Genomic DNA, 115,343 nt, shown 5'->3' with positions numbered 1-115,343 from the left:
TTATATTAATTTTAATTGGATAAAAACTATAGTTGTATATAATATACAACTTTCAGTTGAAATTTTGTATAATAATAAAATTATAGTTTTCTTTTAAAATAGTATTTATTTAATTTTCAAATTAGTCGTATTTAGGGTTGCAATAGTTGTCAAATCTAGACCAGTGTCCATTAAAAGTTAAACTAATAGTTCCAATGGGTCCGTTTCTTTGTTTACCAATGATAATTTCTGCTATACCTTTAAAATCACTGTTTTCATGATATATTTCATCGCGATATATAAACATAATTAAGTCTGCGTCTTGCTCTAAAGAACCAGATTCTCGTAAATCTGAATTTACCGGTCTTTTGTCTGCTCGTTGTTCTAAAGAACGATTTAATTGTGATAAAGCGATTACTGGAACTTGTAATTCTTTTGCAAGCGCTTTTAATGTTCTTGAAATCTCAGCAATTTCAAGAGTTCTATTATCTGAAAGAGATGGAACTCGCATTAGTTGTAAATAATCTACCATAATTAAAGTTAAACCATTATTTTCACGATAAATACGACGCGCCCTAGAACGAACTTCGCTAGGTGTAAGAGCCGAAGAATCATCTATATAAATATTCTTTTTTTTAAGTAAGACATTAATTGTTCCTGACATTCTAGACCAATCTTCATCATTTAGTTTTCCAGTTCTAATACGCGCTTGATTAACTCTAGACAACGAAGCTAACATACGCATCATAATTTGTTCCCCAGGCATTTCTAAACTAAAAATTAAAACTGGTTTATCATATAACATAGCAGCGTTTTCACATAAATTCATTGCAAAAGTTGTTTTTCCCATAGAAGGTCGTGCTGCAATGATTATTAGTTCAGAGCGTTGTAATCCTGATGTTTTTTTATTTAAATCTTGATATCCTGTATTAATTCCTGTTACTCCATCATTAGGAGATAAAAATAGTTTTTCAATACTACCAATAGTTTCATCAAGTACTTGTTCAATATTTTTTGGTCCTGAATCTTTTTTAAAACGTTTTTCTGCTATTTTAAAAACACTAGATTCTGCGTAATCCAAGAGTTCTTCACTTTTTCGTCCTTGTGTGTCATATCCTGCATTTGCTATTTTATTAGCAACTAGTATCATTTCTCTTACAATTGCACGTTCTCTTACTATGTCAGCATAAGCAGTAATATTTGCTGTACTAGGAGTATTTTTAGATAACTCAGCTAAATAAGAAAATCTACCAACGCTTTCTAATTGTCCTTTTTGTTCTAAAGATTCAGATAATGTAATTAAATCGATTGGATGCCCTGAATTTAACAATAGTTTCATTTCTTGGAATATTAAACGATGCGGTTTACTAAAGAAATCATCAGCAACTACATGTTCTGAAACAGAATCCCACTGTTCATTGTCTAACATTAAACCACCTAATACTGATTGTTCTGCTTCTATTGAATGTGGAGGAATTTTTAATTTATTAATTTGATTTAAATATAATTTATTTTTACCCATATATATTGCATATACCATTATTTAGCAGATCACTTTGAAATTATATTCTAATATTACAACAATAAACTATTTGCTAATAAACTTACTTTATATCTTTTAAATAATTTTAAATATTATTTTCGTAATTTTGAAAGTATTTATTTAATTTTTTTATAAAATGTATATCTTTCACCTTATTTGTAATAAAATTACTTTGTAAGTTATACTTTTACTAATAACATAAGGGGAATACGTTTTTACGAGGAATATTTTTTAAAATATTAATAGTATTAAAATTTATTTTTAAATGAATTTTTAAACAGATAGAAATTTACTAATATAAAAATTTTTATATTACAAAGTAATATAAATTAATTTTAAAAATTTCTATAATTTTTTATTTATATAATTTTATCATATTTTATATTTTTATAAATATTTAGATTTTTAAAACTATATGATAGTTTTATTTTTAAAAAATAATTTAATAAAAACAAAGAAATAATTTTACTTTATATAAAGTAATAAGTTAAAAATTTTAGTAAAGTATTTTTTATATATTTTATTACTAAATATTTATTGATTAATAATAAATTAAATATTTATTACTTACTTTAAATAATTAAAAATTCTATTTAAAAATATATTTATATTAATTAATTTAAAAATGGAGTTTTTATTATGGCAAGTCGAGGTGTCAATAAAGTAATTTTAATTGGTCATTTAGGTCAAGATCCAGAAGTACGATATATGCCAAATGGTAATGCAGTAGTAAATATGACGCTTGCAACTTCAGAAAATTGGAAAGATAAAAATACAGGTGAAACTAAAGAGAAAACAGAATGGCATAGAGTAGTTTTATTTGGAAAGTTAGCTGAAATAGCTGGAGAATATTTACGAAAAGGTTCTCAGGTATATATTGAAGGTTCGCTTCAAACAAGAAAGTGGCAAGACCAAAATGGTTTAGAACGATATACAACAGAAGTTATAGTAAATATTGGTGGTACAATGCAAATGCTTGGAAACCGAAATTCTAATTCTAATCATCTTTCTATTAATGAAAATAATAGTATTTTAAAAACAAAAAAAACAGAAACTATTGATACATCTAAGAATATAGAAAAATATAAATTAAAAAAGGAACAAATGGATTCTTCAGAAATAGATTTTGATGATGAAATTCCATTTTAAGTTAATTGAAAAATATTTTTAGCCCCATTTTTTTGGGGGCTATATTTTTGAGTATTCTTTAAATTTTTTTAAAAAAATACTCTAGCAAGATAGAACAGAATTCTTCTTTATGTGAAATAAAAGGTACATGTCCTGTTTTTTCTATAATGATAGAATTACTATTAGGACATAGCGAATCAACTAAATTAGAAACTTTTTTAGGTACTAAACTATCTAAAGATCCATATATACGTAAAAATGGAACTTTAATCATAGATATTTTAGATCTTAAATCTACTGACAATAGTATATCTAATCCTTTTTTTAACGTTTTTTGATTAGGTATGTTATTTTTCTGGAATAATATTTTTTTTAATATTTTTAAATCTTTAAAACATTTTTTTTGGGTTAATGTTTGTAAAGACAAAAAGCTGTTGATTGTTTCGTAATAGTTATTTACTAAATTATTATACATATAATGTACATTTTTTTTTTCTATTCCTGGCCAGTTTTTTTGCTTTATAAAATAAGGTGAAGAAGCTACATGAATTAATCCTAAAATTTTTTTAGGGTATAATAGAGCAAAATTAGTTGCAATTAACCCTCCAAGTGACCATCCTAAATAAATAGAATTTCTAGGCATATAAAAATTTAATATTTCAATTATTTGTTGAATATCAATGAAATTGAGTGCTTTATTTTTTCCTATTCCTGGGAAATCAATTACATGTAATTTAAAATAAATACTAAGTTTTTGAACTATAAAAAACCATATTTCACAACTAACACCCCATCCATTTAATATAACAATATTAATATCTCCAGTTCCTTTAGTTTGCCAAGTAAATTTTTTCATTTTTATGTTTTAATAATTTAAGTATTTTTAATAATATAAAATTACAATTTGCTTGTATTTAGGTTAATTAATTAGTAAAATTATTATAATTAAAATTAACAATTAAAATCAATTAAAACTATTTTAAAAATCATTATGATCAAAATTTCCAATCAAGCTCAAAATTATTTTATTTCACTTTTGTCTAAAGAACCTAAAGGCACTCAAATCCGTGTTTTTATCATTAACCCAGGCATGCAAAATGCAGAATGTAAAGTAGCGTATTGTTCTTTAGATGAAATAGAAGAATCTGATATTAAATTAGAATATAATAATTTTTATGTTTATGTTAACAAATCTATTATTCATTTTTTAAAAAATTCTGAAATTGATTTAATAGTAGATAAGTTAAACTCACAGCTTACATTTAAAGCTCCTTATGCAAAAAAAAATATTTCAAACCAGCAACTTTCTTTAAAAGAACAAATAAAAAATTTTTTAAATATAGAAATTAATCCACAGTTATTATTACACGGTGGAAAAATAAATTTAATTAATATTTCTGAAAATAACACAGTATTCATAGAGTTTAGCGGAGGATGTAATGGATGTTCAATGATAGGAGTTACTTTAAAAGAAATGGTTGAAAGAAAAATATTATCTTCTTTCCCTGAAATAAAAAAAGTAATCGATCAAACTCAACATTTACATGGGCATCATTCTTTCTATTGAGAGAAGTATTTTAAATTATTGAAATATTTTCTAAAATTATAAAAATGTTAATAATGTGTTAATTCACCCCGTAAATTATTTTGCATTTGTATACGAATTTTTTCTATTGAAATATCCTGGCTTAATAAAAAATGTAATTTAGTTAAAGCTGCTTCAATTGTCAAATCATAACCACTAATAACTCCAACTTTTTTAAGCGAATTACCTGTTGCATATCCATTCATATTAACATTTCCAGATGTGCATTGTGTTAGATTTATTATGATAATATTTTTTTTAGAAGCAATATATAATTCTTTTAAAAAATCTTTATTTTGAGGTGCATTTCCGATTCCATATGTACATAAGATTAAAGCTTTTACTGGATGCAATAAAAAATTTTTTAAAATTTTACTAGAAATTCCTGGATATATAGTAATAATGCTAATAGGTTGAGGTTTAATTTTATACACCTTTAAATGTTTATATTTTTTTAAAGACTTATTTTTATATAAATAACGAATATTTATTCCTACTTCTAATAAAGGAGCTATATTAGGAGAAGAAAATGCATTAAAACCATCAGCATTAGATTTAGTAGTTCTATTACCTCTATACAGTTTTCGATTAAAAAATACAGTTACTTCATTAATAGGATAATTTGCTATCATGAATAATGCATTTAATAAATTCTGTGTTCCGTCTGACCGGATTTCTGCTATAGGAATTTGAGAACCAGTTATAATAATAGGTTTTTCTAGATTCTCTAAAATAAAAGATAATGCTGAAGCTGTATATGCCATAGTATCTGTTCCATGAAGAACAACAAATCCGTCGTATTTATAATAATTTTTTTTAATATCATCTGCGATTTTTTGCCATTCTATTGGGCTCATATTAGAAGAATCAATTAATGGGTTATATTCTTTGATAAAAAAATTTGGAATTTCTGGACTATGAAATTCTGGCATTTTAATTAATTGTTTTTGAAAGTAACCAGTTATAGGAATATATCCATTGTTTGATTTTTGCATTCCAATAGTTCCACCTGTATATGCAATATATATATTTTTTTTTTTCATTAAAGTAACTCTGTTCTTAATTTATAATTTAATGATAAATATTTTATTATTACATATAATTTAATTTATACCCATTTATTTATTTTAAAAATATTTTACATATAAAAATATAATTATGTAAATAAATATGTTTTAAGTAAATTATCTCGAATAAAATTTTTACATTAAATTTTTATAAAAACAAATTATTTTTTTAATAGAGTCTATATGTGTAATTTAAATTATGAATCAGAAATAAAAAAAAGACGAACTTTTGCGATTATTTCGCATCCTGATGCTGGAAAAACGACTGTTACAGAAAAAATGTTACTTTTAGGGAAAATACTTCGTACTTCTGGCACAGTAAAAGCAAGAGGAAGTGGGAAATATGCTAAATCAGATTGGATGAAAATTGAAAAAGACCGGGGAATTTCTATTACAACATCTGTTATTCAATTTAAATATAAAAATATTTTAATTAACTTATTAGATACTCCAGGTCACCAAGATTTTTCAGAAGATACATATCGAATTCTTACTGCTGTAGATTGCTGTTTATTAATTATTGATGCAGCAAAGGGAATAGAAGAAAGAACAAAAAAATTAATGGATGTAAGTCGTTTACATAATACTCCTATTATTACATTTGTGAATAAGCTAGATCGTGATAGTCTTGAGCCAATAGAAATTTTAGATCAGATTGAGAAAGAGTTAAAATTATCTTGTATACCTATTACATGGCCTATTAGTTGCGGTAGAAATTTTAAAGGTGTTTTTCATCTAGATGAAAAATTAATTTATTTTTATAATAAATTTAATGAACCTAATATTTTTAAAGTTAATTATAATTGTTTAAATGAAAATTTATTAAAAAACTATATTAGTTCAGATTTAAATTTTCAAGTTTATGAAGAATTAAAATTGATTAGTAATGTATATTTAAAATTTAATAAAAAAGATTTTTTAAAAAGTATTATTACACCTATTTTTTTTGGTAGTGCATTAAGTAATTTTGGTATTGATCATATATTAGAAAGTTTAATAAAATGGGCGCCTTTTCCTATTTATCGAAATACTAATAAAAGAAAAATACAACCTAATGAAAAATATTTTACAGGTTTTGTATTTAAAATTCAGGCTAATATGGATTTAAAACATCGTGATCGTATAGCCTTTATTAGAATTGTATCTGGAAAATATACAAAAGGTATTAAATTGAGACATGTAAGAACAAAGAAAAACATTATTATTTCTGATGCATTTTATTTTATAGCCGGAGATAGATTTTCTATAGAAAAAGCATATCCTGGAGATATAATTGGTATACATAATCATGGAACAATAAAAATTGGAGATTCTTTTACAGAAGGTGAAGAAATAAATTTTATTGGAATTCCTAGTTTTGCTCCAGAAATATTTCGACGAATTTTTTTAAAAAATCCATTACAACAAAAGCAATTAAAAAAAGGATTAATGCAATTATCAGAAGAAGGTGCAATACAAGTTTTTTATCCTATCAATAATAATCATTTAATTTTAGGAGCTATTGGTATATTGCAATTTGATATAGTAATTCAACGTTTAAAAATTGAATATAAAATAGATGCAATATACGAAAAAGTGAATATTCAATTTGCTCGATGGATTACATCAAATAATAAAAAGAGTATCGATATATTTTCAAATAAAAATAAATCTTATTTAGCATTAGATAATTTTAATAATTTAACGTATTTAGCACCTAATAAAGCAAACTTGAATATCATGATATCTCGATATATTGATATTAATTTTAAAAAAGTAAGAGAGCAGTAATATAAATATTTTTTATTTATTTTTAGGTATTCAAAATGAAACGTGTTTTTTTAATGATTTTAGATTCTTTTGGAATTGGATCAAGTATTGATTCTAATAAATTTAATGATTATGGTGCTGATACATTTGGGCATATAGTAGAAAAATGCTTTTTGGGAAAAGCGAATAAAGGAAGAAAAGGTTTTTTAAAGATCCCTAATTTAGAAAAGTTAGGTATTATGCAAGCATATAAAGCTTCAACAGGAAAATATCCTTTAGGTTTTCATAAAAAATTAAATAACACTGAAATTATTGCTAGTTATGGTTTTGCTAGTGAAATTTCTTCAGGAAAAGACACTACTTCTGGGCATTGGGAAATAGCTGGAGTTCCAGTATTAGACGATTGGTATTATTTTAAAGAAGTTAATAATACATTTCCCAATGTTTTAATAAATGACATTATAAAAAATTTTAAATTACCTGGTATTCTTGGTAACTGTCATGCATCTGGTACAGAAATAATTACTAAATTAGGCGAAAAACATTTAGAGACAGGAAAGCCAATTTTATATACTTCATCTGATTCTGTTTTTCAAGTAGCATGTCATGAGCATACATTTGGATTATCTAATCTTTATAAATTATGTCATGTCATTCGCATGTTACTTAATAAAAATAAATATAAAATAGCACGAGTTATTGCTCGTCCTTTTATTGGAACTAATAATTTAAATTTTCAAAGAACAGGAAATAGAGTAGATTTATCAATAAAACCGCCTTCTATTACTGTTATGGAAAAGTTAATTAATGAAAAACAAGGTGAAGTAATTGCAATAGGAAAAGTTTCAGATATTTATGCAGGTGTTGGTATTACTAAAAGCATAAAATCTTCTGGATTAGAAGAATTGTGTAATACAACTATAAATGAAATGAAATTAGCAAAGAACAATACTATTGTATTTACTAATTTTGTAGATTTTGATTCTGTTTGGGGACATCGTCGTGATGTTTCTGGATACGCTAAAGGTTTAGAATTTTTTGATAATCAGTTATTAAATATGATTAATTTAGTTAAAGAAAAAGACTTGCTTATTATTACTGCAGATCATGGATGTGATCCTACCTGGGTAGGTACAGATCACACTAGAGAGAATATTCCAATATTAATATATTCTCCTGCTAAAAAGATAAATTTTTTAGGTCATCGAAAAACTTTTTCTGATATAGGACAAACAATTGCTAAATATTTTTCATTATCAAAAATGCAATATGGTCAACATATGTTTTAAAAATATTTACTTTAAAAACAAGGAAAAAATAAGTGTCTACTTTCCATATCAATAGTAAAAAAAATGATTTTTCAGATGTCATTTTAATGCCTGGTGATCCTGTAAGGGCAAAATATATTGCTGAAAATTATTTAAATGATTTTAAGCAAATTAATAAAACACGATTAATGCTGGCTTATACAGGATATTATAAAAACAAAAAAGTTTCAGTGATGAGTCATGGTATAGGTATACCCTCTGCAGCTCTTTATGTTAGAGAATTAATAACAGAATATAATGTAAAAAAAATTATTCGAATAGGAACTTGTGGTGCTGTGCGTGATGATATAAACTTACGTGATATTGTTATTGGGTTAGGTGCTTCGACAGATTCGAAATTTAATAGAATACGATTTCATAATCATGATTATGCTGCTATTGCGGATTTTAATATAATTTATAATGTTTTTTTAGCTGCAAAAAAAATGCATTTTAAAGTTTTTATTGGTAATTTTTTTACTACTGATTCTTTTTATACTAATCAAGATATGTTAGGTATTTTAAAAAAGTATAATATTGTTGGTATAGATATGGAGACAGCAGGAATATATTCTGTTGCATCTGAATTTAAAGCACAAGCTTTATCTATTTGTACAGTTTCTGATCATATTTTAAAGAAAGAGTCTGTTTCATCCAAAGATAGAGAATCTAGTTTTAATGATATGATTATTTTATCTTTAGAGGCTGCTTTATTAATCTAGATTTTTATTTTTTTTGGTGAGAAAGGGATTCGAACCCTTGATACGTTTCCATATACACGCTTTCCAGGCGTGTTCCTTAAGCCTCTCGGACATCTCACCTTTATTAAAAAATAAAAAACAATGTAAAATATTTCTTATATTTAATCTGAAAAAGTAGATAACGTCAAGTTTTTAGTTTATAAAATATTTAAAAAATATTTATAATAAAATTATAAAGAAATATAGAAAAAATAATCTTGACTCTGCTAGAATATGTTTTAGTTCTAAATTATTTTCAAATATTTTTTTAAAAATAATTAATTGACTATAAGGAATCAAATAATTTATGCAATGTTTACAAAAACTATAAATATTTATAATATTATTTTTTTAAATACTCTAGGTACGTTAATTTAGAATATTTATTAAATATTTTTGCTAATTAAAAATTTAAAAGTAATATAATTTAAATTTAATTATTCTATTTTTAGCGTTTTATGTCTTGCTAGCATTAATATATGCAGCAAAGGTAATTTTAACGAATTATTTTAGTAATAAAAATATGGCAGAAAAACGAAATATCTTTTTAATTGGACCTATGGGTGCTGGTAAAAGTACCATTGGTCGTCAATTGTCTCAACAACTTAATATGGAATTTTTTGATTCAGATCAGGAAATTGAAAAGCGCACTGGAGCTACGATAAGTTGGGTATTTGATGTTGAAGGTGAAAATGGTTTTCGACAAAGAGAAGTCAAAGTTATTAATGAGATCACACAAAAACAAGGAATCATTCTTGCTACCGGTGGAGGATCAGTACAATTTAAAGAGAATAGAAATATATTATCAGCTCGAGGTATTGTTATATATTTAGAAACAACAATTGAAAAACAGTTATCACGTACAAAAAGAGATAAAAAACGACCATTATTACAAACAGGTGTATCAAATAAAGTTATATTAGAAAATTTAGCTCTTGTGAGAAACCCATTATACGAGGAAATAGCTGATTTTAAAATTCACACTGATACTCAAAGTGCTAAATCTGTTGCATATAATATAATTCGTTTATTAGAAAAAATATAGTATTAATAACTATTTATAACACATTATTAGAGCGTGATAATTATGGAACAGTTAAAAGTTATTTTAGGTGAACGTAGTTATCCAATTAATATTGGATCGGGTATTATTGAAAAAGATAATATTTTTGCCCCTTTAAAATCTGGAAATCAAGCTATGTTAGTAACAAATAAAACATTAGCTAATCTTTTAAAAGATAAAGTATTTTTTCAATTAAGAAAATCAGGGATAAAAGTAGATCAAGTAATTATTTCAGATGGTGAACAATTTAAAACGTTAAATGAAGTAGAAATGGTCATTTCTGCTTTACTCGAAAAAAAACATTCTCGTGATACTACGTTAATCGCTTTAGGTGGAGGAGTAATAGGTGATTTAGCTGGATTTTCAGCATCTATTTATCAAAGAGGAGTTCGTTTTATTCAAATTCCAACTACTCTTTTATCTCAAGTCGATGCTTCTGTAGGAGGTAAGACAGGAGTAAATCATTTGTTAGGAAAAAATATGGTTGGTTCTTTTTGGCAACCATCTTCGGTTATTGTGGATATTGATTTTTTAAAAACATTACCTCATAACGAATTAATTTCAGGAATATCTGAAATTATTAAGTATGCCATTGTTTTTGATGAAAATTTTTTTAATTGGTTAGAAAATAATATTGAAAAAATATTATTGTTAGATCATGAATCTATGTGTTTTTGCATTAAAAAATGCTGTGAATTAAAATCAAAAATTATTTCTCTTGATGAACGAGAAAAAAATTTTAGAGCGTTATTAAACTTTGGTCATACATATGGTCATGCTATCGAAGCGCATGCTGGATATGGTAGTTGGTTGCATGGTGAAGCGATATCAGTGGGTATGGTTATGGCTTCTCGTACATCAGAGTTACTTGGGTATTTAAAAAAAGTAGATTATAACAGAATACTTTCTTTATTAAAAAAAGTTGGATTACCTATAAAAGGACCTAAAAATATGTCTGCGGTTGCATATTTACCGTATATGATGCGTGATAAAAAAGTAATTTCGGGAGAAATGAGATTAGTACTTCCTATTTCTATAGGAAAAGCCAAAGTTTTTACCGGAATAGATAAAAATATTATTTTAACTGCAATTAAAGATTCTCAATAAACTTTTTTATATTATAGAATATTTTTAAATTTAGATTTTATTTTAACAACCAAAAAATTTTTAGTTTTTGATACTAAAATAATTTTTGTATTATTTATGAAATAGTTTTTTATTTACGTTAATTTTTTAATGTTATAAAAATAAAAAGCACATAAAAGTCTATAATACTATTTATAAAATATATTTTATTTTTTTATTATTAATCATCTATGTAAGTCATGTAAACTGAGACAGTTAATATGAAAAATTTTTTATTAGCCCCATCGATTTTATCTGCTGATTTTGCACGTTTAGGGAAAGATGCAAAAAAAGTTATTGATGCAGGTGGTGATTGGATTCATTTTGATGTAATGGATAATCATTATGTTCCTAATTTAACAATGGGTCCTATGATTTTAAAATCGCTTCGAAATTATAATATTACTACGCCTATTGATGTTCATTTAATGACAAAACCTGTAGATAATTTAATTCCTCAATTTGCTAAAGCAGGAGCTAATTTTATTACATTTCATCCGGAAGCAACTAATCATATTGATCGAACTTTAAATTTAATAAAAGAGCACGGATGTAAAGCTGGTTTAGCATTTAATCCATCTACTTCACTTAATTATTTAGATTATATAATAGATAAATTAGATTTAATTTTATTAATGTCGGTAAATCCAGGTTTTGGAAATCAAACATTTCTACCATCTACGTTTAATAAATTAAGTGAAGTACGTAAACGAATTGATTTAAATTCACTAGATATTTTTTTAGAAGTAGATGGAGGAGTTAAATTAGAAAATATTTCTGAAATAGCTTTTTCTGGAGCGAATGTATTTGTAATTGGTTCTGGAATTTTTGATTACCCTGACTATCATAGGATTATTGCAAAAATTCGTCAAGAATTAAAATATTCTCATGTTAAGTCTATTCATTAATAGTATTTTTATTTAGGATATTTAATTCATGCTTATTAATTCTCAACCAATATTGTTTAGCGCTATACAGCCTTCTGGAAAATTAACTATTGGAAATTATATTGGAACAATGCGTCATTGGTCAAATATGCAAAATAAATATGAATGTTTATATTGCATTGCAGACTTGCACGCTTTAACTACAATAAATAAAAAAAAAAAAATAAAAAATGAAATATTAGATACTTTAGCTTTATATTTAGCTTGTGGTGTTGATCCTAATAAAAGTATTATTTTTGTTCAATCACAGGTTTATCAGCATAGTCAATTAAATTGGATTTTGAGTTGTTTTAGTAAATTTAGCGAATTATCTAGAATGATTCAATTTAAAGTAAAAAGAAAACAAAATTCTGCTGAAAATAGCAATATTGGTTTATTTAATTATCCTATTTTAATGGCTTCAGATATTTTGTTATATCAAACAAATTTTGTTCCAGTAGGAAAAGATCAAAAACAACATTTAGAATTAACCTGTAGTATAGCTAATCGATTTAACCTTTTATATGGAAATGTTTTTACTATACCTAAACCTGTTATTAGTCAAAATGGTTCTAAAATTATGTCTCTATTGGATCCTACAAAAAAAATGTCTAAATCTGATATTAATAAAAATAATGTTATTTTTTTATTAGAAGATGTTTCTTCTATTTTTTCTAAAATCAAAAATTCTATTACAGATTCAGATAATCCCCCAAAAATATATTATAATACTAATAAGAAATTAGGTATTTCAAATTTATTAGAAATTCTTTCTGCTGTAACTAATAAAAAAATTAATATTTTAGAAAAAGAATTAAATGGAGTTTTATATAGTGAATTTAAAAATATTGTTTCAGATAGCATATCTAAATTTTTAATTAAGTTGCAAAAGTCTTATATGATTTATCGTAATGATGAATGTTTTTTAAAAAAAATTATTCAAAATGGAGCAATTAAAGCTCGTTTAAAATCTCAAGAAACTTTAAAAAAAGTATATTCTGCTATAGGAATAGATTGATTTTTTTAATTTATTAGATAAATAAACCAGAAATAAATATATTCTAGTTTATTTATTATATAAAACATTATTTGTATAATAATTATTTTATCTATAAAATATTTTTTATTCTTTAAAATATATTTTATTTGTGCTATTTATTACGATTATCAAAGATAAACAAAATACTATACTATATAAGATATTTGAACATATTAAAGTTGCATATATTCCTTTTTTTTCAACAATAGGACTAGTAATAATAAATGTTAGTAAAGTTCCAATAGTTCCAAAAAATAAAATTATATTTATTAATTTTGCTGATGGTTTTTTTGTCTGTAATGAAGCTAATGTAATAATTATAGTATAAATAGCGCTAGAAAAAAATCCTAAACTAATAATAATATATTGCATTATTAAATAATTCGAACTATGTATATATACATACATAAGTATTGCGGAAATACCAGATAAAAAAACAAATATATGTTTTAAATTAAAAAATTTTATTATAAAACTAAAAAACCACATACCAATCATATATGCCATCCAAAAATTACTTACTAAATCCCCTGTTTTTTTTATATTAATGTTCATTATTTCTGTTGCATATTGAGGTACCCAAGAAATAAAACTTAACTGACCTAGAATATATAATAATGCAGACATTGATAACAAAACTATATTAAAATTCCATTTTTTAATTTTTTCTGTATGAATTATTTTTTCTTTTGATTCTGGAAATTTCAAATTAACTGATAAAATAAAAATTATAAAATAAATAATTCCTATACATACATATATCCAATACCATAAAAATTTATTTTCTAGTAAATATGCTGTGATAATAGGGAATATCATTCCAGACATACTAAAAAAAGAATCAGTTAATAAAAGCTGTGATCCTCTTTTTGAGCCAGAATACAACGTTGTAATAATAAAAGTACCAATTGACATAGTGATACCGCTTACTAATCCCAGTATGAAAATATTAATAGAAAATAATAATATATTTTTAGAAAATATTATTCCTAAAATTGCAATTATTGAAAATATAAATCCATATATTAATTGTTTTTTTAATGAAACAATATTAATCAACCAAGAATTAAGTAAAATTGATATTAATATACCTGCATTTAAACAAGTAAAAATATTGCTCATTTGAGATATAGATAAATCAAAATAAGAAGCAATATTTCCCATTATCATTCCTGTAACGACTATTAATGCACCTGTGAAAGCGTATGAAAAAAAACTAATCCATGTAAGTCCTATTTGATTAAAGTTTTTCACTTTTTTCACCTGTTTTTATAAATTTTAAAAATTTTAAAGTATTAAAAACTATTTTATATTTTTAATATATTATTTGTTGAAATTATAATTTTATTAAGATCTTAAAAATCTAAAATATTTTTTTAAATTACATATAAAGAAGTTATTTACTTCTGATTTTATTATTAAAATAAGTTTAAATTTAATAAAATATAATGTATATTTTAATTTTGTTGATTTAAACTTTTTACTTAATAAATTTTTTATTTTTTCTTTAAATTCTTAAATATTTTTAAAAATATATTTTTTATTTTTTAAAAGTTTATTAGTTTAGTAAATATATATTTTAGGAAATTTAATGATATTAAAAAAAACATCAGTTACAAGAAATAGTTTTAATAATTTAATTTTGCCTTTTTATAATCCCTCTTTTTTTATTCCCGTAAAAGGAAAAGGTAGTCGTCTCTGGGATCAAGAAGGAAAAGAATACATTGATTTTTCTGGTGGTATTGCAGTTACATCATTAGGTCATTGTCATCCTATATTAAATGAAGTTTTAAATTATCAAAGTAAAAAAATATGGCATACTAGTAATATTTTCACAAATGAACCGGCTTTAAGATTAGCTAAAAAACTAGTTTTATCAAGTTTTGCATCTTATGTTTTTTTTGCTAATTCAGGTGCTGAAGCAAATGAAGCAGCGTTTAAATTAGCACGTTATTATTCGACTAAGAAATATCATTTAAAAAAAAATCAAATTATTTCTTTTTATAATTCATTTCATGGTAGAACATTATTTACAGTTTCTGTTGGTGGACAGTCAAAATACTCGGATTGTTTTGGACCTAAGCCTTTAGGGATTCAGCATGCTGAATTTAATAAAATTGAAACTGTAAAAAAGATAATCAATAAAAATACTTGCGCAATAGTTTTAGAATTAATTCAAGGTGAAGGCGGAATTATTCCCGCTTCAAAATCTTTTGTTAAAGAACTTCGGTTATTATGCGATACATATAATGTATTATTAATTTTTGATGAAATACAAACAGGTATAGGTAGAACTGGTAAATTATTTGCATATGAACATTATGGAATAAAACCTGATATTTTAACTATTGCTAAATCTTTAGGAGGTGGCTTTCCAATTAGTGCAATGTTAACGACAAGTGAAATTCAATCTTTTATTAAACCTGGAATTCATGGCACAACATATGGAGGAAATCCTCTTGCTTGTGCAGTTGCTGAAGCAACAATCGATATTATTAATACAAAGGATGTTTTATCTGGTGTTAAAAAGAAATTACATAGAATTATATTTGAGTTAAATATTATTAATAAACGTTTTAAATTATTTACAGAAATAAGAGGAATTGGTTTACTCATTGGTATTGTATTAGAAAAAAATTTTGTTGGAAAAATATATGATATTTTGAACGCTGCATTTATAGAAGGTGTAATTTTATTAGTCGCAGGCAATAATGTAATTAGAATGGCACCTTCATTAATTATTAAAGAATCTGATATTATTGAAGGTATGAGTCGTTTTTGTTGTGCTTTAGAAAAAATTATATAATTTTTTTTTAAAAAATAAGCATAAAAAATGAAATTGCAATTAATAGTGTGGAGGTCGATTTATTCCCGATAATCGATTAATATATAAATTTATATAATTTAATTTTTTTGATAAATATTTTATATTTTCTTGAATATTTTTTATTTCTATTTGATGCAGTAAAATTTTATTTTTCAGTGCTTTAATATATTTTTTTTGAAGATAAAATTTTTTGTTATTTTTTTTCATTTTTATTTTTATTTTTTTAATTTTTTATTATTTTCTATTTAATATTATATAAAATAATTTTATTTTAAGAAAGATTATTTAATATAAAATTTTTAAAAAATAAAAATTTATTTAATGGAGCAATAAATGATTTTTTTTCTACTAAAAAGAATTATGTTTTTATTGTTATTATTTTATATTCCTAATTCATATTCAAAAACACAGTTAATTTCTCAATTTCAACCTTCTTTAGAAACTAAAAAAATTTTTAAAAATGAAAATGAAAAAATAGGATATGCGTTAGGAGTTTCTTTAGGTAATTATGTAAATCAATCTTTTGAAAAACAAAAAAAGTTGGGAATTCAATTAGACAAAAATAGTCTTTTATTAGGCATTCAAGATGCTATTTCAAATAACTTACAGTTATCTAGTCAAGAAATTTCTGAAATTCTTGAAAATCTAGAAAAAAAACTTAAAAATGCGACTAAAATTCAAATTAAAAAAGATGAAAAAGAAAATTTAATTCAAGGACAATTGTATATGGAAAAATTTTCTCAAATTAAAGGTGCCCGAAAAACTCACAGTGGTTTAATGTATATTATAGAAAATCCAGGAAAGGGCGAAGAAATAACAGAAAATACAGAAATTACAGTTCATTATAAGGGCTCGTTAATTAACGGGGTAGAATTTGATAATTCATATAGTCGAGGAAAGCCTGTTGTATTTACATTAAAAGATGTAATATTAGGCTGGCAAGAAGGTTTAAAATATATTAAAAAAGGTGGAAAAATTAAGTTAGTTATACCACCTTCATTAGGATATGGAAACACTCCTTTAAATGGGATTCCAGGAAGTTCTACTTTAATTTTTGATATAGAGTTAATTGATGTAAAAAACAATTAAAATATTAGGTAATATAAAAACATATAATGCATTATACAATTTTAGTTACAGGCGCTGCTTATGGCACACAAAATGCAAGTACAGCTTTTTTATTTTGCAAATCATTAATAAAAATGAATCATGTATTAAATAGTGTTTTTTTTTATTGTGATGGTGTACTTAATGCCAATATTATAAACCAACCACCAATTGATGAATTTAACTTAATTACAGGTTGGCAAAAATTATATCAAAAATACAGTGTAAAATTATATGTGTGTGCTAGTGCTGCATTGAGAAGAGGTGTGGTAGAAGATAATACTTTATCTAGATTTACAAAAGGAAATATAGCACCTTTTTTTCAATTAAGCGGATTGTTAGAATTTGGAAATTCCATAAATATTTCAGATCGTATAATACAATTTTAATTTAATATAATATTTTTTATGAAAAAAATTGCTTTTGTTTTTTCTCATGCTCCGCATGGAACAACTCTCGGAAAAGAAGGATTAGATGCTATTTTAGGAGTTTCTTCTATTTTAAAACAAATAAGTTTATTTTTCATCAACGATGGTATTTTTCAATTATTAAAAAGTTATAAATCAGAAAAAATTTTAACTCGTAATTATACTTCTTTATTTTCTGTATTATCTTTGTATGAAATAAAAGATTTTTATTGTTGTAAATTATCTTTATTTCAAAGAGGAGTTAATTTTGATACTGAGTTTATATTACCAGTTAACATATTAAATTCATATTTTTTGCGTTTAAAGTTAGATGATCATGACGCAATTATTAATTTTTAAGGTAAATTTATTATGTTACACACTTTAATACAATCTCCTTATAAAACTAATATACCTCTTCTTATAAGTATGTTAAAAAAACAAGATGATTTTTTAGCTTTGCAAGATGGTGTTTTAATTGCTTTAACTAATAATTTTTTTTTAGATAGCATTATTTTTAGCTCGGCAAATTTATATCTTATCAAGGATGATGTTTATGCTCGCGGAATTATAAATAATATATCTAGTGATTTTACATTAATTAGTTATTTTCATTTCGTTTCATTAACACTTAAAAATAAAACACAGATGACTTGGTAAATTATACTTAGTTGTTTTGATTTATATATCCAGTCCCATAATTCTACATTATAATATAATCTCAATTTTTTTTTATGTTAAAATTCATCATAAAATTAATTATTAAATAGGAGTATATATGGCCACGGTTAATCAATTGGTCCGAAAACCTCGTTTACGAAAACTAATAAAAACAAATGTACCAGCTTTATCAAATAGCCCTCAAAAAAGAGGGGTGTGTACTCGAGTTTATACGACAACCCCTAAAAAACCTAATTCAGCATTACGTAAAGTTTGCCGTGTAAGGTTAACTAATGGATTTGAAGTAACAGCATATATAGGTGGAGAAGGTCATAATTTACAAGAACATTCTGTTATTTTAATACGTGGCGGAAGAGTTAAGGATTTACCTGGTGTTCGATATCATGTAATTAGAGGTTCTTTAGATTGTGCTGGTGTTAAAGATCGAAAAAAAGGTCGATCTAAATACGGTGTTAAAAAAACAAAAGTTTAATTATTTAATAAATAACAAAAATTTTAAGGAGATTTTATGCCTCGTCGTCGTATTATTACTGCTCGAAAAATTTTGCCAGATCCAAAATTTTCTTCAGATTTATTAGCTAAATTTATTAATATCTTAATGGTAGATGGAAAAAAATCCATCGCTGAAGTAATTGTTTATACTGCTCTTAAAAATTTATCGAAACGATCAGAAAAAAAAGAATTAGAAGCGTTTGAAATTGCTTTGGAAAACGTTCGTCCCACTGTAGAAGTTAAATCACGTCGAGTTGGTGGTTCTACATACCAGGTTCCTGTTGAAGTACGTCCAATACGTCGAAACGCATTAGCTATGCGATGGATTATAGATTCAGCTCGTAAAAGATCAGATAAATCTATGGCTTTACGTTTATCAAATGAATTATATGATGCACTTGAAAACAAAGGGGCTTCCGTTAAAAAACGAGAAGAAGTTCATCGTATGGCTGAAGCGAATAAAGCATTTGCTCATTATCGTTGGTAATTTTTTTAAAATTTTTAAAATTTATATTTAGCAAGTATTTTAATTTTGCTTATTTACAATAACCTTTAAAAACTAAAAGTAAAATTTATTATGTCCCGTACAACACCTATTTCTAGATATCGAAACATTGGAATTAGTGCACATATAGATGCTGGTAAAACTACTACTACAGAAAGAATTCTTTTTTATACTGGAATCAATCATAAAATTGGCGAAGTACATGATGGTGCAGCAACCATGGATTGGATGGCGCAAGAACAAGAAAGAGGAATTACAATTACATCTGCCGCTACTACTGCTTTTTGGAGTGGTATGGGTAAACAGTTTAAATCTCATAGAATTAATATTATTGATACCCCTGGACACGTAGATTTTACTATAGAAGTAGAACGTTCTATGCGTGTTTTAGATGGTGCAGTTATGGTTTATTGTGCAGTAGGTGGTGTTCAACCTCAATCTGAAACAGTTTGGAGACAAGCGAATAAATATAATGTACCTCGTATAGCTTTTATCAATAAAATGGATCGTATGGGAGCAAATTTTTTTAGAGTTATAAAACAAATTAAAACACGATTAGGAGGTAATCCTGTACCTTTACAGTTACCCATTGGCTCGGAAGAATGTTTTACAGGCGTCATAGATTTAATTAAAATGAAAGCGATTGAATGGCAAGATTTTGATCAAGGAATTACTTTTACTTATAAAGATATTCCTATAAATATGCTTAAATTATCTGAAAAATGGCATCAAAATTTAATTGAATCAGCTGTTGAATCTAATGAAGATCTTATGGAAAAATATTTAAATGGAAAAGAATTATCTGAAAAAGAAATAAAAAAAGAACTACGAAAACGTTCTTTAAATAATGAAATTACACTTATTACTTGTGGTTCTGCTTTTAAAAATAAAGGAGTACAAGCATTATTAGATGCAATAGTTGAATATCTGCCTGCTCCTAATGATGTTCAAGCTATTAAAGGTATTTCATCAAATAATCAAACAAACGCTCCTGCTTTTAGATCATCGAATGATGATGCTCCATTTTCAGCTTTAGCATTTAAAATTGCCACTGACCCATTTGTAGGAAATTTAACATTTTTTAGAGTATATTCTGGGATAGTAAAGTCAGGAGATACTGTTTTTAACTCTGTCAAATCTCAACGTGAAAGATTTGGTAGAATTGTTCAAATGCATGCAAATAAAAGAGAAGAGATAAAAGAAGTGTATGCAGGTGATATAGCAGCTGCCATTGGATTAAAAGATGTTACTACTGGTGATACATTATGTGATTTAAACAAACCTATTATATTAGAACGAATGGAGTTTCCAGAACCAGTAATATCAATTTCTGTAGAACCTAAAACAAAAGCTGATCAAGAAAAAATGGGTTTAGCATTAAGTAGATTAGCTAAAGAAGATCCTTCTTTTAAAGTTCATACTGATCAAGAATCTAATCAAACAATTATTTCTGGAATGGGTGAATTGCATTTAGAGATTATTGTGGATCGAATGAAACGGGAATTTAGTGTTGATGCTAATATTGGAAAACCCCAAGTAGCATATCGTGAGACTATTTTAAATAAAGTTACTGATATTGAAGGAAAACATATTAAACAATCTGGTGGTAGAGGACAGTATGGTCATGTTGTTATAGAACTTTTTCCATTAGAACCAGGAGGATTAGGTTATTCATTTATCAATGATATTAAAGGCGGTGTAATACCTAATGAGTATATTTCTGCCATTGATAAAGGTATTCAAGAACAATTAAAATATGGACCTTTAGCAGGTTATCCAGTAGTTGATATAGGTGTTCGCCTTTATTTTGGATCTTATCATGATGTTGATTCTTCGGAGTTAGCGTTTAAGCTTGCTGCTTCTTTAGCATTTAAAAAAGGTTTTAAACAAGCTAAACCTATTTTATTAGAACCTATCATGAAAGTTGAGGTAGAAACACCTGATGATTATATGGGAGATGTTATTGGTGATTTAAATCGTCGAAGGGGTATTATTGAAGGAATGCAAGATTTATCTATGGGTAAAATTATTAATGCTTGCGTTCCTTTATCTGAAATGTTTGGTTATGCAACTGATTTACGCTCTCAAACACAAGGGAGAGCATCTTATTCTATGGAGTTTTTAAAGTATGTTGAAGCACCATCTAGCGTTTCTGACGTGATCATTCAAAAAAAAGCTAAGTAATTCTATTTACAATATTTCAACTAAAATTATCAAGGATACAATAATGTCAAAAGAAAAATTTCAACGTTTAAAACCTCATATTAATGTCGGAACTATTGGTCATGTAGATCATGGTAAAACAACATTAACTGCAGCAATTACTACTGTATTATCAAAAAAATATGGAGGTTCTGCACGTGCTTTTGATCAAATAGATAATGCTCCAGAAGAAAAAGCTAGGGGAATTACAATTAACACTTCTCATGTAGAATACGATACTGAGCTAAGACATTATGCTCATGTTGATTGCCCAGGTCATGCAGACTATATTAAAAATATGATTACTGGCGCAGCTCAAATGGATGGGGCTATTTTAGTAGTAGCTGCTACTGATGGGCCTATGCCTCAAACACGCGAACATATTTTACTTGGAAGACAAGTTGGCGTTCCCTATATTGTTGTTTTTTTAAATAAATGCGATATGGTAGACGACGAAGAATTATTAGAATTAGTAGAAATGGAAGTTCGTGATTTATTAACTCAATATGATTTTCCAGGAGATGATACCCCTATTGTTCGCGGATCAGCGTTAAAAGCATTAGAAGGAGATTCTGAATGGGAATCTAAAATATTAGAATTATCTAAATTTTTAGATAGCTATATTCCTGAACCAAAAAGAGCAATTGATCAACCTTTTTTATTACCTATAGAAGATGTTTTTTCTATATCAGGAAGAGGAACAGTTGTTACGGGAAGAGTTGAAAAAGGAATCATTAAAGTTGGTGAAGAAGTGGAAATTGTAGGAATCAAAAAAACAACTAAAACTACTTGTACCGGTGTTGAAATGTTTAGAAAATTATTAGATGAAGGCCGAGCAGGTGAAAATGTAGGTGTTTTACTTCGTGGTACGAAACGTGATGAAATTGAAAGAGGTCAAGTTTTAGCAAAACCTGGTAGTATTCATCCGCACACAACATTTGAGTCTGAAGTATATGTTTTGTCAAAAGAAGAAGGTGGTCGACATACTCCTTTTTTTAAAGGATATCGTCCTCAGTTTTATTTTCGAACTACTGATGTTACAGGTTCTATTGAATTACCTGAAGGCGTGGAAATGGTAATGCCTGGGGACAATATAAAAATGACTGTTACTTTAATTCATCCAATTGCTATGGCTGATGGACTAAGGTTTGCAATACGTGAAGGTGGTAGAACTGTTGGTGCAGGGGTTGTTTCTAAAGTGTTAGTTTAATTTTTTATGATGTAATATTTACACTGTACTTAGTTGAATTTATTAAGAAAAGAGTATAAAATGCTCTTTTCTTGGTATTAATATTGATAATATAGATTTATTTGATTTAAATAAAATAATTTTATAAAATATTTATATATTTAACAACACTCCTAATTAGGAGTTATATAGAAGTTATTATTAATTACATCCATTCTCTAAAAATAGAGAAAGGCAAAATTTTTATTTTTTAATAAAATTGGAGTTCTGGTATCATGCAGAACCAAAGAATTCGTATTCGTTTAAAGGCATTTGATCATAGATTAATTGATCAATCAACTACAGAAATTGTTGAAACAGCAAAAAGAACTGGTGCACAAGTACGTGGACCTATTCCACTTCCAACTCGTAAAGAACGGTTTACAATTTTAATTTCTCCACATGTTAATAAGGATGCACGTGATCAATATGAGATTCGTACACATAAACGATTGATTGATATAGTAGAGCCTACTGAAAAAACTGTTGATGCACTAATGCGGCTTGATCTTGCTGCTGGTGTAGATGTTCAAATTAGTTTAGGTTAATTAGACAGATATATAAGGTTTTTAAAATGATTGGTTTAGTTGGTAAAAAAGTTGGTATGACTCGTATTTTTACCAAGGAAGGATGCTCGGTTCCTGTTACCGTAATTGAATTTAAAGAGAATCGAATAACACAAATAAAAAATATAAAAACCGATGGATATTGTGCTATTCAGATTACAACAGGTATAAAAAAATTAAATAGACTTAAAAAACCACAATCAGGTCATTATTTAAAAGCAGGTGTTATTCCAGGCTGTGGTTTATGGGAATTTAAAACAAATTTAAATGAAAATTTTAAATTAGGACAAAGTGTTGAAATTAATATTTTTAATAAGGTTAAAAAAGTAGATATTACAGGTTTTTCTAAAGGAAAAGGTTTTTCTGGTACTGTAAAACGTTGGAATTTTCGCACTCAAGATGCAACACATGGAAACTCATTATCTCATAGAGTACCAGGATCTATTGGTCAAAATCAAACTCCTGGTAGAGTCTTTAAAGGAAAAAAAATGGCAGGACAATTAGGAAATAAACGTGTTACAGTACAAAATTTAAACATAATACGTATTGATGAAAATCGTAATTTACTTCTAGTAAAAGGCGCCGTTCCTGGCCCTGTAGGTAGTGATCTTATTGTTAAACCAGCTATTAAGATTTGAGGAATAAGGAATTAAGCATGGAATTAGTAGTTAAAGACGTGCAAAACCTTCTTAGTGTTTCTGAAATCATTTTTGCTCGAGATTTTAATGAAGCTCTAATTCATCAAGTGGTTGTTGCTTATTCAGCGTCTACTCGTCAAGGTACGAGAGCACAAAAAAGTCGTGCTGATGTTTCTGGTTCAGGTAGAAAACCATGGCGCCAAAAAGGAACAGGACGTGCTCGTGCAGGTTCTTTCAGAAGTCCTATTTGGCGTTCAGGAGGAGTAACATTTGCAGCAAAACCTCAAGAACATTCTCAAAAAATTAACAAAAAAATGTATCGTGGTGCATTAAAAAGTATTTTTTCTGAATTAATACGTCAAAAAAGACTCATTATTTTTAAAAATTTTTCATTAACGTTACCTAAAACAAAATTATTAGTTGAAAAGTTAAAAGAAATAAATTTAAAAAATGTTCTTATTATTACCTATAAATTAGATAAAAATTTATTTCTTGCTTCTAGAAATTTATATTCAGTTGATGTAAAAGATATAAATTCCATAGATCCAGTTAGTTTAATCGCTTTTGATCATGTTGTAATTACTGTAGAAGCTTTAAAAAAAATAGAGGAAATACTTTCATGATTTCTGAAGAGCGTTTGTTAAAAATATTACTCTCTCCACATATTTCTGAAAAATCGTCTATATTGATGGAAAAGTTTAATACTGTTGTTTTAAAAGTTTTAAAAAGTTCTACTAAATATGAAATTAAATCTGCAGTACAAAAGTTATTTAATATACAAGTAGAAAGTATTAAAACAGTGTGTGTTCAAGGTAAAAAAAAGCGCCAATCTAATCGTATTGTTTTACGTAAAGATTGGAAAAAAGCATATATTAAAATAAAAAAAGGTCAAAATTTAGACTTTATGGGAAATTTAGAGTAGGTAGCTAGAGGAAATAAAAATGGCGATTGTTAAATGTAAACCAACATCTCCAGGTCGACGTCATGTTATTAAAGTTGTCAATAAGGAATTATATAAAGGCAATCCACATTCTTCACTTATTACAAAAAAAAGTAAAACTGGAGGTCGGAATAATAACGGTCGGATTACCACTAGACATATAGGAGGTGGACATAAACGAGCATATCGTATTATAGATTTTAAAAGAAATAAAGATAATATAGATGCCGTTATAGAAAGGTTTGAATATGATCCTAATCGATCTTCTAATATTGCTTTAATATTGTATAAAGATGGAACACGAAGTTATATTTTAGCTCCTAAAGGTTTAAAAATAGGTGATACTATTACATCTGGACTAAATGTTCCTATAAAAATAGGAAATACTTTACCAATTAAGAATATTCCTATTGGCTCATTCATTCATAATGTTGAAATGAAACCAGGAAAAGGAGGTCAAATTGCCAGATCTGCAGGAAGTTATGTTCAATTAGTTGCTCGTGATAAAGATTATGCAACTTTACGATTAAGATCTGGAGAAATGAGAAAAACTGAGTCTAATTGCAGAGGGACAATCGGTGAAGTAGGGAACTCAGAACATATGTTGAAAGTTCTAGGAAAAGCTGGTGCTTCAAGATGGGTTGGAACTCGACCAACTGTTCGAGGTACTGCTATGAACCCAGTAGATCATCCTCATGGAGGTGGTGAAGGAAGAAATTTTGGAAAGCATCCAGTAACTCCTTGGGGTGTTCAAACAAAGGGAAGAAAGACTCGAAAAAATAAACGTACTGAAAAATTTATTTTACGTCATCGTCATAAATAACTTTAGAGAATCATTTTATGCCACGTTCCTTGAAAAAAGGTCCTTTTATTGATGTTAGTTTATTTAAAAAAGTAGAAAAAGCAGTAAAATTAAATGATAAAAAACCTTTAAAAACCTGGTCTAGACGTTCAACAGTATTTCCTAATATGGTTGGTTTAACAATATCTGTTCATAATGGTCGAAATCATATTCCAGTTTTTATTACTGAAGAAATGGTTGGACATAAATTAGGTGAATTTTCTTTAACTCGTACCTATAGAGGACATACTGCAGATAAAAAAGTGAAAAAACGTTAGAAAAAAGAGGAACAAATGGAAACTTTAGCTCAACATCGAAAAGCTCGATCTTCTGCTCAAAAAATTCGTTTGATAGCAGATTTAATTCGTGGTAAAAAAGTGCCACAAGCATTAAACATACTAAGTTTTAACAATAAAAAAGCAGCAGTTTTAGTCAAAAAAGTACTAGAATCAGCTATAGCAAATGCAGAACATAATGATGGTGTTGATATAGATCAATTAAAAGTTAAAAATATATTTGTAGATGAAGGTTCCGCAATGAAAAGAATGATGCCTCGTGCTAAAGGGCGAGCGGATCGAATTTTAAAACGTACTAGTCATATTACTGTAATTGTTTCTGATTGTTAATGTTTTGGAGAACAAGTAATGGGTCAAAAAGTCCATCCTAATGGCATGCGATTGGGTATAATTAAAAAGTGGAACTCTGTATGGTTTTCAAATACTAAAGAGTTTGCGGATCATTTGGATAGTGATTATAAAGTTCGTCAATTTTTAATGAAAGAATTAATAAAAGCATCAGTTTCTCGTATTGTAATTGAAAGGCCTGCGAAGAGTATTCGTGTTACTATCTATACAGCTAGACCAGGTATTGTAATAGGCAAAAAAGGCGAAGATGTTGAAAAGCTAAGAATTGTTATTGCAAAAATCACTGGTGTTCCAGCTCAAATTAATATTTCTGAAGTTAAAAAACCTGAATTAGATGCCAAACTTGTTTCAGATAGTATTACTTCTCAATTAGAACGAAGAGTTATGTTTCGAAGAGCTATGAAAAGATCTGTTCAAAATGCAATGAGACAAGGAGCAAAAGGTATTAAGGTAGAAGTAAGTGGTAGACTAGGTGGTGCTGAAATAGCTCGTAGAGAATGGTATAGAGAGGGAAGAGTTCCATTACATACTCTTCGTGCAAATATTGATTATAGTATTTCAGAAGCACATACAACATATGGTGTAATAGGTGTAAAAGTTTGGATTTTTAAAGGTGAAATATTAGGTGGAATGTCAACTATTGAGCAATTAGAAAAAAAACCATCTATTCCATCAAAAAAGCAACATCGTAAAAATCGAAAGTAGGAGAATCTATTAATGTTGCAACCAAAACGTACTAAATTTCGTAAAATGCATAAAGGTAGAAATCGTGGTCTTGTAATTGGTGCTAATATTGATTTTGGTATTTTTGGACTAAAAGCTGTTGATCGAGGACGTTTAACGGCTCGACAAATTGAATCTGCACGAAGAGCTATAACACGTTGTATTAAAAGACAAGGAAAAATTTGGATACGTATTTTCCCTGACAAACCTATTACACAAAAACCATTAGAAGTTCGAATGGGAAAAGGAAAAGGTAATGTTGAGTATTGGGTTGCTCTAATACAACCTGGTAAAATTCTTTATGAAATAGATGGAGTATCTGAAGAAGAGTCTCGTGTAGCGTTTAAGTTAGCTGCATCAAAATTGCCTATTAAAACTACTTTTGTAACTAAAATGGTGATGTAATGAAGGAGTTATTAAAATTTCGAAAAAAAAATTCACAAGATCTTAATATAGAAATATTACAATTATTGAGAGAACAATTTAATCTTCGCATGCAATCTGCATCTGGAAAATTAAAACAACCACATTTATTACGAAAAGTCAGACGAAATATTGCAAAAATAAAAACGATATTAACTGAAAAAGAGCGTCTTAAATAATGGAAAAAGTTCGTATTTTACAAGGTCGTGTTATAAGCGACAAAATGCACAAATCAGCTGTAGTATCAATTGAACGATTTGTAAAACATGCGATTTATAAAAAATTTGTTAAAAAAACTACTAAACTTCATATTCATGATGAAAAAAATGAGTGTGCTATAGGTGATTTAATAGAAATTCGAGAATCTAGACCAATTTCTAAAACTAAATCTTGGGTTTTAGTTCGTGTTGTTGAAAAAACTATTTTTTAAAACCATGTTAAAACATGATCAAACTTAGGTCTGCTCATGTTTTTTATTAATACAAAAATCACTGATTTTATAAAATAAATATTATATATTATGATTTTATTTGGAAATAATACAATATGATTCAGGAACAAACTATTTTAAATGTAGCTGATAATTCTGGAGCACGTTCAGCTATGTGTATTAAAGTATTAGGTGGTTCTCGTCGTCGTTATGCTAGAATAGGTGATATAATTAAGATTACAGTAAAAGAAGCTATACCTAGAGGAAAAGTAAAAAAAGGAGAAGTATTAAAAGCAGTTGTTGTTAGAACAAAAAAAGGAGTTAGAAGATCTGACGGTTCTACTATTCGTTTTGACAATAATGCTTGCGTAGTTTTAAATAATAATGAACAACCAGTGGGAACTCGTATTTTCGGTCCTGTCACTCGAGAATTAAGAAATGAAAAATTTATGAAAATTATTTCATTAGCTCCTGAAGTTTTATAATAAAAATTCAAGGAATATAAAATGGCATTAAAGTTTCGTCAAAATGATGAAGTAATTATTTTAACAGGAAAAGAAAAAGGTAAAAAAGGTATAATTAAAAATATTTTATCTCCTAATAAAGTAATTATTCAAGGTTTAAATTTAGTAAAAAAACATCAAAAACCCGTTCCTTCTCAAAATAAAAAGGGTGGTATTCTTGAAAAAGAAGCACCTATACATATTTCAAATATCGCTATTTTTAATCCAGAGTCTAAAAAATCAGACCGTATTGGTTTTAGATTCGAAGAAGGTAAAAAAGTTCGTTTTTTCAAATCAAATGGGAAAACAGTTAAAAAATAGTTGTAATATTTTGGAGCAATTAATGACTAAATTATATAGTTATTATAAAACAAAAATAGTCAAAAATCTTATGACAACATTAAATTATAGTTCTATTATGCAAGTCCCTAGAATTGATAAAATCGTTTTAAATATGGGTGTAGGATCTGCTGCTTCTGATAAAAAAACTTTAGAGAATGCTATTTTAGATTTAACTGCAATATCTGGACAAAAACCAATAATTACTAAAGCAAGAAAATCTGTGGCTGGTTTTAAAATTCGAAAAGGTTATCCTATTGGGTGCAAAGTAACATTACGTGGTAAAAGAAAATGGGATTTTTTAGAACGTTTAATTAGTATTGCAATTCCTCGTATTAGAGATTTTCGAGGCTTTTCAATTAATTCCTTTGATGGTCAAGGAAATTATAGCTTAGGAATACGAGAGCAGATTATTTTTCCTGAAATTGATTACGATAAAATTGATCGTGTTCGCGGATTAGATGTAACAATTGCAACTACTGCAAAATCAAATCATGAAGGTCATTTATTATTATCTGCGTTTAATTTTCCTTTCCGTAAATAATATAAATTAATATAATTTAAGGTTATCTAATGGCCAAACAATCAATGAAAGCACGTGAAGCAAAACGTATAAAATTAGCTAATAAATTTTACACTCAACGTATGGCATTAAAAAATATTATTAATAACACTAATCTTTCAGAAGAAGAGCGTTGGAATGCTGTACTTAAATTACAAGTTTTTCCTCGTGATTCTAGCCCATCTCGACAAAGAAATCGATGTCGTCAAACAGGTCGTCCACATGCTTTTTTGCGAAAATTTGGTCTTAGTCGCATTAAAGTCAGAGAAGCAGCTATGAAAGGTGAAATTCCTGGTTTAAAAAAAGCTAGTTGGTAAATTTCTTAGGAGTTAAAAAATGAGTATGCAAGATCCAGTAGCTGATATGTTAACACGTATTAGAAACGGTCAATCAGCGAACAAATATTCTGTTAAAATACCTTCTTCTAAATTAAAATATTCCATAATAAAATTATTAAAAAAAGAAGGTTATATTAACGATTATAGTATAAGTAATATAAAAGATAAAAACAAATTAGAATTAGAAGTGATTTTAAAGTATTTCAAAGGAAAATCTGTAATAGAAAAAATTCAACGGGTAAGTCGTCCAAGTTTACGAATATATAAAAAAAAGAATGATTTACCTAAAGTTATGGCTGGATTAGGTATTGCTATAATTTCTACTTCTCATGGTATTATGACAGATCATATGGCACGAAAATCTGGTCTCGGTGGCGAAATTATATGTTACGTGGCTTAAAGGAGGAAAAATGTCTCGTGTTGCTAAACGTCCAATTTCAATTCCTAAAGATATTAAAGTTGAATTAAATTCACAATCAATATCTATTCAAGGAAAACATGGTCATCTTTTACGTACTATTCATCCTTCAGTTGAAATAAAATATTTAAATAATATAATTACTTTTTCGGCACGTTTAGGTTTTTCAGATGGTTGGGCACAAGCCGGTACATCAAGAGCTCTTGTTTCTTCGATGATTACAGGAGTATCAAAAAAGTTTAGCAAAAAATTGCAATTTTCTGGTGTAGGTTATCGTGTTTCAATAACAAAAGATAATATTATTAATATGTCTTTAGGGTATTCTCACCCTATTTTATATTCTTTACCTCCTTATATTGAAGTCGAATGTTTATCTCCTACAGAAATTGTTATTAAAGGAGTAGATAAGCAATTAGTCGGACAAGTTGCAGCTAATTTAAGGTCTTATCGTAAACCTGAACCTTATAAAGGAAAAGGTATTCGATATTCAGATGAAATTGTGCGTGTAAAAGAGGCTAAAAAAAAGTAAAATGATTGTTTCTAAAAATTATAAAATAAACTCTCGTATACGTAGATTGAAAAAATTACGTTGTCAAATGAAATCATTAGGTGCTACTCGTTTAGTTATTCATCGTACTTCTCGACATATTTATGCTCAAATAATTTCTTCTGAATCAAAAGTTTTAGTTTGTGCCTCTACTCTAGAAAAAGAAATTAAATTTAGTTTAAAATATACTGGAAATAAAGAAGCTGCTAAAATTATTGGAAAAATTATTGCTGAAAGAGCTTTGTCAAAAAGCATATCTAATGTTTCATTTGATCGTTCTGGTTTTAAATATCATGGCCGTATAAAAGCATTAGCAAACTCTGCTCGAAATTTTGGATTAAAGTTTTAAGGTGAAATAATAGTATGGCTAACATTGAAAAAAAAAATAATAATGAATTACAAGAAAAATTAATAACTGTTAATCGTGTCTCTAAAACAGTAAAAGGTGGTCGTATTTTTTCATTTACAGCTTTAACAGTAGTAGGTAATGGAAATGGACGAGTTGGTTTTGGTTATGGGAAAGCACGTGAAGTTCCAGCAGCAATTCAAAAAGCTATGGAAAAAGCAAGACGTAATATGATTACTATACCATTAGTTAATAAAACTTTACAACATCCTTTAAAAGGATCTCACACCGGATCTAACATTTTTATGAAACCTGCTTCAGATGGTACTGGTATTATTGCAGGAGGTGCTATGCGAGCTGTTTTAGAAGTTGCTGGAGTACATAATGTGCTTGCTAAAACATATGGATCCACTAATCCTATTAATGTAGTTCGAGCTACTATGAATGGCTTGATTAATATGAAATCTCCAGAAATGATAGCAGCAAAAAGAGATAAATCTATTAAATATATATTAGGAGGGTAAACTTTAATCGATGAAAACTATTAAAATTACTCAAATTAAAAGTTCAATAGGAAGAATCCCTAGACATAAAAAAACATTGTTTGGTTTAGGATTACGTCATATTGGGCATACCGTTATTCTTGAAGATACTCCTTCGATTCGAGGAATGATTAAAAAAGTATCGTATATTTTAAAAATACAAGAGAAATAATTTATGCATTTAAATAGTTTATCTCCATCATATGGATCTAAAAAAAACCGAAAACGATTAGGTCGGGGTATTGGTTCTGGTTTTGGAAAAACTGCCGGAAGAGGGCATAAGGGTCAAAAATCTAGATCTGGTGGTAGTATAAATCGTGGTTTTGAAGGTGGTCAAATGCCTTTATACAGAAGACTTCCTAAATTTGGATTTAGATCTAGAAAAAAAAATATTACTACCGAAGTGAGATTATCTCAAATATCACAATTATCAACTAATATAATTGATTTAAATACTTTAAAAGAACAAAATATTATTAATAAAAATATTAAATATGTAAAAATTATTCTTTCAGGAGAACTAAAAGTACCTTTAATATTGCGTGGATTACGTATTACTCGAGGCGCCCGTATAGCTATTGAAAATAATGGCGGTAAAATTGAAGGATAATTGGTAAATAATGATTAATAAATTAGGAATGAATTTTAAAAATTCTAAAAAAAGTATTAATGAACTTAAAAGTAGAATTATTTTTGTAATAATTTCATTAATTATTTTTCGTATTGGTTCTTTTATTCCTATACCTGGAATTGATACTACAATTTTGGCTAGAATATTAAATAATCAAAAAGGTACTATTTTTGAAATGTTTAATATGTTTTCTGGTGGAGCTCTTAATCGTGCTTCTATTTTCGCATTAGGTATTATGCCTTATATATCAGCTTCTATTATTATTCAATTATTAACTTTAGTAGTGCCTTTTTTGTCTGAAATTAAAAAAGAAGGAGATTCAGGTCGTTATAAAATTAATCAATATACAAGATATGCTACTTTAATATTAGCTCTTTTTCAGTCAGTTGGTGTTGTTACAGGTTTATCTAGTATATCTAGTGTACGCTCTATTATAATTAATGCAGATTTTTATTTTTATTTTACTGCAATTATTATATTAATCACTGGAACTATGTTTTTAATGTGGCTAGGAGAGTTAATTACAGAATGCGGTATTGGAAATGGTATTTCTATTATAATTTTTACAGGAATAATAGCAGGTCTTCCTTCTGCAATAATACATACAATTGAACAGACTAGGCAAGGTCATTTACATTTATTATTATTTTTATCTGTTGTGATATTAATTTTTTTAGTTGTTTTTTTAGTTGTTTTTATTGAACGTAGTCAAAGAAAAATTATTGTGCATTATGCTCAACGTCAAAAAGGTCGTCGTATTTATTCAGCACAAAGTACTCATTTACCTTTAAAAGTGAATATGTCTGGTGTTATACCTGCGATATTTGCTTCTAGTGTTGTTTTATTTCCTGCGACTATTATATCTTGGTTTGGAATAGATAAAAAATATAGTTTTTTTAAAACTATTTTATTTTATTTTCAACCAAATCAATCTTTATATTTAGTTTTATATATAACTTCTATTATTTTCTTTTGTTTTTTTTATACTGGATTAATTTTTAATCCTCGCGAAACTGCAGATAACTTAAAGAAATCAGGTGCGTTTATTTCAGGAATTAGACCAGGTGAGCAAACAGCTAAATACATTAATAAAATTATGTTGAGATTAACATTATTTGGTTCTTTATATATTACATTTATTTGTTTAGTTCCTGAATTTATGAGAAGTGCTATGAATGTTCCATTCTATTTTGGTGGCACATCATTATTAATTGTAGTTGTAGTGATTATGGATTTTATTGCTCAAATTCAAACTTTAATAATGTCTAGTCAATATGAATCTATACTGAAAAAAGCGAAGTTAAATTAAATAAAGTTTTTAATAATTAAGGATTTTTTAATGAAAGTAAAAGCTTCTGTTAAAATACTTTGTCGAAATTGTAAAATTATACGACGTAATAATGTTGTAAGAGTTATATGTAGTAATGATCCTAAGCATAAACAACGTCAAGGTTAAAGTAAAAGTAAAATACTTTATTGAAATTCACTAATATTATAATATATATTGATAAGTCTATATGTTTATTTATCTCAATAAGTTTTAAGGATTATATAAAATGGCTCGTATTGCAGGTATTAATATTCCTGAAAATAAACAAACATTAATTGCATTAACAGCAATATATGGAATTGGAAAAAAAAGATCTAAGATAATTTGTATGCATTCAAATATTCCAGAAACTATGAAAATTATAGATTTAAAAGAATCAGATATTGAGTTATTAAGAGAAAATGTTGCTAAATATCTCGTTGAAGGTGATTTAAGAAGAGAAAAAACTTTAAATATTAAACGTTTAATTGATCTTAATTGTTATCGTGGTGTACGTCATCGTAAAAGTCTTCCAGTTCGTGGGCAAAGAACAAAAACAAATGCTCGTACTTGTAAAGGTCCTAGAAAAGCAATAAAAAAATAATTTAGGTAATTTTAATTATGGTAAAAAATTCAGTTATTCGAACACGTAAACGTATAAAAAAACAAATAACAGATGGTATAGCACATATTCATGCTTCGTTTAATAATACTATTGTGACTATTACTGATCGTCAAGGAAATTCTTTAGGATGGGCAACTTCTGGAGGATCTGGTTTTAGGGGTTCTAGAAAATCAACTCCTTTTGCTGCACAAGTCGCGGCTGAACGTTGCGCAGAAATAGTCAAAGATTATGGTATAAAAAACTTAGAAGTAATGGTAAAAGGTCCAGGTCCAGGTAGAGAATCTACTATTAGAGCTTTAAATGCTGCTGGATTTCGTATTACAAATATTACTGATGTTACACCTATTCCTCATAATGGTTGCCGTCCTCCTAAAAAACGTCGTGTTTAAATTTTAGGAATTATTGGAGAATCAAATGGCAAAATATTTAGGTCCTAAATTAAAATTAAGTCGACGTGAAGGAACTGATTTATTTTTAAAATCTGGATTTCGTTCAATAGAATCAAAATGTAAATTAGAACATCCACCTGGACAACATGGAATTCGAAAGCCTAGGTTGTCTGATTATGCAATTCAATTACGCGAAAAACAAAAAGTACGTCGTCTTTATGGTGTATTAGAAAGACAATTTAGAATATATTATAAAAAAGCTTCACGTTTAAAAGGTAATACTGGAGAAAATTTATTACAAATTTTAGAAAGAAGACTTGATAATGTAGTATATCGCATGGGATTTGGATGTACTCGTGCTGAATCAAGACAGTTGATTAGTCATAAATCTATTCAAGTTAATAATCATATTGTTAATATTGGATCATATCAAGTGTCTCCTGATGATCGAATTTCTGTTAAAAACAAGTCAAAAAGTCAATCTCGAATAAAAGCTGCTTTAGAATTAACTGAACAAAGAGAAAAACCAATTTGGATCGAAGTAGATTCGATTAAAATGGAAGGAATTTTTAAACGTTTTCCCGAACGTTCAGATTTATCTGCAGAAATTAATGAACATTTGATTGTTGAACTTTATTCTAAGTAATAAGTTTACTATTAGATATAGAGGTTTATTGTGCAGAATTCTATTATAGGTTTTTTAAAACCACGTTTAGTTGATATTGAGCAAATTACTCCAACTCATACTAAAGTTACATTAGAACCATTAGAACGTGGTTTTGGTCATACTCTTGGCAATGCATTACGAAGAATTTTGTTATCTTCTATGCCAGGTTGCGCTGTAACAGAAGTAGAAATTGACGGTGTTTTACATGAATACAGTACTAAAGAAGGAATTCAAGAAGATATTTTAGAAATTTTATTAAATTTAAAAGGATTAGCAATTAAGTTACATGGGAAAGATGAAGTTTTTATCACTTTAAAAAAATCAGGAATTTGTTGTGTAACTGCTGCAGATATTATACATGATAGCGATGTTGAGATTATAAAACCAAATCATATTATTTGTCACTTAACAGATAACAATGCTTCTATTCAAATGAGAATTAAAGTACAACGCGGAAGAGGTTATATTCCAGCTTCTTCTCGAGTACATGTAGAGGATGATTTAAGGCCTATAGGCTGTTTATTAGTTGATGCATGTTATAGTCCTATTAATCGTATTGTTTATAATGTTGAAGCTGCACGAGTTGAACAAAGAACAGATTTAGATAAATTAATTATTGAAATGAAAACAAATGGTACAATTGATCCTGAAGAAGCCATAAGACGTGCTGCAACTATTTTATCGGAACAATTAGAAGCATTTGTTGATTTAAGAGATGTTAAAGAACCAGAGGTTAAAGAAGAAAAACCTGAGTTTGAACCTATTTTATTGCGTCCCGTAGATGATTTAGAGCTAACTGTACGATCAGCTAATTGTCTTAAAGCTGAATCTATACATTATATAGGTGACTTGGTACAAAAAACAGAAGTTGAACTTTTAAAAACACCTAATTTAGGTAAAAAATCATTAACTGAAATTAAAGATATATTAGCTTCTCGTAATTTATCTCTTGGAATGAAATTAGAAAAATGGCCTCCATTAAATATTTTAGAAGAATAATTTTTTGTTATTTATCACGTATATACATTAATATATTATTGATGGTTTTTATGAAGGTATAAAATTATGAGACATCGGAAAATTGGTCGTCAGTTAAATTGTAATAGTAGCCATCGTAATGCCATATTTAAAAATATGGCGTGTTCATTATTTTTAAATGAAATAATAAAAACTACATTAGCAAAAGCGAAAGAACTTCGTCGAATTGTCGAGCCTATGATTACTGTTTCTAAAATAGATAGTGTTGCTCGTAGAAGATTAATTTTTTCAAGAGTTAGAAATAATGAAGTAGTCGCTAAATTATTTCAAAATTTAGGCCCTATTTTTTCTAATAGATGCGGTGGTTATACGCGTATTTTAAAATGTGGATTTCGAGCAGGAGATAAAGCTCCTATGGCTTATATTGAGCTGGTTGATCGTGTAAAAAAAAAGACAAAATTAAATAGCCTTAAAAATATAAAAACTGATATTTAAAAATAAATATTGTCATATAATTAAGCAAACGGAAGTATACCGTTTGCTCGTATATTATATAAATAAAATTAAAATATTTTTATGATAATATTTTACCAAGTTTAAAATTATGTTTTTTTGAAAGTATTATTTCTTGTATATTTGAAATATTTTTACCAGGCATTTGTATTTTTTCAACATTTAATATTTTGTTTTTTGTAGTTATTTGTATTCCACTTTTATCAATAGAAATAATTTTACCTGTTATATGATTATAAATAGTATTTTCTATTACTCTTGCTTTCCAAACTTTAATAGGTAGTTGATCCATAATAAAATAACATATTGGCCAAGGATTAAAAGCACGTATTAGTCTTTCTAAAAAATCTGCGTCTTTATTCCAATTTAATAATGCATCTGATTTAAGAATTTTTTTTGAAAAAGTAGCATGTTTTTCATCTTGCTTAGTTTCGATCCAGATATTATTATTTATTTGATATAAAGATTTTAGTAATGTTTCAATTCCAATTTTAATGAGTTTTAAAGATAATGTTGCCGATGTTTCTTGAGAAGAGATCTTGCATTCTTTTAACATTATTATATTTCCAGCATCAATTTTATTATTCATTCTAATAATACTTATGCCGGTTTTTTTATCTCCAAATAAAATTGACGATTGAATCGGAGATGCTCCTCGCCATCTAGGTAATAATGAAGCATGAACGTTAATACATCCTTTTGGAAACATAGATAACATTTTTTCCGGTATTATTTGACCATATGAAACTACTATCATAATTTCTGCAGAAAAATTTAAGATTATTTTTTGAAATTTTTCATCATCTAGTTTTAATGGTTGTAAAATAGGAATATTTTCTTTAATTGCTGTTTTTTTTACAGGAGAAAAAATTATTTTTTGACCTCTTCCAGATGGACGGTCTGGTTGAGTAATTACAGCTTTTATATTGTATTTATATTTAATTAAAGCAGATAAATGTTTTTCAGAAAAATATGATGTTCCTGCAAAAATAATTTTTAGTTTTTTCAAATTATTTTATGTCCTTTTCAAGTATTTTATTTTTTTTGTTTATTTTGTTAATTTTTTTTTCAATTCTTTCTTTTTTTAATAAAGATAAATAATCTATAAATAATTTTCCTTTCAAATGATCAATTTCATGTTGTATACAAACAGAAAATATTGAATTTGCTTCTATTTCTATTTCTTTTCCAAATAAGTTTAAAGCTTTTACTTTAATGTAATCTGATCGTGGTATGAAAGCACGGTACTCTGGAATAGATAAACATCCTTCTTGAATACTAATATTTCCTTTTTGTTCGACAATTCTAGGATTCACAAGTATTAAATGTTCTTTTTTTAAATTTTCTTTACTAACAACTATCATTTGCAATTGAATATTAACTTGTGTTGCTGCCAAACCAATACCTTCATTTGTATACATAGTATCCAACATGTTATAAGCTAAATTTTTTATTGCTTTTGTAATTTTATTAATAGGTTTTGCAATAAGTCTTAATCTCTGATCTGGATATTGTAATATTTTTAAAACAGACATATATTTAGTTATATTATTTGTAAAATTATTTAATTTTATAGTATAAACTCTTTTAATATAATTAAAAGTTAACTTTTAAGACTTTTAAAAATTTTTCATTTTTAGTTGATATAGAAATTAATCATTATTAAATGAATTTACTAATTTTTAATATATTAAAAAGTTTTATATATTAAACATTTAAAACATTTTTAAAAATAATATGTAAAATATATTATTAAATATTTAAATTTTTTCGATATGTAGTTGAGGATATAATGTTTGAAATATTAATATATTTATTTGAAACTTATGTTCATAGTGAATCAGAAATGTCTATTGATTATGAAAGTCTAACAAATGATTTGTCAGATATAGGTTTTCAACGAAAAGATATTTATAATGCACTACGCTGGCTAAAAAATTTATCTTGTTATAAAAAAAACAACCTTTCATCTATTAGTTTAGCCTCAAATCAAATTTCAACACGAATTTATAATCAAGAAGAATTGTTTAAATTGAATTCTGATTGTCGTGGTTTTATACTTTTTTTAGAACAATTAGAAATATTAACTTTCGATACGCGTGAAATGATTATTGAAAGAATTATGGCTTTAGAAATAAACGAGTTAAATCTTGAGGATTTGAAATGGATTATTTTAATTGTTTTATTTAATGCTCCAGGATGTGAAATAGTTTATAAAAAACTTGAAAATTTATTATTCAATTTTACAACAGAAACAATACATTAAGTTTTTAAACAAATAAGATTTTTATATGAGAATTATTCAATGATCAAAAATTTTCATTTAAATTCATTAGTATACTGTATACAAAAATTATATTGTAAAAAAATAATTGCATATCCTACAGAATCTATGTTTGGGTTAGGATGCGATCCTGATAGTAAAATAGCTGTAGACAAATTATTAAATTTAAAGAAAAGAAATATAAAAAAGGGTTTTATATTAGTAGCTGCTTATTATAATCAAATAAAAAAATATATTGATGAAACTAAAATTTCAGTTAATCAAAAAAAAAATATGTTTCATTATTGGCCTGGACATTTTACATTTTTGGTTCCATCAAGTTCTTTAACTCCTTATTGGTTAACCGGAAAGTCTAATAATATAGCAGTACGTATTAGCAACCATTTAAGCATTGTTAAATTATGTAATACTTTTGGAAAGCCGTTAATATCAACAAGTGCTAATTTTTCAAATATGCCTCCATGTCTTACTAGAGAAAGTGTTTTAAAAAATTTTGGAAAAGATTTTCCATTATTTAATGGTAATATAGGAGATGAAAAAAATCCTTCTAAAATAATTAATATTATGAATGGAAATTTAATTCGTTATGCGTAAACACAAAAATGAAGATTTTAATTATGCTTTATTTGGAAATCCTATTCATCATAGTCAATCTCCTCAAATTCATAATTTTTTTGCGAAACAAACTAAAATTTTACATATTTATAAAGCTATTAATATTCCATTAAACCAATTTTCTTTATTAGTTAATTATTTTTTTGAAAATAATATTCAAGGAGCTAATGTTACCTCACCTTTTAAAAAAGAAGCATATTTTCTTTCTAATAAATTAAGTAAAAGAGCTCAAATTGCTAAGTCTGTAAACACATTAAAAAAAATAGATAACAAATGCATTTTAGGAGATAACACTGATGGTGTTGGATTATTATCTGATTTAAATAGATTAAAATTCATAAAAAAGAATTTTTCTATATTGATATTAGGGGCTGGAGGAGCTGTTCAAGGCGTGCTTTTATCAATTTTATCGTTAGGATGCTCAGTTTATATTTTAAATAGAACAGTTTCGAATGCTATAAGTGTAGTTAATCAATTTAAACAATATGGAAATATTAAGATATTTGAAAAAAATGATTTAAAAAATAATTTTTTTGATTTAGTAATTAATGGATTATCTAGAAATGTTCAATATAAAAATAATTTGATTCCATTATCTTTGTTATCTTCTAAAACTTTTTTTTATGATATGAATTATGGATTAGAGAATACTCCTTTTCTTAATTGGTGCATGAAAATAAATGCAAAGTATGTTGCAGATGGAATAGGAATGCTAGTTTTTCAAGCAGCTCATTCTTTTTTAGAATGGCATGGTATTTTACCGAAAACAGATTATATTATTGATATATTAAATAAAAATTAATTTTTTTATATGAATTAATTTATAAACACTTAAAATATAATGAATAAAAATTTTATATATTTGCTGAATATCAAAAAAATACTTGACTCTTTTTTTTCGATCTGTATTATTTACTTAATATAAAACAATAATTTTATATATAACTAAAAGTCCCCTTCGTCTAGAGGTTAGGACATCGCCCTTTCACGGCGGCAACAGGGGTTCAAATCCCCTAGGGGACGAAATAAAAATAATTTTTTTAAAATTAATTATATACTAATTTAAATTATTGTGTTATTCTTTAGAAAATGTTAAAAAACATATATAAATAAAGCTCTTTAAAAATTCGGAAAACAAGCATATATTTTTTTATTATAAAAACACCTGTGGGTTGTAAGGTTAAGCAAATAAGCGTATATGGTGAATGCCTTGGCAGTCAGAGGCGACGAAGGACGTGCTAATCTGCGAAAAGCGTCGGTAAGCTGATATGAAGCGCTATAACCGTCGATATCCGAATGGGGAAACCCGATACATTTTGTATCATTATTAATTGAATTAAATAGATTAATAAAGCAAACCAAGGGAACTGAAACATCTAAGTACCTTGAGGAAAAGAAATCAAATGAGATTCCCTTAGTAGTGGCGAGCGAAAAGGGAAAAGCCCAGAACTATAATCAAAATATTTTATAATAGAATGATTTGGAAAATTCAGCGATACATGGTGATAGCCCAGTATATGAAATAAAATATTTTGTGGGTTCAAAAAGTAGAGCGGGACACGAGAAATCCTGTTTGAATATAGGGGGACCATCCTCTAAGGCTAAATACTCCTGACTGACCGATAGTGAACTAGTACCGTAAGGGAAAGGCGAAAAGAACCCCGGCTAGGGGAGTGAAATAGAACCTGAAACCGTATACGTACAAGCAGTGGGAGCATTTGGAAATATGAAATGTGACTGCGTACCTTTTGTATAATGGGTCAGCGACTTGTATTCTGTAGCAAGGTTAACCGAATAGGGGAGCCGAAGGGAAACCGAGTCCTAAATAGGCGTTAAGTTGCAGGATACAGACCCGAAACCCGGTGATCTAGCCACGGGCAGGTTGAAGGTTGGGTAAAACCAACTGGAGGACCGAACCGACTGATGTTGAAAAATCAGCGGATGACCTATGGCTAGGGGTGAAAGGCCAATCAAACCGGGAGATAGCTGGTTCTCCCCGAAAGCTATTTAGGTAGCGCCTCGTGAATTCATCTATGGGGGTAGAGCACTGTTTCGGTTAGGGGGCCATCCCGGCTTACCAATCCGATGCAAACTCCGAATACCGTAGAATGCTATCACGGGAGACACACAGCGGGTGCTAACGTTCGTTGTGGAAAGGGAAACAACCCAGACCGCCAGCTAAGGTCCCAAAGTCATAGTTAAGTGGGAAACGATGTGGGAAGGCATAAACAGCCAGGATGTTGGCTTAGAAGCAGCCATCATTTAAAGAAAGCGTAATAGCTCACTGGTCAAGTCGGCCTGCGCGGAAGATGTAACGGGGCTCAAACTATGCACCGAAGCTGCGGCAGTAAAAATTAATTTTTTTACTGGGTAGGGGAGCGTTCTGTAAGCTGTTGAAGATATATTGTAAAATATGTTGGAGGTATCAGAAGTGCGAATGCTGACATGAGTAACGATAAAGCAGGTGAAAAACCTGCTCGCCGAAAAACCAAGGTTTCCTGTCCAACGTTAATCGGGGCAGGGTAAGCCGACACCTAAGGCGAGGCTGAAAAGCGTAGTCGATGGACAACAGGTTAATATTCCTGTGCTTGATTTTATTGCGAAGGGGGGACGAAGAAGGTTAGGTTATCCAGGTGACGGTTATCCTGGTTTAAGTGTGTAGGTATGATAACTAGGAAAATCCGGTTATCTTTAATCTGAGGCATGATGACGAATCATTAAGGTGATGAAGTAACTAATACCACGCTTCCAAGAAAAGCCTCTAAGCTTCAGATAAAATTAAATCGTACCCAAAACCGACACAGGTGGTTAGGTAGAGAATACTAAGGCGCTTGAGAGAACCCAGGTGAAGGAACTAGGCAAAATAGTGCCGTAACTTCGGGAGAAGGCACGCTAGTTTAAGTGAAAGGATTTTCTCCTTGAGCTAAAGCTAGTCGAAGATACCAGCTGGCTGCAACTGTTTATTAAAAACACAGCACTGTGCAAACACGAAAGTGGAAGTATACGGTGTGACGCCTGCCCGGTGCCGGAAGGTTAATCGAAGGGGTTAAAGGAAACTTGAAGCTCTGAACTGAAGCCCCGGTAAACGGCGGCCGTAACTATAACGGTCCTAAGGTAGCGAAATTCCTTGTCGGGTAAGTTCCGACCTGCACGAATGGCGTAATGATGGCCAGGCTGTCTCCACCTGGGACTCAGTGAAATTGAAATTGCTGTGAAGATGCAGTATACCCGCGGCAAGACGGAAAGACCCCGTGAACCTTTACTATAGCTTGACACTGAATTCTGAATTTTAATGTGTAGGATAGGTGGGAGGCTATGAAGTTAAAACGCTAGTTTTAATGGAGCCAATCTTGAAATACCACCCTTTAAAATTTGGTGTTCTAACCTAACGCCGTTATCCGGTGTAGAGACAGTGTCTGGTGGGTAGTTTGACTGGGGCGGTCTCCTCCCAAAGAGTAACGGAGGAGTACGAAGATTGGCTAATCACGGTCGGACATCGTGAGTTTAGTGCAAAGGCATAAGCCAGTTTGACTGTGAGCATGATAATGCGAGCAGGTGCGAAAGCAGGTCTTAGTGATCCGGTGGTTCTGTATGGAAGGGCCATCGCTCAACAGATAAAAGGTACTCCGGGGATAACAGGCTGATACCGCCCAAGAGTTCATATCGACGGCGGTGTTTGGCACCTCGATGTCGGCTCATCACATCCTGGGGCTGAAGCAGGTCCCAAGGGTATGGCTGTTCGCCATTTAAAGTGGTACGCGAGCTGGGTTTAGAACGTCGTGAGACAGTTCGGTCCCTATCTGCCGTGGGCGCTGGAAGATTGAGGGGGGCTGCTTCTAGTACGAGAGGACCGAAGTGGACGCATCACTGGTGTTCGGGTTGTCATGCCAATGGCATTGCCCGGTAGCTACATGCGGAAAAGATAAGTGCTGAACGCATATAAGCACGAAACTTGCCTCAAGATGAATCTTCCCTGAAACAGAAATGTTTACTGAAGGGACGTTGAAGACTACAACGTTGATAGGCTAGATGTGTAAGCATAGCAATATGTTGAGCTAACTAGTACTAATGACCCGAGAGGCTTAACCTTACAACACCAGAGGTGTTTTAAATAAAATAAATTTAATAAAAAGCTTGTTTTACTGAATTTATTGTTGTATTAATATATATATATATTATAATAGCATTATAAAATAAAATGCCTGGTAAAAATAGTGTAGTGGTACCACCTGAATCCATTCCGAACTCAGAAGTGAAACGCTTCATCGCCAATGGTAGTACGGGGTCTCCCCGTGTGAGAGTAGGTAAATTCCAGGCATATAAAAACCCGAAAAAATTTTTTCGGGTTTTTTTATATGTAAAAAAAAAGATTTTTTTAAAAAATAAGTAATTATAAGAATATTGAATGTTTTATAAAAATTTTTATTTTTTATAGAAATAAATATAAAAAATTCTTTTTTAAGTACATTACTTTCTAGCTAACAATAGATTTACATGTTAATCTATTAAAAATTTTATATTATTTTTGATTTTTTATCTTTTTATGATAAAAATCATTTATAATTATTTTAGTTCGTTTTTTAATTTAGTATATTTTTATGTGAAGGTAATATAGATGTCCAAGATTAAAGGTAATGTTAAGTGGTTTAATGAATCTAAAGGTTTTGGTTTTATTACTCCAGAAGACGGAAGTAAAGATGTTTTTGTTCACTTTTCAGCTATACAAAGTAATGGGTTTAAAACTTTAGCAGAAGGTCAAAGTGTTGAGTTTGAAATTACTGAAGGAGCAAAGGGGCCATCTGCTGCTAACGTTATTAGTTTGTAGAGTATCTGTATATTTTGAAATATAATAAAAATATTATAGATAATAATTAACTGTTTTTTAGTACGGCTCTTTATCGAGCTGTACTATATGAAAATAAATTTTATAGTTTTATATATTATTCATTTTTTATAAAACCATTCTGACCATATTTATCCGACTAATATCATGATATAATGTTTCAATTTGTTTAAAATTTTTAGCACATATTGTAATTGAAATAGAAATATAATTGCCCCTGTTGCTTGATTTAACTTGAGGAGTATAATCTCCAGGAATCTGAATTTGAATGACTTTTATTATTTGATCAATAAGTTCAGGTTGAGCTAAACCAATGATCTTATAAGTAAAAAAACAAGGGAATTTTAACATTTCTCGTAATTTTGTCTTCATTAATTAATCCTGGTTTTATTTTTTATAAAATATTTCTGATTTTAGAATAAATTTTATAAAATATTCTATAAAGAACATATAATTATTTTAATAATTAACGTATATTTCAATATTTTTATATACTTTAAAATTTAATTTATACATATAAAACTTTTAAAATATTAAAATTAAAAATAATATAATTAGTTTATCATATTGACAATATAGAAAATAATATATTTTATATTATTTTTATTTGAAATTTTTTATAGGAAAATTATGTTAAAATTTTTTAATACATTAACTGGAAAAAAAGAAAAATTTAAACCTATTAAAAATAAAAAAATTAATTTATATGTTTGTGGTGTTACTGTTTATGATTTTTGTCATATCGGTCACGCACGTACTTTTGTTGTATTTGACATGATAGTACGTTATTTAAGATTTTTAGGTTTTCAAGTAAAATACATTCGAAATATTACAGATATTGATGATAAAATTATTTTAAAATCTTTAGAAAAAGAAATAGATATTAAAACTTTTACAAATTCAATGATAGATGCAATGAAGCAGGACTTTTTTCATTTAGGAATTGATTCTCCAGATCAAGAGCCACGAGTTACAGAACATATGTATGATATTATTCAAATTATTAAAACATTAATTAAAAATAAACATGCATATATAAATAGTCAAGGTGATGTTATTTTTTCAATACATAGTGATGAAAGTTATGGTTCTTTATCTCGTCAATCTTTAAAAAATTTAGTTTCTAATACGCGCATTACTTCAAATACAATAAAGAAAAATCCATTAGATTTTGTTCTTTGGAAAAAGTCGAAAGAAAAAGATAAATTTTTTTGGGAATCCCCTTGGGGGAGAGGAAGGCCTGGATGGCATATCGAATGTACAGCAATTACAAATTTTTCTTTTAAAAATCATATAGATATTCATGGAGGTGGTTCAGATCTTTTATTTCCTCATCATGAAAATGAAATATCTCAATCAAGATGTTTTAATGATAAATTTAAGGTTAATTTTTGGATGCATTCTGGTATGGTTATAATAAATGATCAAAAAATGTCTAAATCATTAAACAATGCATATTTTTTAAAAGATATTTTATTACAATATCAACCTGAAGTATTACGTTATTTTTTTCTATCTACACATTATCGTCATCCTATTTATTATTCTGAAAAAAATTTAAAAACAGCAGAATTATCATTAAATTATTTATATAATACATTATATAATACAGATCCTATTTCTAATTCTGCAGTTGGAATGAATTTAGAATCGATGTTTTATGATGCAATTAATGATGATTTTAATACTCCAGAAGCATTTTCCGTTTTAATGAAAATAGCCAGAAAAGTTAATTATTTTAAACAACATAATTTATATAAATCCAATTTACTTGCTTTTCGATTAAAAAAATTAGCTGCTAGTTTAAATTTTTTATTAGAAGAGCCTGAGCATTTTTTACAAAAAAAATCTTTTTTTAGTCAGGAAAAAATAAAAAAAATTGAAATTTTAATCGAAAAACGAAATATTTATAGAAACTTGAAACTTTGGAAAAAAGCTGATCAATTACGAAACGAAATAATGAAATTAGATGTAATTTTAGAAGATTCTTCTAATAAAACGTTTTGGAAATATAAAAAATAAATATACTTGTTTTAAAGTTTTTTAAATATCATGATATTTTTCGCAAGCCTCTAATGTATTTTGAAGTAATGTTATAACGGTCATAGGCCCAACTCCACCTGGAACTGGGGTTATATAAGAAGCTTTCAAAGATGCTGATTTAAAATCAACATCACCAACTATACAACCATTTTTTAATCGATTAATTCCTACATCAATTACAATAGACTCTTTTTTTATCCAGCTTCCTTTTAAAAAATTTGGTTTTCCAATAGCAACAATTAATAAATCAGCATGATTTACATGATTTTTTAAATTTTTAGTAAATCTATGTGTAATAGTTGTTGTGCATCCTGCTAACAATAATTCTAAACACATTGGTCTTCCTACAATATTAGATGCTCCTACTACGACTGCATTGAGTCCATGAGTTTTAATTTTCATGTAATTTAACATAGTAATTATTCCTTTTGGAGTGCAAGCTCTTAAGGTAGGGTTTCTTTGGCATAATAATCCTGTATTATATGGGTGAAACCCGTCTACGTCTTTATCTGGTCTAATACTTGTAAAAATTTTAAAATGATTTATTTTTTTAGGAATAGGTAGTTGAATTAAAATACCATCTATATTAATGTCATTATTTAATTTATCAATAAGATGTAATATGTTTTCTTCTTTAACAGTATTTGGAAAATTCCAGTATTTAGAAATTAATCCAACATTTTTACATGCTAATATTTTTTTATTTACATAAATTTGAGAAGCAGAGTTATTTCCTATTAAAATCATTGCTAAGCCTGGAATTCTCTTTCCATATTTTTTTCTTTTCTTTATTTTCTTTAAAATATTTATTTCTAAATTTTTTGCTATTTTATTACCATCTATAATTATTGCTGCCATTATTTAGTAACTCAATTAATTTTTTATTTAATTTAAAATTATTATTATTTAATATATTTTTTGAACATAATGTTAATTTAGTTGCATATATATTATTTTAATGGTAAATTTTATATTATATTTTATGCGTTCTTAGCTCAGCTGGATAGAGCAACGGCCTTCTAAGCCGTAGGTCACAGGTTCGAATCCTGTAGAACGCAAAAATTGTTTTCTATTATGTTTTGTATTTCTTTTTTTATAATATTAGGTTGTTTAACTCCATTAATTTGAAACAATTTTAATTTTTTTAACTTTTCTTCTTTTAAATAATATTTAATTAACATATTATTATTTTTTTTATAATTTTCAAGTCTATTTTGAATACTTTCAATTTTATCATCTTCTCGAATAATAAGTTTTTCTTTAGTTATATCATCTTTTCCTTCTTGTTGCGGAGGATTAAAGTGAATATGATAAGTTCTTCCTGATGGTAAATGTATTCTTCTGCCTGATATCCTTTGAAGGATTAATGCATCTGGTACAATAAATTCAAAAACAAAATTTATTTTAATACCTAAATTCGATATATACTTTGCTTGTTTGATTGTTCTTGGAAATCCGTCTAGTAAAAAACCTTTAATACAATCTTTTTGATTTATTCTTTCATAAATAAGATCACAAACAATATTGTCTGAAACTAATTCTCCATTTTTTAAAATTTTATATACTGTTTTTCCAATTTTATTTTTTAATTTAATATGTTCTCGTAATATATCTCCTGTAGATATTTGCGGGATTTTATATTTTTCTGTAATAAATTTGGATTGAGTTCCTTTTCCAGTACCTGGTGCACCTAATAAGATAATACGCATAATTACTTTTTATTTTTAAATAGTTATAAGATTAAGATTACTACTATAAATAAGTAGTAATCACATTTTTATAATTGTACAAATAATTTATTCATTCTAGAAATAAATTTATGTGGATTATCTAAATTTCCTTTTTCAGCAAATAATGACTGATCTAATAATAATTTTATCCATTCTGAAAATATTTCTTTTTCACTAATTTTAGATATTTTTTTGATTAATTCATGTTTTGGATTGATTTCAAATATATATTTTAACTCTGGAACAGGTTGTCCTGCAGCAGTAAAAAGTTTCGCCATTTGTGTGCTCATTTCATTTGAATCACTTAAAACAATGCATGGAGTTTCTGTTAATCTATTTGTTAATCTAACAGATTTTACTTTATTACCCAGTACTTTTTTAACTCTACTTAAGAAATCAATGATTTCTTTTGATGTTTCTTCTTTATTTATTAATTTTTCTTCTACAAGTTTATTTAATGATGAGTCTTCTTTGCTAATAGATTGAAATTTTTTACCTTCAAACTCAACAAGATAATTCATCATCCATTCGTCAATTCTATCTGATAACAATAAAACATCAATGTCTTTTTTATTGAATAATTCGAGATGTGGACTATTTTTTGCAGATATATAACTATCAGCTGTTATATAGTATATTTTTTCTTGTTTTTCAATCATATTAGATACATATTGTTTTAATGAAATTTTTTGCTCTGAACTATTATTTTTGATTGATGTGAATCGTAAAAGGTTAGCTATTAAACTTAAATTTTCATTATCTTCTGCAGGTCCTTCTTTTAAAACTAGTCCAAATTGGTTCCAAAAAGATTGATATTTTTCATTATCGTTTTTAGATAATTTATCTAACATTTTTAGCGATCTTTTCACTAACGCTTTTTTTAAGTTTTGAGTAATAGAATTATTTTGTAATATTTCTCTGGATACGTTTAAAGGTAAACTATTTGAATCTATTATACCTCTAATGAATCTGAGATAATTAGGCAGAAATTCTTGAGAGTTGTCCATAATATAAACACGTTTTACATATAGTTTTAAACCATGTTTATTTTCTCTATTCCAAATATCCCAAGCTGCTTTTTCTGGCACGTATAATAAACTTGTATATTCATGAGTACCTTCTACGTGATTATGACTCCAAGTAATAGGATTATGTTGATCGTTTGTTAGATATTTATAAAATTCATGATATTCATTATCACTAATAGAAGATTTATTTCTAGTCCATAACGCTTGTGCTTTATTTATTTGTTCCCAAAAATATGTTTTGTTTTTTTTGTCGTATGTTTGTATTTCTACTGGTACAGTAATATGATCGGAATACTTATTAACAATATTTTTAATTTTCCATGTTTCTAAAAATTCATCTTCTTCTTTTTTTAAAAATAATGTAATTTCAGTGCCTTGTGTTTTTTTTATAATATTCGTTATATTGTATTCACCTTCTCCTGAAGATTCCCATAATATTCCATCATTAGACTTATTTTTAGCAAATTTTGTTCTTACTAACACTTTATCTGAAACTATAAAAGATGAATAAAAACCAACTCCAAATTCACCAATTAATTCGTTTTTTACATTGGTTTTTTTATTTTCTAAAGATTTTAAAAAAGATTTAGTTCCTGATTTTGCAATTGTTCCTAAATTTTCAATTATATCTTTTTTTGTCATTCCAATTCCATTGTCACTAATAATTAGCGTTCTTTGTGCTTTATTAATAGAAATTTGAATTTTTGGAGTGTTATTATATAATTCTGGTGATGATATAGATTCAAATCGTAATTTATCTATTGCATCTGATGCATTAGATATTAATTCTCTTAAGAAAATTTCTTTATTTGAATATAAAGAATGAATCATTAAATGTAATAATTGTTTTACTTCAGATTGAAAATTATATGTTTCTTTTTTTTGTGTATTCATGAAAAAATCCTTTATTAAATTAAAATTTATAATATTTTTTAAAAATTTATTTAAAAAATTAAAAATTTTAAAGTTTATATTGGCATATTAAAACCTGGAGGAAATTGTATTCCAGTGGATATAGAAGACATTTTTTTCTTTTGAACTTCAGATATTCTTCTAGTTGCATCATTAAATGCAGCTGCTGCTAAATCTTCCAGCATATCTTTATCATTATCTTTTAATAAACTTGGATCTATTTCTACTCGTCTACAATTATGAGATCCGTTAATAGTTACTTTTACTAATCCTGCTCCAGCTTCTCCTGTAACTTCTATTTTAGCTATTTCTTCTTGCATTTTTGCCATTTTTTCTTGCATTTGTTGAGCTTGTTTCATTAAATTTCCTAATCCACCTTTACTAAACATAATTTTCTCACTTTTAAAATTTTTAATGAAAAATTTATTACTTATTTTTTATAAATGTTCTTTTTTATCTCTGTAATTGCTTCAAGTAATGTCATTTTTACACCTATTTTATAATTAGGTGAAAAAATTAATTTTTTTCTTCCATTTAGTAAAATTCTATAACATATTTGAATATCTTTTTTATTTTTCTTATGTGCTAATTCTTCTATGTTGTATTGATAGTGTTTATAAATGTTTGAATTCCATTCTAACGGGTATGTTTTTATCATAGCAATATGATGTAATATACGTAATACCTCTATTAAAATATTTTCCCATTCTATATCTATTTTCTCCATTTTACTTAATAGAAGCATCATTTTTTTAGCATCTTTTTCTAATAAAAACTTAGTTAATAAATAAATATTTTTTTTATTTGGAATTCCTAACATTTTATTGATATTATTTAAAGTAATATTATTTTTACTAAAGCTTATAGCATGTTCTAATAAATTTAATGCATCTCTCATGCTGCCTTTAGAGTATTCAGATATTATTTTTAAAGCATCTTTATCAAAATCAATGTTTTCATTATTTAAAATAAATTGCAAATGATCAAAGATATCTTCTTCAGATAATATATTCAGTGTAAAATATAAACAACGAGATATAATAGTTTTAGGTATTTTTTCTATTTCTGTTGTTGCTAAAATAAACTTAACATGTTTAGGTGGTTCTTCAAGAGTTTTTAAAAGTGCATTAAAGCTGTGTCGAGAAAGCATATGCACTTCATCAATTAAATATATTTTAAATCTACTTTTAATTGGAGCGTAATAAATATTATCTAAAATTTCTTTCATATCTTCTATTTTTGTTCTAGAAGCGGCATCTATTTCGATAAAATCCAGAGAAGTTCCTTGTTCTATTTCTTTGCAAATGTTACATTTTCTACAGGGTATAGAAGTGATGTTTTTTTGACAATTTAAACTTTTAGCTAATAATCGACCAATAGTAGTTTTTCCTATTCCTCTAGTTCCAGAAAGCAACCATGCATGATGGATTTTATTCATAGAAATTGCATTACATATAGAAGTTATAATATGTTTTTGACCAATTGTTTCTTTAAAATATTGAGGACGATATTTTCTTGCTAGTATTTGATAGTTCATATTTTTAAATATTATTATGATATTAATTTTATTCAGAGATTAAAATTTTTACAAATATTAGTTGTAAATTATACATTTAGTGTATAAAATATGAAATTCAATTTTTTATATTAAAAATATTAGAAAGAAGATTCTGTTAGCCCTTAACACTGTTAAGTTGAACAATGAGTCAGATCTGGAAAGAAGCAGCTAAATCAATAAATGCAGGTGTTTTGTTTTAACTAACAGGATCTTCCAAATTTAATATTTAGATAATTGAAAATTATACATTTTTGAATAATAGCCTTTTATTTGTAATAATTTTTTATGTGTTCCAAATTCTACAACTTTTCCTTTATCTAAAACTACAATAATATCTGCATCAACTATTGTAGATAGTCGATGCGCTATAACAATTAATGTAGTATTGTTTTTTATAGTAGTTAAAGTAGTTTGAATTAATTTTTCAGTTCCAGAATCAATATTAGCAGTTGCTTCATCTAATATAAGTATTTTAGGGTTTTTTACAAGTATTCTAGCAATAGATAGTAGTTGTTTTTGACCTACAGACAATGTGTTACCTTCTTCTCCTAAAATCGAATGTAAACCTTTTGGCATAGATTTAACTAAAGAAAAAAGATTAACAATTTTTAATATTTCCCATACTTTATCTTCTGATATTTTTCTTCCTAATGCAATATTATTAAAAAAAGTGTCTGCAAGAACTATTGGGTCTTGCTGGACCATCAATATACTTTCTCTTAAAACACTGTGACTTATAGAATTAATTGGCTTATTATCAAGATATATTTCTCCATTTTTAATTGGATAATATCCCATTAACAAATTAGCTAAAGTACTTTTTCCGCTTCCTGTATGACCGACAAACGCGACAAAACTTTTAGATGGAATATCTATATTAATATTATGAAGTATTTTATTTTGACTTCTTGAGTAATTAAAATTGAGGTTTTTAATATTTACTTTTCCAGTTTTTAATTTTTTTTTATTTGTTCCATATGCTTGTTTTTTTGAGTCTATAAGAGAAAATATTCTTTCTCCGGCAACAATTGCTTGTTGTAATATAGATTGTTGAATAGTTATTGAGATCAAGGGCTCATTAAGGCGTCCTAGATATGTAATAAAAGCATATAGTACACCAACTTCAAAAGCTTCATTTTTTAAGCAACTAAACGAAAAAATAAAACTACATAATACTAAAGATGATATTAAACTTAATAACGGTCGCAACAAAAAACCATCTAATTTTAATATTTTCATTCGTGCTAAATAATGCATTTGACTACTATCTTGAATACTTTGTTTAAATCTACTTTGTTGTCTAAATTGTTGAATAACATTTATGCCATTTATTATTTCATTAAATTTATTATTAATATTTGCTAAATAATATCTAACATTTCGAAGTAACGGAGTACTATAGTGTTGGTAAATTGACATAATTATTATTATTAATGGTACAATAAAAATTGCAATTATTGCCATATGCCACTCAAGAGTAAACATTGCGAATAATATAATAATAATTAATGTGATACTACGAAATAAAGTAGGCGCAACGGTATCATACAATTCTTTAATTACTTCAGTATCATTGGTAACTTTAGAAATAATTTGACCAATAGGTTGTGAATCAAATTGATGAATAGGTTGTTTTATTGCAGAGTTCATAACATCGTTACGCAATTTATTAATCACTTCTACAGCTATTTTATTAAAATAAATACTTTGAAAATAGTTGAAAAAAACTGCTAATATTTGAAGTATAATAAATGCAATTATAATAATTAGTATTGATTGTAAATAAAATACATGTTTGGATAAAATATTATTAATAAAATAACTAATTAGAATAGGACCTAAAACTTCTGAAGTCGATCCACTTATAAGCAAAAAAAATGCTAATATAATTTTCTTTTTCCAAGGTATGGCATATTTTATTAAACGTTTTAAAATTGGCCAAAATGCTATTAAATGATCCATATTATAAATTTCTAATCTATTTTAGATTATCCTCAATTTTTTTTGATTGTTGGTAATAGTACATGGATTGATACCAATTTTTTTCTTGTATTAATTTTTTATGATTTCCTTTTTGAATAATTACACCTTTTTTAATAACAATAATTTCATCTGCGTTAATTAATCCAGATAAACGATGCGCCACAATGATTATTGAACGACCAGTTTTTTTCCATTTTTCTAAGTTATTTAAAATATTATTTTCAGTATTTCCATCTACTGCAGATAAAGCGTCATCTAAAATTAATATTTCTGTATTTAATAATAGTGCGCGAGCTATAGAAATACGTTGTTTTTGACCGCCAGATAACATTACTCCTCGTTCACCAACTTGTGTTTGATATCCTTCAGGCAAACATATAATATCTTTATGTATATCTGCCAATTTCGCTGCTTTTTCAATTTCACTTTTAGATGCGTTAGGTTTTCCTAAACAAATATTATTATATATATTATCTGAAAATAAAAATGCAGTTTGATTAACTACGGAAATTTTACTTCTCCAATAATTAATTTTTAATTGTAATAATGAAATAGAGCCATATGTAATTTCTCCTTCAGTGATTTTAAATTGTCTTTGTATTAGTTTTAATAAAGTACTTTTTCCAGAACCAGTTGGACCGCAAACACCTAAAGTTTTTCCCGGTAAAAGAGTAAAATTAATTTTTTTTAAAGAGGGAATATTTCTTTTTGGATAAAAAAAAGTATTAATATGGACATTTATTATTTTTGAAATATTATCGGTTGTTTTTTTACCGTCTTCAATATATAGTTTTTGGTTAATAATCGAATAAATTCTTTCCCATGCCGCACTCCCTCTTTCTACGATATTAAACATCCATGCCAGCGCTAACATTGGCCAAATCATTAAACCTAAATACATAATAAAACTTGTTAATTGTCCTATGGTAATTATATCATGCCATACTAAATATCCACCTGCAGTAATAGCTAATAAATTAGAAAATGCGACTGATAGATAAATTACAGGATCAAAACGAGCATCTATCTTAGCTACTTGCATGTTTTTTTTTCCAGCTTCATTAACAATGCAATTAAATTTTTTTAATTGATTTTCTTCTAACCCAAATGATCGAATCATTCGAATACTGGTTAATATCTCTTGTGTTTGATTATTTAATAAAGAAAATGAATGTTGTGCATTTCTAAATTTATCATGAAGTTCTTTTCCATATTTTTTAATTAAAAAAGCCATAATAGGCATTGGTATAAGAGAAATTATTGTTAATAACCAACTAATTTGAGTAATCATAACAACTAATACAGATAAACCCATAATGGATGAATCTATGAGTGTTAAAACACCTTCTCCTGCTGCAAATACAACGCGATCAACATCATTTGTAGCTCTAGCAATTAAATCTCCAGTTCTATTTTTTAAAAAAAATATTTGACTTTGATTACTAAGATGTGAGTAAAATTTTACTCGTAATTCTGTTGCAAGATTATAAGATGCACCAAATAAAAGAATTCTCCATAAATATCTTAATATATATACAGTAATTGCAATTAAAAAAATAATTAAAATCCATGGTAATATTTTTATTCCACTCATTTTTTCTTTAATAATTAAATCGATTAAAATTCCAATTATCTTAGGTGGTACTAATTGTAAAAATGCTATTGTTATCAATAAAATAATAGAGCCTAAATAGCGTTTCCATTCTTTTATAAAATACCATTTTAATTGATTGAACAATCTCACGAAATAATCCTAAAATGTAAATATGAAAATATATATTTAAATATTATATATTTTTAATTAATTTTTTTTTTAAAATTAAAAATATTTTTTTTTATTCTTAATATATAATGTTAATTATAATATTTTTGAAATTTTTAAATTACAAACGTATAAAATAATAATATGAACAAAAATACAAAAAAAATACTGATAGTTTTTAGTGGTGGACAAGATTCAACAACTTGTCTCATACATTATGCTAATTTATATAAAGAAATTTATTGTATTACTTTTGATTATAATCAATTACATAAATCTGAAATTCATTCTTCTCGTTTTATATCAAAATATTTTGGAGTAAAAAAACATATATTTATAGATATTAAATTTTTACAAAATCTTTCTAAAAGTAGTTTAACAGATAAAAACATTTCTATTTGTAATAATCATCCATTAAATTCTTTATTGCCTAGCACTTTTGTTCCCGGTCGAAACATTTTATTTTTAACTTTATCTTCTATATATGCTTTTAACAATCAAATTGATTTTGTTGTTTTAGGCGTAAATACAATTGATTTTTCCGGCTATCCAGATTGTAGAAATGAATTTATTAAAGCAATGAATCATGTCGTTCAAATTGGAATGGACTGTCAAATTAGTTTTAAAGTTCCTTTAATGAATTTAAGTAAAGCAGAAATATGGTCTTTATCAGATTATTGGAATTCAAGTAAATTTATTCTTAATCATACAATAACGTGTTACAAAGGTTTAATAGCAAATGGATGCGGCAAATGTCAAGCATGTATTATTCGTTATGAAGGATTTAATAAATGGAAGTCTAATCCTTCATATTATATGAAAAAGTTAAAAGAAAAATTTAATTTTTTTGATTAATGATATTTTATTTCAGTAATTATAAAAATATATTTATATATTTTCTATTTTTTCATATGTAATTTTAGATGTTTTATGAAGATTTTTAATAATACAGTTAAATATTTTTTCTATATTATTTTTTTCTAAATATTTTACAATCATTTCTTCTTCGTTTTTTGAAAATTTTTCATTATAAATTTTTGATATAAATGCGATTACAAAATTTTTATTTTTATCTTGATACATAGTATAAATTTTTTTTTCATTAATTCTATATGGCATAGAAAAAATTTTAGATACAATAGGATTATGATCGTATCGAGATAGTGTCTCTGAGACATTAAAAAGTAAATTTTCTTTACTTAATGTTTTTTTGTTTCCATTATTTAACTCAAATAAAATTTTTTTTGTTTTTTCTTTTGTTTCTTTAATAGCTTTATCATATTTTAAAATATTTATAATATTATTTTTGACATTTTTAATATTTTTTAATTTTTTTGTTTTAAAATTTTTAATCGTTAATATAAATAATTGATGATTTTTTAATTCAATTAATCCTGAATGCGATTTTAGTTTTTTTTCTCTGTCTAATATTCCTTTTTTAAAAATTATTTTTTTCAAAGTAGGATTTTGAAAAACTTTTGGAGTGGAATTTTTATCAAACCATGAAGTTTCTATAGATTTAATATTAGATTTCTTTTCAATTAAATCAAATCTATTTTTATATTTTTTAGATAATAATAAAATTTTATCTTTTAATTTATAGTATGTAATTAAAGCTTTTTTACGCTTTATTTCAGATTTAATTATATCCGATACTTCAGAAATTTTTTTTATTTTTTTGGGTAAAATTTTATTTAATTTAATAATCAAAAATTCGTCATTAAATTTAATTACATCAGAAATTTGATTCTTTTGATTTAAATTAGATGTTTTTATTTCTTCAGGTATTAAATTGGTTTCTATCCATCCAATGTTTCCTCCTTTTTTCGAAGAAATTGGTTCTATTGATTTTTCTTTTGCTATTTTTGAAAAATTTCCTCCTTTTTTTAGTTCTGATAATATTAATAACGCTTCTTTTTTGGTCTTTGTTTGAATAATACTATAATTTCTTTTTTCTTGTGTTGAATATTTATCTATATTTTTTTTGTACCAATATTTAACTTCTTTATTATTACATGATATATTGAATTCATTTGGCTGTATATGAATGTAACTAATTTGAAATTGTTCTGGACTATAAAATTTATTTTTATTGTGATTAAAATAATTTAAAACTTCTGCGTTATTTACGCTTTGATTTTTTATAGAATTAATTTTAAAAATTGCTTTTTTAATTATTCTTTTTTGAGAAAGTAATTTTATTATATGTTGTTTTTCATTATCTAATATAAAGTTTGTTTCTGCGATTGTATTAATTAAATTGATTGTATTTAATTTTTTTTTGATTAATTCTATATACTCATAATTTGTTAAATTAGCTGATTCTAAATAATTTAAATATTTTTTATTACTAAATTTATTATTTTCTTGAAACATATTAGAATTTAATATTATTTTTTTAATTTCACTGTTATCTAAATTAAATTTAATATTTTTTGTATATTGTTCCAATAAAATATTATTGATTAATTGAGACAATACATAATTATATAAATTTTCTCTAAATATTTTATTATTAATTATATTAAAATGTGTTCCTAGTATTTTTTTTTGTTTATTTAATTCGGAATCAAATATATTTTTGAATGTTTCAAAATTAACTTTTTCTTTATTAATTTCTGCTATATATTTCGTTGTATCTTTATGAATATAATTATTTAAAGTACCAAATATTATTGATAAAATAACTATTCCTAAAATACATTTAACTAAAATGTGTTTTGATCGTGTTTTAAAAAATTTAATCATAATGCAACGATCCTAAATATTTTAAATTTTATATTAAAAGTTTTTAATGTTTATAATACGTATTATAAAGGCTGACAACTTTTTGTCAGCCAAATTTACAATTCTATGAATATATTTTACGTTATATAGGGTGTTTTTTCTAATGCTAATTTTAAAACTTCTTCAATGTGTTTTACTGGATATATTATTAATCCATCAATGATATTTTTTGGTATTTCTTCTAAATGACGTTGATTTTCATATGGTATCAGAACTATTTTAACACCTCCACGATGTGCTGCTAATAGCTTTTCTTTTAATCCACCAATAGTAAGTACTTTTCCTTGCAATGTAATCTCTCCTGTCATAGCAATATTTGATTTAACAGGATTTCTTGTTAAAGAAGAAACGATAGCAGTGCACATTGCAATGCCTGCACTTGGGCCATCTTTTGGAGTTGCACCTTCTGGGACATGTACATGAATATCATGTTTTTCATAAAAATCTTTTTTTATTCCTAGTTTTTTAGCTTGTGATCGAACAACTGTCAGTGCAGCTTGAATCGATTCTTGCATTACTTCACCTAAAGATCCAGTATAAGTAAGTTTTCCTTTACCTGAAACACATGCTGTTTCAATTGTTAACAATTCCCCACCAACTTCTGTCCATGCTAATCCAACCACTTGTCCGATTTGATTTAATTTGTTTGTTTTACCATAATCAAATCGTTTTATTCCTAAAAATTTATTTATGTTTTTATTATTTATTTCAATGTGTTTTAGAGATTTATTTAAAATTAATTTTTTTACGACTTTTCTACATATTTTAGATATTTCTCGTTCTAGATTACGAACTCCAGCTTCTCTTGTATAATAATGAATAATATGCATTATAGCGCAATCAGTAATTGTTAGTTCATCTTTTTTTAAAGCATTTCTTTCAAGTTGTTTAGGATACAAATAGCATTTTGCTATATTTAATTTTTCATTTTCTGTATAACCAGAAAGTCGAATAATTTCCATTCTATCAAGTAATGGAGCAGGTATGTTCATTGAGTTTGAAGTTGCTACAAACATTACGTCAGAAAGATCGTAATCTACTTCTAAATAATGATCATTAAAATTTATATTTTGTTCTGGATCAAGAACTTCTAATAGTGCAGAAGCTGGATCTACTCTAACATCACAAGACATCTTATCAATTTCATCGAGTAAAAATAATGGATTCTTAACCTTTGCCTTAATCATTTTTTGAATTAATTTTCCAGGCATTGATCCTATGTATGTACGACGATGACCTCTTATTTCCGCTTCATCCCTTATTCCACCTAATGCCATTCTAACGTATTTTCTACCTGTTGATCTTGCGATAGATTTACCTAATGATGTTTTACCTACTCCTGGAGGTCCGATTAAACATAAAATGGGACCCTTAACCTTATTTGTTCTACTTTGTACTGCTAAATACTCTAATATTCTTTCTTTAACTTTTTCAAGTCCAAAATGATCAATATCAAGAATTTTTTTAGCTTGTTTAATATCTTTTTTTATTTTTGTTTTTGTATTCCAAGGAACTTGTATCATCCAGTCAATATAACTTCGTACTACAGTTGCTTCTGCAGACATTGGTGACATCATTTTTAATTTTTGTAATTCTGATTCTGTTTTTTCTTTAGCTTCTTTAGGCATTTTTAAAGATTTAATTTTTCTTTTTAAAATTTTATTTTCATCTGGAATTTCATCCATGTCACCAAGTTCTTTTTGAATAGCTTTTATTTGTTCATTTAAATAATATTCTCTTTGACTTTTTTCCATTTGTTTTTTAACACGATTTCTGATTCGTTTTTCTACTTGTAATAAATCAATTTCTGATTCCATTATAGCCATTAAAAATTCTAGTCTTTTATTTACATTGTTTATTTCCAATACCGATTGTTTGTCAGTTAATTTTAATGGCATATGAGCTGCAATTGTATCTGCAAGTTTTTCTGAGTTTGTTATATTATTAAGAGTATTTAATATTTCTGATGGAATTTTTTTATTAAGTTTAATATAAGATTCAAATTGATTTATTGTTGTTCTAATTAATACTTTGTGTTCTTTGTTTAAAATATTAGAAATATTAATTGGTTCTATTTCACCAATATAATGCTCTCCTGTATTAATTAAATTTTTAATACAGGCACGTTGTAAACCTTCGACTAATACTTTTACTGTACCATCTGGAAGCTTCAACATTTGTAAAATTGAACTAATAGTTCCTATATTAAATAAATCGTTTATATTCGGCTCGTCTTTTGAAGCTTCTTTTTGTGCAATTAACATAATTTTTTTATCATTATCCATAGATGTTTCAATACATTTTATTGATTTTTTACGACCTACAAATAATGGAATGACCATATGAGGATATACAACTACATCTCTTAATGGTAACACGGGAATTTTAATGCGTTCAGAACGCTCAGAATTCATAGAGCTCTCTCTTAGTTGAATTTCCGATGATGTGTGTAAATTTGAAAACTGCAAGATATAAAAATATACAGTTATATTTAAGCGATTTAATTTATATGAACAATCGTTTTGTGTTTAATATATATAATATGGCTTTTATTATAATAAAAATCTTAAATTAAATTTAATTAAGATTTTTATTTATTCACCAGATGCTTTTTTTGATTTATTTTTTTCATATATTATTTTAGGTGATGATTTTGAATGTATTACTGATTCAGTTATAAGTACTTTTTCTACGTTTTTCATTGATGGTAATTCATACATTGTATTTAATAAAACCTTTTCAATAATAGATCTTAATCCTCTTGCTCCTGTTTTTTTTAACATTGCTTGTTTTGCAATAGCTTTAATTGATTTTTTATCAAATTCTAATTTTACTTTTTCTAAATTAAATAATGTTTGATATTGTTTAATTAAAGCGTTTTTAGGCTTACATAAAATTTCAATAAGTGCATTTTCTGTTAACTCATTTACTATTGTAATAATTGGTAAACGCCCAATAAATTCAGGAATTAAGCCAAATTTTATTAAGTCTTTTGGTTCAACTTGTTTTAATAAGTGTTCTTCTGATTTCTTTTGAGTTTTTTTGTTAATTTTTGCATTAAATCCAATTTCACTGCTTATATTAATTCTTTTTGAAATAATATTAGACAAACCCGAAAACGCACCTGCACATATAAATAAAATATTTGAAGTATTAATTTGTAAAAATTCTTGTTGTGGATGTTTTCGACCACCTTGTGGTGGAATAGATGCTAAAGTTCCTTCAATGAGTTTTAATAAAGCTTGTTGCACTCCTTCTCCTGAAACATCTCTAGTTATAGAAGGATTGTCAGATTTTCTTGAGATTTTATCAATTTCATCAATATATATAATACCTAATTCTGCTTTTTTAACATTATATTTGCATTTTTGTAGTAGTTTTTGTATTACATTTTCAACATCTTCTCCTACATATCCTGCTTCTGTTAAAGTGGTAGCATCTGCAATACTAAATGGTACATTTAATAGTTTTGCTAGTGTTTCTGCTAATAAAGTTTTTCCACTTCCAGTAGGTCCGATTAATAAAATATTACTTTTTCCAAGTTCAGTTTTTTCTTTGTTTTTATTAATATTTTTAATACGCTGATAGTGATTATAAACAGCTACAGATAAAACTTTTTTCGTATGATCTTGTCCTATAACATAACTATCAAGATATTTCTTTATTTCAGACGGTGTAGGTAAATCTTGTAAATCATTATTTTGAATATCTTTTATAATTTTAGTTTCTTCAATAATATTATTACATAGTTTTATACATTCATTGCATATACATACTGACGGACCAGCAATGAGTTTTTCTACTTCCTTTTGGTTCTTTCCACAAAAAGAGCAATGAAGTAATTTTTTAGAATCATCTTTACTCTTATCTGTCATATTTTAAACCTCTTTTTATATTTGTTGATTTTTTTTGAGTAAATAGATTCTATTTTATTTTTTTTACAAAAAAAAATATTTTTTAAAAAATTTTTTATTTTCGTTTGGTTAGGATTAAATCAATTAATCCATATTGGATAGACTCATTTGCTGATAAAAAGCAATCTCTTTCTGTATCTTTGTTTATTTTTTTAATAGATTGATTAGTATGCAAAGAAAATAATTGATTTAATTTTTTTTTCATTTTAATTATTTCTTTAGCATGAATAGCAATATCTGAAGCTTGCCCTTGAAATCCACCTAATGGTTGATGAATCATAATTCTAGAATTTGGTAAAGAAAATCTTTTCCCTTTAGTACCAGATGCTAATAAAAAAGCTGCCATTGAACATGCTTGACCTATACAAATTGTTCGTATATCTGGGCTAATAAATTGCATGGTATCATAAATAGACATACCTGAAGTAATAATACCACCTGGAGAGTTAATATATAAAAATATATCTTTTTCTGGATTTTCTGCTTCCAAAAAAAGCATTTGAGCTATTATAGTGCTTGCCATACTATCTTCTATAGCACCATTCATAAAAATTATACGTTCTTTTAACAATCTTGAATATATATCATATGAACGTTCTCCTCTTGAATGCTGCTCAACAACCATTGGAATCAATATTGAATTAGACATTTTTTAGTATTCTCTTGATGAACATTCAATTTAAAAAGTAAAATATTAAAATTTTTTGTAATTAAAATATTTTTCAAAAAATACAAATATAGAACTATTAAAAATTTTTATTTTTTAAAAATATAATTCTTCAGAATTTAAGTTATAGTTTATAAATTCATTAAAAGTATAATATTTTTTTATAATCTTAATTTTATTTTTTAAAAACTTTATAACTTCTTTTTCTAATTCCAAATTTTCTATGGTTTTTCTTAATATTTTATTTTTATTGTATATGTTGATAATTTCCAATGGTTTTTTGTATTTTAAAGATATTTCCTTAATTGTTGATTTAACTTTTTCTGTATCTACTAAAATTTTATTGTTATTAATAATTTCTTCCAAAATTAACTTAGTACACAATCTTTTTTTAGCTTGTAACTCAAGATCAACGTGATATTTTTTATCTAAAATATTTTTTCTGTTTCCTTTATATTCTTCTATAAGTCTTTTATTTAAATTTATTATTTCTTGTTGCAATAGAATAGGAGGTAGTTTAATTGGATTTGCTTTTATTAACTTGTGTATGATTTGGTTTTTTAAATGACTTTCAGTTAACTTATTTATATCTTGAATTATTTTATCTTTTATAGATTGTAAGTTCGATTCAATAAGTTGAATATTTTTAATTTTTTTATCTATTTTTTCTTCTTTTTCTTCAACTTTTATTATTTTAATTTTAAATGTTATATCTTTATTATTAAGTTCTTTTTCTGGATGGAATGAAGAAAATAATATTTTCAAAAAAATAATATCGTTAGTATAATGATTGATTATTTTATTATTTAATTCATCTAAAAAATGATTTTTAAAAATAATAAACTGAAAATTTTCAGTATCAAATTTATTTATTTTTTTATTATTTTCGTAAATTGAATAATTAATTGTTACTTTATCATTAATTTTAATAGCTCTATTAACTGGATGCCATACGATTGTTTTTTTTTGATTTTCTACTATATTTTTCTTTATATCTTCATTAGTAATATTAACAATAATTTTTTCCGCTTTAATTGAACTTACTTCTTTTATTTTAATATCAGGATATACTTCATAAATAACAGAATATTTAAAATTTTCATTTTTTTCTTCTTTTTCATCTATATAATACTTAGGATCACCAATAATATTAATTTTTTCTTTATTTAAAAATTCAAAAAAAAATTTTTGCATTAGTTTATTAAATACATCATAATAAATATTATTTCCGTATTTTTTCTGTATTATTTTAATAGGCACTTTTCCTTTTCTAAAACCATTAATATTTGTATTTTTATTAATTTTAGAAAACTCTTTAAAAAGAGCAGTGTCGATTATTTTTTTTGGAATATTGATTGTAACACGATGACCTGCATCTTTAGTTTTTTCCAGAAGAAATTTCATCTTATTACCTTAAAATTACATTTATTAGTTAATCTTAGATATTTTTTATTTTATTGAGATATTTTATAAAATTTTAATAGATTTTAAATTGAATAAATTATTTTAAATATTTTGTTAAATGATAATATTTGTTGATATATTTTGTCTTTAAAAATTGATTGTCTTAAAGTTATTTATTTTTATAATAGTTTTTTATTATTTTTTTTGAAAACATTTTATAGAATAATTGTTTTTATTTTTTTTATATTTCCATTCATTTAAAGTATAAGTATATAATGTAATTGAATATATGTTTTCTTTATGTATTTCATATAATTTTTTAAAAATTAAACGATGTCTATTAATTGTTTTCATATTAATAAAATTATCGCTAATAATTACTATTTTTAGATGTGTGAGAGCATTATTAGCATATTTATGAGATTTACTATCATTATAAATTGCAATGTGATTTATATTCATTTTTGATACTAAATATTCTTTTATTTTTTCTAAACACATAAAATTAATTTTATATCCTAATTAATATTGTCAAAAAATATTTTTATATATTTTTTATATCAGACTTTATGAAATTATTTTAGAATACTTTTTAAAGTAATAACTCTATTTTTAATAATAAAATTCTATTTTTTGATAAAAAATACTTAATAAAACATATTTTTCATTTTAAATTTTATCAATTTTTGAAAAATAATTCAATTATTTCAAAAATTATTAGTTTTTTGAAATTTAAAATTTGTAATTAAAATAATTATAAAAAATTTTAATTAATAAATATTAAATTTGAGGTTTTTAAAAATGATATGCACAAATTTTAATAAATGTTTTAAAATTTTATTATTAACTTCAATTGTTTTTATGCTGAATGGTTGTAATAGTATGTTATTCACCTCACATGGAATAATTGCAAAACAAGAATCTTCATTGATTTTGATATCATTTATAATGATGTTATTTGTTGTTATTCCTGTTCTTTTTATGACAATGTATTTTTCGATTAAATATCGCTCTTCTAATATAAATCAAATATATAAGCCAAATTGGTCTGAATCTAAAATAATAGAAACAATAGTATGGATTATACCTGTTTTAATAATTTCTTTTTTGGCTTTTTTGACTTGGAATTATTGTCATATATTAGATCCTAAAAAATCTATATTATCCAAGAATAAACCCATTAAAATAGATGTTATTGCATTAGATTGGAGATGGTTATTTGTTTATCCAGATTATGGTATAGCAAGTATTAATGAAATAGCTATTCCTACAAATACACCAATAATTTTTCGTATAACTTCACATTCTGTTATGAATTCTTTTTTTATTCCTTCTCTTGGTAGTCAAATATACGCCATGCCTGGGATGGTAACAAAATTAAATCTAATTTCTAATGATTCAGGCAAATATAAAGGAATATCTTCTAATTATAGCGGAAAAGGATTTTCTAATATGAAGTTTACTGTAATCTCATTACCAAATAAAAAAATATTTATAAATTGGATTGATAAAGTAAAACATTCACCAAAAAAACTAAATACTATAAAGATTTTAAAAAAAGTGTTTTTTCCTAATGAAAATTATTATGTAGAATATTTTTCTAATGTTGATCAAATGTTATTTGATAGAATATTTCATTAATTTTTTTTAAATAGATATTAAATATGTTAAATGTAATTTTTATAAGAATTTAGGAGAAGCAAGATATGTTTGGAAAATTAACATTAGATGCAATTCCTTATAATGAACCTATTATAATGGTAACTTATTCTTGTATTATTTTAATTGGATTATGTTTAATTTCAGCTATTACATATTATGGGAAATGGAAGTATTTGTGGTCTGAATGGTTTACTAGTGTTGATCACAAAAAAATAGCTATTATGTATGGAATATTAGCATTTGTTATGTTATTTAGAGGTTTTGTAGATGCTATATTAATGCGTGCTCAACAAATGATTGCATCTTCAGGCAATAATGGTTTTTTACCACCACATCATTATGATCAAATATTTACAGCGCATGGTGTGATAATGATTTTTTTTGTCGCAATGCCTCTTGTAATTGGATTAATGAATTTAGTAGTTCCATTACAAATTGGTGCTCGTGATATAGCTTTTCCTTTTCTTAATAGTTTAAGTTTTTGGTTAAATGTAAGCAGTGCTATATTATTGACTATTTCTTTAGGAGTAGGTGAATTTGCGCAAACTGGATGGTTAGCTTATCCGCCTTTGTCTGGTATTAAATATAGTCCTGGAGTTGGAGTAGATTATTGGATTTGGAGTCTTCAAATTTCTGGAATTGGTACTACTTTGACAGGAATTAATTTTTTAGTAACTATTCTAAAAATGAGAGCTCCTGGAATGAGCTTGTTTAAAATGCCTGTATTTACTTGGACATCTTTATGTACAAATATATTAATAGTTATATCTTTTCCAGTATTAACTGTGACTCTATTATTATTAACTTTAGATCGTTATTTTAATTTTCATTTTTTTACTAACGATCTTGGTGGAAATGCTATGATGTATGTTAATTTAATATGGATTTGGGGACATCCAGAAGTCTACATTTTAGTTCTTCCAGTATTCGGTATTTTTTCAGAAGTAGTGGCTACTTTTTCTAAGAAGCGTTTATTTGGATATACATCTTTAGTTTGGGCAACATTAGCAATTACTATTTTATCTTTTATTGTTTGGTTGCATCATTTCTTTACTATGGGTGCAGAATCAAATATAAATGCTTTTTTTGGAATTACTACTATGATTATAGCAATTCCTACTGGAGTAAAAATTTTTAATTGGTTGTTTACTATGTATCAAGGTCGTGTTTATATGCATTCCGCAATGTTATGGACTATAGGATTTTTATTAACTTTTTCTATTGGTGGGATGACTGGTGTATTACTATCTATTCCTCCAGTTGATTTTATTTTACATAATAGTGTATTTTTAGTTGCTCATTTTCACAATGTGATAATTGGTGGTGTTGTTTTTGGTTGTTTTGCCGGAATTAATTATTGGTTTCCAAAATTATTTGGTTTCATATTAAATGAAACTTGGGGAAAACGTGCATTTTGGTTTTGGATAATAGGTTTTTTTACTGCATTTATGCCTTTATATTTTTTAGGTTTTATGGGTATGACTCGTCGTTTAAGTCAAAACATTGATTTAGAATTTCATTTTTTATTATCTATTGCTGCTATTGGTGCTGTTTTAATTGGTATAGGTATTGTATGTCAAATAATTCAATTTTGGATTTCAATAAAAAATCGTCATCATAACTTAGATGTTACTGGTGACCCATGGGATGGACGAACTTTAGAATGGTCCACTTCTTCTCCAGCACCGTTTTATAATTTTGCTGTTATTCCTTATATTAAAAATAAAGATGATTTTTGGGAAACAAAAAAACAAAAAAAACATATAAAAAATATTAATTATAATGAAATTCATATGCCAAAAAATACAGAATTAGGATTTTTTATTGGTTTTTTATCTTTAATATTTGGTTTTTCTGCTGTTTGGCATATTTTTTGGTTGTGTGTATTGTCGTTTTTTACAATAATTACAAGCTTAATTATAAAAAGTATAAACGAAGATAATAGTTATATAGTTTCTATAGAAGAAATTAAAAAAATAGAAGAAAAAAAAATTTTAAATATTAAAAAAGTAGGTTTAAAATGATGAACAAAATAAATGATCCAACATATCATCCTTCTTTAAAGGACAAAAATCATAATTTACATAATAATAAATTATTTGGATTATGGATATATTTAATGAGTGATTGTATTATTTTTGCTGTTTTATTTGCTGTATATGCAATCATTTTTAACAATTTGCCTATAAATTTTATTAATCATAAAATTTTTAGTTTATCTTCTATTTTTTTTGAAACATTTATTTTGTTATTAAGCTCATTAACATGTGCCATGCTAGTTATAGAACAAAAGAAAAAAAATATAAAAATGATTTATTTTTATTTTATAATTACTTTTTTTTTAGGTATAGTTTTTTTAATAATAGAAGTTAATGAATTTTATAATTTATTTATAGAAAATTATACTCCTAATCAACATGCTTTTTTTTCTATTTTTTTTACAATTATAGGTATGCATGGTGTTCATATTGCTTTTGGTTTAATTTTAATATTATCGATTATTTATCAGATCTCTGCATTAGGATTAACCAAAAATATTCAAGATCGAATATTATGTTTTAGTTTGTTTTGGCATTTTTTAGATATTATATGGGTTTGTATTTTTACTTTGATTTATTTAAATGGAGTGATTTAATGCGTAAATATTTTAAATTAAAACTTTATTTTAATAAGGAAGTGCAATCTTATATATATGGTTTTTTATTTTCTACATTATTAACTATAATTCCTTTTTTTATTGCTAAAAATCAATTTTTTTCTAATTCAATTAATCGATTAATAATTTTATTTTGTGCCTTTGTTCAAATTATCGTGCACTTTATATATTTTTTACATTTAAATAGTTCTCAAAAAAATTATTGGTATTTAATATCTTTATTATTTATTTTGATTATTATATTTATTGTTGTATTTGGTTCTATATGGATTATGTTTAACTTAAATCATCATCTCATGATGATATAAATATTACTTGAAAATATATTTGTTTATATGATGAAATATTATTTAGAAATAATTAAACCTCGTATTATTTTAGGGAATATAATTTTAATTATAGGTAGTTTTTTATTTTCATCTCGTTTTTATTTTGATGTTTTTTTGTTTATTTTTACTGTTTTAGGGGTATCTTTAGTTATTGCTTCTAGTTGTATTTTTAATAATATAATTGATGTAGAAATAGATGCTAAAATGAATCGAACCAAAAACAGAGTTTTAGTAAAAAAATTACTTAAACCTATACCAGTCTATATTTTTGGAATTATTGTAGGTGGATTTGGTTTTTTTATCTTAGGTTTTTTAGTAAATTTTTTATCAATGTTTTTATCAATAATTGGATTTATCATTTATGTTTTTATTTATACATTTTTAAAAAGAACATCGATATATTCCACTTTTATTGGAAGTTTTTCAGGATCAATACCTTCTTTAATTGGTTGTTCTGCTGTTAATAATACTATTAGTATAGCTAGTATTTGTTTATTTATTATTTTTATATTTTGGCAAATGTCTCATTTTTATGCGATTTCTATTATGTATATAGAAGATTATAAAAATGCAAATTTGCCTGTTTTTCCTGTGGTAAAAGGAATATTAAAAACAAAAAAACATATTTTTTACTATATAATATGTTTTAGTTTATCTAGTTTTATATTAACTTTTCTAACCTATTTAGGTTATATTTTTATTTTTCTTATTTCTATTTTAAATTTATATTGGTTATATATATCTTATATAAATATAAAAGAAAAAAATCACTTTAAATTTTCTAGTAGAATATTTTATTTATCTATTATAATAGTTATTTTTTTTAATATATTAATTTCGATTAATTTTAGGTTTTAGTGTGTAATTTTATAAACATTGTGAAGGTTTCGGTATTCCGGCTATTTTACTAGCTTGTTGTGCTGGACCTTTAGGAAATAGTTGAAATAAATAAATACTATGAATTTTTTTGTCTAGTTTTTTTTTAATACCACTAATTAGCATACGCATTGATGGAGTAATATTATATTTAAAATAAAAATCTCTTATAAAATATATTATTTCCCAATGATTATCTGTAAGTATAATTTTTTCTTTTTTTGCAATTTCTTCTGCTAAGTAAATATTCCAATCTTTATTGTTTTTTAAGTATCCTTCTTGATCTTTTTCTATTTTTTCGTAGTTTATATATTTTTTAGTATTTTTCATTGATAACATAATTTTTTATAGTATAAAAAGTTTTCAGAAAATATTGGATTTAATATGAAAAATTATAAAATGAATTTTTTTGAATTACAAGTAACATTAAGTTTTTGCGTTGTTTTTTTATTACGTATGTTAGGTGTATTTTCTATTCTTCCAGTATTAAGTAAATATGGGTTATATTTAAATGGAGGAAATAAATTTTTAATTGGTTTATCTGTTAGTGTTTATGCGATTGCTCAAATGATATTTCAAATCCCATTTGGTTTTTTATCTGATCAATTTGGCCGAAAAAAAATAATTATATTTGGACTCTTTGTTTTTTTAATTGGTAGTATTATATCTGCGAGCACAAATTCTATTTGGGGTCTCATAATTGGACGATTTATTCAAGGTTCTGGTGCTATTTCTGGTGTTTCTATGGCGTTTTTATCTGATTTAGTAAGAAAAGAAAATCATGTTAAATCTATTTCTGCTATAGGTGCTAGTTTTGCTATTTCTTTTTTGATTTCCATTGTTTTTGGATCATTAATTATTGAAACATTTAATTTTTCTTTTATTTTTTGGTTTTCTGCTATATTTTCAATTATTTGTATTTTAATTGTTTTTTTTATCATCCCTTCTTATAGAAATCAAGAATATCAAATAAAGAAGTTAAAAAAAGAAATAAAATTTTTTAATCAAAAAAATATTAAATATTTATTTAATATAAATTTCTGTAGATTTTATTTTAGTATATTTTGCTTGCATTTTTTATTGACAATGCATTTTTTGATTATACCGCAGCAATTAGAGTTATCTGGACTAGTTTCAAACTATCATTGGATTATTTACTTATTTACAATAATATTTTCTTTTTTTATTTTATATTTTATAATTGTTTATGGTTCTTTATATTTTTGTTTAAAAAACATTATTGAAATATGTGTTTTTTTTATTTTTTTATCATCATTGTTTTTTTTGTTTTTATATCATAACTTGTTATATTTAATATTATCTTTACAGATATTTTTTATTGCATTTAATATATTAGAAGTGTTTCTTCCTTCATATTTAAGTCGAAAAATATTCATTAATGATTGTAAAGGTAGTATTATGAGTATTTATTCTACTAGTCAATATCTAGGAATATCCTTAGGAGGAATTATCAATGGATGGTTATATACTTTTTTAAATGTTTCACAAATTTTTTTATTTGAAGTTTTTTTAGTTTTTATATGGCTTTTATTTAATTGTTTTTGTAAAAAATAATATTTATATAGTATAATTAATAAAATTTTATATTAATTATTTTTTTAATTTTTAGGTTTTTAAATGTGAATTTTTCTGACTTTTATAATTTTTATCAAAATCGCATAGATGAAAAATTACTTGATTTATTAAATAGTTTGCCTTTTCAGAGTTCAATTCTTATAAAATCTATGAAATATGGAACTTTAACAGGAGGAAAAAGATTACGTTCATGTTTGGTTTACATTATTGGAGAAATGTTCAAAGTAAACATCATTACATTAGATATAATATCTATAGCTATTGAGTTAATTCATTCTTATTCTTTAATTCATGATGATTTGCCATGTATTGATAATGATTATTTTAGAAGAGGAAAGCTATCTTGTCATGTAAAATATGGTGAAAATTTTGCTATACTTGCTGGAGATGCTTTACAAAGTTTAGCATTTAATGTTTTATCTACACATATTATGCCTGGTGTTTCTGATAAAAAACGTATAAAAATTATTTCTGAATTATCTTATTCTATTGGTTCTTCTGGTATGTGTATCGGACAAACATTAGATTTGCAAAAAGATACAAAAGAACTCAATATTACTGAATTAGAAAAAATTAATTTATATAAAACTGCATTTTTAATTAGATCTTCTGTTCGGCTATCATATTTATCTTCAAATTTTTTTTCTAAAAAAATATTATTGTTATTAGATCGTTTTTCTGTTGTTATTGGTTTAGCATTTCAAATTCAAGATGATATTTTTGATTTTAAAAATGATACTAAAAAAATAAAAAAAAATGAGAATCAAAATATATATAGTACATATCCATATTTAATTGGAATGAATCAATCTCAAAAAAAAATAAAAATTTTATACCAGGAAGCATTGTGTATTTTAAAAATTTTAAAAAAAAAATGCTTTATTATAAATAAGTTAGAATCGTTAACAGATTTTATAATTCAACGCTCGAAATGAATTTAATAATGAGTTCCTAATGAATTTTGATATTAAAAAATATCCAACGTTATTTTTAGCTGATTCAGTTAAAAGTTTGCGATATTTACCAGTTGAAAAATTACCTCAATTGTGCTGTGAATTACGAAGATATTTATTGGATATAATTTTTATTACAGAGGGTCATTGTGCATCTGGATTAGGTGTAGTTGAAATCACGGTTGCTTTACACTATGTTTACAATACTCCATTTGATAATTTGTTATGGGATATAGGTCATCAATCTTATCCGCATAAAATTTTAACTGAAAGAGCAAAAAAAATAATTAACATTAGAAAGAAAAATGGTTTACATCCATTTCCTTTTCGTGAAGAAAGTCAATTTGATGTTTTTGGAACAGGTCATTCTTCTACTTCCATTAGCGCAGGTTTGGGTTTATCTATTGCAGCTCAAAAAGAAGGAAAAAATAGAAAAACTATTTGTGTTATTGGCGATGGAGCAATGACTTCTGGTATGGCTTTTGAAGCTATGAATCATGCTGGTGAAATACAACCTGATTTATTAGTTATTTTAAATGATAATGATATGTCTATTTCTAAAAATACAGGTGCTTTAAGTAAACATTTAAAAAATTTAAAAAATATTAAATATAATGATATATTAAAAAATTCGTTTTTTGAAAACTTATCTTTTCAATATTTAGGACCTTTTGATGGCCATAATATTTTTTATTTAATTAATATTTTAAAAGACATAAAAAACAAAAAAGGCAGTTGTTTGTTACATTTAATTACTAAAAAAGGAAAAGGTTATCTTCCAGCAGAATTAGATCCCATTAAATGGCACACAATTCCGCAAAATAGTCTTTCGTCTTTTAATAAAACTATTACTTATTCAGAAGTTTTTGGTTCTTGGTTATGTGAAATAGCAAGTGTTGATAAAAAACTAATAGCAATTACACCTGCGATGTGTGAAGGTTCAGGTATGTTGAATTTTTCTCGTTTGTTTCCTAATCAATATTTTGACGTTGCTATTGCTGAACAGCATGCGGTTACTTTTGCAGCTGGTTTGGCTGCTGCAGGGTATAATCCAGTTGTTTCAATTTATTCTACTTTTTTACAGCGTGCTTATGATCAAATTATACATGATGTTGCCTTACAAAAATTATCTGTTTTATTTGCTATTGATAGAGCGGGGATAGTAGGAAATGATGGTCCTACACATCAAGGTGTATTTGATTTAGCTTATTTAAGATGTATTCCTGGTCTTGTAATTATGACTCCAAGCAATGAAAATGAATGTAGGCAAATGTTGTATACTGGATATATGTATAAAAAAGGCCCAACTGTAGTAAGATATCCTAAAGGAAAGGGAGTAGGAGTACCATTAGCTCCAATGAATATAATACCACTAGGAAAATCTATTCTAAAAAGAGTTGGTCAAGAAATAGCCATTTTAAATTTTGGTGTTTTATTAGAAGAAGCTTTATTAGCTGCAAATAATTTAAATGCAACATTAGTTGATATGCGATTTGTTAAGCCATTAGATACTAATATCATTATAGAGTTATCTTCTCAATATAAATTTTTTGTTACTATTGAAGAAGGAATTATTTCAGGGGGAGCAGGTAGTTCGGTAAATGAATTTATTATGATAAAAAAAATTTTACTTCCAGTATTAAATATTGGAGTTCCAGATATGTTTATTTCTCAAGGTAGTCAACAAGAAATTAGACATAATTATGAATTAGATGCTCAAGGAATTGAAAAAAAAATTTTTTCTTGGATTTCATCATCATTTTAAGATTGTCAAAGCATTTTAGCATATAATTTTATTTTTTTTCTTTGATTATTTTTAATGCAGCTTTATCTAAAACTCCATTAATAAACTTATGACTATCTTCTGATCCAAATAATTTAGCTAATTCGATACCTTCATTAATAGAAACTTTATAAGGTATATCATTTCTTTTATATAGTTCATAGAATGAAATTCTAAGAATAGCTTTCTCTACTTGTCCTATTTTTTTGAGTGAACGTGACAAATATGGTTTCATTAAATTATCTATATTTTCACAGTTATGAGTGATTCCAAAAATTAAATCATAAAAATATTCTAAGTCAATATTTCTTTTGTTTTTTTCTTTTAAAAATTCTATTGTATTATCTTTAATATTGTTTTGAGAAATTTCCCAAGAGTAAAGCATTTGTAAAGCACAAGCACGCGCTTTTCTTCGAAAATATGGATTTATCATAACATTTTCCTAGTTTTTTATTATTTTTGAGGTTCTAATATTAATCTAATATCTGGTCCTATTTTCTTTAAATTCAAAAAATTAAATTTAATACATTCAAATAACTTTAAGTTATTTTTCAAAAAAAATAATGGTTTTGCTTCGTGCCCTAATATTTTGGGCGCGATATATATAATTATTTCATCTATTAATTTCATCTTTAATAACGCACCAGATAATTTACTACCAGCTTCTATCCATACAGTGTTAATTTCTAACTCTCCTAAAAATTTTAATGTAGATAGAACGTTAATTTTTTTTTTATATGGTTTAATTATAATTTGTTTTACATTATCTGGCCATAATTCATCGTCTTGTTTTAATCTTATTAATAAAATTTTTTCTTTTGTATTCATTATTTTATGTGATTTGTTTATTCTATTTTGACTATCTATAATAACTCTTATTGGATGTTTAAAATTTTTTTCAGGAAATTGCGATAGTATTTTTTTATTAAATTCTTCTTTTCGAACAGTTAATTGCGCATTATCATTTATAATAGTTTTACTAGTACTTAAAATTGCTGAACTTTTTGCGCGAAATACTTGCACATCTTGACGCGAATCTTGAGAAGTAATCCATTTACTTTCACCGGTTTTCATTGCAATTCTTCCGTCTATTGACATTGCTAATTTAAGTTGAATTCATGGAAATCCAGTATTCATACGTTTAAAAAAACCTTTATTATATTTTTTAGATTCTTTCGATAATAAACCTATTTCTACAGAAATATTATTTTTTTTAAGATAAATAACCCCTTTTCCAGATACTTTTGGATTGGGATCTAAATTTGATATTATTACATGAACTATTCCAGCGTTAATTAAAGCATCACAGCATGGCGGTGTTTTTCCAAAGTGATTACATGGTTCTAATGTAATATATGCTGTTCCTCCTTTTGCTTTTTTTCCAGCCATATTTAATGCGTTAACTTCAGCATGATTATCTCCATATTTTTTATGCCATCCTTCTCCAACAATATGATCGTTATTGACAATTACACAACCAACATTAGGATTTGGAGCAGTTGTAAATTCTCCTAATTTACTAAGTTGTATTGCTCGTTTCATATACAATGTTTTTTTCATATTTTACCAAAAATTTTTAAAAATTATTTTAATTAAAGTGATTAAAACCAGTTTTTTTAAAATTAATTTTTTTATTATTTTCTATTAAATTAAAGCCTTTTTCTTTTGAAGTAATATATCCAATGTGTTTACATTGAATTAAATGTTTTTTAATAGCAAAATTTAATTTTTTAATGTTTTTTTTAGAAACCGTAAAACATAATTCATAGTCTTCTCCAAAATATAATGCCCAATCAAAATAATTATTTTTTTTAAAATTATTCGTTAATTTTTTAGAAATAGGTAATTTATTTAGTTCTATATCAGCTCCACATTGACTTTTTTCTAATATATGCCCTAAATCAGAAACTAATCCATCTGATATATCTATGGCTGCATTAGCAAATTTTCTTAATATTATACCTTCAGAAATTCTAGGAATAGGATTAAGATGTTTTTGAATTAAATATTTTTGTATTTTTATATCTATTTTTTTTTTTTTTTGAAGCAAAAAGAAACCAGCAGCACTTTCTCCAAGACATCCTGTAACATATATTAAATCTCCCTCTTTAGCATTTTTTCTTAATAATGTCTTTTTTCCTTGAATTAAACCATAAACACTTAGTGTAATACTTAAAGGACCACAGTTAGTATCTCCGCCTATAAGTGTAATTTTATATTGATTTAAAATTTTAAAAAAATTTTCACTAAAACATTTTAACCATTTATTGTTTGATTTAGGCATAGTAATAGAAAGTGTTATCCATTTAGGAAGTGCTCCCATAGCAGCTAAATCGCTCAGGTTTACAGCAATTGTTTTATAAGCTAAATTTTCAGGAGTTATGTTTTTAAAAAAATGCGTTCCTTCTACTAAAGTATCAGTACTAATCGCAAGAATATTATTTTTTGGTATTTTAATTAATGCGCTATCGTCTCCAATACCTTTAATAAGGTTTTTTTCTTTTTTTTTGTGCTTATTAAAAAAATGAGAAATAATTTCAAATTCATTATATTTCATGATTTAATCATTACTTTTTTTTAATTTTTCAATAATATTAATCATTTCTAATGCTGCTAACGCAGCTTCAGATCCTTTATTACCCATTTTTAAACCTGATCTTTCAATAGATTGTTCTAGATTATTTGTAGTTAATATTCCTAATGTAATTGGAATAAAATATTTCATACTGATTCGAGAAAGATTATTATATGTATCACTTGCAATATACTTAAAATGATCTGTACTGCCTTTAATAATTGTTCCTATTGCAATAATAGCATTATATTTTTTATGTTTTGCAATATAATTTGCTATTATAGGTATTTCATAAGTTCCAGGAACATATATTTTTAAAATATTTTCTTTTTTGATTTGCCCTAATCTAATTAATGTATCTAGCGCTCCAGATAATAAGTGATTATTAATAAATTGATTAAATCGAGAAATAATTATCGCAATTGATGCTGTTTTATTTGTAATTCCGGATTGAATAATATTCATATTTTTAATATTTAGTTATTTTTAAAATTTGTTTTTAATATCCAAGCATTCCCATAGTGATTATAAAAGCCTGCTTGTATACCCGCTTTTTCTCCAATACCCTGATAAATATCAAAATGCTGTCCTTTAATCATTCCTCCTACATCTAATGCCAATAATAATCGCATTTCATATTTATGAATAAAAACGCCTTTTTCATTAAGTAAAGGTATTTGTACTAATAAAACACTACCATTTTTAATTATAGATTTGTCTACAGCTATAGCTGATTTTGCGATTAATGGTACAGAACTAGATCCAAATACTTCTTTTTTTTTAGTTTCTTTAAAAAAAACAAAAGATTTGTTTTCTTCAAGTAATTTTTGAACTTCTAAATCTGTATGTTTACTGCACCAATTTTTAATACTTTGCATAGAAATATTTTTTTTATCTATTTCACCTCGTTTTATTAAAATTTTTCCTATGCTTGTATAAGGCCAATTGTTTTTTTTTGAATAACTAAAAAAAGTTAATGAATTTCCTTTGCCGTAATCTACAAAACCACTTCCTTGAATTTCCATAATGAAATTGTCTATTAAAGAATTGCTATAAGCTAAAATATATTTTTTTTTTAAAATACCATTATATATCTCTTTTCTTTGTGGTAAAACTTGATTTTTTTTAAAAATAGATGGCATTTGATATATCGGGTAAATAAAGTTATCTTTTTTTATTTTTCTAGCTTGAACTATTGGTGTATAGTATCCAGTAATTTTAACATTGCCATAATTGTCTACTCCTTTCATTTGAAACATTTTAATTTCGAATTGACTCAATGTATTAAAATCTGATGTTTTTAACCATTTTTTAATACTATTGTAAAGAACAAAATTTTTTAAATATAAACTTGGAGAAAATTTTTTAATTTTTTCTAATTGTAGAATAAAATCTTTTTGATTAACTAATTTAGTTTTAATATTTATTCTTTTTGTTTCAGTAAAATTTTTAATTAATTTTTTTTGATATTGTTGACCTTGATTAAAATCATAATTATTACATGAAATGATAAATATAAGCATTATATTTATTATTATTTTACTTATATTTTCATTATTTTGAATTTTAAAAATATTGTAATTAATCATAGTAATATTATTAAATATTGTTAAATTTATTTAAACAAGTAAATATATTAAAAAATAAACATGTTTTTTAAAAAAAAGGTTGCATTTTTTTTATTAAAGATGTATTCTTTACTGACTGAAGCGGGGTGGAGCAGTCTGGTAGCTCGTCGGGCTCATAACCCGAAGGTCGTTGGTTCAAATCCAGCTCCCGCAACCAAAAACACCTCTATCTTAAAAAATCATCCAAATTTTATAATATTTAAATCATTTTTGATGATAAAATTTTTATTTTTAAAAATTTTATCATATGATGTATTTGACATTGGTATTATATAATTTAATTATCTTAATTTAAATAATATAAATCTTATTTTTATTTAAAAAATAATATATAGGTTCGATTTAAAAAGCAAGAGGATTATCATGAAAGAGCGCACTACTGAATTAGTTCAGGGTTTTCGCCATAGCGTTCCTTACATTAATGCTCACCGTGGAAAAACATTTGTAATTATGCTAAGCGGTGAAGCAATTAAATATGGAAATTTTTTTGGTATTATTAACGATATTGGTTTGTTACATAGTTTAGGTATTCGATTAGTAGTAGTATATGGAGCTTGTCCTCAAATTAATTCAAATTTAAATGAAAATAAAATTGAAATAATATATCATAAATATGTACGTGTTACTAATTTGCTATGCTTAGAACAAGTTAAACAAGCAGCAGGAAGATTACAACTTGATATTACTGCTCGTCTTTCAATGAGTTTAAGTAATACTCCTCTACAAGGAGCAAATATTAATGTTGTAAGCGGTAACTTTATTATTGCACAACCGTTAGGTATAGATGATGGGATAGATTATATACATACTGGTCGAATCAGAAGAATTGATAAAAAAGCTATTGATTGTCAATTAACAAATGGTGCTATAGTTTTAATTGGTCCTGTTGCAGTTTCTGTTACAGGAGAAAGTTTTAATTTAACTTCTGAAGAAATTGCTACGCAAGTTAGTATTAAGTTAAAAGCAGAAAAAATGATAGGTTTTTGTAGTAATCAAGGAGTTCTTGATGATCAGGGAAAAACTATTTCAGAATTACTACCTGATGATATAAATAATAAGATTGTAAAATTAGAAAAAAATGGAGATTATATTTCTTCAACAATTCGATTTTTAAGGGGATCTATAAAAGCTTGCAAAAATGGTGTAAATAGAAGTCATTTAATTAGCTATCATAAAAATGGAGCTTTATTACAGGAATTATTTTCTCGTGATGGTATTGGAACACAAATGGTTATGGAGTCTGCAGAAAAAATTAGGCAAGCTAATATTAATGACATTGGGGGAATTTTAGAATTAATTCGACCTTTAGAAAAAAAAGGAATTTTAGTTCGCAGATCAAGAGAGCAATTAGAAATGGAAGTAGATAAATTTACAATTATTGAGCGTGATAACTTAACTATTGCATGCGCTGCACTGTATCCTTTTTTTAAAGAAAATTTGGGAGAAATGGCATGTGTTGCGGTGCATCCTGATTATCGTAATTCTTCTAGAGGTGACTGGTTACTTAAAAAAATTAAATTAAATGCAAAAAAAATAAATTTAAAAAAAATATTTGTACTTACTACACATAGTATTCATTGGTTTCAAGAAAGAGGATTTGTTGTTGTAAGTGTTGACAAACTGCCTGAAAGTAAGAAAAAAATGTATAATTATCAACGTTGTTCTAAAATTTTAATGATGGATTTATTTTAATATATTAAAAAATTTTATTTTTTTTTGCTGTTTTAATAAATATTTTTTTATTTGAAAAAATACTTAATATTTTTCGAGATCTTGTAACTGCTGTATATAAAATTTCTTTATTTAAAATTTTTAAATCTGTATTTGGTAGTATTAATGTTGTTTGATTAAATTCAGAACCTTGCGCTTTATGAACAGTAATACACCAAGCAGTTTCATAGTTTTCTAGTAAATCAACCGGAATACATTTCGTACTATTATTATCTTTTAAAAAACATACTTGTAGTTTTTGTTGCTGATCAAAATTAGTAATTCCTATATCACCATTAGATAAATTTAAATATTTATTATTTTTTGTGATAATAATGGGTTTTCCTAAATACCATATTTGATTGTTAATATAAAAATATTTTTTAATAATATTTTTTTTATACATTATATTTTCTAAAGTTTTGTTTATGTGTTTTATTCCAAATGGACCATCTTTTATAACGCACAATGTTTGATGTGCTTTAAACCTTTTTATAATTTCTTTTATATTTTCTTTTCTTTCTATTTTATCCCAATATTCTTTATTATAAAAAATAATTTTATTTATCATTTTTTCATATTGATTTTCACAATTAGTTTCATAAAAGAAAACATTTTTTATTAAATTATTAAATAATTTAATAAAAATTTCTTTTTTATTTTGATTAATTGAATTTGACAATATATCAATTCCCGAATTTGTTTTAAATCTATAATTTTTTTTTAAAATGCATATTTTATCACTTATTAAAAAAGTATTATTTTTGTTTTCTTTATTAAATAAATTTGAATATTGTGTAATTTTTTTTAAATAAGATATAGTTTCTAAACTATAACCATCATGTGAATAATTATAAATTTTTTTTAAAATAGAACCTGCTCCTATTGGTGATAATTGATTATGATCTCCAATAAAAATAATTTTAGTATTTTTTTGTAGAGCAGAAAAAATATTATGCATCATAAAAATATCTATCATAGATACTTCGTCAATAATTAAAATATCTATATTTAAAGGATTTTTCTTATTAAAAAAAATTTTATCAGATGTTTTTGAAATGCCTAATAGTTGATGTATAGTTACAGGTGGTAAAATAAATAGTTTTTTTTCTTCTGAGGATATATACAAATCAAATATTTTATGATTATTTAGTATTTCAATTAGACGTGTTGTAGCTTTTCCTGTAGGTGCTGATAATTGTATTTTAATATTTTTTTTTGTATTTTTTATTAATGCAATAATAATTTTTATTATTACAGTAGTTTTTCCGGTTCCAGGGCCTCCTAATATAAAAAATATTTGATTTATTAAACTTAGTGCTACCGCTGTTTTTTGAGCATTATATTCTTTACTAGGAAATAATTTTTTTAAAATTTCGCAAGTTGTCATTAAATCAAATTCGAAATATATTTTTTTTTGATATAAATATTTTAAAATATTTTTTTCAGATTTCCATATTTTATAGAGATAAATTTTTTTTTGAAACAACACCAAGGGAGTTGTAATATCTCCATTACTAACAGCATGATGTTTAGATAACTCAAAAAACCAGTTTATTTGGTTTGTATTTAAAATAAATAATATTTTTTTAATAATTTTTTTATTGTTAACAGAAAAAAAATTATTTTTTTGAAAATATTCAATCGATAAAAAAAGATGACCATTATTGCTTTCAAAACTTGTACAAGCTGCTACTAACATAATAATATTATTTGTTTTAGAAATAAATTGTGAAAAAATAAAATCAATCATACGTATAGTTTGATTTTTTACTAAATTTTTTAATAAATTTTTCATATAAGTAACATTTTTTAATTGTTAACTAAAAATAAATTAATTAAATTTTTAACTAATAAATAATTTGGCATTATATAGAAAATGCCATTGTTTTTATCTGTTTTATCTATTCCTCTTAAAAACATATAAAATATTCCGCCAAAATTATTTTTATACTCATATTTTTTTACTTTTTTATTTAAATATTGATGTAATGCAACTGTATATATTTGATATTGTAAATCATATCGATTTTTAATTATTTCTTTTTTAATATTTTTTAAAGAATATGAATTTTTACAATTACCTAGATAATTAGATTTATAATCTATTATATAATATTTTTTCTTCCAAAAAAAAACTAAATCAATAGATCCTTTTAAAATTCCAGTAACTGGATTAAAAGATATTTTGGGTGAAAGAGAAGAAATTGGATCAAAAGATTTAACAATGTGATTAAAATCTATACTATATAATGCTTTTTGTATAGGCAAAAAAAATTTCATTTCTTTTATATATTGATTTGATTTTAACATAGATAAATTAAAATTTAAATTTTTTAAATTTATATGAATAATTTTATTTATCCAAGATATTAATACGGGAGCCCATTTTTCTGAAAATCCATGTTCTTTTAAAGATTTATAAAAAAAATCAATATTTAATTTTTCCGAAAAATTAATTTTATTTAATATATAGTGTATAAGAATTCCAGTTTTTTCTCCTATTGGAAAATTTTCAAATATTATTTTTTCTTGATGTATGTTGTGATGATTGAAAGTATAGTTGATATTACAATTATTTTGATTGATAGAGATATTTTCTTTTTTTAATTTTGTAAAACTTGTTGTTTGAAGATAATTTTGTATTTTGTTAATTAGATATTTAGGTTGAGATAGAAAATATACATCTTCTTTAATAGAAGAAATTTTAATATTTACCGTATCATGTTTGATTGTTATGTATGATTTCACATTTAATGTGTTTACTTCGTATAACAAACTGTTATAGTCCATATGACATCCACGTTGTATAATATATCCTAATGCACTTTTATAGTTATTACTTTTTTTTTGATTTTTTTTATTGATAATGTCTCCCATTCCTAAGCTACAATGATAAACAGCTCGTGTTATAGCAACATATAAAAGACGTAAATCTTCTGCTAATCTTTCTTCTTCTGCTATTTTTTCAGTTGCTTTGCTTTGATCTAAATCAAAAAATATTTTTAACTTTTTTTTATCATGATATAAATGTAATTTCGATTTTTTATAAGTTGCTGCAAAAGGAATCCAAACTATAGGATATTCTAATCCTTTAGATTTATGTATTGTAATAATTTGTATTTCGTTAGATTGTTTAAAATGTCGAATATTTTCATTTTCTAATATGTTTTGTTTTTCCAATATTTTTTTTTCAAACCATCTTATTAAAGATGACTCTTGATGAAAATTTTCGGATTGTTCTTCTAATAATTCTGCTATATGTAAAAAATTTATATTTTTTTGAGAGTATTTATATTTATCTAAATTATTAGAATATTTTTGATAGTCTAATATTATAGTTTTAATGGTATAAAAAATTCCTGTATTTTTCCATATATTACGATATTTATATAATTTTTTGATTATAAAATATGATTTATCTGTATTTTTTTGTTTTTCTGATTTTAATAAAATTTCATAAAAAATATGTGTAAAAATAGATTGTTTTAATAATTTTATATTAGTTGGTTGTAAAATAGTTTTAAGTATTACAAGAAGTTCACAAGCATCGCTTGTTTTAAATACACTTGTACTAGAAGATGAATAAATAGATTTAATGTTTACTTTTTCTAGTGAATTTTTAATAATATTTGCTTCATTTTTATTTTTTACTAATATAACAATGTCACTTTCTTTTAAAATTTTTTTTTCATCTTTATTAATTAGTGTTGCTTGACCTTTTTTGGCACAAATTAACCAATAATAAATTTCATTTGCGCATTGTTTTGCGATCCATTCTTGATAATCTTCAATATATATTTTCTCTTTTTTTTTAAAAAATAAACTTATAGCATTTTGAATTTTTCCTTGTATTTTAAATTGCATATTTTGATTTTCAAATGAAGGAGAAATTTTTTCAAATGGAATATTCTTGAAAAAAAATGGTTTTTTATTGCGTGAAAATAAATCATTTGTAGCTTCACATATATTTTTTGAAGACCTCCAGTTTGTATCAAGATAATAATATTGTTTAATTTTAGATTTAGCATGTAAATAAGAAAAAATATCTGCTCCTCTAAAACTATATATTGATTGTTTTGGATCTCCTATAAGAAATAATGCTGTTTTTTCATTATTTATATTATATAAAATATTAAAAATTTCATATTGTTGAATATCAGTATCTTGGAATTCATCAATAAATGCTACTGGATATTTTTTAATGATTAATTGTTTTAATTTTTTATCTTTTTTAATATATTTTAGAAGATTATTTAATAAATCATTAAACCCTAATAAAAATTTTTTATTTTTTTCTTTTTTTACAAGTTTAGATATTTTTTTTATAGCTTGAAATAAAATGATATTTTTTAAGGAAAATTTTTTTTTTAATATTTCTTCAATATCTTTGAAAAAGATATGACATGGAATGTAATTACTTTTTATATTTTTTGTTATTGTTGCTTGTGAAAAATACTTTAATTCAATTGGTATTTGATAATTTTCAGTTGTAGACTCAGCCCATGTTGTAATATTTTTTCTCCATCTAGATATATTCCGTTCATTATATATTTTTTTATTAGGCTTTGATTTTCGAATTATATCCAATATAATTAGATTAAAATCTAACCATTTTTTTTTAAAAGTGTTTATTATTTTAATATTATCTTCATGGCAAGTTATAGGATTTTGATTTTTAGTAAATTTTTTATTAAAATTTATTGTATTAAAATTAAATATTGGTTTTAATTCAGATAAAAGAGCTTCTGGATTTTTATAATCTTTCGAGATTATATTAATAATATTTTTTGGCAGTTGATAAAAATAAGATCTCCAGAAATCTTCTGTAGCTTGTAAATATAATAATTCTTCATTTTCAATTATTTTTTCATTAATATTGTAAAAATTTAATTGCAAAATATCTTTGCAAAATCCATGTATAGTATAAATAGCTATATAATTTATATTTTGTTTCGCTCGTTCTAAAATATATATTGCTTCTTCTAAATTTTTTATTTTTTCTAAAAATGGCTTTAAAATAGAATTATTAGTATTTTGAGTAATGCAATATAAATGTAGTTTTTCAATGTTTTTTTTGATTCTTTTATGTATTTCATCTTTAGCAAAATTAGTAAAAGTGACTATTAATATTTCTTGTATTAATAATGGTTTAATGTTTTTTTTATTATCTATCCCAAGCAATAATCGTAAATACATTAATACGATTGCTGTAGTTTTACCTGTTCCAGCAGAAGCTTCAATTAAATTCACACCATTAAATGGTATTTCGAATATATTTAATTTTTTTTTCATTAATTTTTTTGTATTTTAATAATGGAGTTAACCATTTTTTAGAAATATGACAGATTTTTTTTATATCTAATTTTGAAATTATTTTTTGTATATAAACATCTTGTTTTTCTCCTTGTATATAAGAATTTCCTATCCATTTTTTATATAATTTTTTATATGCTTCTTTTTTAATATTAGGATTTTTATGAATACATTGATTTTTTATATCATAAACTTTATCAAACCAAGCTATACCTGATTTTGTTAATAATAAAGGACTATTAATGCCTTTTATATACCCTTTAATATATGTTAAAAGATATTTGTATGCTTTCTTGTATGATAGAGAACGAAATGAAAATATTTGCTTTTTACATCCTATAATTGTACTCTCTCCTACACCACCTAAAATACAATAAACTAAATGTTCTAACCATAATGAGACTCGATCAGAATAGTTGATTAAACTTGTTTTCCATCGCAATAAACCTGTACTTTGTATTTCTTTTAAAGTTCCTTTAATATAATATTTTTCTATTTTAAGATTAAAATCTTTTTTTTGAGGCAGTATTCTAAATTGATTAATTATTTCTACTATTTCTTTAATTTCTTTACATTTATTTTGTAAAGCTATTTCCCCAAAGCTTCCATATGGCAATATTCCAGATAATTTTATTTGTTCTAATATAGTTTTTAAATCTTCCTTATTTATCATTTTTTCTAATAAAAGTTTACTTATTTTAAAACTTTCTAATTGATCGATAATAAAGGGTTCAGTTATCGATAATTTTTGTTTTATTGTAAATTTTGTGTTTAATGTATAATTAAAAAAATATCGTATTGGATTTTTCCAAAAAGATATTAAATCTTTTAAATTGATAAAAAAACTTTTTTTTTCAAAACTTTTTAAATCAATTATATTTTTAAAAAATATTTCATGAATGTTTTTAATTTTATTTTTTTTTGTATTTTCTGTTTTTTTTATACTTATTTTATTATAAATATGTTCTTTTTTATGTTTTTTACAAAGATATTGTGATATTTTTTTTATATTATCTTCTATTTGTAATTTTTTATCTCCTTTAAAATAAAAATGTAATGCAATGTAATTAATTAACTGCTCAATTAAACAAGGTGGATATATTTTATTTTCATTTTTTAATGAATACCCAATATAACTCATATAAAAATATTCTGTAGCAGCTATAAAATTTTTTAGGAAAAAATAATTTATTTCATCATCAATGTTAATATCAGTAATTAATGGATATTTCTTTAAAAGATTAATGTGATCTATGTTATTTTTTTTACATAATTCTTCAGAACTTAATCCTATGATATATACCATTTTAAATGGTATATAACATACTATAGAAGGATGACAAAAATTTATAACTCCTAGTTTATATTTTTTATTGCTTGTATAGTTTATAATATATGAAAAATTTTTTTTTAAAATGTCAATAGTTATTTTTTTTTGATATTCAGATAATATAATTTCATCAATCATTGTTTTCCATTTTTTATCAATTGCTATAAGTATGTGATCGAATTCTGTTGGTTGATGAAAAAAATCACTTATAAAAGATTTAAATAATAAACGCCAATATTTGATTTTTTTTGATTTTGATAATTTTAAACGCCATTTATTTAATATGCTAATTAAATATGATAATTTTCCTATTAATTCTGATTTAGAAAAATCAATAGAAATAAATGATAAAATATTATTCCAAATTTTATTTTTTTCATTTATTGCATAACTTAGTAATAATTTTTTAATTCCATAAAACCAAGTATTTTGATCAATTTCTAAGAAATATAAATCATTTTTATGTTGTTTATTTATACCCCATCTAATATTTGTAGCTACAACCCAATTATGTAGAGTTTTTATTTCTTCTTCTGAAATATTAAAATTTTTTGCTATTATTGGAATATCAAGTAATTCTAAAATTTCTTCATTGTTAAATCGAATGTTAGATAAGTTTAATATTTTGTTAAAAAAATAAAATATTTTTTGTGTATTTTTACAATTTTTTTCAGAAATATAAAAAGATATTTTTTCTTGTTCGTTATTTGATTTAAACACGGAATGAATATTTGTCGTATAACTATTTAACGAAAAAGAAGTAACAACAATATCATGAGGTTTTATATTTTTGTTTGTATTGAGTATTTCTATTATTATTTTATATAAAACTTCAATTTCATGTTGTTTGCTATAACAAATATTTACAGAAATTGAATTATCTTTAGGATTGATGATTTTTTTTGATGATTTTTTATTTTTTTGAAAGCTTAAAATATTGTTTTTAATATTATTTAATAAGTTATCTGTATAATATTTTTCAAAATAATTCTTAATTTTAATATTTTTTAAATTTTTTATAAAAAATAAATAAGAATTTTCATATTTGCCCCATAGCTCTTCTAATGTATTATAAAAATTATTTTTTGATTTTAAATGAGATAAATGATCATTTATAACTACTTTAGAACTAATTGTATTATTTTTATAAGCAGTTAAATATAAAAAATATACATTAGTATGTATACTTATTTTATGAAATATTTCTATATATGATGGATTTATAGGAAGTGACCAGATAACAAAAATACGTTTAGGCAATTTTACTTTTTTTTTAATTAAATTTTCAAATTTATAAAATACACTTGAAAAATTATTAGTAGATTGATTAAGTCTTTTATTATCATTTATAATTTCATTCCATAATTTTATTTGCCATGATTTTTCTGAATTAGTTTTTAGTATTTTGTTTTCTTTATTTTTCCAGTCTTGAATCCATTGCGGTCTATATAAAATATATTTTTGAAATAAATTTTCCATTAAAAACGAAAATTCAAATTTTTTTATTTTATGATCATTTTTCTTAATATTTTCAAGAAAATTATTTTTTTCGATAATTTTCATAATTTTCCAAACATTAGTTGTTTTCTGTAAAATATTTTTTATTTCATTTTTAGGTATTGTTTTTTCAAATATCTTCCAAATAAAAATATGTGGATTAATTAGTTTAAAATCTGATGAAATACCTGTATAATTAGCTGTGAATATATTTAAATATTGAAATAATATCTCGTTGTCATGAATAATAATTTCTTTTTCAAAAATATATGGAAGTGGTTTTTGTTTAATAATTTTGCATATTTTTAAAAATAGTGTATTTAATTGATTAAATTTATATAAAAAAAACATAAAAACCTTTTTATTGTTAAATTAACAATTTATAAATATAAAATATTTAATTTAATATTTATTTTTTTTTGTATAGATGAACATCTATTTGTGGATAAGGAATATTAATATTATTTTTATCTAATGCTTTTTTAAATTCAGCCATTAAATCCCAATATACTGAATTTAATTCATCTGTATTACTCCAACATCTGACAATAAAATTTAAAGAAGATGGTGCTAATTCACTTAAACCAATTATAATATCTCGATCTTTTATAACTCTATTTTCATTTTCTATTACTTTTCGAAGTACTTTTATAACCAAATCAATATCTGTATTATATGCAACACTTATAGAAAATTCATTTCTTCTAGCAGGTTCTCTTGAATAATTAATAATATTTCCAGAAATTATTTTGTTATTTGGAACAACTACAATTTTACCATCTAAAGTACGTAAGGTTGTATAAAAAATATGAATATTTAACACTGTTCCTGCTACACTTCCTAAATTTACATATTCTCCTGTTTTTAAAGGTCTTAATGTTACTAATAAAACACCTGCTGCAAAATTAGATAAAGAACCTTGTAATGCTAATCCGATAGCCATTCCAGCAGCACCTAATATAGCAATAACAGAAGTTGTTTGAACACCTATTCTTCCTAATGCAGCAATCAATGTAAAAGTAATAATAATATATCTCATCAAAGCAGAAAGAAAACCTGCAATAGTAGCATCAATATTACGAGTAATTAATATTTGATTAACTCCGTTAGATATTATTTTTGCCACAAACATACCAGAAACTAAAATTACAATAGATGAGGTTAAATTAATTATATATCCAAATAATAATTCTTGATTTCGTATTATCCAATTACCTGCATGATTAATATCACTTACTACATTAAGTTCATCCATTTTTATCTCTTTTTATATAGCTTTAAAAACAAGCATGTTATTTAAAATATCTAAATTGTTATTGTATTAATTATTATTTTTAAATTTTCGGAGAATATTTTTATTTATTCCCCGGATTTGAACATAAATATTTATTATACTTTCAGAATATTTAGTGCATTTAGTTCTTGAAATGTTTTTTCTAATCTTTTAGATATTGATTCTTGAGATTTTCTTATCCAAGATCTTGGATCATAATATTTTTTATTTGGTTGGTTTTTTCCTGTTTTATTACCTAGTTGATTTTGTAAAAAATCTTTATTTTCTTTATAAAAATTTAATACACCTTTCCAAGCAGCCCACTGTATATCAGTATCAATATTCATTTTAACGACACCGTATTTAATAGATTCTTTAATTGCGTTTAGATCTGATCCTGATCCACCGTGAAACACAAAATTTAATGGTAGTTTTTCTAGCTTATATTTAGTGCTAATATAGTGTTGTGATTCTTTAAGAATCATAGGTTTTAAATGAACATTTCCAATTTTATAAACTCCATGTACATTTCCAAATGCGGCAGCTATAGTAAAATTTTTACTAATTTTAATTAAATTTTCATATGCGTAACTAACATCTTTAGGTTCTGTATAAAGTAATTCTTTTCTAATTTTACTATTATCTATTCCGTCTTCTTCCCCTCCTGTACATCCCAGTTCAATCTCTAACATCATATTGATTTTTTTTAATTTTTTTAAATATGAACTACAAATTGAAATGTTATCCTTTAATGATTCTTTGGATAAATCAATCATATGAGAAGTAAAAAGAGGTTTTTTATAAATTTTATAATGTTTTTCCCCTTCTTTAATTAAACCGTCAATCCATGGTAATATTTCTTTATAACAATGATCGGTATGAAGTATTACTGGAATATTATAGCTTTCTGCAACTAAATGTACATGTTTAGCTCCTGATATAGCTCCTTTTATAGCTTGTTCTTGATCTGATTTAAATATTTTTTTAGAGCTCGCAATAAAAGAAGCTCCTCCAAATGAAAATTGTATAATAACAGGAGATTTTATTCTAGAAGCTGTTTGTAGTACAGCGTTGATTGAATCAGTACCTATGCAATTAACTGCTGGTATTGCAAATTGTTTTTCTTTAGCTAATTCAAATATTATTTGACATTCATCACCTGTTATAACGCCAGGTTTAATAGATTTTAAATTATTCAAATTCTTTCCTATTATTTAAATTTTTTTAATTAAAACATTATTTAGTATTTATTGAAAAATTTTTTTCTAACATATTTATTGCAGGAAGTTTTTTACCTTCAATAAACTCTAGAAATGCACCGCCTCCTGTTGAAATATAAGAAATTTTATTTTTAATAGAAAACATATCAATAACAGATAATGTATCGCCTCCTCCAGCTATTGAAAATCCAGAATTATTTGCTATTGCTTTGGCGATATTTTCCGTTCCTTTTCTAAAATTAAAAAATTCAAATACCCCTACAGGTCCATTCCAAATAATTGTTTTTGCTTTCTCAATTATTTTAACAACTTTTTTTATAGTTTCATCACCAAAATCCATAATTTCTTCATTTTCTTTTATTTTTGATGGTAATTTAATTATACATGGTTCAGTATCAGAAAAATTTTTTCCTACACGTGAATCAATTGGTATTACGATATTTTTATAGTTATCACGTAATTTTTTAGCTTTTAGCACAAATTCTGGCTCATGTAATGATTTACCAACATTATAATCAATTGCTAAAAAAGTATTTGCAATTCCACCTCCAACTATTAAAGTATCTGAAATACTAGATAGTTTGTTTAATACATTAAATTTAGTTGAAACTTTAGATCCTCCTACTATAGAGATCATAGGACGTTGAGGATTTTTTAATGCTTTTTTAAGCATAGTTATTTCAGATATTAAAAGGGGCCCTGCGCATGCAATATTTACAAATTTTCCAATTCCATATGTTGATGCTTGCTTTCTATGTGCACTTCCAAAAGCATCCATAACAAAAATATCACATAAGTTAGAGTATCTTTTAGATAAAATAGCATCGTTTTTTAATTCTCCTGAGTTAAAACGAACATTTTCTAAAATGAGCATTTCTCCAGGTTTTATTGGAGTGATATTTGAATAATTATCAGAAAAATACACTTTTGTGTAATTTATTTTTTTTTTTAAATATTTAAACACAGGAAATAATGAATATTTTTTTTCATAACATTCATTTTTTGGTCGTCCTAAATGAGACATAATAATAACTTTTGCTTTTTTTTGAAGTGCTAATTCAATTGTAGGAAGTGAAGCTAATATTCTAGCGTCAGATTGTATAATTCCATTTTGGATAGGAACATTTAGATCACATCTTATTAAAACTCTTTTATTTTGTATATCAAGTTCATTCATATTTCTTATTTTCATAAAAGTACCTTTTTATTGATTTTTTTATAAAATTTTTAATAAGTTATTTATACCTGTTATCAATTATTTGTAATAACAGGTTATATAAAATATATAATAATTTATTTTTTAATAAAAAATTAGCTTTTAAAGTAAAATTTATTTAATTTTGGAACCATGTTCTAATTCCATCAAGAAACATTTGAGTAGCAAGCATAATTAGTATTAAACCCATTAATCGTTCTAACGCATTTACACCTTTAGAACCAAATAATTTTAAAAAAAAGCCTGATAGTAATAACACTATAATAGTAAAACACCATGCTATTAATAAAGATCCTACTAAATATGACATATGATGCAAATATTGATGAGATAATAACATTAATGTAGCTAATAAAGATGGTCCTGCAACTAATGGAATTGCTAGTGGAACTAAAAAAGGTTCTTCGTTCGAAGATGACCCATTGTTATCTTCCGAAGGAAAAATCATTTTAATAGCAATTAAAAACAGAATAATTCCACCAGATATAGATACTGTTTCAGTTTTTAAGCTAAGAATATTTAATATTTTTTCTCCAATAAACAAAAATATTAACATGACAATTAAAGCTATAATCATTTCTCTTATAACTACTATTCTTCTTCTTTTTGCGTTTAAATTTTTTAAAATTGTCATAAAGACGGGAAGATTTCCTAAAGGATCCATGATTAAAATTAATAATATAGTTGTAGAGATTATTTCAGTCATTTTAATTTATTATATCCTTGTAAATATATAAAGTTTTAACTATATATAAAGTAATAGAAATTTTTCATACTATATATACATATTTTAATATATATATATCAATATTGTTTTTGAGATAAATTTATAATTTTATAGTATATTAAAAATTTTAATAAAATTTAATATTTTCATAAATAACTATTACTTATAAAATTACATAATAACTATATTTATTTTCGGAGGTCGGAAAGTTTTTACTAAAATTTTTTGTAAAAACTCCGTATATTTATTAATGATGAAATCTGTTGGATTCATTGGTTGGCGTGGTATGGTGGGATCAGTTTTATTAAATAGAATGAGAGAAGAAAATGATTTTTTAAAAATTAATCCTCATTTTTTTTCAACTTCTCAATTAGGCCAAGATGGTCCTATTATAAATAACATAGTATTTAAAAATCTAAAAGATGCTTATAATATCGATTTGTTAAAGGAAATGGATATTATTATAACATGTCAAGGAAGTGTTTATACTGATACTATTTATTCTAAATTGCGTAAAAGTAATTGGAAGGGTTATTGGATAGACGCAGCTTCTACTTTAAGAATGAAAAATGATTCTATTATTGTATTAGATCCGATTAATTTGAAAGTTATCAAAAAAGCTTTGAATAGTGGAATTAAAACTTTTGTAGGAAGTAATTGTACTGTAAGTTTAATGTTAATGGCTTTAGGTGGATTATTTTCAAGTAAATTAGTAGAGTGGATTTCTGTATCTACTTATCAGGCAGCGTCAGGTGCAGGTGCTAAACATGTTATCGAATTATTAAAACAAATGGGTGCGTTATATAACGCTGTATCTAAGGATTTATCAAATAATGTTTGTTCAATTTTAGATATTATAAAAAAAGTTACTAAAAAAATTCAAGATGATAACTTTCCATTACAATACTTTTCTGTACCTTTAGCTGGAAGTTTAATACCATGGATAGATATTGACATGAAAACTGGTCAAAGCCGAGAAGAATGGAAAGGACAGTTTGAAACGAATAAAATACTAGATTCTAAAAATCAAATAATAATAGATGAAACATGTGTGCGTATAAGTTCGATAAGATGTCATAGTCAATCCATTTTAGTTAAATTAAATAAAAATATTTCATTAAAAAATATAGAAGAAATAATTATTAATCATAATAAATGGGTTGATTTTGTTCCAAATAATATTGAAGAAACAATATTTAAATTAACTCCGTCCGCAGTAACTGGAACGTTAACAATTCCAGTTGGAAGATTGAGAAAATCAAATATTGGTGATAAATATTTTTCAGTTTTTACTGTTGGAGATCAGTTGTTGTGGGGTGCTGCAGAACCTTTAAGAAGAATGTTAAAATTATTAATTAATATTTAATTATTTTTTAAAAATATTATGATAAATTTCACTAATATACACACTATGTGTGTATATTAAATTTTTTAAACATATGTTTTAATAAACTCCTTTTTTTAATAAATAACGATAAGGTTTTACATGAGTAAAACATTCAATAAGTTGATGTTTCATAAAATCACAAAAATATGGAATATCTCTTTTAGTAGATGGATCATCTGTTAAAACTAATATAGTTTCATTTTGTTTTATTTTTCTAATTGTTTTTCGAATTATCATAATTGGTTCTGGGCATTTAAGTCCAATTAAATTTAATGTAACGTTTATTTTTCTCATTTTTATATATTTAAAATGTTTAATATTTATATTAAATAAATTAGATTTTAATATAAATTTTTTAAAAAAATATATTTTTCCACTTCTATAGGTATAAATTTACGTGAGCTTTTACCATCAGCAAAATTTTTTCTTATTTGAGTAGAAGAAATTTTTATAGAAGGTATAGATGAAAAAAAAATATATCCAAATGATTTTTTATGTAAATGAATTTTATTTTTAATAGTATGTAAAGAAACCCATTTTTTTAATTCATTATCATATTTTTTTATACCATTTCTCGGGAGAATTAATAAATGAACATATAATAATATTTCTTTCCAATTTTTCCAAAAGTTTAAATTATTTAGATTATCTTCTCCTATTATAAAACATAATGATTTAGCAAATCCAATTTTTGATCTTATTTTTTTTAATGTTTCTACAGTATAAAAAATTTTTTTTTTGTTTCTAATAAGCTTATTTCAAATAAATTATTATTTTTAATAGCATATTCCATCATTTTCAATTTATGTTTTAAAGGTGTTTTAGTTTTAGATCGATGAGGAGGGTTTTGATTTGGTAATAATATAATTTTTTTTATTGAAATTTCTTTTGCTAATTTTTCTGCAGAAAGAATATGTCCATAATGAATAGGATCAAAATTACCCCCTAAGATTGCGTATATTTCTTTCATTTTTTATGATATTTTTAATTTTTTATTTTTGAAGATAATAATAATGTCAATGTTTTTAATTCTGTCCATACATTGTAATTATATTCTACTTTAATTTTAATATCTGTTTGTAATAATATTCTAATTACTTTTAAAAAATTATTAAAATTTATTGATTCAATTGCAAAATTAAAAAATTTAATTCTATTGAAAAAAATATTGTTTTGTTTAAAAAATAAATTCATATTTGTTTTTTTTTCACGTTTCATATTAACCAATGTTAATAAATCTTTTTGTAATGATCTTACTAAAATAAGAGGATTATATTTTTGTTTTCGAAAAGTATCTAATATATAAAAAGCGTGTTTTATTTTATTTTCAAAAATCGAATTTATCCAATCCGATGGAGTAAAAATAGCAAATTTATTAATAATATTTTTTAGTTTTTTTGATGTAATTTTTTCATTTTTCCATGTAAGAATCATTATATTTAAGATATTATATATAAATAAAGTATTTCCTTCATAAAATTTGTATAATAACAAAAAAGCATTTTCGGTTATTTCTATTTTTTTTTCTTTTAGTTCATATAATAGCCATTTTTTAAAATTTGAACCATATGGTGTAAAACACCATACAATATTAGCATTAAATATATTTTTTTGTTTTAATAAATAATTTTTAAAATCATTAGATAAATGATTAAATTTTAATATTGTTAATATATCTAAATTTTTAACAAAAAATAATTTATTTATATTTTTTATTAATAAAGAATTTAAATTTTTTATAATTAAATTAATAATTAAAACTTTTTTTTTAAAAAATAAATTATTTGAACTATAAAAACTTATTATTTTATTCCAATCTGTAATTTTTTCTACATTAATAATATTATTTTCTTTAAAATCCTGTTTTTTAGCAAAATCTAATATTATTTTTTCATTTTTTTTTAAGAATATTAAATCTTCTCCTAAGAAAATATAAAATAAATTTAAATTTTTAATTATTTTTCTTTTTAATTCTTCTGAATATATAAATTTCATATAAACAACATACCATATTAAAAGTTTTTATATTACAAAATTAATTATTTTTTTAGGAATATAAATTATTTTTTTTATATTTTTATTTTCTATTTTTTTTTGAAAAAATGAATGATTTTGAACATAAATAAAAATTTCTTTTTTTGTTAAATTATGCGGAATTTCTATAGTGAATTGTTTTTTTCCATTAATTTGAACAACTAATATATTATTTGTTTCTAATAAAAAATTTTTTTGAAAAACAGGCCACCTTTCATTATCAATAAAGCAATTTTTATTTAAATGTTTCCATAAGATAAAACATAAATGAGGTGTAAATGGATATAACATTTTTATAACTGATATTAATGAATCTTTCATAATACATTTATCTTCTTCGTTTTCTAATTGAAATTTTCTAAGTATATTAACTAATTCCATAATTTGAGAGATAGCTGTATTAAATGATTTTCGACGATTGATATCATCAGAAACTTTAGCGATTGTTTTATGTAATAAAGAATACATATTTTTTTGTTTTTTATTTAACAAATTAAAATCTATATTTTTATATTTATGTTTAATTTGAATGTAATTAAATGATAATTTCCATAATTTTTTTAAAAATCGATAAATTCCTTTTACTCCAGACTCATTCCACTCTAATGATGATTCTATAGGAGCAGCAAACATAATAAACAATCGAATTGTATCAGCTCCATAATTTTTAATCATTAATTCTGGTTCAATTCCATTATTTTTAGATTTAGACATTTTAATCATTCCAGCATATATAACTTTATTACCTTTTTTATCTTTTGCCGTAATGATTTCTCCTTTAATATTTTTTTCAATATATATGTTAGACTTATGAATCCAATGACGTTGATTATTTTGACCAATCTGATAAAATGCTTCTGATAACACCATCCCTTGACATATTAAACTTTTTACTGGCTCATCAAATTGAACAAATTTAAAATCACGTAATAATTTATGATAAAACCTAAAATACATTAAATGCATAATAGCATGCTCTATTCCCCCAATGTATTGATCAACAGGTAACCAATATTTCGATGCTGTAGGGTTAATGATTCCTTCTTTAAAATGAGGACAAGTATATCTTGCATAATACCAAGAAGACTCCATAAATGTATCAAAAGTATCTGTTTCTCTAACAGCAGTTTGATTATTAATTTTGGTAGTGTAGTAAGTTGATTTTGTATTTGAATAGTTTTTTAATAAATCGGAATTTTTTATTTTTTCAGGTAATAATACAGGTAAATCTTTTTCTGGTATTGGAACAATTTTACCATTTTTCATTGTTGCCATAGGAATTGGAGTTCCCCAATAGCGCTGTCTAGATATACACCAATCTTTTAGTTTATAAATAATTTTTGTTTTTATTTTTTTTTCTTCTGATAACTTTTTTTTTATTTTTTTTATAGCGTTATTATAATCAAGTTGATTAAATTCTCCAGAATTAATTAATATTCCTTTTTCAGGAAAAAATGTATTTTGGTTTAATTGTATATTTTTTATATTAGACTGTTGAATAACATATTTAATTTTTAAATGATTTTTTATAGCAAAATTCCAATCATTTTCATTATGACCTGGAACACACATAATTGACCCAGTGCCATAATCATTAATCACATAATTTGCTATCCAAATAGGTATTTTTTTTTTTATAATAGGATGAATCGCGAATATATTAGTATTTATTCCATAAAATTTTTTTGCTTCTATTTCTTCTTTAGAAAAATTTTCATTATTTTGTGTTTCAATAAATTTTTTTAAAATTTGATTTTTTTTTGAAAGATATATAGAAAATTTATGAAAAGGAGAGATAGCAAGATATGTAACTCCCATCAGCGTATCTATTCTAGTAGTAAATATTTTAATTTTTTTACTACTATTGTAAATATCAAAAGAAATTTCAAATCCTTCGGATCTTCCAATCCAGTTTTTTTGCATATTTTTAACTTTTTCAGGCCAATTTTTTAATTTTTTTAAATCATTATATAAAGGTTCGGCGTAATTTCTTATTTTTATAAACCATTGTGGGATTGTTTTTGTTATTACAGTACTTTGACATCTCCAACAACAACCATTTATTACTTGTTCATTCGCTAATACAGTTTTATCGGAAGGGCACCAATTTACTAAACTGTTTTTTTTATAAACTAATTTTTTTTTATATAATTGAATAAAAAACCATTGTTCCCACTTATAATAGTCTGGTTTACATGTAGTTATTTCTCGATCCCAATCGTAGCTAAAACCTAATGATTCTAGCTGTTTTTTCATATATTTAATATTTTTATATGTCCAAGATGATGGAATTGTGTTGTTTTTAATAGCAGCTTCTTCTGCAGGCAATCCAAAAGCATCCCAACCAATAGGTTGTAAAACATTTTTTCCTAACATTCTTTGATATCTTGCAATTACATCGCTAATAGTATAATTTCTCACATGACCCATATGTAATTTCCCAGAAGGGTATGGAAGCATTGGCAGGCAATAGTATTTTTCTTTTGTTTCATCTTCATACACGTGAAAAGTTTTTTTGTTTTTCCAATATTTTTGTACATATATTTCAATATTTTTTGGACAATATTCTTGTTCCATAATGTTTCTCTATAATAATTTTCATATTTTTTAAAATAAATAAAAATTTTTAAATATAAATATTTTTTATAAAATTTTAGATTTACTTATATCAAAAAAGTATTTCTATAGATAATCAATATATAAAAAATAAATATAAAATAGGTTTTATTTTTATATTATTTTTGGAATGTTTTCTCTGGAATAGTTACATGTATTTGTATTATTTTTCTACTATCTGCCGAGGATATTTTAAAGTTATATCCATTAATATTAATATTTTCTCCACGACTTGGCAAATGTCCAAATGCTTTCATTACTAATCCCCCAATAGTATCTACTTCTTCATTGCTAAAATGAGTTTTAAAAAAATCATTAAATTCTTTTATTTCTGTTAATGCTTTAATCGAAAATATATGTTCTTGTAATTTTCGAATATTAACTTTTTCTTCTTCGTCATATTCATCTTCAATATCACCAACTATTAATTCAAGAATGTCTTCTATAGTGACTAATCCAGACACTGCCCCAAACTCATCTATGACTATTGCCATATGCGTTCGTTTTAAACGAAAATCTTTTAGCATTCTGTCTACATATTTGCTTTCAGGAACAACAAAAGCAGGTCTTAATATATTTTTTATATGAAAATTTTTATTTGAATTTCTCATAAATGGTAATAAATCTTTAGCAATTAAAAATCCTTCTACATAGTTTTTATCACTATTCATTACTGGAAAACGTGAATGTGCAGATTCTAGAATAATATCAAGGCACTTGTTTAAATTATAATTTAATTGTAATATTATCATTTGTGTTCTGGGAATCATAATGTCTTTAATTTTTTTCTTTGCAATATGTATTACGCCTTCCAACATGTCACATGTATCTTGATCAATCAGTTCATTTTGTTCTGAATCTCGAATTAATTTGAGTAATTCTTCTCTATTTTTAGGTTCATCATGAAAAATATGATTTAGTAAAATAGAAAAAAAACCTTTTTTATTAATTTTTTCTGAACTTTTTGCATCTTTTTCACTCATAATATTTAGTTATCTATTTTAAAATATATTTTACTGTTTTATGTTATAAAATGTTAGGTTGCAAATAATTTTTATAAAGAATTATTAATTTTTAAAAATATGGTTTGCTATAGTTCAAAGATAACATAATTTTATTTTCTATATTTTCCATAATTTTTTGTTCTTTTTTATTTTGATGATCATATCCTAATAGATGAAGCGTTCCATGTATAATCATATGTGCCCAACGAGATTCTAATGTTTTATTATATTGTATAGATTCTTTTTCTATAATTGTTTTACATACTACTAAATCTCCTAATAATTTTATATTTTTTTGTATAAAAATATTTGCTCGAAAAGATAAAATATTTGTTGGATAATTTTTTCCTCTATATATTAAATTTAAATTTTTTATTTCTATTTCGTCTACAATTCTAATTGTAATAACTTTAATATTTTTTTTTTATATAAAGTTTTTCTTAACCATTTTTTAAATATTATTTTTTTTGGTATTTTTTCTTTATTTTTACAATTTATTTGTGTATTTAAAATAAAACAATCTTTTATTTTCATATATTTCTTATAATAATTTACCATGTAAAACATGAGTATGTATTTCATTTATTTGTACGTTAACAAATTTTCCAATCATTTTCGGTGATCCATGAAAGTTTACAATTCTATTATTTTCTGTTTTTCCATATAACTCCATAGCATTTTTTTTTGAAGTACCTTCTACTAAAACACATTGTTTACTTCCTAACATTTTTCTGCTCCAAGACATAGTTTGTTTATTAATGCAATCTTGTAATATATATAAACGTTCTTTTTTTTCTTTAATATTAATTTCATCTTTCATTTCTGACGCTGGGGTTCCTGGTCGACTTGAATATATAAAACTATAACTCATATCAAAATTAATTTTTTTTATAAAATTTATAGTTTCTTTAAAATCTTTTTTAGATTCTCCCGGAAAACCAACAATAAAATCGGAACTAATTTGAATATTTGGACGTGCTTTAATTAGTTTTTCAATAATTTTTTCATATTCTTCTGTAGTGTATGATCTTTTCATAAGTTGTAATATTTTGTTCGATCCACTTTGTACAGGAAGATGTAAAAAGCTAACTAATTTAGGAGTATCTTTATACACTTCAATAATATCGTCGCTAAATTCAAGTGGGTTGCTTGTGGTAAAACGAATTCTTTCGATACCATCTATTTCTGAAATTAATCGTAATAATTCTGAAAAATAACAAATTTTTCCATCAAAAGTTGGTCCTTGATATGCATTGACGTTTTGTCCTAATAAATTAATCTCTTTTATACCATTTTCAGCTAAACTTGCTATTTCAAATAAAACGTCATCAGATGGTCGACTAATTTCTTGACCTCTTGTATATGGTACAACACAAAAAGAGCAATATTTATTACATCCTTCCATTATCGAAATAGATGCTGTGTATCCTTTATTTGTTATTGTTAAAGAATTATTAAATTTATCTAATTTTGGGAAGCTAATATCAATAACAAATTTTCTGTTTTTTTCTACTTCATCAATCATTTTCGGTAATTTATGTAAACTTTGAGTACCAAATATAATATCTACATATTTAGCTCTTTTAAAAATTTCTTTACCTTCTTGTGTTGCTACACAGCCTCCAACAGCAATTATAATATTAGCGTTTTTATTTTTTAATTTTTTCCACCTTCCTAATTGATGAAAAACTTTTTCTTGAGCTTTTTCTCTTATAGAACAAGTATTTAAAACTAAAACATCCGCTTTTTCAGAATTTTTAGTAATTAAATATTGACCTGTTTTTTCTAAATATTTTACTATCATAGATGAATCATATTCATTCATTTGACAGCCCCAGGTTTTAATGTATATATATTTCATTTTTTAGTTATATAAACCTTATTGTGCTTAAAATTATTTTATTTAAATAAAGAAACTATTTTTTAAGATTTTATATAGATATTGTGCCATGAATTGAAGGATAAGGATTATAATTAATAATTTTAAAATCTTCAAAAACATAATCAAATAATGAACGAGGTTTATTTGCTATTATTAATGTTGGTAATTTTCTAGGATTTCGAAGAAGTTGTTGTTTTACCAGTGAAATATGATTATTATATAAATGAATATCACCACCTGTCCATATAAATTCATCTACCTCAAAATTACATTGCTGCGCTATCATATGCATGAGCATCGCGTAACTTGCTATATTAAATGGTAATCCAAGAAAAACATCACAAGAACGTTGATATAATTGACAACTTAATTTGTTTTTAAATACATAAAATTGAAACAATACGTGACATGGAGGTAAAGACATTTTATTTATTTCACCAACGTTCCAGCTAGACACTAATATTCTGCGAGAGTCTGGGTCTTGTTTTAATTGTTTTATTACATTTTTTATTTGATCAATTTTTTTACCATCTGATGTATTCCAACTTCTCCATTGTTTTCCATAAATTGGCCCTAGATTACCAAACTTATCAGCCCAGTTATCCCAAATAAATATTTTATTTTTATTAAGATATTTAATATTAGTGCCTCCCTGAAGAAACCATAGAAGCTCATGAATAATAGCGGGTATATAACATTTTTTTGTAGTAAGAAGAGGAAACCCTTTTTTTAAATTAAATCTTATATGATGGCCAAAGATAGACAATGTTCCTGTTCCAGTTCTATCATTTTTTGGTTTTCCATTTTTAATTATTTTTTCTATTAACTGCAAGTATTCTTTCATAATATCTCAAAATTCTATGATTTTTTATAATAAGATATAAATATAATAATGATCCCAAATATAACCATTGGAATTGATAATATTTGACCCATTGTAATACAATTTTGAATTAATCCAATTTGAGAATCTGGTTCTCGAAATATTTCAGCAATTATTCTTAATATTCCGTAACTAAACAAAAACATACCACTAGTACTGCCTATAGGTCTTTTTTTTTTGTCAAATAAATAGATTATTAAAAATAGCAAGACACCTTCTAAAATAAATTCATAAATTTGAGATGGATGACGAGGTAGTGCTCCGTATTTTTCTAAAATTGATTGTAATTGAGGATATTTTAATATTAACTCTAAATCTTGATTTTTTGCGTTAGGAAAAAACATTGCATATGGAAAATTAGGAGCGATTCGTCCCCATAGTTCTCCATTAATTAAATTTCCTAATCTTCCGGCACCTAAACCAAAAGGTATTATAGGACTAATAAAATCAGAAATAATTAAAATTTTAATTTTATTTTTTATAGAAATATAATACATACTAATAATAGCTCCTATTAACCCTCCATGAAATGACATGCCACCTTCCCAAATATGAAATGAACATAATATATGTTGAGAAAAATATGAAAAATTGTAAAAAATTATATATCCTATTCTTCCTCCAATGCAAGATCCTAAAAAAATAGTATATAAAAATGATTCGATTCTAATTTTATTTATGTTTTTTTTTTTAATATTTTTTTTCCATAAAAAAGCGCAAAAATAAAACTAATAACATACATAAGACCATACCAATGCGCAGAAAAAGGACCTATAGAAAAAATAATAGGATTGAATTGCGGAAAATTAATATACATATTTTTTTTTGTTCTCTTTTTTATTGATAGTTATTAAACAAATTTATTATTGTTCTAAACTTAATAGTTCTTGAATCGTTTGTCTTCTCCTAATAGTTTTAAAAGTATTATTTTTTATTAATATTTCTTGAATAAGAGGTCTAGTATTATAATTTGATGACATTGACGCGCCATATGCACCGGTATCGTGAAAAATTAAATAATCGCCTATTTTAATTAATGGTAATTTTCTAGTTTGTATATCTCCTCCTTCTTTTTGTGTAAATATATCTCCTGATTCACATAAAGGCCCTCCTATAACTACATCGATTGTTTTATTTTTTTCAATTTCTCTATTGTCTGATGGGATAACAGATATGTGATGATAACTTCCGTACATTGTAGGTCGCATTAAATCATTGAATCCAGCGTCAATTAAAACAAAATTTTTATTTCCCATTTTTTTAATTGCTCTTATTTGAGAAATTAATATTCCTGATTCTGCAACTAAAAATCTGCCTGGTTCAATTTCCAGTTGAATTGGATTGTTTAAAAATTGAGAAATTTTTTTTCTTGCTTGATCCCATAAAGCGAAATATTTTTTTATATTAATAGGTTTTTCATTAAATTTATAAGGTATTGGCAATCCTCCTCCTGCAGAAATAAATCTTATTTTTTCATTTATTTGTATTGCGCTTTCTACCATTGCATGACAAACGTGTTTTAAATGTTTGTAATTTACACCCGAACCGATATGCATATGCAAACCTATTAGTTTTAGTTTATATTTTTTTATAATAGGTTTTGCTAAAGTTGGATCCCAAATTCCATGTTTACTATTTTCTCCTCCAGTATTTGTTTTTTTACTATGCCCATAACCAAATTTAGGATTAATTCGCAACCAAACATGATGACCTGGAGAAACTTCTCCTAATTGTTTTAGCATATCTAATGATCCAGCATTTACTGGAATATTATATTTAATAATTTTAGATAATGTTTCATTATCAAATAAATCTGCAGTAAAAATAATTTCATCGCTATTTTTTTTAAATCCAGCTACTATAGCTCGTTCTATTTCTCCTAATGATACAGCATCTACTTTTAAATATTTTTTTCGCATTAAGTTTAAAATATGAGTATTAGAACAGGCTTTTTGAGCAAATCTAATAATATCAAACTCTTTTAAAAGTTGAATTTTATTATAGATTATGTCGGCGTCATAAACCCAAAATGGAGATTGATATTTTTTTATTAGTAATTGAATATTTTTAATATTAAGATTACTTGTAGTTGTATCAATTAATTGAGGCATTTTTACTCCTATTTATTTTTTTAAAATCTATATAAATTTTTGTTTAAAATATGATCTTTATTTTAAAGATGGACGTAAAGTAGGAAATAAAATTACTTCTCGAATACTTTTTTGATTAGTTAAAATCATGATTAAACGATCAATTCCAATTCCTAAACCTGCAGTAGGAGGTAATCCATATTTTAATGCTTCTATATAATCTGCATCATAAAATATATTTTTATTGTTTTCTTTTTCTGTCGTTTTGATTTGATTTAAAAATCTAAGTTTTTGATCTTTTGCATCATTTAATTCTGAAAATCCATTACCTATTTCGTAACCTGCAATAAATAATTCGAATCTATCGGTAATATTCGGATCGGTATTATTACGTCTAGCTAATGGAGATACTTCCACTGGATATTCAGTAATGAAAGTTGGCTGAATTAAATGTTTTTCTACTGTTTTTTCAAAAATTTCATTTTCTATTTTACCTATTTGCCATTCTTCATGTATTTTTATACCAATATTATTTGCAACTTTTTTAATTTTTTTTAAATTCTTTAAATCAGAGAGATGAATATTTAAATTAAATTTTAAAATAGCTTCTTTCATGGTTAGTTGAGAAAATGGTGTTTCAAAATTTAGATAATGTTCTTTATATTTAATTTTTTTACTATTAAATAGATAATTTATTATAGTTTTTAATAATTTTTCTGTAAAATTCATCATATATTGATAATCAGCATAAGCAATATATGCTTCCATCATAGTAAATTCAGGATTATGTCTTGTAGAAACCCCCTCATTTCTAAAGCTTCTATTTAGTTCAAAAATACGCTCAAATCCACCAATAATTAATTTTTTTAAATATAATTCAGGAGCTATTCTTAAATACATTGTTTTATTAATTTCATTATGATAGGTTTTAAAGGGACGCGCAGAAGCCCCACCAGGAATATTATGAAGCATAGGAGTTTCCACTTCTAAAAATTTATTTTCTATCATAAATTTTCGAATTAATTGAATAATATTTGAACGATTTTTAAAAATATTATATAATTGATTATTACTAATTAAATCTAAATATCTTTGTCTATAACGTTTTTCTTGGTTTGATAATCCATGAAATTTATCAGGAAAAGATCTTAATGATTTTGTAAGTATTATAATATTTTCAGCATAAATAGATAATTCTTTTGTTTTTGTTTTAAATAAATAACCATTAACTCCTAAAATATCTCCAATATCCCATTTTTTAAAACATTCATGATAAAATTTAGGTGTAATTGATTTTTCTTTTATGTATACTTGTATTTGTCCTTCTATATCTTGTAATATAAAAAAAGAAGCTTTTCCCATAACCCTTCTTTGCATCATACGACCGGCAATAGAAACTTGAATACTTATTTTTTCAAGTTCATTACTTGTTTTTTCTCCATATAATTTATGTATTTTTATAGAACTTATAGTTTTTTTAAAGTGGTTTGGATAAGAAAATCCATTTTTTTTCATATCAATTAATTTTTCTTTTCTTATTTTTTTTTCATTACTTATATTGTTAGTTAAATTTATTTCTTTAAACATTTTAGCCTCTATAATCCTGATATTAAACTTTGCTCAATAAAATCATCTAAATCACCATTTAGTACGGATTGTATATTATGTTTTTCTATTCCAGTTCTGAGATCTTTAATTTTTGAATGATCTAATATATAAGAACGTATTTGATTACCCCAGCTAATATCTAATTTATTATTTTCTATTTTTTGTTGTGCTTTTCTTTTTTTTTGTACTTGCAATTCATATAATTTTGATTTCATTTGTTTCATTGCTTGTTCTTTATTTTTATGCTGAGATCTATTACTTTGACATTGAGTAACAAGGTTTGTAGGAATATGAGTAATTCGAACTGCAGATTCTGTTCGGTTTACATGTTGACCTCCTGCTCCAGAAGCTCTATACACATCTATTCTTAAGTCAGATAAGCAAATTTCAATATTAACTTTTTCTTCTATATCCGGATATATAAAAACTGAACTAAATGAAGTGTGTCTTCTATTTCCTGAGTCAAATGGACTTTTTCTAATCAGACGGTGAATACCAGTTTCAGTTCTTAACCATCCGAAAGCATATTCTCCAAAAACCTGAACTGTAGCAGATTTAATACCAACTATTTCGCCGATAGATTCTTCAATAATTTCAGTTTTAAATCCCTTTTTATCAGACCATTTTAAGTACATCTTCAATAGCATTTTTGACCAATCCTGTGCCTCTGTTCCACCTGATCCAGATTGTATATCAATATAACAATTACAATTGTCATTTTTTTTTGAAAACATACGATAAAATTCAAGTTTTTTGATTTTTTCTTCTATTTTTTTTATTTCTATAATAATATCTTTTATTAATGTGTTATCTTTTGTTTCTTTAGCTAACTCTAAAAAAATATAAGCTTCTTTCAATTCATTTTCAATTTTATTAATATTATCAACAATTATATTTAATAAGTTTTTTTCTTTGTTTAATTTGTGTATAGATTGTTTTATTTTCCATGTTTCAGGTGTTAATAACTCTAAGTTAATTTCTGAAATTCTTAATTTTTTTGTATCATAGTCAAAGATACCTCTTCAAATCATTTTTCCGATGATTTAATGTTTCAATTTTATTGCTTATTATATTAATATCTATCATGATTTTGTTATTCTTCTAAAAATTGATTATAAATAATAATTTATAAGATTCTTTTAATTATATAAATTTATTTTTTTACTTGATATATTTTATCTGTATTATAGGAGAAATAATGTCGTTATTTAATTTTTCAGAAAATGCTATTTACTCATCTATTCAGTTACCTTTAGCGTTAATTTCTCTTGAAAAATGGTCTGTTATTTATATAGACGGTTCTGATAGTAAAAAATTTCTTCAAAATCAATTAACAATTGATATAAATGATCTTGAAAAAACACAACATAAAATATGTGCTTATTGTAATTTAAATGGAAAAGTTTATAGTACTATGTTGTTATTTCATTATAGAAAAGGATATGCTTGTATTATAAAAAAAAGTTTATTTGATTTACAAATCAAAGAATTTAAAAAATACATTATTTTTTTAAAAGTTAAAATACATCAATTAGATGATGTTTTTTTATTAGGTTTATCTGGAAAAGATGCTAGATTGTTTTTATCAAAACAATTTATAAATATACCAAATAATAGCACCCCTGTTGTTTCTCACAAAAAAACAACTATACTTTGGTTTTCAAATCCATGCGAACGATTTTTACTAGTTTTATCCTTGCAAGATTTTTTATTATTAAAACAAAAAATAAATGAAAAAATTGTATTAAACAATAGTAAACAATGGATATTGTTAGATATTGAAGCAGGTTATCCAATTATTGGAAAAACTATGTCGCAAAAATTTTTACCACAATCTATTAATTTAGATAAACTTCAAGCTATAAGCTTGAACAAAGGATGTTATTATGGACAAGAAATAATAGCTCAAGTTTTTTATAAAAATTTAAATAAACATTCATTGTATTTATTGTCAAGTAAGGGGTCAATAAACCCTAAAATTGGCTCTATTATTAAAGTAAAAATATTAAAAAAATGGTTTAGAATTGGTTATTTATTAGCAATAGTTCATCTTTATTCCAATGAAATTTGGATACAAGCGGTATTAAATAAATCTGTAAATATTAAAAATATTTTTAGAATTAGTGGGTTTAAAACTATTTTTTTAATTAAAAATTAACATTTTTTAAATATTTTTATTTTATAAAAATTATATTATATATATAATATTTTATATTAATAAAAATACTTGTTAAAAATTTAGAAAATACTTTTAAAAAATTATGTCACAAGGTATTCTTTTTATTATTTCAGCTCCAAGTGGAACAGGAAAATCTAGCTTAATTAAAGGATTATTAAAAACTAAATGTTTATACAACATTCAAGTTTCTATATCTCATACTACTAGAATCATGAGGCCTGGTGAATCTCATGGCAAACATTATTATTTTATATCTAAAAAAGAATTCAGAATTATGATTCAAAAAGAATCTTTTTTAGAATATGCTAAAGTATTTAATAACTACTATGGAACTTCACGTGCATTTATTGAAAAAATGTTAATGTCTGGTATTGATGTTTTTCTTGATATTGATTGGCAAGGAGCTAATCAAATTCGCTATAAAATACCTAATACAAAAAGTATTTTTTTACTGCCTCCATCTAAAGATGTTTTATATAAAAGATTACGAGATAGAGGTCAAGATAGTGATATAGTTATTTCGAAAAGAATGGAAAAAGCTGTAGATGAAATGAATCATTATTCAGAGTATGATTATTTAATTATTAATGATAATTTTGAGAAATCTATAAATGATTTAAAAACTATTATTATTGCTGAACATTTATGTTTATTTCATCAAAAAAAGAAACATAATATATTGATTTCTCAATTATTAAATAATTAATTTTATAAAAATGATTTATTTAAAAAACAATTTTTAGATTATTTTTACATTTTAATAATATAAATGTATTTTATTTTAAAATTATTTATATAATTCTATTGATAAAATAGAATTATATAATTAATAAAAATTTTTAAAATTTAATATTTTAATTAATTAAATTGTTTTTATTTCGATTAAATTTTTTTCGTTCGCTTTCTTTTAAATATCGTTTACGTAAACGTATTGAACTCGGTGTAATTTCTACTAATTCATCATCGTTAATAAATGATAATGCTTCCTCTAAACTAAATTTTTTATAAGTTGTTAAAACTATAGCTTCATCAGTTCCTGAAGCTCTCATATTAGTTAGTTTTTTTCCTGTTAAGCAATTTACAGTCAAGTCATTAGAGCGATTATGAAGCCCTATTATTTGACCTTCGTATACTTCAGCACCGTGTCCTAAAAATAATTTTCCTCTTTCTTGTAGATTAAATAACGCAAATCCTACAGCTATTCCTTGTCCATTTGAAATTAAAACACCATTTTTTCTTTGTCCAATTTCATTTTTTTGGTTTTTTTCATAATGACTAAAAGATGCGCAACATGTTCCAGTTCCTGAAGTTATACTCATAAATTCAGAACGAAACCCTATTAGTGCTCTACTTGATAAAATATATTCAAGACGTACTCTTTTATTTGGGTCTATGACCATATTTTTTAATTCACCTTTTCTTTCTCCTATAAATCGCATAATGTTTCCTTGATGTTTCTCTTCAATATCTAATGTTAAATATTCAAAAGGTTCTTGTATAATATCATTTATTTTCCTAAAAATAATTTTTGGACGAGATACTTGTAATTCAAATCCTTCACGTCGCATATTTTCAATTAATATAGATAAATGTAACTCACCTCGTCCAGATACGGAAAAAATATTAGCATCTTTTGTTTCTTTTATTTGTAAAGCAACGTTATGCATGGTTTCTTTTTTTAATCTTTCTAATATTTGACGAGATGTAATATATTTTCCTTCTTTTCCAGAAAAAGGAGATGTATTAACTGAAAAAAACATATTTACTGTAGGTTGATCAATATTTAATATTGGTAAAGGTTTTAAATTTTCTGGATGACAAATTGTATCAGAAATATTTAATTTATTGATACCTGTAATAGCAATGATATCGCCAGCTTCACCTTTATCTACTTCTATTCGTTTTATTCCAAAATAATTTAGCACCTTACTAATTTTTCCGTTTTTATGATTGCCTAAGTGATCAATGATAGTTACTAATTCATTATTTTTTATATGTCCTTGTTTGACTTTACCAACTCCAATTAATCCTAAATAATTATCATAATCAAGTTGTGAAATTTGCATTTGAAATTTTTCGTTTGGATTTACATTAGGAGCAGGTACATATTTAATAATCGCCTCATATAGAGGTGTCATATTTTTTTCTAATTTTAGATAATCAACGCCTGAAGTTCCTAAAATTGCAGAAGTATAAATAATAGGAAAATCAAGTTGCGAATCATTAGCATTAAGATTTACAAATAAATCAAATACTTGATCTACAACCCAATTAGGACGAGAATTCTTTCGATCAATTTTATTAATTACCACAATAGGATTAAGACCATATTTAAAAGCTTTTTGAGTAACAAATCGTGTTTGTGGCATTGGACCATCTAAAGCATCTACTACTAATAGAACTGAGTCTACCATAGACATTACTCGTTCTACTTCGCCTCCAAAATCCGCATGACCAGGTGTGTCTACAATATTTATTTTATATTCTTTCCATTTTATTGAAGTATTTTTAGATAATATTGTAATGCCTCGTTCTTTTTCTAAATCATTAGAATCCATAATACGTTCAGTTTTTTCTTCATGTTTTTTAAAAGTACCTGATTGCTGCAATAGCTGATCAACTAATGTGGTTTTTCCGTGGTCAACATGTGCTATAATTGCAATATTTCTTATTTTTTGATGCATTTTTTTTCCTTGAAAATTTTATTTTTAAAATATTTACATATAATTTAGATTTTTTGAATAAAGTATTAGAAAAGATTAAATTTTGAGGATAACTTTTAATACTAAAAATATATTTTTTAGTGTATAAATATAATGTTTTTAATAAATTTTAATTTTAAAAGTTAAGGTTAAATTTTGAGTATTATAAATTATAATAGAACTTTTTTTTTAAAAAGTGTTTCTAAAATTTCTGATATAAATATTGAATATGGTATTGAAATCGCTTTTATTGGATATTCTAATTCAGGAAAATCTAGCGCCATTAATTCTTTAACAAATCAAAAAAAATTAGCTAGATGTAGTAAAACACCTGGTTGTACTCAGTTAATTAATTTTTTTCAAGTTATTTCTAATTTTAGAATAGTTGATCTTCCTGGTTATGGTTACGCTAAATGTCCAATATCAATTAAATTAAAATGGGAAAAATTAATATATAGTTATTTAAGAAAAAGAAAACCTTTAAAAGGTTTAGTGTTTTTAATGGATATTAGACATCCTTTAAAAGTTTATGATCAATATATTATTAATATAGCCTTAGACCAGAACATACCTATTTTTGTACTATTAACTAAATGTGACAAGCTTACATTAAGCCAACAGAAAACACAATTTCAGATTGTGCATAAAAAGTTAAAAGTTTTTTTAGAAGAAATACATGTTGAATTATTTTCATCGTTTAAGAAAATAGGTGTTAAAAAATTGCAATCTCAATTAAGCATTTGGTATAGAGAAAATCTATAATTTTTAAATTAAAAATAACTTTTTATAAATATTTTTTTTGTTTAATATTATATTTTTCAATCATGCTAGATAATTTTTCAAAACATATTTTTTTTAAAATAATATCATTAGAATTTACATATATAGGAATATCTAATTTTATTTGAGCTAATTTATATGAAAGAAAAGCAATATTTTTATATGTTTTTAATTGATTTGAAACATTTTTAGCATTTCTTAAAGATAAAAGTTGCACTTTTTCAAGATTATTATAAATATTTTGAATATTTGAAAATTTTTGAAGTAAAAATAAAGCAGTTTTTATGCCTATTTTGGGAACTCCTGGAATATTGTCAGATTTGTCTCCCATAAGTGCTAAAAGATCAATAAATTCTTGAGGATAAATTCCATATTTTTCTTGTATTTTTTTTGGGGTGATAATTTCATTATTACTTATATTTAATATATTAATATTATTTGTTACAAGTTGTATCATGTCTTTATCATGACTTACTATTAATACTTGTTCTCCAGATTTCTCAACTTTATGCGCAAAACTGCCAATAATATCATCTGCTTCTATTCCAGGAATACTTAAAGTTTTAATGCCAATTTCTTTTAATATATGAAAAAGAGGTTGTATTTGAACATAAAGTGCGTTAGGCATTTTAGGTCTATTGTTTTTATATTCGGTAAATATTTTATTTCTAAAGGTTTTTTTAGATGAATCAAATATAATAATAATTTTTTTAGAATTATAGTATTTGACTAAAATATTTTTTATTGTTTTTAACATACCATATATAGCTCCATATGGATTTTCTTGATCGTTTTTAAAATATTGGAAAGTAAAATACGATCGATATAAATACAAAGTTCCATCTATTATAATTACCGGTTTCTTTTTTATATAATACATTTTTTTATCTTATTAGTTTTTAAGAATTTTATTAAAAATATAATTTTAATTTTTATTATTTATTAATAATAAAAATTTAATTAATTCTATATATTTTTTTGAAAAATTTTTTTTAAAAAGCATTTCTAATTGAGAATATTCAATTGTATATTTTCCATTTATTAATATAGCCGGAACATAACTTAATTGTGTTTTTTTTACATCATTATTATTTTTTTGAATTAATATCTTTATAACAAAGCTATTCCAAAATTGATTATATTTTTCTAGACTTATTCCTGTTTTTTCTAAAAATATACTTTTAATATTATCAATATTTTTTAGCGTATGAGTTTCTTGAATTCCTTTGAAAATAGGGATTATTATTTTTTCTTCAACACCCATTTGCTCTGCAATTATCCATATTTTTGTTAATGTTTTTCCGAGTTCTCCTCCTATAAAATTAACATGATATGTTTTTATACTTATATTTTTATTTATTTTTTTTCGTACTAAATTTCTAATATCATATGTTTTTTCAAGTTCATAACAATATGGGCACAAAAAAGAAAAAAATTGCATTATTTTAGGAGTATTAGAAATATATTTTTTTCTTATGTTGTATTCTTTCGTATTAGTAAATTCTAAAGCCAAAGTAGTATAAGAAAAAAATATACTACATAAAAAAATTAATATTTTTTTCATTTTTGATCCAAATTTATTTTTTAATTCTTAGAAAAATAAATATTATTTAAAAGAATTTATTTAAAAACAATATTTTTATATAATATTAAATAGTTTAACTTAATATTTTTTTTTAAATCAAGACGCATTTTAAATAATTTTAAGATTAATTAAATATCAAATAATGAAAAAATTACTTTATAAAAATAATATTCATATTCTAATGATAAAACAATGTTTTTATTAAAATCAAAATATCCTAATATGTGATTTTTTTAACAAATAGGTGGTTTTTATGAATTATTTTATGATAATACACAACGTATTTTTAAATTTTTAAAAATCACATTAATAAAAACGCTATTTAAATAAAAACATTATACCAAATAGTCAAAATTTTATTTTATATTGCAGAATGTTATCTTTCTAAGCTATGAAATTAAGAGAATCTATTACTTTGAACTATCAATCTTTGCGTTATTATAGATGAAGTTTTTGAAGATAATAAGATAATTTTATTAGATTAATTTAGAAAAAATAAATTTGAATATGCTATTTTGGATTTTTTTAGGTTTTTTAATTTTTTTAAATGTTAGATTGTAAGCTATTTGCTTTAAAAGATTAAGCATATGAATCCAAAAAAATTATTGTATCTAGATAATTTTAAGGGTTCTTAATTAATTTCAAAAAACCGTTGCTTATGCGGTTGTTTGATATCAAATTTTGATTTATATAGTTCGTATAAGTTATTAAATTTATAATTTAAAACGTTTATTTTAAGATTTAGTATTAAAAATTATTTATTATAGGTCTTAATGAATATTTATTAAAGCGCATTAAATTAATACATGTGTATCTTTTTCCTTACATTAAGAAATAAAACTTAATTATATAAAAAATAATATTTTTATAAAATTCAGTGTTCGTAAAAGTTTTAAAATTATTTAAAATATTTTAGAGAAAATCATAATGCTTTATTTTATGTATTAAATAAAGCAGTAACATTTATAGTTAAAAGATTCCTAAATAGATGGTTAATATATCCATTAAAAATTATAAATTAGTTAAGAATAGTTAAAAAATGATTAGATTTTTTAAAAGTCATCTTATGAAGAAAATCAAAGTATTATATACTAAATTAGTGAATTAGAAAAATATGTTTAAGATTAATTGTACACGCTGATTTACCTAGATATTTTACAAAATTTCGTTCAATAATTAAAAATAATTTCTCATTTACATATAAAACTAAAAATAAACTGTAAAAACATTGAAAAATTACATTTAAAAATTGGAAATTTAAGTACAATAAAAATATTTTTAAAAAAATCTATTAATATAAAAGTTTCTATGTCTCTTCAAGGGTGAAATGTAGTAGTATATTTTTATAATAAAGAATTTGATAATTTAAGTTTTTCAAAAGAAAATTCGAAAAATTATTTACAAAATTTTTAAATTGAAGATAAAAATTAATAATTGAATCATTCAAAGTAGATTATAATAATATTTATTATTGAGTACTATTTAAGTTTTCAAACGTCGTGCTGTATTAATTTCAAATTATTATATTAAAATATAAAATTTAAAAAATATAAACGTTAATAATATTTTATTACTAAAATAGTATGAATAAAAAGTTATTCATTTAAAATTTTAATATTCACTTTTACAAAAAGATTATATTTAAAACTATTTAATATTATCAAACTGTTTTTTATTTTAAATAAAAATATTTTTTTATTAGATAGTTAGTATTCTTTTTATAAACATTATTTAATGAATCTGTTTTATAAAAACTATATTTTATTGTTTCTAAATAAACGAATTTTACTTATTTTTAGAATTAATATAATTGGTAAAAGCAACTTATATGAAACAAGTAGATTATTATCGCAACAATGTCATATATAGGTAGTTTTATTTTTTCGAAATATATTTTTATTAACTCAAATTGATAAGATTTTATAATGATTTAATTTTTTTCAGTTTAGTTTTAATTGATGATCTGGTATAAATTTATGCATCTAATAATAACAAATTCATTTTAGTTTAAACAGGTTCTAATTACCTTATTTCTAAAAATAAATCTATGGTGTTATTTTTAAATTATTTGTGGAACTTAAAAAATTAGAATTATTTTATAAAT

Annotated in this window: 112 protein-coding genes, 4 tRNA genes, 2 rRNA genes and 3 pseudogenes; 70 read left to right on the top strand and 51 right to left on the bottom strand. The window is 24.8% G+C overall.

The window, feature by feature from the left end:
- Nucleotides 1-121: 121 nt before the first annotated feature.
- Nucleotides 122-1,519 carry a replicative DNA helicase gene (dnaB, locus tag D9V60_RS02785; protein ID WP_158360813.1) on the bottom strand — a complete coding sequence of 466 codons (1,398 nt, stop codon included), beginning with the start codon at nt 1,517-1,519 and terminating at the stop codon, nt 122-124.
- 642 nt (nt 1,520-2,161) lie between these two features.
- On the opposite strand from dnaB, the gene D9V60_RS02780 reads away from it, so the two are divergent.
- On the top strand, nt 2,162-2,671 hold the full coding sequence (locus tag D9V60_RS02780) for a single-stranded DNA-binding protein (protein WP_158360812.1): 510 nt from the start codon (nt 2,162-2,164) through the stop codon (nt 2,669-2,671).
- Between the two features lie 58 nt (nt 2,672-2,729).
- Here the strand turns inward: D9V60_RS02780 and bioH are convergent, their stop codons facing one another.
- Nucleotides 2,730-3,506, bottom strand: a complete 777-nt coding sequence (gene bioH, locus D9V60_RS02775) for a pimeloyl-ACP methyl ester esterase BioH (protein ID WP_158360811.1) — start codon at nt 3,504-3,506, stop codon at nt 2,730-2,732.
- A gap of 135 nt (nt 3,507-3,641) precedes the next feature.
- Between bioH and D9V60_RS02770 the strand changes: the two genes are divergently transcribed.
- Complete coding sequence (locus D9V60_RS02770; protein ID WP_158360810.1) at nt 3,642-4,217, top strand: NfuA family Fe-S biogenesis protein; 576 nt, start codon at nt 3,642-3,644, stop codon at nt 4,215-4,217.
- A gap of 47 nt (nt 4,218-4,264) precedes the next feature.
- Here the strand turns inward: D9V60_RS02770 and ansA are convergent, their stop codons facing one another.
- Nucleotides 4,265-5,278: an asparaginase gene (gene ansA / locus D9V60_RS02765; protein ID WP_158360809.1), complete on the bottom strand. Its 1,014-nt coding sequence runs from the start codon at nt 5,276-5,278 to the stop codon at nt 4,265-4,267.
- A 207-nt stretch (nt 5,279-5,485) separates the two neighbouring features.
- On the opposite strand from ansA, the gene D9V60_RS02760 reads away from it, so the two are divergent.
- The 3 genes from D9V60_RS02760 to deoD are packed head-to-tail and all read left to right on the top strand — an operon-like array spanning nt 5,486 to nt 9,080.
- Nucleotides 5,486-7,072 (top strand): peptide chain release factor 3, encoded by a 1,587-nt coding sequence (locus tag D9V60_RS02760; RefSeq protein WP_158360808.1) that lies wholly within the window; start codon nt 5,486-5,488, stop codon nt 7,070-7,072.
- A 35-nt stretch (nt 7,073-7,107) separates the two neighbouring features.
- Nucleotides 7,108-8,340 carry a phosphopentomutase gene (locus tag D9V60_RS02755; protein ID WP_158360807.1) on the top strand — a complete coding sequence of 411 codons (1,233 nt, stop codon included), beginning with the start codon at nt 7,108-7,110 and terminating at the stop codon, nt 8,338-8,340.
- A gap of 32 nt (nt 8,341-8,372) precedes the next feature.
- Entirely contained in the window at nt 8,373-9,080 is a 708-nt protein-coding gene (deoD, locus tag D9V60_RS02750) for a purine-nucleoside phosphorylase (RefSeq protein WP_158360806.1), read from the top strand.
- Between the two features lie 14 nt (nt 9,081-9,094).
- On the opposite strand, the gene D9V60_RS02745 is transcribed toward deoD, so the two are convergent.
- Nucleotides 9,095-9,179 (bottom strand) — tRNA-Ser (locus tag D9V60_RS02745).
- Between the two features lie 442 nt (nt 9,180-9,621).
- Between D9V60_RS02745 and aroK the strand changes: the two genes are divergently transcribed.
- From aroK to trpS, 4 genes are all read left to right on the top strand, one after another.
- Nucleotides 9,622-10,143, top strand: coding sequence for a shikimate kinase AroK (aroK, locus tag D9V60_RS02740; RefSeq protein WP_158360805.1), 522 nt, complete (start codon nt 9,622-9,624; stop codon nt 10,141-10,143).
- 42 nt (nt 10,144-10,185) lie between these two features.
- Nucleotides 10,186-11,268, top strand: a complete 1,083-nt coding sequence (gene aroB / locus D9V60_RS02735) for a 3-dehydroquinate synthase (protein ID WP_180818835.1) — start codon at nt 10,186-10,188, stop codon at nt 11,266-11,268.
- Between the two features lie 239 nt (nt 11,269-11,507).
- Nucleotides 11,508-12,194 (top strand): ribulose-phosphate 3-epimerase, encoded by a 687-nt coding sequence (rpe, locus tag D9V60_RS02730; protein ID WP_158360803.1) that lies wholly within the window; start codon nt 11,508-11,510, stop codon nt 12,192-12,194.
- Between the two features lie 28 nt (nt 12,195-12,222).
- Nucleotides 12,223-13,230, top strand: coding sequence for a tryptophan--tRNA ligase (gene trpS / locus D9V60_RS02725; protein ID WP_158360802.1), 1,008 nt, complete (start codon nt 12,223-12,225; stop codon nt 13,228-13,230).
- Nucleotides 13,231-13,335: 105 nt separating this feature from the next.
- Here the strand turns inward: trpS and tsgA are convergent, their stop codons facing one another.
- Nucleotides 13,336-14,505 carry an MFS transporter TsgA gene (gene tsgA / locus D9V60_RS02720; protein WP_158360801.1) on the bottom strand — a complete coding sequence of 390 codons (1,170 nt, stop codon included), beginning with the start codon at nt 14,503-14,505 and terminating at the stop codon, nt 13,336-13,338.
- Between the two features lie 337 nt (nt 14,506-14,842).
- On the opposite strand from tsgA, the gene D9V60_RS02715 reads away from it, so the two are divergent.
- Entirely contained in the window at nt 14,843-16,057 is a 1,215-nt protein-coding gene (locus tag D9V60_RS02715) for an aspartate aminotransferase family protein (protein WP_158360800.1), read from the top strand.
- Nucleotides 16,058-16,096: 39 nt separating this feature from the next.
- On the opposite strand, the gene D9V60_RS02710 is transcribed toward D9V60_RS02715, so the two are convergent.
- Entirely contained in the window at nt 16,097-16,285 is a 189-nt protein-coding gene (locus D9V60_RS02710; protein WP_158360799.1) for a hypothetical protein, read from the bottom strand.
- 126 nt (nt 16,286-16,411) lie between these two features.
- Here D9V60_RS02710 and fkpA point away from each other — a divergent pair, with 126 nt between their 5' ends.
- The 36 genes from fkpA to rplQ all read left to right on the top strand — a co-directional run bounded on the left by fkpA (nt 16,412) and on the right by rplQ (nt 36,594).
- A complete protein-coding gene (gene fkpA, locus D9V60_RS02705; RefSeq protein ID WP_158360798.1) occupies nt 16,412-17,167 on the top strand; it encodes an FKBP-type peptidyl-prolyl cis-trans isomerase in 756 nt (251 codons plus the stop codon).
- A gap of 26 nt (nt 17,168-17,193) precedes the next feature.
- On the top strand, nt 17,194-17,574 hold the full coding sequence (gene tusD, locus D9V60_RS02700; RefSeq protein WP_158360797.1) for a sulfurtransferase complex subunit TusD: 381 nt from the start codon (nt 17,194-17,196) through the stop codon (nt 17,572-17,574).
- Nucleotides 17,575-17,592: 18 nt separating this feature from the next.
- Entirely contained in the window at nt 17,593-17,952 is a 360-nt protein-coding gene (gene tusC, locus D9V60_RS02695; protein WP_158360796.1) for a sulfurtransferase complex subunit TusC, read from the top strand.
- A gap of 12 nt (nt 17,953-17,964) precedes the next feature.
- Nucleotides 17,965-18,252 (top strand): sulfurtransferase complex subunit TusB, encoded by a 288-nt coding sequence (gene tusB, locus D9V60_RS02690; RefSeq protein WP_158360795.1) that lies wholly within the window; start codon nt 17,965-17,967, stop codon nt 18,250-18,252.
- 118 nt (nt 18,253-18,370) lie between these two features.
- Entirely contained in the window at nt 18,371-18,745 is a 375-nt protein-coding gene (rpsL, locus tag D9V60_RS02685) for a 30S ribosomal protein S12 (RefSeq protein ID WP_158360794.1), read from the top strand.
- A 36-nt stretch (nt 18,746-18,781) separates the two neighbouring features.
- Nucleotides 18,782-19,252, top strand: a complete 471-nt coding sequence (gene rpsG, locus D9V60_RS02680; RefSeq protein WP_158360793.1) for a 30S ribosomal protein S7 — start codon at nt 18,782-18,784, stop codon at nt 19,250-19,252.
- A 90-nt stretch (nt 19,253-19,342) separates the two neighbouring features.
- Nucleotides 19,343-21,454: an elongation factor G gene (fusA, locus tag D9V60_RS02675; RefSeq protein ID WP_158360792.1), complete on the top strand. Its 2,112-nt coding sequence runs from the start codon at nt 19,343-19,345 to the stop codon at nt 21,452-21,454.
- Between the two features lie 43 nt (nt 21,455-21,497).
- A complete protein-coding gene (tuf, locus tag D9V60_RS02670; RefSeq protein ID WP_158360791.1) occupies nt 21,498-22,682 on the top strand; it encodes an elongation factor Tu in 1,185 nt (394 codons plus the stop codon).
- Nucleotides 22,683-22,936: 254 nt separating this feature from the next.
- Nucleotides 22,937-23,248, top strand: coding sequence for a 30S ribosomal protein S10 (rpsJ, locus tag D9V60_RS02665; protein ID WP_053940444.1), 312 nt, complete (start codon nt 22,937-22,939; stop codon nt 23,246-23,248).
- A gap of 26 nt (nt 23,249-23,274) precedes the next feature.
- Nucleotides 23,275-23,904 (top strand): 50S ribosomal protein L3, encoded by a 630-nt coding sequence (rplC, locus tag D9V60_RS02660; protein ID WP_158360790.1) that lies wholly within the window; start codon nt 23,275-23,277, stop codon nt 23,902-23,904.
- A 17-nt stretch (nt 23,905-23,921) separates the two neighbouring features.
- Nucleotides 23,922-24,527 carry a 50S ribosomal protein L4 gene (gene rplD / locus D9V60_RS02655; protein WP_158360789.1) on the top strand — a complete coding sequence of 202 codons (606 nt, stop codon included), beginning with the start codon at nt 23,922-23,924 and terminating at the stop codon, nt 24,525-24,527.
- Entirely contained in the window at nt 24,524-24,826 is a 303-nt protein-coding gene (gene rplW, locus D9V60_RS02650; protein WP_158360788.1) for a 50S ribosomal protein L23, read from the top strand. The genes rplD and rplW overlap by 4 nt, the downstream gene beginning before the upstream one ends.
- 19 nt (nt 24,827-24,845) lie before the next feature.
- A complete protein-coding gene (rplB, locus tag D9V60_RS02645; protein WP_158360787.1) occupies nt 24,846-25,667 on the top strand; it encodes a 50S ribosomal protein L2 in 822 nt (273 codons plus the stop codon).
- A gap of 17 nt (nt 25,668-25,684) precedes the next feature.
- The gene (gene rpsS / locus D9V60_RS02640) at nt 25,685-25,963 is read left to right on the top strand and encodes a 30S ribosomal protein S19 (protein WP_158360786.1); all 279 of its coding nucleotides are present in this window, start codon (nt 25,685-25,687) and stop codon (nt 25,961-25,963) included.
- 15 nt (nt 25,964-25,978) lie between these two features.
- Complete coding sequence (gene rplV, locus D9V60_RS02635; RefSeq protein WP_158360785.1) at nt 25,979-26,311, top strand: 50S ribosomal protein L22; 333 nt, start codon at nt 25,979-25,981, stop codon at nt 26,309-26,311.
- 18 nt (nt 26,312-26,329) lie between these two features.
- Entirely contained in the window at nt 26,330-27,034 is a 705-nt protein-coding gene (gene rpsC, locus D9V60_RS02630; RefSeq protein WP_158360784.1) for a 30S ribosomal protein S3, read from the top strand.
- Nucleotides 27,035-27,046: 12 nt separating this feature from the next.
- Nucleotides 27,047-27,457, top strand: a complete 411-nt coding sequence (gene rplP, locus D9V60_RS02625; RefSeq protein WP_158360783.1) for a 50S ribosomal protein L16 — start codon at nt 27,047-27,049, stop codon at nt 27,455-27,457.
- The gene (gene rpmC, locus D9V60_RS02620; RefSeq protein WP_158360782.1) at nt 27,457-27,654 is read left to right on the top strand and encodes a 50S ribosomal protein L29; all 198 of its coding nucleotides are present in this window, start codon (nt 27,457-27,459) and stop codon (nt 27,652-27,654) included. Before rplP ends, rpmC begins: the two co-directional genes overlap by 1 nt.
- Nucleotides 27,654-27,905: a 30S ribosomal protein S17 gene (gene rpsQ, locus D9V60_RS02615; RefSeq protein ID WP_158360781.1), complete on the top strand. Its 252-nt coding sequence runs from the start codon at nt 27,654-27,656 to the stop codon at nt 27,903-27,905. The genes rpmC and rpsQ overlap by 1 nt, the downstream gene beginning before the upstream one ends.
- A 116-nt stretch (nt 27,906-28,021) precedes the next feature.
- Nucleotides 28,022-28,390 (top strand): 50S ribosomal protein L14, encoded by a 369-nt coding sequence (rplN, locus tag D9V60_RS02610; RefSeq protein ID WP_158360780.1) that lies wholly within the window; start codon nt 28,022-28,024, stop codon nt 28,388-28,390.
- Between the two features lie 21 nt (nt 28,391-28,411).
- A complete protein-coding gene (gene rplX, locus D9V60_RS02605; protein WP_158360779.1) occupies nt 28,412-28,729 on the top strand; it encodes a 50S ribosomal protein L24 in 318 nt (105 codons plus the stop codon).
- A 22-nt stretch (nt 28,730-28,751) separates the two neighbouring features.
- Nucleotides 28,752-29,291 (top strand): 50S ribosomal protein L5, encoded by a 540-nt coding sequence (gene rplE, locus D9V60_RS02600; protein WP_158360778.1) that lies wholly within the window; start codon nt 28,752-28,754, stop codon nt 29,289-29,291.
- A 29-nt stretch (nt 29,292-29,320) separates the two neighbouring features.
- Nucleotides 29,321-29,626 (top strand): 30S ribosomal protein S14, encoded by a 306-nt coding sequence (rpsN, locus tag D9V60_RS02595; RefSeq protein WP_158360777.1) that lies wholly within the window; start codon nt 29,321-29,323, stop codon nt 29,624-29,626.
- Between the two features lie 19 nt (nt 29,627-29,645).
- Nucleotides 29,646-30,047 (top strand): 30S ribosomal protein S8, encoded by a 402-nt coding sequence (gene rpsH, locus D9V60_RS02590; RefSeq protein ID WP_158360776.1) that lies wholly within the window; start codon nt 29,646-29,648, stop codon nt 30,045-30,047.
- Nucleotides 30,048-30,057: 10 nt separating this feature from the next.
- A complete protein-coding gene (rplF, locus tag D9V60_RS02585) occupies nt 30,058-30,594 on the top strand; it encodes a 50S ribosomal protein L6 (RefSeq protein WP_158360775.1) in 537 nt (178 codons plus the stop codon).
- A 1-nt stretch (nt 30,595) separates the two neighbouring features.
- Nucleotides 30,596-30,961 carry a 50S ribosomal protein L18 gene (gene rplR / locus D9V60_RS02580; RefSeq protein WP_158360774.1) on the top strand — a complete coding sequence of 122 codons (366 nt, stop codon included), beginning with the start codon at nt 30,596-30,598 and terminating at the stop codon, nt 30,959-30,961.
- Between the two features lie 14 nt (nt 30,962-30,975).
- Nucleotides 30,976-31,482, top strand: a complete 507-nt coding sequence (gene rpsE / locus D9V60_RS02575; protein WP_158360773.1) for a 30S ribosomal protein S5 — start codon at nt 30,976-30,978, stop codon at nt 31,480-31,482.
- 10 nt (nt 31,483-31,492) lie between these two features.
- On the top strand, nt 31,493-31,672 hold the full coding sequence (gene rpmD / locus D9V60_RS02570) for a 50S ribosomal protein L30 (protein ID WP_158360772.1): 180 nt from the start codon (nt 31,493-31,495) through the stop codon (nt 31,670-31,672).
- Nucleotides 31,673-31,675: 3 nt separating this feature from the next.
- A complete protein-coding gene (rplO, locus tag D9V60_RS02565; RefSeq protein ID WP_158360771.1) occupies nt 31,676-32,110 on the top strand; it encodes a 50S ribosomal protein L15 in 435 nt (144 codons plus the stop codon).
- 10 nt (nt 32,111-32,120) lie between these two features.
- Nucleotides 32,121-33,440, top strand: coding sequence for a preprotein translocase subunit SecY (gene secY / locus D9V60_RS02560; protein WP_158360770.1), 1,320 nt, complete (start codon nt 32,121-32,123; stop codon nt 33,438-33,440).
- A gap of 30 nt (nt 33,441-33,470) precedes the next feature.
- Nucleotides 33,471-33,587 carry a 50S ribosomal protein L36 gene (rpmJ, locus tag D9V60_RS02555; RefSeq protein WP_158360769.1) on the top strand — a complete coding sequence of 39 codons (117 nt, stop codon included), beginning with the start codon at nt 33,471-33,473 and terminating at the stop codon, nt 33,585-33,587.
- 100 nt (nt 33,588-33,687) lie between these two features.
- Complete coding sequence (gene rpsM / locus D9V60_RS02550) at nt 33,688-34,044, top strand: 30S ribosomal protein S13 (protein ID WP_158360768.1); 357 nt, start codon at nt 33,688-33,690, stop codon at nt 34,042-34,044.
- Between the two features lie 17 nt (nt 34,045-34,061).
- Nucleotides 34,062-34,454: a 30S ribosomal protein S11 gene (rpsK, locus tag D9V60_RS02545; RefSeq protein WP_158347961.1), complete on the top strand. Its 393-nt coding sequence runs from the start codon at nt 34,062-34,064 to the stop codon at nt 34,452-34,454.
- A gap of 25 nt (nt 34,455-34,479) precedes the next feature.
- Nucleotides 34,480-35,100 (top strand): 30S ribosomal protein S4, encoded by a 621-nt coding sequence (rpsD, locus tag D9V60_RS02540; RefSeq protein WP_158360767.1) that lies wholly within the window; start codon nt 34,480-34,482, stop codon nt 35,098-35,100.
- A 30-nt stretch (nt 35,101-35,130) separates the two neighbouring features.
- The gene (locus D9V60_RS02535) at nt 35,131-36,120 is read left to right on the top strand and encodes a DNA-directed RNA polymerase subunit alpha (protein ID WP_158360766.1); all 990 of its coding nucleotides are present in this window, start codon (nt 35,131-35,133) and stop codon (nt 36,118-36,120) included.
- A 66-nt stretch (nt 36,121-36,186) separates the two neighbouring features.
- The gene (gene rplQ, locus D9V60_RS02530; RefSeq protein ID WP_158360765.1) at nt 36,187-36,594 is read left to right on the top strand and encodes a 50S ribosomal protein L17; all 408 of its coding nucleotides are present in this window, start codon (nt 36,187-36,189) and stop codon (nt 36,592-36,594) included.
- A 79-nt stretch (nt 36,595-36,673) separates the two neighbouring features.
- Here the strand turns inward: rplQ and fmt are convergent, their stop codons facing one another.
- A complete protein-coding gene (gene fmt / locus D9V60_RS02525; protein ID WP_158360764.1) occupies nt 36,674-37,621 on the bottom strand; it encodes a methionyl-tRNA formyltransferase in 948 nt (315 codons plus the stop codon).
- A gap of 1 nt (nt 37,622) precedes the next feature.
- The gene (gene def, locus D9V60_RS02520; RefSeq protein ID WP_158360763.1) at nt 37,623-38,147 is read right to left on the bottom strand and encodes a peptide deformylase; all 525 of its coding nucleotides are present in this window, start codon (nt 38,145-38,147) and stop codon (nt 37,623-37,625) included.
- A gap of 257 nt (nt 38,148-38,404) precedes the next feature.
- Here def and D9V60_RS02515 point away from each other — a divergent pair, with 257 nt between their 5' ends.
- From D9V60_RS02515 to cspE, 7 genes are all read left to right on the top strand, one after another.
- Entirely contained in the window at nt 38,405-38,878 is a 474-nt protein-coding gene (locus D9V60_RS02515) for a DUF494 family protein (RefSeq protein ID WP_158360762.1), read from the top strand.
- Between the two features lie 39 nt (nt 38,879-38,917).
- Entirely contained in the window at nt 38,918-39,490 is a 573-nt protein-coding gene (locus D9V60_RS02510) for a Sua5/YciO/YrdC/YwlC family protein (protein WP_158360761.1), read from the top strand.
- Entirely contained in the window at nt 39,483-40,313 is an 831-nt protein-coding gene (aroE, locus tag D9V60_RS02505; RefSeq protein ID WP_158360760.1) for a shikimate dehydrogenase, read from the top strand. Before D9V60_RS02510 ends, aroE begins: the two co-directional genes overlap by 8 nt.
- A gap of 149 nt (nt 40,314-40,462) precedes the next feature.
- Nucleotides 40,463-40,534: transfer RNA gene (locus D9V60_RS02500), tRNA-Glu, on the top strand.
- Between the two features lie 155 nt (nt 40,535-40,689).
- Nucleotides 40,690-43,601: ribosomal RNA gene (locus D9V60_RS02495) — 23S ribosomal RNA — on the top strand.
- Nucleotides 43,602-43,712: 111 nt separating this feature from the next.
- A 5S ribosomal RNA gene (rrf, locus tag D9V60_RS02490) occupies nt 43,713-43,828 on the top strand.
- A gap of 298 nt (nt 43,829-44,126) precedes the next feature.
- Entirely contained in the window at nt 44,127-44,336 is a 210-nt protein-coding gene (gene cspE / locus D9V60_RS02485) for a transcription antiterminator/RNA stability regulator CspE (protein WP_009874442.1), read from the top strand.
- A 126-nt stretch (nt 44,337-44,462) separates the two neighbouring features.
- Here the strand turns inward: cspE and ybeD are convergent, their stop codons facing one another.
- Entirely contained in the window at nt 44,463-44,726 is a 264-nt protein-coding gene (ybeD, locus tag D9V60_RS02480) for a DUF493 family protein YbeD (protein WP_053940412.1), read from the bottom strand.
- A gap of 258 nt (nt 44,727-44,984) precedes the next feature.
- On the opposite strand from ybeD, the gene cysS reads away from it, so the two are divergent.
- Complete coding sequence (cysS, locus tag D9V60_RS02475; RefSeq protein ID WP_158360759.1) at nt 44,985-46,376, top strand: cysteine--tRNA ligase; 1,392 nt, start codon at nt 44,985-44,987, stop codon at nt 46,374-46,376.
- A 21-nt stretch (nt 46,377-46,397) separates the two neighbouring features.
- Here the strand turns inward: cysS and folD are convergent, their stop codons facing one another.
- Nucleotides 46,398-47,255 (bottom strand): bifunctional methylenetetrahydrofolate dehydrogenase/methenyltetrahydrofolate cyclohydrolase FolD, encoded by an 858-nt coding sequence (gene folD / locus D9V60_RS02470; protein WP_158360758.1) that lies wholly within the window; start codon nt 47,253-47,255, stop codon nt 46,398-46,400.
- Nucleotides 47,256-47,381: 126 nt separating this feature from the next.
- Between folD and D9V60_RS02465 the strand changes: the two genes are divergently transcribed.
- Nucleotides 47,382-47,455, top strand: a tRNA-Arg gene (locus tag D9V60_RS02465).
- Here D9V60_RS02465 and adk read toward each other — a convergent pair.
- From adk to D9V60_RS02435, 6 genes are all read right to left on the bottom strand, one after another.
- Nucleotides 47,429-48,106, bottom strand: a complete 678-nt coding sequence (adk, locus tag D9V60_RS02460) for an adenylate kinase (protein ID WP_158360757.1) — start codon at nt 48,104-48,106, stop codon at nt 47,429-47,431. The two genes, D9V60_RS02465 and adk, sit on opposite strands and share 27 nt — an antisense overlap.
- 68 nt (nt 48,107-48,174) lie before the next feature.
- A complete protein-coding gene (htpG, locus tag D9V60_RS02455) occupies nt 48,175-50,049 on the bottom strand; it encodes a molecular chaperone HtpG (protein ID WP_158360756.1) in 1,875 nt (624 codons plus the stop codon).
- A gap of 74 nt (nt 50,050-50,123) precedes the next feature.
- Nucleotides 50,124-50,456 carry a YbaB/EbfC family nucleoid-associated protein gene (locus D9V60_RS02450; protein ID WP_158360755.1) on the bottom strand — a complete coding sequence of 111 codons (333 nt, stop codon included), beginning with the start codon at nt 50,454-50,456 and terminating at the stop codon, nt 50,124-50,126.
- Nucleotides 50,457-50,497: 41 nt separating this feature from the next.
- Nucleotides 50,498-51,604: a DNA polymerase III subunit gamma/tau gene (gene dnaX / locus D9V60_RS02445; protein WP_158360754.1), complete on the bottom strand. Its 1,107-nt coding sequence runs from the start codon at nt 51,602-51,604 to the stop codon at nt 50,498-50,500.
- A 240-nt stretch (nt 51,605-51,844) separates the two neighbouring features.
- Nucleotides 51,845-53,587, bottom strand: coding sequence for a SmdB family multidrug efflux ABC transporter permease/ATP-binding protein (locus tag D9V60_RS02440; protein ID WP_158360753.1), 1,743 nt, complete (start codon nt 53,585-53,587; stop codon nt 51,845-51,847).
- Between the two features lie 16 nt (nt 53,588-53,603).
- A complete protein-coding gene (locus tag D9V60_RS02435; protein WP_158360752.1) occupies nt 53,604-55,352 on the bottom strand; it encodes a SmdA family multidrug ABC transporter permease/ATP-binding protein in 1,749 nt (582 codons plus the stop codon).
- A gap of 162 nt (nt 55,353-55,514) precedes the next feature.
- On the opposite strand from D9V60_RS02435, the gene queC reads away from it, so the two are divergent.
- Nucleotides 55,515-56,225, top strand: a complete 711-nt coding sequence (queC, locus tag D9V60_RS02430; RefSeq protein ID WP_158360751.1) for a 7-cyano-7-deazaguanine synthase QueC — start codon at nt 55,515-55,517, stop codon at nt 56,223-56,225.
- 33 nt (nt 56,226-56,258) lie between these two features.
- Here the strand turns inward: queC and D9V60_RS02425 are convergent, their stop codons facing one another.
- The 6 genes from D9V60_RS02425 to D9V60_RS02400 form a co-directional block, all read right to left on the bottom strand.
- Entirely contained in the window at nt 56,259-58,118 is a 1,860-nt protein-coding gene (locus D9V60_RS02425; protein ID WP_158360750.1) for a SurA N-terminal domain-containing protein, read from the bottom strand.
- Between the two features lie 116 nt (nt 58,119-58,234).
- Complete coding sequence (gene lon, locus D9V60_RS02420) at nt 58,235-60,571, bottom strand: endopeptidase La (RefSeq protein WP_158360749.1); 2,337 nt, start codon at nt 60,569-60,571, stop codon at nt 58,235-58,237.
- A 180-nt stretch (nt 60,572-60,751) separates the two neighbouring features.
- Nucleotides 60,752-62,032: an ATP-dependent Clp protease ATP-binding subunit ClpX gene (gene clpX, locus D9V60_RS02415; protein WP_158360748.1), complete on the bottom strand. Its 1,281-nt coding sequence runs from the start codon at nt 62,030-62,032 to the stop codon at nt 60,752-60,754.
- A 94-nt stretch (nt 62,033-62,126) separates the two neighbouring features.
- On the bottom strand, nt 62,127-62,720 hold the full coding sequence (gene clpP, locus D9V60_RS02410; protein WP_158360747.1) for an ATP-dependent Clp endopeptidase proteolytic subunit ClpP: 594 nt from the start codon (nt 62,718-62,720) through the stop codon (nt 62,127-62,129).
- Nucleotides 62,721-62,834: 114 nt separating this feature from the next.
- The gene (tig, locus tag D9V60_RS02405; protein ID WP_158360746.1) at nt 62,835-64,142 is read right to left on the bottom strand and encodes a trigger factor; all 1,308 of its coding nucleotides are present in this window, start codon (nt 64,140-64,142) and stop codon (nt 62,835-62,837) included.
- Nucleotides 64,143-64,337: 195 nt separating this feature from the next.
- Complete coding sequence (locus D9V60_RS02400; RefSeq protein WP_158360745.1) at nt 64,338-64,643, bottom strand: BolA family protein; 306 nt, start codon at nt 64,641-64,643, stop codon at nt 64,338-64,340.
- 300 nt (nt 64,644-64,943) lie between these two features.
- Between D9V60_RS02400 and cyoA the strand changes: the two genes are divergently transcribed.
- The 5 genes from cyoA (at nt 64,944) to cyoE (ending at nt 69,647) form a co-directional block, all read left to right on the top strand.
- Entirely contained in the window at nt 64,944-65,783 is an 840-nt protein-coding gene (cyoA, locus tag D9V60_RS02395; protein WP_158360744.1) for a ubiquinol oxidase subunit II, read from the top strand.
- 65 nt (nt 65,784-65,848) lie between these two features.
- Complete coding sequence (cyoB, locus tag D9V60_RS02390) at nt 65,849-67,828, top strand: cytochrome o ubiquinol oxidase subunit I (RefSeq protein WP_158360743.1); 1,980 nt, start codon at nt 65,849-65,851, stop codon at nt 67,826-67,828.
- On the top strand, nt 67,825-68,439 hold the full coding sequence (gene cyoC, locus D9V60_RS02385) for a cytochrome o ubiquinol oxidase subunit III (RefSeq protein ID WP_158360742.1): 615 nt from the start codon (nt 67,825-67,827) through the stop codon (nt 68,437-68,439). The genes cyoB and cyoC overlap by 4 nt, the downstream gene beginning before the upstream one ends.
- Nucleotides 68,439-68,768: a cytochrome o ubiquinol oxidase subunit IV gene (cyoD, locus tag D9V60_RS02380; protein ID WP_158360741.1), complete on the top strand. Its 330-nt coding sequence runs from the start codon at nt 68,439-68,441 to the stop codon at nt 68,766-68,768. Before cyoC ends, cyoD begins: the two co-directional genes overlap by 1 nt.
- A 27-nt stretch (nt 68,769-68,795) precedes the next feature.
- Nucleotides 68,796-69,647, top strand: a complete 852-nt coding sequence (gene cyoE, locus D9V60_RS02375; RefSeq protein ID WP_158360740.1) for a heme o synthase — start codon at nt 68,796-68,798, stop codon at nt 69,645-69,647.
- A 9-nt stretch (nt 69,648-69,656) separates the two neighbouring features.
- Here cyoE and D9V60_RS02370 read toward each other — a convergent pair whose 3' ends face one another.
- Entirely contained in the window at nt 69,657-69,995 is a 339-nt protein-coding gene (locus tag D9V60_RS02370) for a TusE/DsrC/DsvC family sulfur relay protein (RefSeq protein WP_258013298.1), read from the bottom strand.
- A gap of 54 nt (nt 69,996-70,049) precedes the next feature.
- On the opposite strand from D9V60_RS02370, the gene D9V60_RS02365 reads away from it, so the two are divergent.
- The 3 genes from D9V60_RS02365 (at nt 70,050) to dxs (ending at nt 73,979) form a co-directional block, all read left to right on the top strand.
- Nucleotides 70,050-71,240, top strand: a complete 1,191-nt coding sequence (locus D9V60_RS02365; RefSeq protein ID WP_258013297.1) for an MFS transporter — start codon at nt 70,050-70,052, stop codon at nt 71,238-71,240.
- 65 nt (nt 71,241-71,305) lie between these two features.
- Nucleotides 71,306-72,196 (top strand): polyprenyl synthetase family protein, encoded by an 891-nt coding sequence (locus D9V60_RS02360; RefSeq protein WP_258013296.1) that lies wholly within the window; start codon nt 71,306-71,308, stop codon nt 72,194-72,196.
- Between the two features lie 19 nt (nt 72,197-72,215).
- The gene (dxs, locus tag D9V60_RS02355; RefSeq protein ID WP_158360738.1) at nt 72,216-73,979 is read left to right on the top strand and encodes a 1-deoxy-D-xylulose-5-phosphate synthase; all 1,764 of its coding nucleotides are present in this window, start codon (nt 72,216-72,218) and stop codon (nt 73,977-73,979) included.
- A 28-nt stretch (nt 73,980-74,007) separates the two neighbouring features.
- Here dxs and nusB read toward each other — a convergent pair whose 3' ends face one another.
- The 5 genes and pseudogenes from nusB to mltA all read right to left on the bottom strand — a co-directional run bounded on the left by nusB (nt 74,008) and on the right by mltA (nt 78,161).
- Nucleotides 74,008-74,427 carry a transcription antitermination factor NusB gene (nusB, locus tag D9V60_RS02350; RefSeq protein WP_158360880.1) on the bottom strand — a complete coding sequence of 140 codons (420 nt, stop codon included), beginning with the start codon at nt 74,425-74,427 and terminating at the stop codon, nt 74,008-74,010.
- Nucleotides 74,428-74,450: 23 nt separating this feature from the next.
- Nucleotides 74,451-75,539, bottom strand: a pseudogene (gene ribD, locus D9V60_RS03160) (bifunctional diaminohydroxyphosphoribosylaminopyrimidine deaminase/5-amino-6-(5-phosphoribosylamino)uracil reductase RibD).
- 46 nt (nt 75,540-75,585) lie between these two features.
- On the bottom strand, nt 75,586-76,554 hold the full coding sequence (gene thiL, locus D9V60_RS02335; RefSeq protein WP_158360736.1) for a thiamine-phosphate kinase: 969 nt from the start codon (nt 76,552-76,554) through the stop codon (nt 75,586-75,588).
- Between the two features lie 3 nt (nt 76,555-76,557).
- Nucleotides 76,558-77,037, bottom strand: a complete 480-nt coding sequence (gene ribE, locus D9V60_RS02330; RefSeq protein WP_158360735.1) for a 6,7-dimethyl-8-ribityllumazine synthase — start codon at nt 77,035-77,037, stop codon at nt 76,558-76,560.
- Nucleotides 77,038-77,048: 11 nt separating this feature from the next.
- A complete protein-coding gene (gene mltA / locus D9V60_RS02325; RefSeq protein WP_158360734.1) occupies nt 77,049-78,161 on the bottom strand; it encodes a murein transglycosylase A in 1,113 nt (370 codons plus the stop codon).
- A gap of 119 nt (nt 78,162-78,280) precedes the next feature.
- On the opposite strand from mltA, the gene D9V60_RS02320 reads away from it, so the two are divergent.
- Both D9V60_RS02320 and argA read left to right on the top strand, forming a co-directional pair.
- A tRNA-Met gene (locus D9V60_RS02320) sits at nt 78,281-78,357 on the top strand.
- 206 nt (nt 78,358-78,563) lie between these two features.
- Nucleotides 78,564-79,892 carry an amino-acid N-acetyltransferase gene (gene argA / locus D9V60_RS02315; RefSeq protein ID WP_158360733.1) on the top strand — a complete coding sequence of 443 codons (1,329 nt, stop codon included), beginning with the start codon at nt 78,564-78,566 and terminating at the stop codon, nt 79,890-79,892.
- 4 nt (nt 79,893-79,896) lie between these two features.
- Here argA and recD read toward each other — a convergent pair whose 3' ends face one another.
- The 7 genes from recD to D9V60_RS02280 form a co-directional block, all read right to left on the bottom strand.
- Entirely contained in the window at nt 79,897-81,708 is a 1,812-nt protein-coding gene (gene recD / locus D9V60_RS02310) for an exodeoxyribonuclease V subunit alpha (protein WP_158360732.1), read from the bottom strand.
- 14 nt (nt 81,709-81,722) lie between these two features.
- Nucleotides 81,723-85,205: an exodeoxyribonuclease V subunit beta gene (gene recB / locus D9V60_RS02305; protein ID WP_158360731.1), complete on the bottom strand. Its 3,483-nt coding sequence runs from the start codon at nt 85,203-85,205 to the stop codon at nt 81,723-81,725.
- Nucleotides 85,168-88,404 (bottom strand): exodeoxyribonuclease V subunit gamma, encoded by a 3,237-nt coding sequence (locus D9V60_RS02300; protein ID WP_158360730.1) that lies wholly within the window; start codon nt 88,402-88,404, stop codon nt 85,168-85,170. The genes recB and D9V60_RS02300 overlap by 38 nt, the downstream gene beginning before the upstream one ends.
- 58 nt (nt 88,405-88,462) lie before the next feature.
- Nucleotides 88,463-89,308 carry a small-conductance mechanosensitive channel MscS gene (mscS, locus tag D9V60_RS02295; protein ID WP_158360729.1) on the bottom strand — a complete coding sequence of 282 codons (846 nt, stop codon included), beginning with the start codon at nt 89,306-89,308 and terminating at the stop codon, nt 88,463-88,465.
- 134 nt (nt 89,309-89,442) lie between these two features.
- On the bottom strand, nt 89,443-90,525 hold the full coding sequence (gene fbaA / locus D9V60_RS02290; RefSeq protein WP_158360728.1) for a class II fructose-bisphosphate aldolase: 1,083 nt from the start codon (nt 90,523-90,525) through the stop codon (nt 89,443-89,445).
- Nucleotides 90,526-90,562: 37 nt separating this feature from the next.
- A complete protein-coding gene (locus D9V60_RS02285; protein ID WP_158360727.1) occupies nt 90,563-91,738 on the bottom strand; it encodes a phosphoglycerate kinase in 1,176 nt (391 codons plus the stop codon).
- Nucleotides 91,739-91,880: 142 nt separating this feature from the next.
- Nucleotides 91,881-92,468 (bottom strand): YhgN family NAAT transporter, encoded by a 588-nt coding sequence (locus D9V60_RS02280; protein ID WP_158360726.1) that lies wholly within the window; start codon nt 92,466-92,468, stop codon nt 91,881-91,883.
- A 271-nt stretch (nt 92,469-92,739) separates the two neighbouring features.
- Between D9V60_RS02280 and asd the strand changes: the two genes are divergently transcribed.
- Complete coding sequence (gene asd, locus D9V60_RS02275) at nt 92,740-93,855, top strand: aspartate-semialdehyde dehydrogenase (protein WP_158360725.1); 1,116 nt, start codon at nt 92,740-92,742, stop codon at nt 93,853-93,855.
- 78 nt (nt 93,856-93,933) lie between these two features.
- On the opposite strand, the gene tusA is transcribed toward asd, so the two are convergent.
- The 13 genes and pseudogenes from tusA to prfB all read right to left on the bottom strand — a co-directional run bounded on the left by tusA (nt 93,934) and on the right by prfB (nt 107,079).
- Nucleotides 93,934-94,170, bottom strand: a complete 237-nt coding sequence (gene tusA, locus D9V60_RS02270; RefSeq protein ID WP_158360724.1) for a sulfurtransferase TusA — start codon at nt 94,168-94,170, stop codon at nt 93,934-93,936.
- Between the two features lie 47 nt (nt 94,171-94,217).
- A pseudogene (nadD, locus tag D9V60_RS02265) lies at nt 94,218-94,846 on the bottom strand (nicotinate-nucleotide adenylyltransferase).
- A gap of 14 nt (nt 94,847-94,860) precedes the next feature.
- A complete protein-coding gene (gene holA / locus D9V60_RS02260) occupies nt 94,861-95,871 on the bottom strand; it encodes a DNA polymerase III subunit delta (protein ID WP_158360723.1) in 1,011 nt (336 codons plus the stop codon).
- Between the two features lie 27 nt (nt 95,872-95,898).
- Nucleotides 95,899-98,487: a leucine--tRNA ligase gene (gene leuS, locus D9V60_RS02255; protein ID WP_158360722.1), complete on the bottom strand. Its 2,589-nt coding sequence runs from the start codon at nt 98,485-98,487 to the stop codon at nt 95,899-95,901.
- Nucleotides 98,488-98,645: 158 nt separating this feature from the next.
- The gene (corC, locus tag D9V60_RS02250; RefSeq protein WP_158360721.1) at nt 98,646-99,509 is read right to left on the bottom strand and encodes a CNNM family magnesium/cobalt transport protein CorC; all 864 of its coding nucleotides are present in this window, start codon (nt 99,507-99,509) and stop codon (nt 98,646-98,648) included.
- A gap of 91 nt (nt 99,510-99,600) precedes the next feature.
- A complete protein-coding gene (gene ybeY / locus D9V60_RS02245) occupies nt 99,601-99,888 on the bottom strand; it encodes an rRNA maturation RNase YbeY (protein WP_261979259.1) in 288 nt (95 codons plus the stop codon).
- A gap of 29 nt (nt 99,889-99,917) precedes the next feature.
- Nucleotides 99,918-100,064 (bottom strand): hypothetical protein, encoded by a 147-nt coding sequence (locus D9V60_RS03125; RefSeq protein ID WP_180818872.1) that lies wholly within the window; start codon nt 100,062-100,064, stop codon nt 99,918-99,920.
- Between the two features lie 7 nt (nt 100,065-100,071).
- Nucleotides 100,072-101,391 (bottom strand): tRNA (N6-isopentenyl adenosine(37)-C2)-methylthiotransferase MiaB, encoded by a 1,320-nt coding sequence (gene miaB, locus D9V60_RS02240; protein WP_158360719.1) that lies wholly within the window; start codon nt 101,389-101,391, stop codon nt 100,072-100,074.
- A gap of 70 nt (nt 101,392-101,461) precedes the next feature.
- The gene (gene thyA, locus D9V60_RS02235; protein WP_158360718.1) at nt 101,462-102,256 is read right to left on the bottom strand and encodes a thymidylate synthase; all 795 of its coding nucleotides are present in this window, start codon (nt 102,254-102,256) and stop codon (nt 101,462-101,464) included.
- Nucleotides 102,257-102,270: 14 nt separating this feature from the next.
- Nucleotides 102,271-103,037, bottom strand: a pseudogene (gene lgt, locus D9V60_RS02230) (prolipoprotein diacylglyceryl transferase).
- A gap of 121 nt (nt 103,038-103,158) precedes the next feature.
- Nucleotides 103,159-104,406, bottom strand: coding sequence for a diaminopimelate decarboxylase (gene lysA, locus D9V60_RS02225; protein ID WP_158360717.1), 1,248 nt, complete (start codon nt 104,404-104,406; stop codon nt 103,159-103,161).
- A gap of 57 nt (nt 104,407-104,463) precedes the next feature.
- On the bottom strand, nt 104,464-105,972 hold the full coding sequence (gene lysS / locus D9V60_RS02220) for a lysine--tRNA ligase (RefSeq protein ID WP_158360716.1): 1,509 nt from the start codon (nt 105,970-105,972) through the stop codon (nt 104,464-104,466).
- Nucleotides 105,973-105,980: 8 nt separating this feature from the next.
- A protein-coding gene (gene prfB, locus D9V60_RS02215) for a peptide chain release factor 2 (RefSeq protein WP_180818825.1) occupies nt 105,981-107,079 on the bottom strand; the annotation gives its coding sequence in 2 pieces (ribosomal slippage) (nt 105,981-107,003 and nt 107,005-107,079; 1,098 coding nt in all).
- Nucleotides 107,080-107,191: 112 nt separating this feature from the next.
- Here prfB and ygfZ point away from each other — a divergent pair.
- Nucleotides 107,192-108,151, top strand: coding sequence for a tRNA-modifying protein YgfZ (gene ygfZ, locus D9V60_RS02210; RefSeq protein WP_158360715.1), 960 nt, complete (start codon nt 107,192-107,194; stop codon nt 108,149-108,151).
- Nucleotides 108,152-108,254: 103 nt separating this feature from the next.
- A complete protein-coding gene (gene gmk, locus D9V60_RS02205; RefSeq protein ID WP_158360714.1) occupies nt 108,255-108,878 on the top strand; it encodes a guanylate kinase in 624 nt (207 codons plus the stop codon).
- A 148-nt stretch (nt 108,879-109,026) separates the two neighbouring features.
- Here gmk and typA read toward each other — a convergent pair whose 3' ends face one another.
- Nucleotides 109,027-110,856, bottom strand: coding sequence for a translational GTPase TypA (gene typA, locus D9V60_RS02200; protein ID WP_158360713.1), 1,830 nt, complete (start codon nt 110,854-110,856; stop codon nt 109,027-109,029).
- 174 nt (nt 110,857-111,030) lie between these two features.
- Between typA and yihA the strand changes: the two genes are divergently transcribed.
- On the top strand, nt 111,031-111,636 hold the full coding sequence (gene yihA / locus D9V60_RS02195) for a ribosome biogenesis GTP-binding protein YihA/YsxC (RefSeq protein WP_158360712.1): 606 nt from the start codon (nt 111,031-111,033) through the stop codon (nt 111,634-111,636).
- A gap of 22 nt (nt 111,637-111,658) precedes the next feature.
- Here yihA and D9V60_RS02190 read toward each other — a convergent pair whose 3' ends face one another.
- The gene (locus D9V60_RS02190) at nt 111,659-112,534 is read right to left on the bottom strand and encodes a 5'-3' exonuclease (protein ID WP_158360711.1); all 876 of its coding nucleotides are present in this window, start codon (nt 112,532-112,534) and stop codon (nt 111,659-111,661) included.
- Between the two features lie 45 nt (nt 112,535-112,579).
- Nucleotides 112,580-113,218: a DsbA family protein gene (locus tag D9V60_RS02185; RefSeq protein ID WP_158360710.1), complete on the bottom strand. Its 639-nt coding sequence runs from the start codon at nt 113,216-113,218 to the stop codon at nt 112,580-112,582.
- Between the last annotated feature and the right edge of the window lie 2,125 nt (nt 113,219-115,343).

This window comes from Buchnera aphidicola (Aphis craccivora) (assembly GCF_005082145.1).
In the GTDB taxonomy this organism is placed as follows: Bacteria; Pseudomonadota; Gammaproteobacteria; order Enterobacterales; family Enterobacteriaceae; genus Buchnera; species Buchnera aphidicola_U.
Note: the sequence above shows the minus strand (reverse complement) of the source record. Positions and strands in the feature narration are given on the sequence as shown.

Coding starts and splice junctions, on each gene's coding strand:
- dnaB (WP_158360813.1), bottom strand. CDS start 1,519: ATGGTATATGCAATATATATGGGTAAAAATAAATTATATTTAAATCAA.
- D9V60_RS02780 (WP_158360812.1), top strand. CDS start 2,162: ATGGCAAGTCGAGGTGTCAATAAAGTAATTTTAATTGGTCATTTAGGT.
- bioH (WP_158360811.1), bottom strand. CDS start 3,506: ATGAAAAAATTTACTTGGCAAACTAAAGGAACTGGAGATATTAATATT.
- D9V60_RS02770 (WP_158360810.1), top strand. CDS start 3,642: ATGATCAAAATTTCCAATCAAGCTCAAAATTATTTTATTTCACTTTTG.
- ansA (WP_158360809.1), bottom strand. CDS start 5,278: ATGAAAAAAAAAAATATATATATTGCATATACAGGTGGAACTATTGGA.
- D9V60_RS02760 (WP_158360808.1), top strand. CDS start 5,486: ATGTGTAATTTAAATTATGAATCAGAAATAAAAAAAAGACGAACTTTT.
- D9V60_RS02755 (WP_158360807.1), top strand. CDS start 7,108: ATGAAACGTGTTTTTTTAATGATTTTAGATTCTTTTGGAATTGGATCA.
- aroK (WP_158360805.1), top strand. CDS start 9,622: ATGGCAGAAAAACGAAATATCTTTTTAATTGGACCTATGGGTGCTGGT.
- aroB (WP_180818835.1), top strand. CDS start 10,186: ATGGAACAGTTAAAAGTTATTTTAGGTGAACGTAGTTATCCAATTAAT.
- rpe (WP_158360803.1), top strand. CDS start 11,508: ATGAAAAATTTTTTATTAGCCCCATCGATTTTATCTGCTGATTTTGCA.
- trpS (WP_158360802.1), top strand. CDS start 12,223: ATGCTTATTAATTCTCAACCAATATTGTTTAGCGCTATACAGCCTTCT.
- D9V60_RS02715 (WP_158360800.1), top strand. CDS start 14,843: ATGATATTAAAAAAAACATCAGTTACAAGAAATAGTTTTAATAATTTA.
- D9V60_RS02710 (WP_158360799.1), bottom strand. CDS start 16,285: ATGAAAAAAAATAACAAAAAATTTTATCTTCAAAAAAAATATATTAAA.
- fkpA (WP_158360798.1), top strand. CDS start 16,412: ATGATTTTTTTTCTACTAAAAAGAATTATGTTTTTATTGTTATTATTT.
- tusD (WP_158360797.1), top strand. CDS start 17,194: ATGCATTATACAATTTTAGTTACAGGCGCTGCTTATGGCACACAAAAT.
- tusC (WP_158360796.1), top strand. CDS start 17,593: ATGAAAAAAATTGCTTTTGTTTTTTCTCATGCTCCGCATGGAACAACT.
- tusB (WP_158360795.1), top strand. CDS start 17,965: ATGTTACACACTTTAATACAATCTCCTTATAAAACTAATATACCTCTT.
- rpsL (WP_158360794.1), top strand. CDS start 18,371: ATGGCCACGGTTAATCAATTGGTCCGAAAACCTCGTTTACGAAAACTA.
- rpsG (WP_158360793.1), top strand. CDS start 18,782: ATGCCTCGTCGTCGTATTATTACTGCTCGAAAAATTTTGCCAGATCCA.
- fusA (WP_158360792.1), top strand. CDS start 19,343: ATGTCCCGTACAACACCTATTTCTAGATATCGAAACATTGGAATTAGT.
- tuf (WP_158360791.1), top strand. CDS start 21,498: ATGTCAAAAGAAAAATTTCAACGTTTAAAACCTCATATTAATGTCGGA.
- rpsJ (WP_053940444.1), top strand. CDS start 22,937: ATGCAGAACCAAAGAATTCGTATTCGTTTAAAGGCATTTGATCATAGA.
- rplC (WP_158360790.1), top strand. CDS start 23,275: ATGATTGGTTTAGTTGGTAAAAAAGTTGGTATGACTCGTATTTTTACC.
- rplD (WP_158360789.1), top strand. CDS start 23,922: ATGGAATTAGTAGTTAAAGACGTGCAAAACCTTCTTAGTGTTTCTGAA.
- rplW (WP_158360788.1), top strand. CDS start 24,524: ATGATTTCTGAAGAGCGTTTGTTAAAAATATTACTCTCTCCACATATT.
- rplB (WP_158360787.1), top strand. CDS start 24,846: ATGGCGATTGTTAAATGTAAACCAACATCTCCAGGTCGACGTCATGTT.
- rpsS (WP_158360786.1), top strand. CDS start 25,685: ATGCCACGTTCCTTGAAAAAAGGTCCTTTTATTGATGTTAGTTTATTT.
- rplV (WP_158360785.1), top strand. CDS start 25,979: ATGGAAACTTTAGCTCAACATCGAAAAGCTCGATCTTCTGCTCAAAAA.
- rpsC (WP_158360784.1), top strand. CDS start 26,330: ATGGGTCAAAAAGTCCATCCTAATGGCATGCGATTGGGTATAATTAAA.
- rplP (WP_158360783.1), top strand. CDS start 27,047: ATGTTGCAACCAAAACGTACTAAATTTCGTAAAATGCATAAAGGTAGA.
- rpmC (WP_158360782.1), top strand. CDS start 27,457: ATGAAGGAGTTATTAAAATTTCGAAAAAAAAATTCACAAGATCTTAAT.
- rpsQ (WP_158360781.1), top strand. CDS start 27,654: ATGGAAAAAGTTCGTATTTTACAAGGTCGTGTTATAAGCGACAAAATG.
- rplN (WP_158360780.1), top strand. CDS start 28,022: ATGATTCAGGAACAAACTATTTTAAATGTAGCTGATAATTCTGGAGCA.
- rplX (WP_158360779.1), top strand. CDS start 28,412: ATGGCATTAAAGTTTCGTCAAAATGATGAAGTAATTATTTTAACAGGA.
- rplE (WP_158360778.1), top strand. CDS start 28,752: ATGACTAAATTATATAGTTATTATAAAACAAAAATAGTCAAAAATCTT.
- rpsN (WP_158360777.1), top strand. CDS start 29,321: ATGGCCAAACAATCAATGAAAGCACGTGAAGCAAAACGTATAAAATTA.
- rpsH (WP_158360776.1), top strand. CDS start 29,646: ATGAGTATGCAAGATCCAGTAGCTGATATGTTAACACGTATTAGAAAC.
- rplF (WP_158360775.1), top strand. CDS start 30,058: ATGTCTCGTGTTGCTAAACGTCCAATTTCAATTCCTAAAGATATTAAA.
- rplR (WP_158360774.1), top strand. CDS start 30,596: ATGATTGTTTCTAAAAATTATAAAATAAACTCTCGTATACGTAGATTG.
- rpsE (WP_158360773.1), top strand. CDS start 30,976: ATGGCTAACATTGAAAAAAAAAATAATAATGAATTACAAGAAAAATTA.
- rpmD (WP_158360772.1), top strand. CDS start 31,493: ATGAAAACTATTAAAATTACTCAAATTAAAAGTTCAATAGGAAGAATC.
- rplO (WP_158360771.1), top strand. CDS start 31,676: ATGCATTTAAATAGTTTATCTCCATCATATGGATCTAAAAAAAACCGA.
- secY (WP_158360770.1), top strand. CDS start 32,121: ATGATTAATAAATTAGGAATGAATTTTAAAAATTCTAAAAAAAGTATT.
- rpmJ (WP_158360769.1), top strand. CDS start 33,471: ATGAAAGTAAAAGCTTCTGTTAAAATACTTTGTCGAAATTGTAAAATT.
- rpsM (WP_158360768.1), top strand. CDS start 33,688: ATGGCTCGTATTGCAGGTATTAATATTCCTGAAAATAAACAAACATTA.
- rpsK (WP_158347961.1), top strand. CDS start 34,062: ATGGTAAAAAATTCAGTTATTCGAACACGTAAACGTATAAAAAAACAA.
- rpsD (WP_158360767.1), top strand. CDS start 34,480: ATGGCAAAATATTTAGGTCCTAAATTAAAATTAAGTCGACGTGAAGGA.
- rplQ (WP_158360765.1), top strand. CDS start 36,187: ATGAGACATCGGAAAATTGGTCGTCAGTTAAATTGTAATAGTAGCCAT.
- def (WP_158360763.1), bottom strand. CDS start 38,147: ATGTCTGTTTTAAAAATATTACAATATCCAGATCAGAGATTAAGACTT.
- D9V60_RS02515 (WP_158360762.1), top strand. CDS start 38,405: ATGTTTGAAATATTAATATATTTATTTGAAACTTATGTTCATAGTGAA.
- D9V60_RS02510 (WP_158360761.1), top strand. CDS start 38,918: ATGATCAAAAATTTTCATTTAAATTCATTAGTATACTGTATACAAAAA.
- aroE (WP_158360760.1), top strand. CDS start 39,483: ATGCGTAAACACAAAAATGAAGATTTTAATTATGCTTTATTTGGAAAT.
- cspE (WP_009874442.1), top strand. CDS start 44,127: ATGTCCAAGATTAAAGGTAATGTTAAGTGGTTTAATGAATCTAAAGGT.
- ybeD (WP_053940412.1), bottom strand. CDS start 44,726: ATGAAGACAAAATTACGAGAAATGTTAAAATTCCCTTGTTTTTTTACT.
- cysS (WP_158360759.1), top strand. CDS start 44,985: ATGTTAAAATTTTTTAATACATTAACTGGAAAAAAAGAAAAATTTAAA.
- folD (WP_158360758.1), bottom strand. CDS start 47,255: ATGGCAGCAATAATTATAGATGGTAATAAAATAGCAAAAAATTTAGAA.
- adk (WP_158360757.1), bottom strand. CDS start 48,106: ATGCGTATTATCTTATTAGGTGCACCAGGTACTGGAAAAGGAACTCAA.
- htpG (WP_158360756.1), bottom strand. CDS start 50,049: ATGAATACACAAAAAAAAGAAACATATAATTTTCAATCTGAAGTAAAA.
- D9V60_RS02450 (WP_158360755.1), bottom strand. CDS start 50,456: ATGTTTAGTAAAGGTGGATTAGGAAATTTAATGAAACAAGCTCAACAA.
- dnaX (WP_158360754.1), bottom strand. CDS start 51,604: ATGAACTATCAAATACTAGCAAGAAAATATCGTCCTCAATATTTTAAA.
- D9V60_RS02440 (WP_158360753.1), bottom strand. CDS start 53,587: ATGGATCATTTAATAGCATTTTGGCCAATTTTAAAACGTTTAATAAAA.
- queC (WP_158360751.1), top strand. CDS start 55,515: ATGAACAAAAATACAAAAAAAATACTGATAGTTTTTAGTGGTGGACAA.
- D9V60_RS02425 (WP_158360750.1), bottom strand. CDS start 58,118: ATGATTAAATTTTTTAAAACACGATCAAAACACATTTTAGTTAAATGT.
- lon (WP_158360749.1), bottom strand. CDS start 60,571: ATGAATTCTGAGCGTTCTGAACGCATTAAAATTCCCGTGTTACCATTA.
- clpX (WP_158360748.1), bottom strand. CDS start 62,032: ATGACAGATAAGAGTAAAGATGATTCTAAAAAATTACTTCATTGCTCT.
- clpP (WP_158360747.1), bottom strand. CDS start 62,720: ATGTCTAATTCAATATTGATTCCAATGGTTGTTGAGCAGCATTCAAGA.
- tig (WP_158360746.1), bottom strand. CDS start 64,142: ATGAAATTTCTTCTGGAAAAAACTAAAGATGCAGGTCATCGTGTTACA.
- D9V60_RS02400 (WP_158360745.1), bottom strand. CDS start 64,643: ATGTGTTTAGAAAAAATAAAAGAATATTTAGTATCAAAAATGAATATA.
- cyoA (WP_158360744.1), top strand. CDS start 64,944: ATGATATGCACAAATTTTAATAAATGTTTTAAAATTTTATTATTAACT.
- cyoB (WP_158360743.1), top strand. CDS start 65,849: ATGTTTGGAAAATTAACATTAGATGCAATTCCTTATAATGAACCTATT.
- cyoC (WP_158360742.1), top strand. CDS start 67,825: ATGATGAACAAAATAAATGATCCAACATATCATCCTTCTTTAAAGGAC.
- cyoD (WP_158360741.1), top strand. CDS start 68,439: ATGCGTAAATATTTTAAATTAAAACTTTATTTTAATAAGGAAGTGCAA.
- cyoE (WP_158360740.1), top strand. CDS start 68,796: ATGATGAAATATTATTTAGAAATAATTAAACCTCGTATTATTTTAGGG.
- D9V60_RS02370 (WP_258013298.1), bottom strand. CDS start 69,995: ATGAAAAATACTAAAAAATATATAAACTACGAAAAAATAGAAAAAGAT.
- D9V60_RS02365 (WP_258013297.1), top strand. CDS start 70,050: ATGAAAAATTATAAAATGAATTTTTTTGAATTACAAGTAACATTAAGT.
- dxs (WP_158360738.1), top strand. CDS start 72,216: ATGAATTTTGATATTAAAAAATATCCAACGTTATTTTTAGCTGATTCA.
- thiL (WP_158360736.1), bottom strand. CDS start 76,554: ATGAAATATAATGAATTTGAAATTATTTCTCATTTTTTTAATAAGCAC.
- ribE (WP_158360735.1), bottom strand. CDS start 77,037: ATGAATATTATTCAATCCGGAATTACAAATAAAACAGCATCAATTGCG.
- mltA (WP_158360734.1), bottom strand. CDS start 78,161: ATGATTAATTACAATATTTTTAAAATTCAAAATAATGAAAATATAAGT.
- argA (WP_158360733.1), top strand. CDS start 78,564: ATGAAAGAGCGCACTACTGAATTAGTTCAGGGTTTTCGCCATAGCGTT.
- recD (WP_158360732.1), bottom strand. CDS start 81,708: ATGAAAAATTTATTAAAAAATTTAGTAAAAAATCAAACTATACGTATG.
- recB (WP_158360731.1), bottom strand. CDS start 85,205: ATGAAAAAAAAATTAAATATATTCGAAATACCATTTAATGGTGTGAAT.
- D9V60_RS02300 (WP_158360730.1), bottom strand. CDS start 88,404: ATGTTTTTTTTATATAAATTTAATCAATTAAATACACTATTTTTAAAA.
- mscS (WP_158360729.1), bottom strand. CDS start 89,308: ATGGATGAACTTAATGTAGTAAGTGATATTAATCATGCAGGTAATTGG.
- D9V60_RS02285 (WP_158360727.1), bottom strand. CDS start 91,738: ATGAAAATAAGAAATATGAATGAACTTGATATACAAAATAAAAGAGTT.
- D9V60_RS02280 (WP_158360726.1), bottom strand. CDS start 92,468: ATGACTGAAATAATCTCTACAACTATATTATTAATTTTAATCATGGAT.
- asd (WP_158360725.1), top strand. CDS start 92,740: ATGATGAAATCTGTTGGATTCATTGGTTGGCGTGGTATGGTGGGATCA.
- tusA (WP_158360724.1), bottom strand. CDS start 94,170: ATGAGAAAAATAAACGTTACATTAAATTTAATTGGACTTAAATGCCCA.
- holA (WP_158360723.1), bottom strand. CDS start 95,871: ATGAAATTTATATATTCAGAAGAATTAAAAAGAAAAATAATTAAAAAT.
- leuS (WP_158360722.1), bottom strand. CDS start 98,487: ATGGAACAAGAATATTGTCCAAAAAATATTGAAATATATGTACAAAAA.
- corC (WP_158360721.1), bottom strand. CDS start 99,509: ATGAGTGAAAAAGATGCAAAAAGTTCAGAAAAAATTAATAAAAAAGGT.
- D9V60_RS03125 (WP_180818872.1), bottom strand. CDS start 100,064: ATGAAAATAAAAGATTGTTTTATTTTAAATACACAAATAAATTGTAAA.
- miaB (WP_158360719.1), bottom strand. CDS start 101,391: ATGAAATATATATACATTAAAACCTGGGGCTGTCAAATGAATGAATAT.
- thyA (WP_158360718.1), bottom strand. CDS start 102,256: ATGAAAGAATACTTGCAGTTAATAGAAAAAATAATTAAAAATGGAAAA.
- lysA (WP_158360717.1), bottom strand. CDS start 104,406: ATGCCTCAATTAATTGATACAACTACAAGTAATCTTAATATTAAAAAT.
- lysS (WP_158360716.1), bottom strand. CDS start 105,972: ATGTTTAAAGAAATAAATTTAACTAACAATATAAGTAATGAAAAAAAA.
- ygfZ (WP_158360715.1), top strand. CDS start 107,192: ATGTCGTTATTTAATTTTTCAGAAAATGCTATTTACTCATCTATTCAG.
- gmk (WP_158360714.1), top strand. CDS start 108,255: ATGTCACAAGGTATTCTTTTTATTATTTCAGCTCCAAGTGGAACAGGA.
- typA (WP_158360713.1), bottom strand. CDS start 110,856: ATGCATCAAAAAATAAGAAATATTGCAATTATAGCACATGTTGACCAC.
- D9V60_RS02190 (WP_158360711.1), bottom strand. CDS start 112,534: ATGTATTATATAAAAAAGAAACCGGTAATTATAATAGATGGAACTTTG.
- D9V60_RS02185 (WP_158360710.1), bottom strand. CDS start 113,218: ATGAAAAAAATATTAATTTTTTTATGTAGTATATTTTTTTCTTATACT.